Source organism: Maribacter spongiicola (assembly GCF_004364165.1).
Lineage (GTDB): Bacteria > Bacteroidota > Bacteroidia > Flavobacteriales > Flavobacteriaceae > Maribacter > Maribacter spongiicola.
Genome location: NZ_SOAY01000012.1, coordinates 173,015 through 288,357, shown reverse-complemented (window position 1 = coordinate 288,357; position 115,343 = coordinate 173,015). Strand labels below are relative to the sequence as shown.

At 35.4% G+C, this 115,343-nt stretch carries 99 protein-coding genes, 1 tRNA gene and 1 pseudogene (1 of these 101 cut by a window edge); 42 read left to right on the top strand and 59 right to left on the bottom strand.

Features of this window, described 5'->3' with window-relative positions:
• Positions 1-40 precede the first annotated feature (40 nt).
• From CLV90_RS14450 to CLV90_RS14400, 11 genes and pseudogenes are all read right to left on the bottom strand, one after another.
• Positions 41-592, bottom strand: a complete 552-nt coding sequence (locus CLV90_RS14450) for a TetR/AcrR family transcriptional regulator (protein ID WP_133688211.1) — start codon at positions 590-592, stop codon at positions 41-43.
• Positions 593-874: 282 nt separating this feature from the next.
• On the bottom strand, positions 875-1,111 hold the full coding sequence (locus CLV90_RS14445; RefSeq protein WP_133688210.1) for a hypothetical protein: 237 nt from the start codon (positions 1,109-1,111) through the stop codon (positions 875-877).
• 268 nt (positions 1,112-1,379) lie between these two features.
• Entirely contained in the window at positions 1,380-1,859 is a 480-nt protein-coding gene (locus CLV90_RS14440) for a hypothetical protein (RefSeq protein WP_133688209.1), read from the bottom strand.
• Positions 1,860-2,003: 144 nt separating this feature from the next.
• Positions 2,004-2,270, bottom strand: coding sequence for a toxin-antitoxin system YwqK family antitoxin (locus CLV90_RS14435; RefSeq protein WP_166638596.1), 267 nt, complete (start codon positions 2,268-2,270; stop codon positions 2,004-2,006).
• 45 nt (positions 2,271-2,315) lie between these two features.
• Positions 2,316-2,393, bottom strand: a pseudogene (locus CLV90_RS19605) (hypothetical protein); the annotation flags it as partial.
• Between the two features lie 1,049 nt (positions 2,394-3,442).
• Positions 3,443-4,927 carry a cellulose synthase family protein gene (locus CLV90_RS14425; protein WP_133688207.1) on the bottom strand — a complete coding sequence of 495 codons (1,485 nt, stop codon included), beginning with the start codon at positions 4,925-4,927 and terminating at the stop codon, positions 3,443-3,445.
• 1 nt (position 4,928) lies between these two features.
• Positions 4,929-5,618 carry a glycosyltransferase family 2 protein gene (locus CLV90_RS14420; protein ID WP_133688206.1) on the bottom strand — a complete coding sequence of 230 codons (690 nt, stop codon included), beginning with the start codon at positions 5,616-5,618 and terminating at the stop codon, positions 4,929-4,931.
• Positions 5,618-6,109, bottom strand: coding sequence for a toxin-antitoxin system YwqK family antitoxin (locus tag CLV90_RS14415; protein WP_243835454.1), 492 nt, complete (start codon positions 6,107-6,109; stop codon positions 5,618-5,620). Before CLV90_RS14415 ends, CLV90_RS14420 begins: the two co-directional genes overlap by 1 nt.
• A gap of 55 nt (positions 6,110-6,164) precedes the next feature.
• Entirely contained in the window at positions 6,165-8,567 is a 2,403-nt protein-coding gene (locus CLV90_RS14410) for an alpha-L-rhamnosidase-related protein (protein ID WP_166638595.1), read from the bottom strand.
• Positions 8,568-8,718: 151 nt separating this feature from the next.
• Positions 8,719-10,302 (bottom strand): 4Fe-4S binding protein, encoded by a 1,584-nt coding sequence (locus CLV90_RS14405; protein ID WP_133688204.1) that lies wholly within the window; start codon positions 10,300-10,302, stop codon positions 8,719-8,721.
• Between the two features lie 28 nt (positions 10,303-10,330).
• Positions 10,331-11,677 carry an NAD(P)/FAD-dependent oxidoreductase gene (locus CLV90_RS14400; RefSeq protein WP_133688203.1) on the bottom strand — a complete coding sequence of 449 codons (1,347 nt, stop codon included), beginning with the start codon at positions 11,675-11,677 and terminating at the stop codon, positions 10,331-10,333.
• Between the two features lie 276 nt (positions 11,678-11,953).
• Here CLV90_RS14400 and CLV90_RS14395 point away from each other — a divergent pair, with 276 nt between their 5' ends.
• From CLV90_RS14395 to CLV90_RS14380, 4 genes are all read left to right on the top strand, one after another.
• Complete coding sequence (locus CLV90_RS14395; protein ID WP_133688202.1) at positions 11,954-12,670, top strand: DUF547 domain-containing protein; 717 nt, start codon at positions 11,954-11,956, stop codon at positions 12,668-12,670.
• Positions 12,671-12,694: 24 nt separating this feature from the next.
• On the top strand, positions 12,695-13,570 hold the full coding sequence (locus tag CLV90_RS14390) for a hypothetical protein (RefSeq protein ID WP_208295134.1): 876 nt from the start codon (positions 12,695-12,697) through the stop codon (positions 13,568-13,570).
• Positions 13,571-13,742: 172 nt separating this feature from the next.
• Entirely contained in the window at positions 13,743-15,008 is a 1,266-nt protein-coding gene (locus CLV90_RS14385; RefSeq protein WP_133688201.1) for a BamA/TamA family outer membrane protein, read from the top strand.
• Positions 15,009-15,074: 66 nt separating this feature from the next.
• Positions 15,075-16,109, top strand: a complete 1,035-nt coding sequence (locus tag CLV90_RS14380; protein WP_133688200.1) for an N-acetylmuramoyl-L-alanine amidase family protein — start codon at positions 15,075-15,077, stop codon at positions 16,107-16,109.
• An 87-nt stretch (positions 16,110-16,196) separates the two neighbouring features.
• Here CLV90_RS14380 and CLV90_RS14375 read toward each other — a convergent pair whose 3' ends face one another.
• The 6 genes from CLV90_RS14375 to CLV90_RS14350 form a co-directional block, all read right to left on the bottom strand.
• Positions 16,197-17,768, bottom strand: coding sequence for a Kelch repeat-containing protein (locus tag CLV90_RS14375; protein ID WP_133688199.1), 1,572 nt, complete (start codon positions 17,766-17,768; stop codon positions 16,197-16,199).
• Between the two features lie 220 nt (positions 17,769-17,988).
• Positions 17,989-19,491: an Ig-like domain-containing protein gene (locus tag CLV90_RS14370; RefSeq protein ID WP_133688198.1), complete on the bottom strand. Its 1,503-nt coding sequence runs from the start codon at positions 19,489-19,491 to the stop codon at positions 17,989-17,991.
• Positions 19,492-19,537: 46 nt separating this feature from the next.
• Positions 19,538-20,239: a TIGR04283 family arsenosugar biosynthesis glycosyltransferase gene (locus CLV90_RS14365; protein WP_133688197.1), complete on the bottom strand. Its 702-nt coding sequence runs from the start codon at positions 20,237-20,239 to the stop codon at positions 19,538-19,540.
• Between the two features lie 44 nt (positions 20,240-20,283).
• Positions 20,284-21,099, bottom strand: coding sequence for a purine-nucleoside phosphorylase (locus CLV90_RS14360; protein WP_133688196.1), 816 nt, complete (start codon positions 21,097-21,099; stop codon positions 20,284-20,286).
• A complete protein-coding gene (locus tag CLV90_RS14355; protein ID WP_243835463.1) occupies positions 21,096-21,767 on the bottom strand; it encodes a TIGR04282 family arsenosugar biosynthesis glycosyltransferase in 672 nt (223 codons plus the stop codon). Before CLV90_RS14355 ends, CLV90_RS14360 begins: the two co-directional genes overlap by 4 nt.
• Before the next feature lie 70 nt (positions 21,768-21,837).
• Positions 21,838-22,344: a rhodanese-like domain-containing protein gene (locus CLV90_RS14350; protein ID WP_133688195.1), complete on the bottom strand. Its 507-nt coding sequence runs from the start codon at positions 22,342-22,344 to the stop codon at positions 21,838-21,840.
• A gap of 55 nt (positions 22,345-22,399) precedes the next feature.
• On the opposite strand from CLV90_RS14350, the gene CLV90_RS14345 reads away from it, so the two are divergent.
• Positions 22,400-23,983: a glycoside hydrolase family 32 protein gene (locus CLV90_RS14345; RefSeq protein WP_243835452.1), complete on the top strand. Its 1,584-nt coding sequence runs from the start codon at positions 22,400-22,402 to the stop codon at positions 23,981-23,983.
• 342 nt (positions 23,984-24,325) lie between these two features.
• Here the strand turns inward: CLV90_RS14345 and CLV90_RS14340 are convergent.
• Positions 24,326-24,398, bottom strand: a tRNA-Phe gene (locus tag CLV90_RS14340).
• Between the two features lie 100 nt (positions 24,399-24,498).
• Here CLV90_RS14340 and CLV90_RS14335 point away from each other — a divergent pair.
• From CLV90_RS14335 to CLV90_RS14305, 7 genes are all read left to right on the top strand, one after another.
• Complete coding sequence (locus tag CLV90_RS14335; RefSeq protein WP_133688194.1) at positions 24,499-25,227, top strand: type III pantothenate kinase; 729 nt, start codon at positions 24,499-24,501, stop codon at positions 25,225-25,227.
• Positions 25,228-26,514, top strand: a complete 1,287-nt coding sequence (locus CLV90_RS14330) for a hypothetical protein (RefSeq protein ID WP_133688193.1) — start codon at positions 25,228-25,230, stop codon at positions 26,512-26,514.
• 39 nt (positions 26,515-26,553) lie between these two features.
• Complete coding sequence (locus tag CLV90_RS14325; protein WP_166638594.1) at positions 26,554-27,927, top strand: tetratricopeptide repeat protein; 1,374 nt, start codon at positions 26,554-26,556, stop codon at positions 27,925-27,927.
• 5 nt (positions 27,928-27,932) lie between these two features.
• Positions 27,933-28,544 carry an LPS export ABC transporter periplasmic protein LptC gene (gene lptC / locus CLV90_RS14320; RefSeq protein WP_243835451.1) on the top strand — a complete coding sequence of 204 codons (612 nt, stop codon included), beginning with the start codon at positions 27,933-27,935 and terminating at the stop codon, positions 28,542-28,544.
• Positions 28,537-28,743, top strand: coding sequence for a hypothetical protein (locus tag CLV90_RS14315; RefSeq protein ID WP_133688192.1), 207 nt, complete (start codon positions 28,537-28,539; stop codon positions 28,741-28,743). Before lptC ends, CLV90_RS14315 begins: the two co-directional genes overlap by 8 nt.
• Before the next feature lie 59 nt (positions 28,744-28,802).
• Positions 28,803-30,029, top strand: a complete 1,227-nt coding sequence (locus tag CLV90_RS14310) for a hemolysin family protein (RefSeq protein WP_243835449.1) — start codon at positions 28,803-28,805, stop codon at positions 30,027-30,029.
• A 110-nt stretch (positions 30,030-30,139) separates the two neighbouring features.
• Positions 30,140-32,257, top strand: a complete 2,118-nt coding sequence (locus CLV90_RS14305; protein ID WP_133688190.1) for a peptidylprolyl isomerase — start codon at positions 30,140-30,142, stop codon at positions 32,255-32,257.
• A gap of 53 nt (positions 32,258-32,310) precedes the next feature.
• On the opposite strand, the gene CLV90_RS14300 is transcribed toward CLV90_RS14305, so the two are convergent.
• Together CLV90_RS14300 and CLV90_RS14295 are read right to left on the bottom strand one after the other, a co-directional pair.
• Positions 32,311-33,222 (bottom strand): GYDIA family GHMP kinase, encoded by a 912-nt coding sequence (locus CLV90_RS14300; protein WP_133688189.1) that lies wholly within the window; start codon positions 33,220-33,222, stop codon positions 32,311-32,313.
• An 11-nt stretch (positions 33,223-33,233) separates the two neighbouring features.
• Entirely contained in the window at positions 33,234-34,550 is a 1,317-nt protein-coding gene (locus tag CLV90_RS14295) for a hydroxymethylglutaryl-CoA reductase, degradative (RefSeq protein ID WP_133688188.1), read from the bottom strand.
• 211 nt (positions 34,551-34,761) lie between these two features.
• Here CLV90_RS14295 and CLV90_RS14290 point away from each other — a divergent pair, with 211 nt between their 5' ends.
• Positions 34,762-36,927, top strand: coding sequence for a S9 family peptidase (locus CLV90_RS14290; RefSeq protein ID WP_133688187.1), 2,166 nt, complete (start codon positions 34,762-34,764; stop codon positions 36,925-36,927).
• A gap of 16 nt (positions 36,928-36,943) precedes the next feature.
• Positions 36,944-38,476 carry a peptide MFS transporter gene (locus CLV90_RS14285; protein ID WP_133688186.1) on the top strand — a complete coding sequence of 511 codons (1,533 nt, stop codon included), beginning with the start codon at positions 36,944-36,946 and terminating at the stop codon, positions 38,474-38,476.
• Between the two features lie 6 nt (positions 38,477-38,482).
• Here CLV90_RS14285 and CLV90_RS14280 read toward each other — a convergent pair whose 3' ends face one another.
• From CLV90_RS14280 to surE, 5 genes are all read right to left on the bottom strand, one after another.
• The gene (locus CLV90_RS14280) at positions 38,483-40,495 is read right to left on the bottom strand and encodes a ComEC/Rec2 family competence protein (protein WP_133688185.1); all 2,013 of its coding nucleotides are present in this window, start codon (positions 40,493-40,495) and stop codon (positions 38,483-38,485) included.
• Position 40,496: 1 nt separating this feature from the next.
• Positions 40,497-41,063 (bottom strand): C40 family peptidase, encoded by a 567-nt coding sequence (locus tag CLV90_RS14275; RefSeq protein ID WP_133688184.1) that lies wholly within the window; start codon positions 41,061-41,063, stop codon positions 40,497-40,499.
• Positions 41,064-41,131: 68 nt separating this feature from the next.
• The gene (lpxB, locus tag CLV90_RS14270) at positions 41,132-42,253 is read right to left on the bottom strand and encodes a lipid-A-disaccharide synthase (RefSeq protein ID WP_133688183.1); all 1,122 of its coding nucleotides are present in this window, start codon (positions 42,251-42,253) and stop codon (positions 41,132-41,134) included.
• A 1-nt stretch (position 42,254) separates the two neighbouring features.
• Positions 42,255-42,539, bottom strand: a complete 285-nt coding sequence (locus tag CLV90_RS14265; RefSeq protein ID WP_133688182.1) for a hypothetical protein — start codon at positions 42,537-42,539, stop codon at positions 42,255-42,257.
• Positions 42,540-42,584: 45 nt separating this feature from the next.
• Complete coding sequence (surE, locus tag CLV90_RS14260; protein WP_133688181.1) at positions 42,585-43,358, bottom strand: 5'/3'-nucleotidase SurE; 774 nt, start codon at positions 43,356-43,358, stop codon at positions 42,585-42,587.
• 189 nt (positions 43,359-43,547) lie between these two features.
• Here surE and CLV90_RS14255 point away from each other — a divergent pair, with 189 nt between their 5' ends.
• A complete protein-coding gene (locus tag CLV90_RS14255; protein WP_133688180.1) occupies positions 43,548-45,686 on the top strand; it encodes a carboxy terminal-processing peptidase in 2,139 nt (712 codons plus the stop codon).
• A 68-nt stretch (positions 45,687-45,754) separates the two neighbouring features.
• Here CLV90_RS14255 and CLV90_RS14250 read toward each other — a convergent pair whose 3' ends face one another.
• The 3 genes from CLV90_RS14250 to msrB form a co-directional block, all read right to left on the bottom strand.
• Positions 45,755-46,162: a DoxX family protein gene (locus CLV90_RS14250; RefSeq protein ID WP_133688179.1), complete on the bottom strand. Its 408-nt coding sequence runs from the start codon at positions 46,160-46,162 to the stop codon at positions 45,755-45,757.
• Positions 46,163-46,291: 129 nt separating this feature from the next.
• Positions 46,292-46,834 carry a peptide-methionine (S)-S-oxide reductase MsrA gene (gene msrA, locus CLV90_RS14245; RefSeq protein WP_133688178.1) on the bottom strand — a complete coding sequence of 181 codons (543 nt, stop codon included), beginning with the start codon at positions 46,832-46,834 and terminating at the stop codon, positions 46,292-46,294.
• Entirely contained in the window at positions 46,827-47,285 is a 459-nt protein-coding gene (gene msrB, locus CLV90_RS14240; RefSeq protein ID WP_133688284.1) for a peptide-methionine (R)-S-oxide reductase MsrB, read from the bottom strand. The genes msrA and msrB overlap by 8 nt, the downstream gene beginning before the upstream one ends.
• Before the next feature lie 90 nt (positions 47,286-47,375).
• Here msrB and CLV90_RS14235 point away from each other — a divergent pair, with 90 nt between their 5' ends.
• Complete coding sequence (locus CLV90_RS14235) at positions 47,376-48,188, top strand: DNA/RNA non-specific endonuclease (protein ID WP_133688177.1); 813 nt, start codon at positions 47,376-47,378, stop codon at positions 48,186-48,188.
• Here the strand turns inward: CLV90_RS14235 and rodA are convergent.
• The 8 genes from rodA to CLV90_RS14195 all read right to left on the bottom strand — a co-directional run bounded on the left by rodA (position 48,185) and on the right by CLV90_RS14195 (position 57,192).
• Positions 48,185-49,468: a rod shape-determining protein RodA gene (gene rodA / locus CLV90_RS14230; RefSeq protein ID WP_133688176.1), complete on the bottom strand. Its 1,284-nt coding sequence runs from the start codon at positions 49,466-49,468 to the stop codon at positions 48,185-48,187. The two genes, CLV90_RS14235 and rodA, sit on opposite strands and share 4 nt — an antisense overlap.
• Positions 49,458-51,326, bottom strand: a complete 1,869-nt coding sequence (gene mrdA, locus CLV90_RS14225) for a penicillin-binding protein 2 (RefSeq protein ID WP_133688175.1) — start codon at positions 51,324-51,326, stop codon at positions 49,458-49,460. Before mrdA ends, rodA begins: the two co-directional genes overlap by 11 nt.
• Positions 51,323-51,832, bottom strand: coding sequence for a rod shape-determining protein MreD (mreD, locus tag CLV90_RS14220; protein WP_133688174.1), 510 nt, complete (start codon positions 51,830-51,832; stop codon positions 51,323-51,325). Before mreD ends, mrdA begins: the two co-directional genes overlap by 4 nt.
• On the bottom strand, positions 51,822-52,646 hold the full coding sequence (gene mreC / locus CLV90_RS14215) for a rod shape-determining protein MreC (protein WP_133688173.1): 825 nt from the start codon (positions 52,644-52,646) through the stop codon (positions 51,822-51,824). Before mreC ends, mreD begins: the two co-directional genes overlap by 11 nt.
• A 167-nt stretch (positions 52,647-52,813) precedes the next feature.
• The gene (locus CLV90_RS14210; RefSeq protein WP_133688172.1) at positions 52,814-53,842 is read right to left on the bottom strand and encodes a rod shape-determining protein; all 1,029 of its coding nucleotides are present in this window, start codon (positions 53,840-53,842) and stop codon (positions 52,814-52,816) included.
• A gap of 56 nt (positions 53,843-53,898) precedes the next feature.
• The gene (purH, locus tag CLV90_RS14205) at positions 53,899-55,431 is read right to left on the bottom strand and encodes a bifunctional phosphoribosylaminoimidazolecarboxamide formyltransferase/IMP cyclohydrolase (RefSeq protein WP_133688171.1); all 1,533 of its coding nucleotides are present in this window, start codon (positions 55,429-55,431) and stop codon (positions 53,899-53,901) included.
• Between the two features lie 92 nt (positions 55,432-55,523).
• Complete coding sequence (locus CLV90_RS14200) at positions 55,524-55,973, bottom strand: GAF domain-containing protein (RefSeq protein ID WP_133688170.1); 450 nt, start codon at positions 55,971-55,973, stop codon at positions 55,524-55,526.
• 121 nt (positions 55,974-56,094) lie between these two features.
• Positions 56,095-57,192: a hypothetical protein gene (locus tag CLV90_RS14195; RefSeq protein WP_133688169.1), complete on the bottom strand. Its 1,098-nt coding sequence runs from the start codon at positions 57,190-57,192 to the stop codon at positions 56,095-56,097.
• 212 nt (positions 57,193-57,404) lie between these two features.
• Here CLV90_RS14195 and CLV90_RS14190 point away from each other — a divergent pair, with 212 nt between their 5' ends.
• The 4 genes from CLV90_RS14190 to CLV90_RS14175 all read left to right on the top strand — a co-directional run bounded on the left by CLV90_RS14190 (position 57,405) and on the right by CLV90_RS14175 (position 63,197).
• Positions 57,405-57,818, top strand: coding sequence for an HYC_CC_PP family protein (locus CLV90_RS14190; protein WP_243835447.1), 414 nt, complete (start codon positions 57,405-57,407; stop codon positions 57,816-57,818).
• A 211-nt stretch (positions 57,819-58,029) separates the two neighbouring features.
• Entirely contained in the window at positions 58,030-60,522 is a 2,493-nt protein-coding gene (locus CLV90_RS14185) for a heavy metal translocating P-type ATPase (protein WP_133688168.1), read from the top strand.
• 21 nt (positions 60,523-60,543) lie between these two features.
• A complete protein-coding gene (locus CLV90_RS14180) occupies positions 60,544-62,808 on the top strand; it encodes a TonB-dependent receptor (protein WP_133688167.1) in 2,265 nt (754 codons plus the stop codon).
• Positions 62,809-62,828: 20 nt separating this feature from the next.
• Positions 62,829-63,197, top strand: coding sequence for a heavy-metal-associated domain-containing protein (locus CLV90_RS14175; RefSeq protein WP_133688166.1), 369 nt, complete (start codon positions 62,829-62,831; stop codon positions 63,195-63,197).
• A gap of 399 nt (positions 63,198-63,596) precedes the next feature.
• Here the strand turns inward: CLV90_RS14175 and groL are convergent, their stop codons facing one another.
• The 7 genes from groL to miaB all read right to left on the bottom strand — a co-directional run bounded on the left by groL (position 63,597) and on the right by miaB (position 70,574).
• The gene (gene groL, locus CLV90_RS14170) at positions 63,597-65,228 is read right to left on the bottom strand and encodes a chaperonin GroEL (RefSeq protein ID WP_133688165.1); all 1,632 of its coding nucleotides are present in this window, start codon (positions 65,226-65,228) and stop codon (positions 63,597-63,599) included.
• 114 nt (positions 65,229-65,342) lie between these two features.
• Positions 65,343-65,621: a co-chaperone GroES gene (locus tag CLV90_RS14165; protein ID WP_036156781.1), complete on the bottom strand. Its 279-nt coding sequence runs from the start codon at positions 65,619-65,621 to the stop codon at positions 65,343-65,345.
• A gap of 142 nt (positions 65,622-65,763) precedes the next feature.
• Positions 65,764-66,123: a preprotein translocase subunit SecG gene (gene secG / locus CLV90_RS14160; RefSeq protein ID WP_133688164.1), complete on the bottom strand. Its 360-nt coding sequence runs from the start codon at positions 66,121-66,123 to the stop codon at positions 65,764-65,766.
• Between the two features lie 6 nt (positions 66,124-66,129).
• Positions 66,130-67,275, bottom strand: a complete 1,146-nt coding sequence (locus tag CLV90_RS14155) for a hypothetical protein (protein WP_133688163.1) — start codon at positions 67,273-67,275, stop codon at positions 66,130-66,132.
• A gap of 5 nt (positions 67,276-67,280) precedes the next feature.
• Positions 67,281-67,802, bottom strand: a complete 522-nt coding sequence (locus tag CLV90_RS14150; RefSeq protein ID WP_133688162.1) for an LptE family protein — start codon at positions 67,800-67,802, stop codon at positions 67,281-67,283.
• A 20-nt stretch (positions 67,803-67,822) separates the two neighbouring features.
• Entirely contained in the window at positions 67,823-69,109 is a 1,287-nt protein-coding gene (locus tag CLV90_RS14145; protein WP_133688161.1) for a sigma-54 interaction domain-containing protein, read from the bottom strand.
• A gap of 19 nt (positions 69,110-69,128) precedes the next feature.
• On the bottom strand, positions 69,129-70,574 hold the full coding sequence (gene miaB, locus CLV90_RS14140) for a tRNA (N6-isopentenyl adenosine(37)-C2)-methylthiotransferase MiaB (RefSeq protein ID WP_133688282.1): 1,446 nt from the start codon (positions 70,572-70,574) through the stop codon (positions 69,129-69,131).
• A 150-nt stretch (positions 70,575-70,724) separates the two neighbouring features.
• Between miaB and CLV90_RS14135 the strand changes: the two genes are divergently transcribed.
• The 9 genes from CLV90_RS14135 (at position 70,725) to CLV90_RS14095 (ending at position 82,666) form a co-directional block, all read left to right on the top strand.
• Positions 70,725-71,465 (top strand): hypothetical protein, encoded by a 741-nt coding sequence (locus CLV90_RS14135; RefSeq protein WP_133688160.1) that lies wholly within the window; start codon positions 70,725-70,727, stop codon positions 71,463-71,465.
• Positions 71,466-71,526: 61 nt separating this feature from the next.
• On the top strand, positions 71,527-72,792 hold the full coding sequence (locus CLV90_RS14130) for an LVIVD repeat-containing protein (RefSeq protein ID WP_133688159.1): 1,266 nt from the start codon (positions 71,527-71,529) through the stop codon (positions 72,790-72,792).
• A 213-nt stretch (positions 72,793-73,005) separates the two neighbouring features.
• Positions 73,006-75,510, top strand: coding sequence for a type I DNA topoisomerase (topA, locus tag CLV90_RS14125; RefSeq protein ID WP_133688158.1), 2,505 nt, complete (start codon positions 73,006-73,008; stop codon positions 75,508-75,510).
• A 59-nt stretch (positions 75,511-75,569) separates the two neighbouring features.
• Positions 75,570-76,727 carry a formimidoylglutamase gene (locus CLV90_RS14120; protein ID WP_133688157.1) on the top strand — a complete coding sequence of 386 codons (1,158 nt, stop codon included), beginning with the start codon at positions 75,570-75,572 and terminating at the stop codon, positions 76,725-76,727.
• 121 nt (positions 76,728-76,848) lie between these two features.
• Positions 76,849-78,213, top strand: a complete 1,365-nt coding sequence (porK, locus tag CLV90_RS14115; protein ID WP_133688156.1) for a T9SS ring complex lipoprotein PorK/GldK — start codon at positions 76,849-76,851, stop codon at positions 78,211-78,213.
• Positions 78,214-78,297: 84 nt separating this feature from the next.
• Entirely contained in the window at positions 78,298-78,954 is a 657-nt protein-coding gene (porL, locus tag CLV90_RS14110) for a type IX secretion system motor protein PorL/GldL (protein WP_133688155.1), read from the top strand.
• A gap of 57 nt (positions 78,955-79,011) precedes the next feature.
• Complete coding sequence (gene porM / locus CLV90_RS14105) at positions 79,012-80,571, top strand: type IX secretion system motor protein PorM/GldM (RefSeq protein WP_133688154.1); 1,560 nt, start codon at positions 79,012-79,014, stop codon at positions 80,569-80,571.
• 64 nt (positions 80,572-80,635) lie between these two features.
• The gene (porN, locus tag CLV90_RS14100) at positions 80,636-81,523 is read left to right on the top strand and encodes a type IX secretion system ring subunit PorN/GldN (RefSeq protein WP_133688153.1); all 888 of its coding nucleotides are present in this window, start codon (positions 80,636-80,638) and stop codon (positions 81,521-81,523) included.
• Between the two features lie 99 nt (positions 81,524-81,622).
• Positions 81,623-82,666, top strand: a complete 1,044-nt coding sequence (locus tag CLV90_RS14095) for an NAD(P)/FAD-dependent oxidoreductase (protein WP_133688152.1) — start codon at positions 81,623-81,625, stop codon at positions 82,664-82,666.
• Here the strand turns inward: CLV90_RS14095 and CLV90_RS14090 are convergent.
• On the bottom strand, positions 82,656-83,051 hold the full coding sequence (locus CLV90_RS14090; RefSeq protein ID WP_133688151.1) for a DUF983 domain-containing protein: 396 nt from the start codon (positions 83,049-83,051) through the stop codon (positions 82,656-82,658). The genes CLV90_RS14095 and CLV90_RS14090 overlap by 11 nt on opposite strands.
• 140 nt (positions 83,052-83,191) lie before the next feature.
• Between CLV90_RS14090 and CLV90_RS14085 the strand changes: the two genes are divergently transcribed.
• From CLV90_RS14085 to CLV90_RS14050, 8 genes are all read left to right on the top strand, one after another.
• Positions 83,192-85,102 carry an ABC-F family ATP-binding cassette domain-containing protein gene (locus CLV90_RS14085; RefSeq protein WP_133688150.1) on the top strand — a complete coding sequence of 637 codons (1,911 nt, stop codon included), beginning with the start codon at positions 83,192-83,194 and terminating at the stop codon, positions 85,100-85,102.
• 162 nt (positions 85,103-85,264) lie between these two features.
• A complete protein-coding gene (locus CLV90_RS14080; RefSeq protein ID WP_133688149.1) occupies positions 85,265-86,140 on the top strand; it encodes a leucine-rich repeat domain-containing protein in 876 nt (291 codons plus the stop codon).
• Positions 86,141-86,352: 212 nt separating this feature from the next.
• The gene (locus tag CLV90_RS14075) at positions 86,353-87,237 is read left to right on the top strand and encodes a leucine-rich repeat domain-containing protein (RefSeq protein WP_133688148.1); all 885 of its coding nucleotides are present in this window, start codon (positions 86,353-86,355) and stop codon (positions 87,235-87,237) included.
• A 428-nt stretch (positions 87,238-87,665) separates the two neighbouring features.
• The gene (locus CLV90_RS14070) at positions 87,666-88,796 is read left to right on the top strand and encodes an efflux RND transporter periplasmic adaptor subunit (RefSeq protein WP_133688147.1); all 1,131 of its coding nucleotides are present in this window, start codon (positions 87,666-87,668) and stop codon (positions 88,794-88,796) included.
• Entirely contained in the window at positions 88,796-92,083 is a 3,288-nt protein-coding gene (locus CLV90_RS14065) for an efflux RND transporter permease subunit (RefSeq protein ID WP_133688146.1), read from the top strand. The genes CLV90_RS14070 and CLV90_RS14065 overlap by 1 nt, the downstream gene beginning before the upstream one ends.
• The gene (locus CLV90_RS14060) at positions 92,083-93,447 is read left to right on the top strand and encodes a TolC family protein (protein WP_133688145.1); all 1,365 of its coding nucleotides are present in this window, start codon (positions 92,083-92,085) and stop codon (positions 93,445-93,447) included. Before CLV90_RS14065 ends, CLV90_RS14060 begins: the two co-directional genes overlap by 1 nt.
• Before the next feature lie 57 nt (positions 93,448-93,504).
• Positions 93,505-94,173: a hypothetical protein gene (locus CLV90_RS14055; RefSeq protein ID WP_133688144.1), complete on the top strand. Its 669-nt coding sequence runs from the start codon at positions 93,505-93,507 to the stop codon at positions 94,171-94,173.
• 9 nt (positions 94,174-94,182) lie between these two features.
• Complete coding sequence (locus CLV90_RS14050; protein ID WP_133688143.1) at positions 94,183-94,365, top strand: CPXCG motif-containing cysteine-rich protein; 183 nt, start codon at positions 94,183-94,185, stop codon at positions 94,363-94,365.
• Here the strand turns inward: CLV90_RS14050 and CLV90_RS14045 are convergent, their stop codons facing one another.
• The gene (locus CLV90_RS14045) at positions 94,366-95,046 is read right to left on the bottom strand and encodes a head GIN domain-containing protein (RefSeq protein WP_133688142.1); all 681 of its coding nucleotides are present in this window, start codon (positions 95,044-95,046) and stop codon (positions 94,366-94,368) included.
• A gap of 319 nt (positions 95,047-95,365) precedes the next feature.
• Here CLV90_RS14045 and CLV90_RS14040 point away from each other — a divergent pair, with 319 nt between their 5' ends.
• The 4 genes from CLV90_RS14040 (at position 95,366) to CLV90_RS14025 (ending at position 100,216) form a co-directional block, all read left to right on the top strand.
• A complete protein-coding gene (locus tag CLV90_RS14040) occupies positions 95,366-97,681 on the top strand; it encodes a glycoside hydrolase family 113 (protein WP_133688141.1) in 2,316 nt (771 codons plus the stop codon).
• A gap of 239 nt (positions 97,682-97,920) precedes the next feature.
• Positions 97,921-98,304 (top strand): hypothetical protein, encoded by a 384-nt coding sequence (locus CLV90_RS14035; protein ID WP_133688140.1) that lies wholly within the window; start codon positions 97,921-97,923, stop codon positions 98,302-98,304.
• 119 nt (positions 98,305-98,423) lie between these two features.
• Positions 98,424-99,458 carry a sensor histidine kinase gene (locus tag CLV90_RS14030; RefSeq protein ID WP_133688139.1) on the top strand — a complete coding sequence of 345 codons (1,035 nt, stop codon included), beginning with the start codon at positions 98,424-98,426 and terminating at the stop codon, positions 99,456-99,458.
• Positions 99,455-100,216: a LytR/AlgR family response regulator transcription factor gene (locus CLV90_RS14025; RefSeq protein WP_133688138.1), complete on the top strand. Its 762-nt coding sequence runs from the start codon at positions 99,455-99,457 to the stop codon at positions 100,214-100,216. The genes CLV90_RS14030 and CLV90_RS14025 overlap by 4 nt, the downstream gene beginning before the upstream one ends.
• A 7-nt stretch (positions 100,217-100,223) precedes the next feature.
• On the opposite strand, the gene CLV90_RS14020 is transcribed toward CLV90_RS14025, so the two are convergent.
• From CLV90_RS14020 to CLV90_RS14010, 3 genes are all read right to left on the bottom strand, one after another.
• Positions 100,224-102,383, bottom strand: coding sequence for a cation:proton antiporter (locus CLV90_RS14020; RefSeq protein ID WP_133688137.1), 2,160 nt, complete (start codon positions 102,381-102,383; stop codon positions 100,224-100,226).
• A 225-nt stretch (positions 102,384-102,608) separates the two neighbouring features.
• The gene (locus CLV90_RS14015) at positions 102,609-102,914 is read right to left on the bottom strand and encodes an immunity 53 family protein (RefSeq protein ID WP_133688136.1); all 306 of its coding nucleotides are present in this window, start codon (positions 102,912-102,914) and stop codon (positions 102,609-102,611) included.
• Between the two features lie 138 nt (positions 102,915-103,052).
• A complete protein-coding gene (locus tag CLV90_RS14010; protein WP_133688135.1) occupies positions 103,053-104,291 on the bottom strand; it encodes a DUF2130 domain-containing protein in 1,239 nt (412 codons plus the stop codon).
• Positions 104,292-104,466: 175 nt separating this feature from the next.
• Between CLV90_RS14010 and CLV90_RS19550 the strand changes: the two genes are divergently transcribed.
• A complete protein-coding gene (locus CLV90_RS19550; RefSeq protein WP_262493322.1) occupies positions 104,467-104,601 on the top strand; it encodes a hypothetical protein in 135 nt (44 codons plus the stop codon).
• A 14-nt stretch (positions 104,602-104,615) separates the two neighbouring features.
• Here CLV90_RS19550 and CLV90_RS14005 read toward each other — a convergent pair whose 3' ends face one another.
• The 11 genes from CLV90_RS14005 to CLV90_RS13955 form a co-directional block, all read right to left on the bottom strand.
• Positions 104,616-105,149, bottom strand: coding sequence for a DinB family protein (locus CLV90_RS14005; RefSeq protein ID WP_133688134.1), 534 nt, complete (start codon positions 105,147-105,149; stop codon positions 104,616-104,618).
• A 42-nt stretch (positions 105,150-105,191) separates the two neighbouring features.
• Positions 105,192-105,683, bottom strand: a complete 492-nt coding sequence (locus CLV90_RS14000) for a hypothetical protein (protein ID WP_133688133.1) — start codon at positions 105,681-105,683, stop codon at positions 105,192-105,194.
• A gap of 136 nt (positions 105,684-105,819) precedes the next feature.
• Positions 105,820-107,082 (bottom strand): hypothetical protein, encoded by a 1,263-nt coding sequence (locus CLV90_RS13995; protein WP_133688132.1) that lies wholly within the window; start codon positions 107,080-107,082, stop codon positions 105,820-105,822.
• A 1,805-nt stretch (positions 107,083-108,887) separates the two neighbouring features.
• Entirely contained in the window at positions 108,888-109,271 is a 384-nt protein-coding gene (locus CLV90_RS13990) for an endonuclease domain-containing protein (protein WP_133688131.1), read from the bottom strand.
• Between the two features lie 165 nt (positions 109,272-109,436).
• Positions 109,437-109,661: a hypothetical protein gene (locus CLV90_RS13985; RefSeq protein WP_133688130.1), complete on the bottom strand. Its 225-nt coding sequence runs from the start codon at positions 109,659-109,661 to the stop codon at positions 109,437-109,439.
• A gap of 188 nt (positions 109,662-109,849) precedes the next feature.
• A complete protein-coding gene (locus CLV90_RS13980; RefSeq protein WP_133688129.1) occupies positions 109,850-111,124 on the bottom strand; it encodes a metal-dependent hydrolase family protein in 1,275 nt (424 codons plus the stop codon).
• Positions 111,125-111,652: 528 nt separating this feature from the next.
• Positions 111,653-112,165 (bottom strand): hypothetical protein, encoded by a 513-nt coding sequence (locus tag CLV90_RS13975; RefSeq protein WP_208295133.1) that lies wholly within the window; start codon positions 112,163-112,165, stop codon positions 111,653-111,655.
• A 164-nt stretch (positions 112,166-112,329) separates the two neighbouring features.
• Positions 112,330-113,208 (bottom strand): sugar phosphate isomerase/epimerase family protein, encoded by an 879-nt coding sequence (locus tag CLV90_RS13970; RefSeq protein ID WP_133688128.1) that lies wholly within the window; start codon positions 113,206-113,208, stop codon positions 112,330-112,332.
• Positions 113,209-113,232: 24 nt separating this feature from the next.
• Entirely contained in the window at positions 113,233-113,931 is a 699-nt protein-coding gene (locus tag CLV90_RS13965) for an NUDIX hydrolase (RefSeq protein WP_133688127.1), read from the bottom strand.
• 191 nt (positions 113,932-114,122) lie between these two features.
• A complete protein-coding gene (locus CLV90_RS13960; protein WP_133688126.1) occupies positions 114,123-114,974 on the bottom strand; it encodes a GNAT family N-acetyltransferase in 852 nt (283 codons plus the stop codon).
• A gap of 34 nt (positions 114,975-115,008) precedes the next feature.
• Positions 115,009-115,343, bottom strand: partial view of a glutamate-5-semialdehyde dehydrogenase gene (locus CLV90_RS13955; RefSeq protein ID WP_133688125.1) — the end only. It continues 865 nt past the right edge of the window; the window shows 335 of its 1,200 coding nt (coding positions 866-1,200); its start codon lies off the right edge, out of view; the stop codon is at positions 115,009-115,011.

Genomic DNA, 115,343 nt, shown 5'->3' with positions numbered 1-115,343 from the left:
TATTGGAGTGAATGTTCATTCCAATTATTGAGTAAATTTTTTATGCTTTAATTCCGTCCCAAACCAATTGTATTTGATTTTTAAGGGATGTTTTTTTTATTTCTGTCTGATTAAAATACCATCTTAAATACGATAACACGGCACCACCAATAAACATCAATAACTCATCAACTTCAATAGCTTTGATAATACGTTCTTGCTTACCTTTTATTAATAACTCTTTTACCGGTGTAATGGCTTTTGCACCCTCCGTTCGTATTTCTTCCGTAATTATGGGCGAAGCCTGTAACTGCTCCATAAACTTAAAACTCTCTGAATTTTCAATAAAAAAGTCCATTATAGCGGTAAAATAAGTCTCAAATTGAGTTTTTATAGGTTGATCGACATCGAATTCCAGAAAGATTTCTTTCTCTTTATTCTTGATGCTGATGTAAATTTCATTTATAAGAATATCTTTATTTGGGAAGTAATTATAAATAGTTCCCATGCCAGTGCCGGCAGCTTTCGCAATTGCAGACATGGGTGTGTTGTGTACCCCTTTTTCGGTAAGCAATTTAAGAGCAGATGATAATATGGCTTCTTTCTTATTCACGAAGCAAAGATATGTAATTTTGGAATGATTATTCCAAAATTATTAATATTATTTAGGTTTTGATTTTTTCTTACTAATTAAAAATAATAGGGCAACCAACAGATTAAAGATGAAGAAATAAATCCAAATATTGTTGGCAAACGCTGTGCGGCAAGGTGGGCAGGTGTAACCAGACATACAAGGTTCGCATAAAATTAGATATGGGTCGATTAAGAATCTGACTAAAAGGAAGATATTTCCAATAAGCCAGAGTGTAATAATGCGATTCTTATTTTTCATTCACTAATCGATTTCCTTTTGATATTGAATTTTATTTTTTGTCAATATTGATGTATCAATTTCCATCCATATTCGAAATGTTTTATTTGCCGGGTTTATGACTTCAATAATTTGGTATTCTACATCGTTGGCATCAATTGTTTTAGTAAGTTTTAGATTGTTCTTAATTAGGTATTCTTGAATTCTGTCATAATTCTGTAATGGTTTATTTTCCAGTTCGCCATTCATGGATGAATTCATTTTTTTGTTCCATAATCGTTTATTGTTTCCAAGGCATAGCATCTAAATTTTGGTTTCAAATGCAACTTAAAAAGTGTAAACGATGTTTCTATAACTCTGTAAACGGTGTTTATATATCGTACCAGTTTGTGGCTAACGTTTATGTATATGATTAGTGGCGTGTTCAAGCACCTAATTTAGCAAATAAACATCAGATAGAAAATCCGCGAGGATTTTCGTAAGTAAGCTAAAACTAGCCATTAATTATATACTGTGTTGTAACACGTATTTAATCAAATTGAGATATTAAATAGACAATATCTTTTTGCATATACTCACCAGCCTTTTTTTGATACTCTCCCTTTTTATTTATAATTAGTATACCATAACAAGTTTTGTCATTAGAAAAGATTTGATTCAAGAAAAAATTATTAATATCTGCAAAATGATTCTTTGAATCAATAACTTTTTTTGCTCTCAATTTATCAGAGTATACAAAAATGTTCCTAACGTTTTGTAGTTCCATTTTTGAATAAAATTCAGTCCACCATTTCGAAGAATTTTTCAAATTTTGATAATTATCATAGTGACAACTACTTTCCGGTTGTCTGAAATTCACAAATAGGAATTCTTCCGAATCCCATTTATAATTTTCTTTGATAAAATTTAATTGATCTTCAGTGAGTTTTTCAGTAGTTATATTTTTATTAGGTCTATTAAAACTTAAAAGTCCAACTGCTAAAATAAGAAGTAGTATTATTTTTTTCATATGTTTTACAACGTTGTTGTATATGGTTTGTTGCGTGGTTTAAGCACCTAATTTAGCAAATACAAACCGAATAGAAAATCCGCGAGGATTTTCGTAAGTAGGCTATAACTAGCAATAAATTATATACGGTGTTACCAACTGTTTTTATTCAGAACTTATTTTTTTTCCATTTTCCCAAACCTCTTTAGATTTCAGCTTTCCAGATTCATCAAAAGTCTCAAAAATACCATCAAATTCATCATTTTTGAAAGTTCCTTTTGCTTCTATTTGTCCATTCGGATGGTAGGCAATTAATTGTCCAGACCTCATTCCATTTTCAAATTCACATTTTTGTTCAATTTTTCCAGTTTCTTCTGAATAAAAAAGCCATTTTCCGTATCTGCCACTTATTGGTATATTTGTTGTTCCCAATCTTGATTTATCACCATTTTTGTACTTTCCAATAGCTTTAATTTTACTACTGTAGTAATAATATTTCCATTCGCCATTTTGCAAATTATTTTGATATAATCCTGCAGATTGTAAATTACCATTACTGTAAAATTCTTTCCAAACACCATTTTTTTATAATTCAAAAAGTTACCATAGGTTATGGTATCTCCATTTTTCTTTAAATTCAAATATGGCCCAGTTTTATTTCCATTTTCATAAGTGCTTTTCTGTTTCAAGTTGCCATTCTCTGCGTAATATTCAAGATACTTTCCATTTAATTTTCCTTTTATGCAATTAAACGTGAGAATCACTCTACCTGAATTTGTAGTGTCTAAAACTTTTCCTGTAAATGGCTCTTCTTTGAGTTTATATAATCCATCTGCTTTATTTAAACTGTACGAGGACATTATTTTTTCTTTTTCCTGACAAGAAAAGACTATAAGCGCTAGCAAAGTATAAATTAGTTTCGGTTTAATATTCATTTTGAGGTTCATTTTCAAATAGTTGGTAACGTTGGCTATATGGTTAGTGGTCCTTATTCAGGCTAATAGGTTTTGGACCAATAATTATATAGCGTGTTAGCATCGGTTTTATTTTTCACTAACTTTTTATAAAGTTAAAAATAAAAGTGTCCAGTTTTCGATTACGAACATATCAAATACAATATTTTCCCGAGAAAGAACCCAAGGCTATGTTTTTTGTAAATGGCAAGAAACGTCGCCGTAGGGAACTAATAAACACGTTCTTTTTTTTGTTATAAATCACGATAAAATTGACTTTGTCAAAAATTTCACCGAGATTCATCAAGTAGTTTTTAACGTGACAACGTTTTGAGAGTGCACTCTCAACGCTGTAAGCTAAACTACTTGAAGCTAAACCTCTCCAAGGTCGAGCCTTACCTTGTTCTCAAAAAAAGAACGTATTCCTTAGACCTTTATTCATACAACTAGGGAAAATTTGTCCTGGCGGAATCGGAAATTGATGTTAACAATTGTATAAAGTAACAAGTTACTTTATACCTATTTTAAAGCGAATATGATTAATAGTAATCTTATTCCTATTTTATGTGAAAGTTAAACAAATGAGATGAATTAAAACAAAAAAGGGATAGCCAATGGCAATCCCTTTTTAATATCTTATTTAAAGCTGTTTTAAGCTCTTGAGGTCAATGATTTAAAGAATACAAACCCAAAGCCCAAGAATAACATAAAGTGAAACGGAAACAGTCCGAAATCATTTAATGGTATTGCGCTGTACATACCAAACATGAAGTAGACCATTAAGGCAAATTCCAAAATCATGTTAGGCGATAATTTTTTAGCCAGGTACTTATTACCCTTCCAACTTTGCTTTAAGGTGCTAATGTTGAATTTTGGAGTACGTACAAATTCACTTCGTTTGCCCATATGTCCTTCTAAAACGGCAATGGTATTGTGTAAAGAGAAACCTAATGCCACAGAAAAAAAGGTGAAGAAGATACGTATGTAATCTACAAAGTTGTTAAAGCCGCTACCCTGTATACTCTTATACGTAAACCAATAGCAAACAAATAATATAATCGTGCTTACGGTGAACAGACTTAATAGAGAGAAAACCCAGTCTAAATGACCATAGGTATTCTTTATATATAGCGATGGTATACTTAATATGGCTACCAAGAACACGCACAAGAACATAGAGCTGTTCAATAGGTGCATTACCCCGTGAAACTTTGTTTTAAAAGAAATATTTTTTGCAGTTATAACGCTCCATACAGTTTTTCTAAAGTTCTCGGCACCACCTTTGTTCCAACGAAACTGTTGCGAACGTGCGGCACTTATAACTACAGGTAACTCAGCAGGAGTCTCTACGTTTTCTAAATACTTGAATTTCCAGTTTTTTAACTGTGCGCGGTAGCTTAGATCTAAATCTTCGGTAAGCGTATCACCTTCCCAGTTACCGGCATCGATAATACACTCTTTACGCCAAATACCCGCGGTTCCGTTAAAGTTGATAAAATGCCCTTTGCTGTTACGTCCAACTTGCTCTAGGGTAAAGTGCGCATCTAAGGCAAAAGCCTGTATTTTTGTTAGTGTAGAATAATCGCGGTTCAAGTGACCCCAACGGGTTTGTACCACACCAATTTCCTCATCTTTAAAATAGATAACAGTTTTCTTCAACCAATCTGAAGCCGGTAAAAAATCGGCATCAAAAATAGCTATGAACTCACCTTTTGCTACTTTTAGTCCTTCTTTTAAAGCACCGGCTTTAAAACCAGAGCGATCTGTTCTTGTAATATGTTGAATATCTAAACCGGTCTCTTGCAATTTTGCAACAGTGGTAGCTGTAGTACTTACGGTGTCATCTGTTGAGTCATCTAAAACCTGAATCTCTAATTTACTTTTAGGGTATTCTATTTTTGCGATGTTTTCCAATAAACGATCCATTACATACTCCTCGTTAAATACAGGAAGTTGAATGGTTACGAACGGAATTTCTTTAGGGTCTAGTAAATTAAATTTCTGAGCTGTCTGATCTTGTCTTTTATTAGATAAGTAGTTGATTAACAGGTTTAATTGGGCTAAGCTATAAAAGAAAATTAATAGTAATGAAATACTATAAATTACGATGATAAAATAAGCTAAAGCTAGTTCCATATTATTTAATGCTGTATTTGAAGATCCACCCCAAAATTTTTATGCCTGCAAATATACTACCTTTTACGGTTCCTGATACTTTTGAGATGCCAATTCTTCGTTTGTAACGCACTGGTACTTCGGTATATGTCATTTTTTTCTTAAGAACTTTTAGTTGCATTTCAACCGTCCATCCATAAGTTTTGTCTTCCATGTTCAATTCTTTGAGCTTTTCGTATTTAATAGCTCTGAATGGACCTAAATCTGTAAATTTTGCGCCAAAAAACAATCGCATTAAAAAAGTCGCCAGCCAGTTGCCAAAAATCTGTTGCGGCGTCATCGAACCTTCTTCTCGCAAGCTTTTTGTTCTGGCACCGACCACAAAATCAATGTCATTTTCTAAAATAGGGGCAACTATCTTATCCAGTTCCTCTGGGTAATCAGAATAGTCTCCGTCAATAAATACGATTATGTCGGGTTTTTTAGATGTCGATGCCACATAATCTAAACCTTTAAGGCAGGCATAACCATATCCTTTTCTAGTCTCGGTAAGTACTGTAGCCCCTGCAGCTTCTGCATTTTTTACGGTATCGTCTGTAGAATTATTGTTCACAACGATTACCTCAGATACCGATTTTGGTATTTCGTTGATGACATGTGCAATGGAATCTGCTTCGTTAAAAGCTGGTATAATTACTTTAATGTCTGTCATTATTTTAAATCTGATAAACTATTTTCACTGGTGAAAGCGCGAAAAGATGTCCATTCTTTTACTTTTTCGCCCTTGCTATATTTCTCTGCAGATATCAATTTTGTGTCCTTGTATTTTAGGCAATATCCGTCTTTAATTCCTTTTGTTAACTGGCATTTGTGGTTTACGCGACCCTTTTTGTCATAAAACAACCACCAACCTATTTCTTTATTTTCTACGAATTTTCCCTCTTTGGTTCTAATACGGTCTTCGCTAAAAAAGAACCAATATTTCTCTTTCTTGCCATATGCGTAAAAACCTTGCTCAGATTTGTAACCGTTTGGGTGGTAGAAAGTCCAATAATCCGTTTTTGTACTATAGCGAATCCAGCCTTCACTTTCTAAGGTTCCGTCATCGTAATAGGTACGTTCATAGCGTTTGTCTTCAGGATTTATAAAAGCTAACAATCCTAAGCAAATAAGTGCGGCGTAAAAGAGTTTAAATAGCTTCATTTTTTTAATATTTCAAGTTTATTGCTGTATCGAAACAGACACCGAAAATGCTATGTTATTTAGCGCTTTTTAGGGTATATGTATTCTTTCCAGGTTTTAGTTCAACCACAGATCCTTGCCAAATTACCTTTCCTTTTATGGTTGTAGGAAGGGTTATTTCAGCGGATAATTTATGCTTGTTTCTTTTCAGTTTAAATTCAATATTCCCTTTTGATGTAGGAAGCAAACCTGCTATTTCATTTAGTTTGCCGAATGCCGGAGCAATTTCTACCTCTTCAAAATCATTCTTTACAGATTGGATGCCTGCCAAATAATTAAAATAAAAATATGCAGGCGATGCACTCCACGGGTGTACCTCTGATCTTGTTGGTTTCTCTACACTTTCAAAACGCTCTAAAGTGGTGGTCATGTTCTCATTGATCATTTGCTCCCAAGGTTTTTGGGCAACATCGAATAATTCAGGAGCGCCTACTTTTTTTATCGCTTCAAAAAGATAAAAACGGTAATAGTAAGTGGCTTGTAATAAATCTTCTTCGTTAAGAATTTTATCTAAAAGTGCGCGCTGCTCATTTTCTGGTATAGCATCGGTCAATATCGCCATGATATTGGTATGTTGATCGTAAATGGTTTTGTCTGGTCTTTCGGCAAAAAGACTTCTATCGGCATCATAACACAATTCGTATACCGATGTAATAATTTCGTTAGCACGGTTTTTATAAACGCTAGCGGTTTGCTTATCTCCAATTTCACTGAAAAGGCGAGAAGCGTTTTGTAGCGCATGCAAATAATGTAAACTAACCACGGCAGAGTTGAGTCCGTCATTTTTAGTAGCCGTTCCGCTTCCGTTATTCGGTCCGGTATACCAATCTATAAAATAACGGTATGGTGTTTTGTTGACCAAATTAAGGTCGTTCATGTTTTTTTCAAATCCGGCAAGGGTATTAATAATACCATCTTTATAGGTGTGTATAAATTCTTTATCGCCAGAGGTGTTGTACTGATCGGCAATCATATCTACCCACACTAAAGAATAGGTCGGGTATATAAAAGTAGATCTCAGTGGGTAAGCACCTAAAATATTACCGTCAGAATCTCTAGAATGATCAAATTGGCGAATCGCATTTTTGGTATGTTCGGCATTACCGCTTAAAGCTTCCCAAATTAAGCCTTGTATTTTAGTGTCGCCTACATATTGCATGGTTTCGTAATAGGCATCACTTAAAAAGTAATCTTGTGTACAAATATCAATAGTACGCTTACAAATTTCGAAAATGTCATTGTACATATCGTCATCTGAAGAGAATTTTGCAATTGAAGGAATAGTTGTTCTTGATCTATGGTTTACGAAATTTTCCAGCACAAGTTCTTGGTCTTTAGTTTCAATTTTAAACTCAATAAACCGAAACGTACGCATCCAATTCGGAATGAATTTCTGTACATTTTTTCCGTTAGAAATAATTTCGTCGTAGTAGCCTAATAGCTTTTTATTCTCTAAGTTGTTTCGATCTCCTTTTTCATTGTTGGCACCGAAAAGGTTCTCAGCATACTTAATAGTAATTATTGATGATTTTCCTTTGCTGAAGACTAATTCTGGGAATCCGTTAGTAACGTATTGTTGATCTAATAGAAAAGTAGTTGTTGTGTTCGGGGCTAGTGTCAAAGTACCCAACACCGGGAATTCTGTGGTAAGTGGCGTAGAAGAACGAACAATACTTGCAATTCTTTCCTCATCCCATGAAAGCAAAGGTAAATTACGAGGTTCTAATAAATAAGCAATAGATCCGCCCATACTACTGGCATTCTCGAAGAACTCAACTTTTTTCCAATCTTGATCATCAAAATCTAAAGTTTCCCAATGAGTAGGGTAGTGGTTCATGTCAACAATATCGGTAGGGTTGTTGGCATAAAAGCCGCCAACGATTGCCTTTTCTCCATCACCTCTCCAAACAACTTCATTCGCTTTGTAAGATTGATCAATGGTGCTTAGCCATTTATCATCAAAACCGCTAGTATTAATAATTTTAGCATTATCTGTAACACCGTTGACCATTAAACTGGTAAATATAGATTGCATGCCCAAAAACCTTCTTTTCCCAAAATTGATGACCTTAACGGCGATAACGTTCTTGCCCGGATTCAGGTAATCTTTTAAGTTTAAGGTTTCATATTTATAATGCTGGATATCGCTCAATTGCGGTCCGTGGGTAATAAACTCATCGTTTACATAAAGAAAGTAGTGGTTGTCTGCAGAAATATTGATGATAAAATCTGCCTTTCCATCGGCAACATTAAATGTATTACGAAACAAAACCGCTGTGTCTTCACCACCTTTTATATCTGGGTGGCTAACCCAACTGGCACTGATGTTTTCTTTGCCATAAACAACCTCAGGATAATTAAGTTCCGTTTGCGAATAAACGGAAAGAGATAGAAGAAGTAAGAATAAAAACCGATTCATTAAATATTCGAGTTGGTGTTCATAGGTTGTAAAGATCATGAAAGATTAGTGAAAACTAGTCTTTCAAGACCTTTTTAAGATTGTAAAGTATTGGTAAGCAAGATTAAAACTTGCACCGCGCTTTAAGGCATGGCATTATTATAAGATAAATCTATTTATTATTCACTAAATCCATTAAATCAACATCGTTGCCTAATAAAACATCTTGAGAATTGATACGTCCTTTTTCTGGTCCGTTTTCTAATTTTAAAACTCCCCTTGGGCAAACCGCAGAACAAATACCACAGCCTACACAACTAGAACGTACAATGTTTTCACCTTTTTGAGCATAAGCACGTACATCGATACCCATTTCACAATAGGTAGAGCAGTTACCACAAGAAATACATTGACCACCATTGGTCGTAATTCTAAATTTAGAGAACATGCGTTGTTGAAAACCTAACATCGCTGCCATTGGGCACCCGAATCTACACCAAACACGATTACCTAAAATAGGGTAGAATCCTGTTCCTATAACTCCAGAGAAAATACTACCAATTAAAAAGCTGTACGTTGTACGTAATGTTTCTGCTTTGAAGATGAATATGTTTGCTGAATCACTAAAAAAGTGCATACCTATTAATACAGCGATAATGGTAAAATAGCCAATAGCGCCATATTTGGCATCTTTCGCCAGTTCTTCTCTTTTGTAGATCATTACCCAGGCGAATATTGCAGTCAAAATAACAGCAACTCCTGAGATGAACATTGTTTTTGTTAACCAGTATTTGCTTGTGTCATTTCCTAAATACGAGTAAATTACTGCTGTAGTCATTAAGGTTACGAATACTACAACACTGTGTACTACCCAACGCTCAACTTTCCAAGCAAATTTAGATTTATCACTAAGCTGACGAAAAGAATCGCCGGCAGTTTCAGCCAAGCCACCACAACCACAAACCCAAGAGCAATACCAGCGTTTACCGTATTTATAGGTTAAAAAAGGAGAGATGACAAAGATAGAAATGATACCAAAAAACAACATCGTCATACCTACACTACCAGAATCTATAAAGCCATTAATACGGTAACGTTCAAAGTTGTAATAATTTAATGGCCACATGTTTTTAAGGTCATAGTAGGGTAAGTCGCCATTTAAGCGCGCCATAATTTCAGGAATGAAAAAAGCGAATGCGGTTTGGAAGAACATGACACTGACCGTTCTTAATTGCTCGTATTTATTATGGCGATATTTCCAAATGAATTTTGCGCCAAAAGCCAAAATAGCAACAGTATACATAGTACCGTAAACAAACCACTGGCTGGCAGGGTTTCCGCTTAGCCCTTTGCTTAATGGGTCGAATAAGGCAATTAAGCCCGTATTATCGCCATCTTTTACCAGACCTAAATACTCTGGATAAAAATAGAGTACAATGTAAAAACCGGTTAAGGCAATACCTGCCATCCATGCAAGTACACCACGGCTAGAAATAGATTTAAACCAAATACCATCATTTTTAATTCCCTTGTGCTTGTGTGCATAAGCAGCTTGAGAAAACCAGATGATTCCCGCAAAAATGGCAACAATAGAAACCGTTAACCATAGTGCGGTATTACCCAATTTTAAATTGAACAATTGTAAAATAAGAATGCCCATACCGATCATTCCTGTTAGCACTGCCAGTTTTTGACCTGTGTTTAAAGCTTTAGGCGGTTCTCCCGCAAGTGACATACTTCTGTCAAAATTACCCATAGTAGGTGTTGTTTGTGTTGTTATTTAGTTAGGCTATACTGAAAATACGTTTCCAGCTTTTTTTCTTCAGGCTGATGTTCTTATTGAAATCAGCATTGTATTTAGCGACAATTTCATCTTCATAGAGCTTGTAGAACTCAGGATCAAAATTGGCATCTTTTAAATAGGTCATGACATGATCCATATCTTTATTTTCGGTCAGCCATTGATCAAAAATCTCATGTCGCATTCGAATCCCAAAGGTGTTGATGCCTAAAAATTTGTGGCTATCTTTATCAAAGGCTACTGTAATACATACCTTCTCTTCTGGGTGGCGCCAATGAAAATGTTGTTCGGTATCTTTTTTATTTCGTTCGCTAAAAACCCATCCGTAGGTTTGGTATTCCACATCTAAAAATTTAGCGGAGTTGAACCAATGTCCCGGGTTGTATTCCCTTTCATTACCGCAAATGGTTTGTGCCAATGCTTCGCCCATCATTCTGCCCGTGTACCAAACTGCCTCTATAGGTCTTCTACTACCAATACCTTCATGCTGCTCTGCGCAATCGCCAATGGCATATACATCTTTTACATTGGTCTCTAATAGTCGGTTTACCTTAACACCTCTACCAAGTTCGATACCTGAGTCTTTTAGAAAATCAATGTTAGGCGTAACACCTGCGGTCAAACCAACGACATTACATGCAATAGTTTCACCTTTGTCAGTAACTACTGCTTTTGCACGCCCATTTTCATCGGCAAGAATTTTATCTAGGTTGGTATCTAGTCGTAGGTCTATATGGTGTTCTAAAATATGTTCGTTTACCATAGCAGATTCTCCGGCGGGTAGTACTCCGTTCCAAAAACTTTTTTCACGAACCAAGAATGTTACCGGTATATCACGAGAGCGTAACATTTCTGCCATCTCAATACCAATGAGTCCGCCGCCTACGATAACCGCACGGTTGCATACCTTATTATTAGGGGCATTTACCTCAAGCATTTCAAGATCTTGCTTAGAGTACAACCCTTGTACACCGTCTAAATCTTGCCCGGGCCAACCAAATTTATTGGGTTTTGAACCCGTTGCTATAATTAGCTTATCATATGAAATAGAAGAACCACCTTTTAAGATTAGCTTTTTTGCATCTGTTTCCACTTTTTCTACAAATCCGTTTACGAGGTCGATCCTATTTTTCTTCCAAAACCAATTTTCGTAAGGCTGTGTATGTTCAAATTTCATGTGACCCATATAAATATACATTAATGCGGTACGGGAGAAGAAATAATCACTTTCTGCAGAAATAATGGTGATTTTTTTGTCTGATAGCTTTCGTATATGTCTAGCTAAGGTGACTCCGGATATGCCATTACCAATAATTACAATATGATCCATAAAATGCTTTTGTTGATGGTTGTGTCGGTATTAAAGGTAAGAACTTAACAGCCTACTTTTTATTTAGAAAGATTATAAACTTGTTATACTTCTGTGATACTTTTAAACGTAGTTTGCGTTTTAATCTTCTTAAAACGGATTTGTAACATGCAGTAAATCAGTGATTAATTGGCTTAAAAATTTTAAATAAAATAAATTATTTTTTTAGGAAGTGTATGTTTTTGAAAAAAGCCACGACCTAAACAAACTCAAAAGCGAATTTAAATTTCGAATATCATGAAAAGAACTTTACTACAGACACTATTTTTTCTTTTAATAGTAACTAACATATCTGCACAAGATGTAGCCACCTTTTTTAGTAAGAGCGATAGCTTTTTTAAAACCAATGTAGTTGACGGTAAAGTGAAATATGCAGCGATAAAAAAGAATCCTGAAGCGTTGAATGCGGTATTGGCATCAGCGAAAAGTATTGCAGTATCTAAATCTGACGCTGCTACCTACCAAGCTTTTTGGGTCAATGCTTATAATCTACTTGTTATAGATGGCATTGTTAAGAATTATCCATTAAAATCGCCTTTAGATGTATCTGGATTTTTCGATAAAACAAAACATGAGATTGGTGGAAAATCAACAACCTTAAACGGAATAGAGAATGATTTGCTAAGAGCACAGTTTCCGACAGAGGCAAGATTCCATTTTGTATTGGTATGTGCAGGTTTGGGCTGTCCACCAATTATAAATACGGCATATAAGCCAGCTACTCTAGAAAGTCAGTTACAGAAGCAGACAGTTTTAGCATTGAACAATCCTAATTTTATTAGAGTGAATAAGAATAAAGCTCAGATTTCACAATTGTTCGAGTGGTACAAAGGAGATTTTGAACAAAAAGGAAGTACAGTGGATTTTATCAATACCTATAGAAAAGAGCAATTACCAGAAAATGCAAAGGTTTCTTATTACCCTTACGACTGGTCTTTGAACGAAGCTAAATAATTAACAAAACCTAAAAAACTTATTATGAGTATTATAACTAGAAATTTATTTCTTACAGTGGCTATTTGTGCCTTTTTTAAAGGGTACAGTCAAGATAGTTTGCAACAGAAAAGTAATATACAGCAGTACACACCTTCGAAATTAGTAGGCAAAGGGCAGTACGATATCAAATGGTTCAATAATCTATATACGCAAACTGAAAGTACATTTACGGAAGGTAAAGAGCCAAGACAAACATTTTTTACGTCTACCATTGAAGGGTATACCGGTGTTGGTACTAACAAAAGATGGAATGTAGGTGCCATTCTGGAATTCAGGTCAAACGTAGTTGGAGATAGAAGTGCCTTAGACGTATTTAAATTCGATGGGGAAAACAACACCGCCAGATCAGGTCTAACATCGATAGCGCCATCGGTAAAGTTTGTGCCTATTGCTTCTGTTAGTAATTTTTCTATTCAGAGTTCATTCTTTATTCCGTTGGTGGATAATGAAACGGAGAACGGAGTATTTTTGGATCAAAAGGGATACATCTGGCAAAATAGATTCTTTTATGACTATACTTTTCCAGGTGATAAATGGCAGCTTTTTAGTGAGATCAACTCAGAGCTAAGTTTTGGTGATAAAGAGGAAAGCTTCGCTAATAATAGCTTAAATCTTAGTCCGGGTTTATTTCTTAGCTATTTTCCATCCAGCAAATTCACCATTTTGGCATTGGCACAGCATTCTCAGCGTTTAGATTTGGGGAACAACTTTACACAAGATTTTACGGCCTTAGGCGGTGGTGCAAAATACCAACTAACAAATGCATTGAATTTAGAAGTGCTGTATACCAATTTTGTTCGAGGTAATAATACAGGGCTAGGGCAAACCTTCAATTTAGGATTGCGCGGTATATTTTAATATTAGTTTGAGTGTTCCTTTAAAGAGCCTTTAGTTGATAAAACAACTAGGCTCTTTTTTGGTATTTATAGGTATGCTTTTGAACTATAATTGATTACGCGATTATTTTGTTCTATATTGAAAATCTTGATGAAAGATTCATTTGGGTTATAGTAGGAGTCTTTGAAAAAATATGAAAATAAAAACACTTCTTTTTTATATACTATTGTTTGCCTTTTACTTCATGATAGGGCAAGATGTTAAGGTGGTAGAATTGAAGTTTGAGGGTGCAAAGCGTACCAAAGTATCTTTCATTAAAAATCTTGTAGATATAAAAAAAGGTTTGGTCTTAGATTCTGTTCTAATGGATCGAGACATACTCCGTCTAAAAAGATTACCCTCTATTTCTCATGCCTATTACAAGGTTGAAAATTTAGCAAATCAAACTTGCGAGGTTGCGTATGTAATTGAAGAAAACTTTACGTTAATTCCGTTTGCTAATCTATTTAGCTCCTCAAATGATGATTTTGCATTTAGAATTGGGTTGCAAGAGTTTAATTCTTTTGGTCGAAACATAACTTTGGGTGCTTTTTATCAATATGATAATTATAGTTCGTTTGGGTTAAGTGTACGAGCACCATATCTATTCTCTAATAAGCTTGGGCTTGCTGTGAATTATAATGATTTTACCACACTAGAACCTGTTTTTTTTCAAGATGATACGGCAGATTATAAGTACAGCAATACCGGCTTTGAACTCTTGGGGTTGTATGAATTCAATTTCAAAAATAGGATGGAACTGGGCTTTAGTTTTTTTACTGAAGATTATGAATATGTTGAAGGCGCTACAAGTGCAGGCGTGCCATTGAACCTAAATGTAGATAAGTATTTGTTCAAGTTTATTTATGATTATAACGGTTTAGATTATTTCTATCACTATTTAGAAGGATTCAGAAGTCAGTTGAATCTGCAATATGTGGGTAGTACCAATACCAATTTACCTGAATTCTTAATCGGGTTCAATGATTTTACGTATTTCAAAAGAATAGGCGATCGAGGTAACTGGGCAAACAGACTGCGTTTGGGTTTGGCAAGTAATGTTGATAGTCCGTTCGCACCATTTACCGTAGATAATAACTTAAATATTAGAGGGGTCGGTAATACCATTGATAGAGGTACAGGTATGGTTGTTTTAAATACAGAATACCGACAGACTTTAATAGATAAAAATAAGTTTGTACTTCAAGGAAATGTCTTTATAGATGGAGGCACATGGAGAAATCCCGCAGGCGGATTTGATGATTTATTAAAGAATGAGAATCTTAGAATTTACCCGGGTGTCGGACTCCGATTTATGCATAAACGAATCTTCAATGCGATTTTTAGGATAGATTACGGCTACGGAATCACAAAAAACGGTGACAACGGAATTGTCTTTGGTATTGGTCAATATTTTTAGCAATCTTTGTGCTTCAATAGATAGTCATAAATAAAGTATGGCATAGACCTTGCGTTTAATAATAGCATGAAACACAACAGTTTTACAGTTATATTTTTATTGGTTTTTAGCGTTTTTTGCGTTGCGCAAGATTCGTTGAAAACGGTTGTGGCAGAACCCGGCGACGGAATTTTATCTCTGTTAAGAAAGCAAGGTGTTAATCCGTATGAAGCTTATGATGAGTTTGTAGCCCTAAATCATCATGATTTACGCGATAGTGTGCATCTCGTTGCCGGTAGAATTTATGTGCTTCCAAGAATAAAATTAGATACTGTGGCAATTGTAGATTCTTTACAACTGCAGTCAAAAGAAATTAAAGAGCTAGAAAGTGATTCTTATGACATTTTTGGAGAGAAGCATAAAACGGTTATTGCTAAAAGCGAACGGTTAGAAGGCAATGTTTATTATTTAGTTTCAGGTCATGGTGGTCCTGATCCGGGAGCGATGGGCGTTTATGCAGGTAAGGCGATAGCAGAAGATGAATATGCCTATGATATTACTTTACGGCTAGCTAAAGAGCTATTGGCTCATGGTGCAGAAGTTTATATCATTATACAAGATGAAAATGACGGAATTAGAGATGATTTCGTTCTTGAAATCGACCATGATGAAGTGGCTTATTTGAATAAAACAATACCGCTAAACCAATTGGCAAGATTAAAACAACGTGTAGATATCGTCAATGGTCTCTATAAAGAAAATAGAGGAAAATACCAGCGATTAATTGTTACGCATGTAGATAGTAGAAGCGAAAATCAAAACATAGATGTCTTCTTTTATCATCACGAGAAAAGTAAAAACGGGGAAAAACTAGCGGAAAGCATTCATAAGACTTTCGGGGCTAAGTATAAAAAATACCAGCCTAATAGAACCTATTCAGGTACTTTTGAAGATAGAACATCGCTGTATTTAGTAAAGAAAACGCACCCTGCAATGGCATACATTGAGATTGGAAATATTAGAAATAAAAAAGATCAGATTAGAATTTTAGATCCAGACAATCGCCAGGCACTCGCCAAATGGATCAGTGAAGGTGTGTTGTTAGATTTTGAAGGGGAATAATTTTGATTTTAAATTTCGGAATAAAGAAAACCATTACCGTTATAATTAACGATAATGGTTTAAATTTTCAATTGCAATACAGGGTGATTAATTTAAATCTGCTACTAAAACATCCCAATTTTGAAATTCTCCTTCAGCCACTTCTTCTTGTTGTCCGTAAAGAATATATATTTTTCCATTGATCACGGCCATAGAATGAATAGCTTCATTTTCAGGGCTGGTTAAATTGGTAGTCAATTCAGTGAACTCGTTATTTAACGTGTTATAAACGCCTATATAGGGTTCATTATCATATTGCGTTAAAAAACCATCAGGATTACCATCGCCATCGGCATCATCGGTAAATGATTTTATTTGACCGCTTACGATAATTAGGTTTTCATATTTTCCGGTATAAGTAAAGTGTAATGCTGAAGGCATGGTTTCAGTGGTAATTTCCCCTGATTCAAAATCATAGATATAAATGGAGTTTTTGGCAATTTGACCAAAGGCCTCTTCTGTACCACCAAAAACATATAGTTTGTTTTGTACGGTTTCTGCACGGGCTCCACTTCTAGCTTCTGGCATTATGGTTTCAGTTGTAAGTGATGAATTTAAATCATCCCATTTATAAATTTCATCACCAATATTTTGTGTATCGCCAAGGGATCCACCAACAATAAAAATTTCATCGTCAATTACGGCAGAACCATGTCTAGATAATATAATTTGTCCATCATATGAAGCACTGGTAGGGTCTGTCTGTAAATCTAGGTCATAGGTGTTTATATATTGACCACCGACTACCTTTAGTTTATTGTCTATGATATGAAGTTGTTTTGATACAAAATCTGACTGAAAAAATAATTTATCCGTTAGTTCGCCAGTTTCGTTATCAAATCTGGTAATTCGCTCTGGATTAACAAATTCCGTACCTATCATTTGACCTTCTCTAGTCACGATAAAAATACTGTTACTACTGTTAGAGCCTATCATCCCCGGGGAGAAGCCACTAACGGCATTAGAAGGGTATGAAAAAGCAGGGGAAAATGAAAGTGCTTCTGTCGGTACTTGCGCATAATCATTAGCTGTTTTAGGGGTAAGTGTAATTGCGATGGTTGATGTTCCTTCGCCTAAAACAGTTCCCGTTATATTACTTTCATCTATGTAGGTAAATGTAAAACCTGGGCTTTCTAAATCTGAACTGCTTTCGCCAACAAAGTCAAAAGCAGATTTAAAAGGAGATTCATAATAATCTACCATGGTCTCTTCTAGTGTTGTAGCTTCTGTTTCTATAAAGTTTCCCGGTCTCCATTCTAATGTACCGTTAAAGTCTGTTTTTGAACTGACAAAAACTTCGTTGGTGAACACAAGTTCATCATCGGTAACGTTAAAATTATTCGAAATATCAAATGTGCCGGAATTATTGGTCAAAACTGCTTCACTGATTTTCCATACTTTTTGCTCATTATTTGTTAATGAATTTAAAACAGACTCGCGTTCTTGCGCAAGTACAACAGAAAGGTCTTCCGTTGCCTCCTCTTCGGGCTCTTCTATTTCTTCTTGTTCTTGTTGTTCTTGTTGTTCAGTTTCGGTTTCTTTAGTTTCGTCCTTGTTGCAACTGATAATAAAAAATGTAAATGATAGTAATAAAAAGAGGTGTAATACTTTAGTTTTCATTTTGGTATGGTTTTAAAATTAACAGTGCTAAATGTAAATTGGCGAATGTCGTACCACAATACCCGTTAATGGGTAATTTTAAAACTCCATTCGTCTAATCAGTGAAAATTAAAGTTTACATAAAAAAGATATCTGCCAAGGTATTGGCAGAATAAATCAATGAAGTCGTGTTATTAGATTTTGAAGGGGAATAACCTATTCCCCATCAAAATGATATTGTTTACTGAGTACAAGTACCTTCTTCTAATTCTTGTTGCGTTGGGTTGTATTCATTATCAGAAGAAGTAAATGTGCCAGTTAGCCCAGCCGCATTATTAATAAGTGGTAGTAATCCGCAGAATTCTGACAGCGAAGCATTTTCACGAATATCGATATAACCGTCTACGTAGATTAGATTTTGCAATTGGTTTAAATTTGTTTCATTAGTTCTTCTTATAGTTAAATTGCCATTAACCCTTCTTAAATTTTCTAATTTAAGTGTTTCAAATAAAAGATTCTCTCTGCCATCAATATATAGCCCACCATCAACTTGCTCAAAGCCCATTTCATTGAACAAATCCATAGCTGATTGTGAAGTAATAGATAAATACCCATGGTATACACCTAATGGTATATCTTTTTGACATTCACTATTAAGTATTTGACTAGGATAAGGATTGTATTTGTTGAATTTGGTATCGTAAAAATAACCGCCTACACCATCATTTATCAATAAAGCTTTAATACCGCAGTAATTATCTAATCTATAATTATAATCGATAGAAACATTACCATTAACGGTTCTCAAACTAGCTAGCCCATTTAAATTATTTATAAAAGGGTTTTGACTTACATTTAAATCAGTTTCGATAGATGATAAACTCATTAAACCATCAATATTTTCTAAAGCATCATTACCATTTATAAAAACCACCGCAGCTGTTGTGATATTAGATAGACCATCTATATTTTTTAAAAGCTTGTTGTAACCAATTTGCAAAGTAGATGAAAGGGTTGTGATAGTAGAAAGTGCATCAATATTTAGTAAGCCATCATTTTGTAAGATAGAAAGAACACCAGTTACATTGACATTTTCTAAACCATCTAAGTTTAATAATAAAGGATTTCTTCTAATACGCAGATTCGCTACTTTGGTCAATGTGACTAATGGAGTTAAATCTACAATGTCTGTTTCGCTAGAACCACTTTCAGAGCCTATGATTATGCCTTCTGTAACTTCGGTATAACCAATATTTCCAAAATCGTTCACCTCTTGTTGGGTAGTTAATATAGCCCCTTCAAAAACCTCATTTACTCCGGCACCAGAGCAGTTTATAGTATTTTTTCCGCTTGCGGCATTACTTTCAAATACAATTTGACCTTCATAACTTGAAACTTCAGTTGGTTCGAAGTAAACTGTTATGTCTTTTGAAGAATTAGGCGTAATAGTTGCGCTGTTCAAATCTAAGCTATATCCAATTGGCGCTGTAATTGATGAAATGACAAGGTCGGCGTCGCCAGTATTTGAAACAGTAAAACTTTTTGAATCACTACTGTTTGTTACTTTTTTGTCAAATTTCAGTGAATTTTCTCCAAGTTCGGAGCTAATGGCGATTATGGCATTAGCGGTAATTTCATTCTCTTCTTTAGTTATGATTACATCGTCATCATTGTCAGATGAACTACAGCTAATTATTAAAAAAGAACTTAATAGTAGAATTGATAATTTAAAGTAATTGGTCATATGGTCTTAGTAGGTTTGGATCTATAAAACGATATGGATTTATTTATTATTGTAAATTTTTTTGATAGTATTTGTAAAGCTCTGAAGGACTGTAACCTAGATAATATTTTAAATGAATCATGCCAAAATGATACTGTAATTTAACCATACCTCGTTCTTCATATCGCCTGGCAGATGTAGTCACGGCAGAAGAAATAATCTTAAAAGTTTTTATTTTGTAAACTCGTTGAATGAATTCATTGTCTTCGTAAATCACAAATTTTTCATTGAAGCCATTAAGTTGGTGAAAAAGTTTGTTGGTGATAAACAATGACTGATCTCCGCCACGACAAATTTGATGATTTATGCGCGTACACCATGCGAAAAATTTCAAAAAGCGGCTGTTGCTATTAAAACGCATTTGAAAACAACCCACCTCAAAACCTTGGTCAATTTCATTTAGAATAGCAATGTCAAAATCTTTTGGAGGTAAAGAATCTACATGTAAAAAATAAAGGATATCTCCAGTAGCTTTTGTTGCCCCATGGTTCATTTGTGCGGCACGCCCTTTTTTACTGTTAACAACAGATGCGCCATATTTTATGGCATTTTCCGCAGTATGGTCTGTGCTACCGCCATCAACCACTAGTATTTCTTTAATGCGGTCAGAGCCTGCATTGTTTGAAATAGCGAAAAGTACATCTTTAATGTACTTTTCTTCATTCAAAACCGGTATAATAATACTAATGGTTGGCTGGTGGGCACTCATACAATACTGTTTGCTTACTTATGGTAGCCAAATACTGTTAAACCTTACAATTGCTTGATTAATTCTTGAAATAATTGCACCATTTTCGGCTCTGTTTTTTCAGCAATAGCGATGATTTCGCTAATGTCTACAGGCTTTAAATTGTCTGGGTCACATTCATCTGTTAATACAGAAACAGCAACAATAGGTAATGACAAATGATTGGCAACGATAACTTCTGGTACGGTACTCATACCAACAGCATCTGCACCAATTAATTTAATCATTCTGTATTCTGCCTTTGTCTCTAGTTGAGGTCCGACTACAGAAGCATACACTCCGCTTTTCAATGATATGTTAAGTTCTTTTGCAATAGCGGTCAGTTTGTTACGCATATCTAAATCGTAAGGCTCAGACATGTCTGCAAAACGCTCGCCAAAATCACTAACACCTTTAAATGCTAATGGAGAACCACCTTGTAGGTTAATATGATCTTCGATCAGCATCATATCTCCCTTTTTATAATCAAGGTTTACTGCACCGGCAGCATTAGAAATAAATAATTTAGAAATACCCAGCATGTGCATAACGCGAATAGGGTAGGTGATATCTAAAAAGTCGTAGCCTTCATATAAGTGAAAACGACCTTGCATTACAACTACTTTCTTACCAGAAATGGTACCGTATACCAACTTGCCACTATGAAATTCTACAGTTGCCAATGGAAAAAATGGAATGTGATTGTAATGAGCTTCAATAGGGTCTTCAACACTATCAACTAATTTGCCTAATCCTGTACCTAGTACAATACCTATTTCAGGTTTATCAAAACCTTTATTTTTAAGGTATGCTACAGATTCTAAAAGTTCATCTTTCATCATAATTTTATATGTTTTAAAAAGGGTGAAAAGGCATCGATATCCTTTATATCCTCGTAATAATCTACATCGTTTCTTGTTTCTAAAAGGGCAGTAGTTTCATTTTTAAGATCAGCTAAAGTGTCCTTTAAAACGGTTTCTGTTCCCCATGTTTTGTTTTTAAAAAGTGCTGGTAAAAATTTCTTTATCCCAAGTAAATAGTATCCACCATCTTTTGCGGGACCAACCACAAAATCGTTTTTCTCTAAAGATTTAAATGCTTCTTCTAAATCTTCTTGAGAAAGATCAAGCATGTCACTACCAATGATAATGATTTTTTGATATTCATTTTGAAACCCTTGTTGAAAGGCATTTGCCATACGAACACCTAAATCTTCGCCGATTTGTAATTTTTTACCAAATTTTTGATTGTCCCAAATATCGTTTTCCCAAATTTCTTCAGAATAATACACCTCTTTTTCTGCATATAAATTCTTGGTAATCGCTACGGTATGGGCTAATAAAAATTTATAAATATCAAATGCAGCTTGGTCGCCAACAGTAGCGGCTAAGCGTCTTTTTCCTTTACCTATTTCAGGGTTTCTAGTGAAAATAAGTAAAAGATTGTTTGAGTTTGCGAGGGTAAAATCTATGACTTTTTCGTCTCGTACTGCTTTGTTGTTTTGTAGTATTGCCAATGTAATATTTTAATTTTCCTAACTCCTAACTCCTAACTCCTAACTCCTAACTCCTAACTCCTAACTAGTATACTTTAATACCTTCTTGTAAAAGCTTGCCCCAATGTTTGCTAAAAGCATGAACGCTATCGGTTGCAATTTCTTTGTCGTTAAAAACGGTACCACCTTTATTTTTCCATTCAAAAATACCACCATGTAAGTTTAGAATTTTGGTATACCCCAATTCTTTTAGCTTCTCACCAATATCTTCTGATCTTACACCGATAGAACAGTAAACGATTATGGGCTGCGATTTGTCAGTAATCGTTTTCAGTACCTTTTTCTCATCGAACTTTTTATAGCCGACCCAAATAGCATTTTTAAGGTGACTTACTTCAAATTCTTCTTTTTCTCTAGTATCTAAATATGCGATAGAATCTGTTTCGGGTAAATTATCAAAATACGCATAAGGTATCGTTCCTTGGTTCCAAGAGTTTAGTGCCTTTGAAATTTTGTCTTGTCCCGAGCTATAATTTGAAAAAGAAAGGAAGGCAAGAACACAGAGTAATAACTTATAATTTAGTATTTTCATTACTACAAAGGTACTATAATTAGCATTTAAGAAGTGCCGGTATAAAAGTGAATTTATGGTTAAAACTTTGCAAAATAAAGGTTTAGCAGTATTTGTATTACTGTGTGTTATTTTTAATTTCAGTTGTAAACAAGAGGTAAAGCAAGAGTTGATCGAAGAAGAAGAGATTCCAACGGGGTATTATATAGAAAAATATAGACCACAATATCATTTTACACCAGAAGAAAAATGGATGAATGACCCTAACGGATTGGTTTATAAAGATAGCGTGTATCACCTTTTTTACCAATATTATCCAGATAGTACGGTTTGGGGACCTATGCATTGGGGACATGCGGTTAGTAAAGATATGATGGTTTGGAAGCATAAACCAGTTGCTTTATTTCCTGATGAAAACGGATTCATATTTTCAGGTAGCGCTGTGGTGGATCATAATAATACTTCGGGCTATGGTACAAAAGATAATCCCGCAATGGTGGCAATTTTCACCTATCATGATATGGCAGGTGAACAAGCTGGAAAAAATGATTTTCAAACACAAGGTATTGCCTATAGTTTAGATAATGGTGATAGTTGGACGAAGTTTGAGAACAACCCTGTAATTGAAAATACGGGAATTAAAGATTTTAGAGATCCCAAAGTTTTTTGGAATGATAAAGCTGAGCTTTGGACAATGCTTCTGGTAGCGGGAGACCATTTGCAAATATGGAATTCACCCAATTTAAAAGAGTGGAAAAAAGTAAGTGAGTTCGGTAAAGAAACCGGTGCGCATGGTGGTGTATGGGAATGTCCAGACTTGTTTCCTTTAAAAATAGAAGGTACCGATGAGGTAAAATGGGTGTTGTTAATTAGCATAAACCCTGGTGCACCAAATGGAGGTAGTGGTACACAATATTTTATAGGAGATTTTGATGGCACAACATTTACCACAGAACAAGTAGAGCATAAATGGATAGATTTGGGTAGAGATAATTATGCAGGTGTAACCTATAACGATACACCGAATAATGAACGCATATTTATTGGTTGGATGAGTAATTGGGATTATGCCCGTGAAACGCCTACTGAAAAATGGCGTAGTGCTATGACAGTACCAAGAGCGTTGACGTTGCGAAAGGTTGGTGATGAAGTATCATTATTTAATTATCCGGTAATAGGTTTTGAAAAGCATGTTGCTTTGGCATACCCAGAAAGTATAATAAAGATTCTACCTACTAGAAAAAGAATTATTCCGCTGAAGTATGGTAACCAAAGCAAGATAAAATTTACCTTGTCTATTCCAAATGCTCAGATTTATTTTAGGAATAAAAACGGAGATAGCCTAAGTATTGATATTGATAGGACTAAAAAGTTGGTTACCCTAGATCGAAGAAAATCGGGCAATGTTGATTTTAGTGATAAATTTTCACCGGGAGTTCAGCAAATGAAAATTCCGAGTTTACCAGATGGTCCAATTGAAATAGTATTTCTACTAGATCATTCTTCATTAGAAATTTTCATAAATGACGGTCAGTATGTAATGACCAATCAAATTTTCCCTAATGAATTTTTTAGGGCGATAACGATTGTGAATAATTCAGAAGAAGAGTTAGTTATAGAAGACTTTACAGAGCATAAAGTAGAACGTGTTTGGGATTAGTCTCTGCAGTGTTGTCGCGTAAGTCAAGACTTCTTCATTTGTGCTTCTGCTTGCTATATTTGATTTTTATATAATTTGCTAGGTATATTTTGGTGTCTCTAAGCTAAAGTCGGGCTAATTGTGTTTACTGAAATGTTGGTGTAATGACGTGTTCGCTATTACAATAATTCTAAAACCTTATTTTATTTCAAGGAGTTTTTAAAATATCTGATTTTTTTTGTCAAAGAATGGGCGAAAAGCACAAAGCAATTCTATGATTTGTAAGCTAACCTATATATTTTTGTATTAGAATAAGAGGGTGTTAAAACAAAAAAATCCTTACCGTTAAGTAAGGATTTATTGTGGTGCCTCCAGGAATCGAACCAGGGACACATGGATTTTCAGTCCATTGCTCTACCAACTGAGCTAAGGCACCATGTCGCTGTAAGCGGCTGCAAATATAATTTCAATTTTATGATTTACAAACAAAATCATGAAAAAAGAAAAATGTTTTTTTAATTTTTAATCTTTGTACCATGAATTTAATAATTGATGCAGGTAATACAAACGTTAAGTTAGCAATCTTTAAAAAGACGGAAATTATTCATTTAGAGACTGTTGTTGCTGATTTGTTTGTTGAGGTCGTTAAGAAAATCTTCAAAGAATACCCGAATATACAATCTGCAATAGTTTCTAGTGTAGGGTCTCTTTCTAAGGAGCAAGTGAAGGTTGTAGCCGTTTTTTGTGATTTACATGAGTTAAATAACGCCTCAAAAGTGCCATTTAAGAACTCATATGCATCTCCTCAAACTTTAGGGGTTGATCGTATTGCACTTGCAACAGCGGCGTATTATTTTAATCCGCATAAAAATAATTTGATAATAGATGCAGGTACATGTGTTACGTATGATATGTTGAATGATTTTGATGAATATTTGGGCGGAGCCATATCTCCAGGTGTGCAAATGCGCTATAATGCCATGCATCAACAGACTGCAAAATTGCCTTTGCTCGAGAAAAAAGAACTATTAGACTATATTGGTAATACAACGGAAAACTGTCTACATAGCGGTGTAATAAATGGTGTAACTCTTGAAATAGACGGTGTCATTGATCTCTACAAAGCAAGATTTAAAAATTTAACAGTTATTTTAACTGGTGGAGACACACTATTTTTGTCTAAACGATTAAAAAATACCATATTTGCGGATTCCAAATTTCTCCTGAAAGGGCTTAATTATTTGCTGGAATACAACAAGCACTAAATGATCAGAAAAATTGTAATTGCAATTGTATACATTACCACTGTTGGTATGTACGCTCAAGATGGTACCGTTTCTCCTTACTCTTTCTTCGGAATTGGTGATATAAAAAGCACAAGTACTGTAGAAAATCAAATGATGGGTGGTATTGGCGTTTATGCCGATAGTATACATATTAACTTAAAAAACCCTGCCGCTTACGGCAAGCTCGGGTTAGAGGTGATGGATAAAGAAGGTCTTGTAACCTATACGGCCGGTGTTTCTAACAAGCAGTTTACCCTAAAAAGTTTTACCGAAGAACAACAAAGCTCTGTAACGACTTTAGATTATTTGGCACTTGGTTTTAGCGTTGGTAATGGGTTAGGTATGGGGTTTGGTATAATGCCATATTCGTCCGTTGGTTATAACTTCGTTGAAGAAAGAACCAATACAAGTGGGTCATTAACCAATGTTTATAATGGTACTGGCGGTTTAAATAGAGCTTTCTATTCTATAGGGTATGAAATTATTCAAGATTTAAGCATTGGTGCAACGGTAAATTTCAACTTCGGTACTTTAGAGAGTGAAAGGTTGCAACAAGTTGAAGATATTCAATTTGGTACTTTTGATAGAAGAAGTTCTAGGGTTAATGGTTTTGATTTCAATTATGCGTTGAACTACAGTCCGCTAATTAAAGGTAATAAAAGACTTCATTCATCTATCCGTGTAAATACGCAAGGTAATCTCGTTTCTGAAAATGATAGACAGATAGGTTCTTTCTCAGTAGCCAGCGGGGTAACAATAGAGGCGGTAGAAGTGAATTTAGCTGCTCAGAATTTAAGCAACACAGAATTGAAAATACCTACCACGACGACATTAGGTTTGGGGTATGGTGAAGATTATAAATGGTTTATAGGTGCTGAATATAGTTTTCAGCAAATGAGTTCTTTCGAGAATTCATTCTTAGGTGCAGAAAGTGTTACCTATGAAGATGCAAGTTCTTTTGCTTTTGGTGCATTTATTACGCCAGATTACGATTCTTTCTCAAGTTACTTAAAACGAGTCACTTATCGTGCAGGGTTGCGTCTAGATAAGACTGGTATGTTGGTGAATGACGTTGATATAAATAACTTTGGCATAACTTTTGGATTAGGCTTACCACTGGGTAGAAGTTTCTCAAATCTTAACTTAGGTTTTGAATTTGGTAAAAAAGGAACTACTCGTGCTAATTTGATCGAAGAGAGCTATTTTAAAATTAATGTAGGGCTATCATTAAACGATCGTTGGTTCCAGAAAAGAAAAATCAATTAATAAAAATTTAGTACATTAACCATTTTAAAAATAGAAAAAATGAAATCGAAACTTTACTTCACGGCAATTATGTTCCTTGGGATGATGGGAGTGAGCAATGCACAGGCGCAAAACCCTGAATGTATGACAAACTTGTCCATATTTTCTGAACATGCAAAAGTTAAAAATTATGACGCAGCTTATGAACCATGGAAAATGGTTTATGAAACTTGTCCGCAACTAAATAATGCTATCTATGTATATGGTGAGCGTATACTTAAGGATAAAGTGGAAAAAGCGACTGGTGCTGATAAAGAGAAATTTGCTAATGATCTTATGGGTCTTTACGATAATAAATTAAAGCATTTTGCATCTAAAACTACCCCTGGTGAGACTATGGTTGATAAAGCTATGGTGATGTACGAAAATAAAATGGCAGATGATGCTAAAATGTACAGCATGTTAAGTGAGGCATTTACTAAAGATCAAGAAAACTTTACAAGCCCGAAAGCATTGTACATCTACTTCTCTAGTTTGGTTGATGAGCATAAGGCTGGTAGAAAAGATTTGCAAGAGGTTTTTGATGTATACGATGCGGTAACAGAGAAAATTGAGGTTGAAAACGAACAACTTACTGGTAAAATTGCTAAGCTTTTACCTAAAGAAGAAGCTGGTACATTAACTTCTAAAGAAAAATCTCGTTTAAAATCTTACAATTCATATTCTGAGGTTTATGGTAAAATTGCAGGAAGTATAGATTCTAAATTAGGTCCTTTAGCTGATTGTAGCAACTTAATTCCTCTTTACGAAAAGAGTTTTGAAGAGAAACAGAATGATGTTGTTTGGGTAAAAAGAGCTGTTGGTCTTATGTTCAACAAAGAATGTACAGATGATCCAATGTTCCAGAAATTATTTGAAGCTCAGTTAAGATTAGATCCATCTGCTGATGCTTATGTTTACGGTGGTACGTTGAAAATGAAAAATGGCGATAGCAAAGGTGCTCTTGCAGATTTCGATAAAGCATTATCTTTAGAAACTGATAACGATAAAAAATCTAAGATTGCTTATAAAGTAGCGGTTATTAATAAAAGAAAAGGTAGCAAGTCATCTGCACGTAGCTACGCACAAAAAGCGATTGATGCTAACCCATCTAATGGTCGTGCATATTTATTGATTGCTAACTTATATGCAACTAGTGCAAATGATTGTGGTACATCGGCTTTCGAGAAAAGAGCAATGTATTGGAAAGCTGCTGATATGGCCAGAAAAGCCGGTAGAGTTGATCCATCTTTAGGCGGTTCTTCAAGTCAGGCGGCAAACAGCTATAGTGCAAAAGCACCAACCAAAGAAATGATCTTTAGTTCGGGTATGGCTGGTAAAACTATTACATTTCCTTGCTGGGTTGGTGGTAGCGTTACAGTACCCTCTTTATAGAAAAAATGAAACAGATTCTTAATTTTAAAGGCATTGCCGTGGTATGTACCATGGCAATGCTTTTTTTATCTTGTCAAGACGATTACAAGAGAGTAGGTGATGAGGCTGCAAAAAAAGTATACCCTAGAGGTGTAGTTGAAGATTTTGTACTTACCTATACCGAATCTCCAGAAAAATTGGGATCTGAGGATGTTGGTTCTTCTAAGGTGCTGGCAGTTTTGTCCGGTCCTATTAGAAACGATTTTGAACAACTTACATTTCCGTATCAAACCTTCCCAGAAGGCTTGTTAGTGGAAATTTTCAATGAGAAGAATGAGAAAACTACCATAGAGGCAGATTACGGAGTATTGTACTCTAAGACTTCTATCGTAGATTTGCGAGGTAATGTACTTATTAAAGGTGATGATGGTAAGAAATTGGCAACATCTCAATTGTATTATGATCGTGGTAATGAATGGGCATTTACGCAAGAAAAATTTACGTTCACCAACCCTGATGATGGAACGGTAATGGACGGTGAGGGAATGGATATTCAGAAAGACCTTAAGTTTTTAAATGCGCATAAGACGTACGGACTGATGTTAATTAAAGAAGATAAAGAACAAGAAAATGATTAGTATTTTAAGGTATACGGAGTATTTATATGTTATAGTAGCCGGTTTTTCAATTTATAGAATTTTTTCAGATTGGAACACCGATAGAACTATGGCGTATTTTTTCATTTTTTTTGCTTTAGTTTCTATTGGTATGTTCTTGTTTAGAAGAAATTACAGGAAAAAATTCGAACAACGTAAACAGGATAATCAAAACAAATAGTGGGTACAGCCGGTATTATCATTATACTTTCCTTGATTTTTTCAGCATTTTTCTCAGGAATGGAAATTGCCTTTATTTCTGCGAACAAGATTCATATAGAAATTGAAAAAAAACAAGAAGGATTTTTAGCAACTGTACTTACCAGATTAACCAAAAAACCATCTAAGTTTATTGCTACCATGCTTATAGGTAACAATATTGCTCTGGTTATTTACGGTTTTTTTATGGGCGATGTGCTTATGAATTGGTTTACCGGTATCGTTCCAGATAACGCCATTTTAAAGTTATTTATAACCGATTTCAGTTTGTTGACCCAGACGTTGATTTCTACTTTTATAATATTGATAACGGCAGAGTTTTTGCCAAAAGTTCTCTTTCAAATTTATGCGAATAACCTTTTGAAGTTATTGGCTATACCAGCCTTTTTATTTTATATTTTATTCTCTTTCATATCAGATTTCATTATTTGGATTTCTGACTTAATACTAAAACATGTATTCGGTACCTCTGGTGATGAAGTCCAATTGGCATTTAGTAAATTAGAACTGGGCGATTATATTACCGAACAGATGGAAACCATTAAGGAAGAAGATGATGTAGATACAGAAATACAGATTTTTCAAAATGCACTAGAATTTGCAGCGGTAAAAGCAAGAGAAGTTATGGTGCCAAGAACAGAGGTAGTTGCTGTTGAAATGCACGAAACACCAAAGAATCTAGCTAAATTATTTACCGAAACAGGGTATTCAAAAATTTTGGTTTATAATGATACTGTAGATAATGTAATAGGTTATATACATTCTTACGAGTTGTTTAAGAAGCCAAAAACATTAAAAAGTATTTTATTGCCAGTTGAGTTCGTGCCCGAAACAATGCTTATTCAAGATATTTTGAACACCTTAATGAAGAAACGAAAAAGTATTGCCGTGGTTTTAGATGAATACGGTGGTACATCTGGTCTTGTAACGGTAGAAGATATTGTAGAAGAGTTGTTCGGTGAAATTGAAGATGAACACGATACAACAGATTTGCGCGAAGAGCGAGTTGATGATCGTCATTTTCTTTTTTCAGCTCGTTTAGAGGTAGATTATATCAACGAAAATTATAAGTTAGACCTTCCGGTATCAGATGAATTTGAAACCTTAGGAGGGCTTTTGGTGCATACCTTAGGTGAAATTCCAGATAAAGAAGTAGAGCTTACTATAGAAGATTATAAGTTTACGGTGTTAGAAGTGTCCAACACAAAAATTGATCTAGTTTCTATAGAACTATTAAAAGAAGAATAACAGTGCATCAATCAATAAATTAGGAGGCTTTTTAGTTTTTATTATTTCAATTAAAAATGGTAGTTTTGCCTCCCAATAACCACAAACGATTATTTTAAACGTTAATTAGAATGGCAGTATTAGAAAATATTAGGAAACGTACAACAGTGTTGATCTTGATTATAGGTTTGGCGCTTTTTGCATTTGTTATTTCTGGGGTTTTTACCAGTAGTAATTTAGGAGGAGAAAAAGTAGGTTCGTCTGTGGCCGAAATTAATGGAGAAGAAATTTCTATTGATGAATTTAGACAAGAAGTAGAAGTTGCTTCCAACAGAGTTGGTCCAACGGCATCATCTATGCAAGTTGTAAACCAGGTTTGGGAGAACAAAGTAAGAAAGACAATCTTAGGTGAGCAATTCGAAGATTTAGGTATCGGTATCGAGCAAGATCAAATTGTTGATTTTTTAAGAACTACCGGTTACGCACAGAATCCTCAATTTCAAGATCAGAATGGTCAGTTCGATGCAAATTTGTTTAAGCAAACTGTTGCTGATTGGAAAGTAAACAACCCTGCACAATATGATGCTTGGTTGCAGACAGAAGACGAAATAGTTCAATTGGCAAAAGAGCAGACTTACTTTAATATGGTAAAGGCCGGTGTTGGTGCTACTTTGAAAGAAGGGGAGTTAGACTATAAATTGGCTAATGAAAAAATGGATATAAAGTACGTAAGAGTACCTTATACTTCCATTGCAGACAGTACTATTACAGTTACTAAAAGCGAAATTTCTGATTACGTTAATAAGCACAAAGAAGAATATAAGCAAGATCCTGCAAGAGATTTACAATATGTATATTTTCAAGAAAAACCATCTGATGCTGATCAAGCAGCCATTCAAGCTGAAGTTTCTAAGTTGTTAGATGATACTATCGAGTACAATTCTCAAACTGATCGTAACGATACTATTAAAGGATTTAGAAATACAAAAGATGTTGCTGCATTTTTAGATAGGTATTCAGATACTAAGTTCGATACTATTTTCAAAGCAAAGAAAAACTTACCTTCTAGCGTTGCAGATACATTAATGAATTTAAGTGTGGGTCAAATCTACGGTCCTTATAAGGATGGAGATTCATTCAAGATTTCTAAGATGATTGCTAGAAAACCTAATGGTTCTGTGAAAGCAAGTCATATTCTATTGGCTTACACAGGTGCTACAAGAGCAAATCCTGAAGTAACAAGAACAAAGGAAGAAGCTGAAGCTAAAGCGAAAGAATTATTAAAAGAAGCTAAGAAATCTGGAGTGGTATTTTCAGAATTGGCAAGAGATAATTCTGACGGACCATCTGCACCAAATGGTGGAGATTTAGGATACTTCCAAAGAGGAGTTATGGTACCTAAATTCAATGATTTCGCATTCAATAATAACGAAGGAAGCATTGGGTTGGTAGAAACTGATTTTGGATTCCACGTTATTAAAATTGACGATAAAGAAGATGTAGTACAGGTTGCAACTGTTTCTAGGGAGATTGTAGCGTCGGAAGAAACAATAAACACATTGTTTACAAATGCTACTAAATTTGAAATGGAAACTACAGATGATGAAAGTGCATTTTCAACATTGGCCAAGAAAGCTGAATACGTAGTTCGTCCTGTTAATAAAATCAAAGCTTTAGATGAAAACCTACCTGGGTTAACAAATCAAAGAAATATTGTACAGTGGGCTTTTAATGGTGATACTGAAGTAGGTGATGTAAAGAGATTCAACATCAACAACGGTTATGCTGTAGTTCAGTTAACTGGTACTTATGCAGAAGGTGTTATGAGTGCTGAAGATGCTTCTGTACTTGTTTTACCGATTATTAGAAAAGAACGTAAAGCAGAGCAAATTATAGCAGCGAACAAGGGTAAAGAAATGAGTGCTATTGCATCTGATAACGCTGTAAGTGTTTCAAATGCATCTGCACTTACGGTGAAGTCACCAACTATACCAGGTGCAGGTAGTGAGCCAGTTGTAGTGGGTACTGCTTACGGTATGGCTGCTGGTCAAACTTCAGGTTTAATTCAAGGGAATACTGGTGTTTTTAAAATTGAAATCGTGAAGAAAACAGAAGCTCCAAAATTAGACAACTATAGCGTTTATTCAAATGCTATAAAAACTGCTGCTGCTAGCCGTGTGAACACAGCTGTTTACAATGCATTGAAAGACGGTTCTGTAATTGAAGATAAAAGAGCTACTTTTTACTAGTAGATACTTTAAGATTTATAAAAAAAAGAGCATCCAAATTGGATGCTCTTTTTTTATAGTATCATTTTTGAGTAGGGGAGAATAGTATGGTATCCTTTTTCCTTGAAGTAAGACATATCTTTTTCCGTCCCGGTTACTAAAACAAAATCTCCTCCCCAAGCACCTAAGCTTTTAATAGTACCGTTATAATCAGGGAAAAGTATATTTTTTATAGTGTCAATTTGAAGTGTCTTAGATAAAACGCTCTCGTGTTCGTTTAATAGAAGTTCAAAATCCTTAAGGTGAGTAGAAGCTAAAATGCGCTCTGTTATGCTATTGATTTTTAAAATCAGCTTCTCTTTATTAAAATCTAAATTCCTGTAGCTTTCAATGGCTTCTCTGCTGTTTTTTTTCTGATTGAGATACACAAAAAATAACTGATCTGTAAAGTCAGGGTTAAACGTTACCTCGGTTACATGGGGTTCAAAACCATTTCTTTGGTAAGTGATTGCTGTATTATGGGTAGCGCATGCAATATCATAACCACTACCGCCAAAAGTAGCTTCTAGCAATTGATACGGATTTACCTCTGCCCAGGCTGCAATATTTGCAATTAACGTAGATGAAGTGCCCAGGCCCCAATCTATTGGGAAAGTAACTTTTGCTTCTGCCGAATTGATGTCGGTTGTAGTAGGTGAAAAATCGGGATTTAACTTTTTAGCTTCCAAAAGAATGTGAGATAGGCGATGAGCCACATCCCGATCAGAAGTATAAACCGTCTTAGAATCTTTCTTAGAAAATTCGGCGCTAAACCAAATATTTTCATCCACATCTAAACTATTCCAGACAAAATTTTCAGAATCTGAACCAAGTAGGCTTAAAGATTGTCCGAATTTTGTGGGTAATGCTAAACCTTTGGCACCGTCGAGAATAGCATATTCTCCGGTAATCAATAATTTTCCGTTACTGTAAAATTCCTTGGTCATACGTAAACGGTTTACTTTCTTATAGTATTCAATTGAAGTTCCACTCCATGATGAGTAACTGGGTTAGTTTTAAAATGTTCTACCAATGTAGCTTTTTCATTCTCGTTCGCCCCTAGTTGATTTAATATATTAAGCAGGTGCATTTTCATATGTCCTTTTTGAATACCGGTAGTAACCAAAGAGCTAACAGCGGCAAAGTTCTGTGCTAGACCTGCAACAGCGACAATTTGCATAAGCTCTTCTGCCGATGGTCGCTGAAGTATCTCTAAATTCAGTTTCACCAACGGGTGTAAGTTCGTGAGTCCGCCAACGGTGCCTAGCGCCAAAGGCAGTTCGATCCAGAATTTAAAAATTCCGTTTTCAATTTCGGCATGTGTTAAGCTGCTGTATTGACCATTTTTACAAGCATATGCATGTACGCCAGCTTCTACTGCTCTAAAATCGTTACCAGTAGCTAAAACGATGGCATCTATACCGTTCATTATCCCCTTATTGTGCGTAACCGCACGGTACGGTTCTACTTTTGCGATTTTAATAGCCTGAATTATTTTTTCTGCTGTATGTTGCGGTGTTAATTCTGCCGATAAATTTAAATCTTCAACAGAGCAGCTTACTTCGGCACGAACGGTACAATTGGGTACATAGTTAGAAAGTATGCTCATTACTACTTCTACATCTTTCTCTAAGGCTGAGAATTCTTTATAATTTGCAGCTTCTTTTTTCAATGTAGTTGCAAATTGCTCTAAGCAGCTATTGATGAAATTAGCGCCCATAGCATCTTTCGTTTGAAAAGTAGCGTGTAACTGAAAGTAATGATCTAATTCACTGGTTTTATCTTTTAGAACAATATCAGAAATACCACCACCTCTTTTTTCCATACTAGTGGTCAAAGAAGCACTTTCGGCAAGTAAAATGGGCTTTAAATAGGTAAAAAAGGAGTTCAGTTTTGTTGCTTCACCTTTAAACATGAAATGTACTTGACCAACTTTTTCTGTACCTATGATTTTAGCTTTGAATCCGCCTTTATTCAACCAGAATTTTGCAGCCTTACTAGCAGCTGCAATAACAGAGCTTTCTTCAATAGCCATAGGTATGGCGTAAAGTGTCTCGTTAATTAAAAAGTTAGGGGCAATGCCTAAAGGCATATAAAGATTCGTGAGTGTATTTTCAATAAACTCATCATGTAATTGCTGAATACTAGAATTTTCATTCCAGTACGTTTGCAATATCTTCTTTGATTGCGTGGCATTTTGGGTATAGTTTGTGGTGACCCATTCTATTTTTTCTTCTTTCGTAAGTTTGGAGAAACCACTTATTGGCTTGGTCATTTAGGTATAACTTTCTACTAATATTCGATGTTGTGTAAAAGTCGCGATTTGGAAAAATAGCACATAATTTTACGGTAGTAAAGATAAGCATATTGGCAATAATCTAGTTTCCATAGGCAAACAGTTAAAAGCGCTTTCTTTTTCACTGCAAAGCGTGTTTTTTTGAGGAAATTGTGGTAAACTTGAGAGATTTAACAAAATTCAATTATTTATGCGAAAAATACACTTATTTGCGTTGGTTTTAGTTTCACTCTCCGCAATTACTTGGGCACAGGAAAAACAGATTGAAGTTGCCGAAATTTATCAAGGTGCTTTTAGAACAGAAGGGATGGATGCCCTTAGATCTATGAAAAATGGCACCCAATATACAGTTCTTAATACCAATAGAATCAGTCGAATTACTACGGTTGATAAATACGATTATAAAACGTTAGAAAAAGTTGGTACTGTAGTTTCTTCTGCAGATTTAGCTGATATTAAATCTTTCTCATCGTATGATTTTAGTTCAGACGAAAAAAAGATGCTGCTTTCAACAGAAATAGAACCCATATTCAGACGTTCAAAACTAGGCATTTATTATGTATATGATATAGCTTCTAAAAAAGTAGTTCAAATAAGTGCAGATAAAATTCAAGAACCGTTATTGTCACCAGATGGCAGCAAAGTGGCATATGTGAAGAATAATAACATTTACATTTTTAACATAGCTTCAGGTGAAACCAAGCAGGTTACTACTGATGGTGTATCAAATAAAATTATCAACGGCGTTACCGACTGGGTATATGAAGAAGAATTTGCTTTTGTTCGTGCTTTCGAATGGAATGCCGATGGTTCTAAAATAGCTTTTTTACGTTTCGATGAAACCAATGTTCCAGAGTTTTCTATGGATGTTTACGGTACAGGGTTATATCAACAACCACATGTATTTAAATACCCAAAAGCAGGTGAGAACAACTCTATAGTTACGTTGCATCTTTTAGACGTTGCAAGTGGAGAGATTTCTACCGTAAATACAAATAACGCGTATTACATACCACGTATTAAATGGATGAACAATAAAAATATGTTGAGTGTCCAAACTCTGAACAGACATCAAGATCATTTGACCATGTATGCGGTAAATGCAAAAAAAGGAGAAGTATCGGTTTTGTTGGAAGAGAAGGATGATGCCTATGTTGATATTACTGATAACTTAACATTTTTAGAGGACGATAGCTTTATCTGGACTAGCGAAAAAGATGGCTGGAACCATATTTACCTTTATGGGGAAGATGGTGATTTAATGAACCAGATTACAAAAGGCGATTGGGAAGTGACCAAGTACTATGGTTACGACCAAAATGAAGATAAAATATACTACCAGTCTACGGAGAACGGTTCTATAAACCGTGGGGTTTATAATATTAGCAGCGGTGGTGATGATAAAAAGGGCTTAGCAGTTACTGAAGGAACGAACAATGCTTCTTTTAGTACTGATTTTACATATTTCATCAATACATTCTCAAGTGCAGAAATGCCTCAGGTATATACTTTGCATCAAGCTATAAATGGTAAGAAGGTAAAAGATATAAAAGACAATAGTCAATTATTGAAGAGATTAGAAGGGTATGCTGTGAGTCCGAAAGAGTTCTCTACAATTGCTATTAACGGTAATGACCTTAATATGTATATGATCAAGCCAAAAGATTTTGACCCTGCAAAAAAGTATCCTTTATTCATGTATCAATATAGTGGTCCTGGTTCGCAAAATGTGAGTAATAGTTGGATGGGCGCTAATGATTACTGGCACCAAATGTTAGTCGATGAAGGGTATATTGTAGCTTGTGTAGATGGTCGTGGAACCGGATTCAAAGGAAGGGATTTCAAAAAAGTTACTCAAAAAGAATTAGGAAAATACGAGGTAGAGGACCAAATTGCTGCAGCTAAAAAATTAAGTGAGTTGCCGTATATAGATGAAAATAGAACCGGTATATGGGGTTGGAGCTATGGTGGCTTTATGTCAACCAATTGTATTTTAAAGGGTAATGATACTTTTGAAATGGCAATTGCTGTGGCACCAGTAACATCGTGGGCATTTTATGATACTATTTATACAGAACGTTACATGCAAACACCACAAGAAAACCCAAGTGGTTATGATGACAACTCACCATTCAATTATCCACAATTGTTAGAAGGTGATTATTTATTGATTCATGGTACAGGTGATGATAATGTACATGTGCAAAACTCAATGCGAATGATCGAAGCATTAATACAGGCAGATAAGCAATTCGATTGGGGAATCTATCCAGACAAAAATCATGGAATTTATGGTGGAAACACTAGAATTCACCTCTACAATAAAATGACCAACTTCATAAAAGAGAAACTTTAATCAAACTAACATCAATATGACTGAAAGTACTGAATTTTCAGACCAAAAGCAGGTTTTTGGACACCCGCAGGGTTTATTTTACTTATTCTTTGCAGAGTTATGGGAGCGTTTTAGCTTCTACGGTATGCGAGCGTTACTGACGCTATATATGATCGATGTAATCTTCAAAGCCTTGGCAGAAAGAGATTATGCAACAGCAGCTGTTTACTCCTCGTACGGATCATTAGTATATGCCTCTACAGTTATTGGAGGAAAATTATCGGATAAGATTTTAGGAATGAGAAATTCCATTTTTTTAGGCGGAATTTTAATGTCTATTGGTCACTTTGTTTTGGCAATTGAAGACAACATGGCGTTCTTTTTGGCACTTTCGTTAATCATAGTAGGTAACGGATTTTTTAAACCAAATATCTCAACGTTTGTAGGTACGTTGTATGAAAAAGGTGATCCTAAAAAAGATTCTGGTTTTACCATTTTCTATATGGGTATTAATATTGGTGGTTGGGTAGCTCCACTTTTATGTGGTTGGCTAGCGGCTACCTATGGCTGGCACTATGGTTTTGGTCTTGCGGGTATAGGTATGTTGACCGGTCTGATCGTTTTTTGGAGAGGTATTCAAAACAACGTATTTGGCGATAGGGGATTACCACCAAATGAGCATGTGCTAGAGAAAAAAGTACTTGGTATAAAGCAAGGTATTCTTGTACCTGTACTAGCTGTATTGGCAGCGCCATTAATAGCATTGTTATTATCATCCTATAAGGCGATTGCTACAGATGGTATGTTTGCAGATCAAAATATCGTGAATGTCATTTTTACCGGTATCGGTATCGCCGTTCTAGCATATTTGGCTTACGAGATGTTCAAAGCAAATGTAAAAGAAAGAAAAGAACTGTTTGTAGCGGTGTTACTTACTTTTTTCATGACTATTTTCTGGGGTTTCCATGAATTGTCTGGTAGTGTAATTACTTTGTTTGCAGCTAGAAATATTGATTTGGATGGTATTATGTCTGCAGCACAAACCAATTCATTGAATTCTATGTTCATCATAATATTGGCTATTCCGATTTCAATGATGTGGACGTGGTTGAGCAAGAAAAACTGGAATCCTAGAACTCCCTATAAATTCGGATTAGGATTGCTTTTTGCAGGTATTAGTTTTTATGTTTTAGCATTAAGTGGTGGTAGCGCCAATGAAAGCGGATTTGTTCCTTTTACATATCTGTTGTTAATGTATTTCTTATTGTCGGTCGGTGAGTTATTTATGTCACCAGTAGGTCTATCTAAAATGACCGATTTAGCACCAATGAGATTGATTGCCTTTATTATGGGAGTTTGGTTTTTATCATCTGCATTTGCATTTCAAATCGTAGGTTTTATTGGTAAACAACTAGCTATCGAAAGTACGGATGGCGATGTAAGCGGATTTGCAACTTTAACTGTATATACAGATGGCTTTATGCTTATTGCAAAATATGCTTTAGGTGCAGGTGTTATAGTTCTTTTAGCATCTCCGTTAATTAAAAAATTAATGGGTAAAGTACATTAATTTATACTACTCAAAATAATAAGCTCCCTTTTCGCCAGTATAGTGAAAAGGGATTTTATTTTTTATACATGTAGCTTTCCAACGGTCTATATAGCTTTTGTAGTTGCTGCCATCTGCGATAATCACTTTTGGGTTGATGCTATTAAGCAATCTGTCTAGATTAATTTTCGGAGATTGTGTGAGTAGAATTTTATGGGATGCAAACTTCGGATATATTCCAGTGCTATCAATAATTAAAAGCAATTCATCTTCAAAAGCATAACTGTTTTTTAAAGAATCATATCGAACAGAATCTATACGTTCAGCAGTTTTGTATTCTGAAATTAAATAATTCGGAGTGTTATTTGAATTTGTTAAGATGGATAAATTATCTCCGCTTCTGTTAAAAATGAGACTCTTTCTCGTTTGATGAAGCACTAATACTTCTGACTTGTTTTGAGCTTCATACTCTTGGTAAATTGTATAACCTTGAAAACATAGAATACTTAATAAAAAGAAAACTATTCGTTTGTAGTTGAATTTTGTGCAAAATTCTATGCCCATTATCAGAACTAAAATACTTAACAATAGCTGAATAAAATCAAAAGAAATCGCACTGAAAATAAAATTTTCTTGTTTTGCCACCCAAGCTATTAAGCTATTCATTAAACCAATAATTTCATTGTAAAACCATACTAACGGAGACGGGAGCCAATTTAATAGTGATAATGCAATCACTAAAATTCCCATACCAAGAATCAATCCTAAAGCAGGTACGATCACTAAATTCGAAATAAAGAACAATCCCGGAAACTGATGAAAATAGTATAGACTAATAGGTAGAACGCCTAATTGTGCGGCTATACTAACACATAGCAATTGCCAAAAGTAGCGTACCACTTTATTCTTCGGAAACCATAATTGTTTGAGCAAGGGGAAAATCCAAAGTATAGCAAAAACAGCCGCATAGCTCATTTGAAATCCGACTTGAAATAGCAAATTTGGATTAATGAATAGTAGAATAAATAAAATGGAAAGCGCAAGTATATTAAACGTATTACTAGGTCGGTTCAAAGACAAGGCATATGCCACAAAAGTGAACATTGTCGTAGCGCGAATAATACTAGCTGACAACCCTGCAATAAAGGCAAATGTCCATAAAGAGAGAACCGATAGAATTAAAATAAGAGTTCGACCATTAGGGATATTTTTCAGCGGACTCAATAAAAACTGAATAACTAATAATAGAATACCAATGTGTAGCCCAGAGACTGCTAAAATATGCACAGCACCAGCTTTCTGGTAATTGGTATACGTTTCTTCAGAAATATCTGATCGCTGCCCTAATAATAAAGCCTGGATTACACTTAATTCGTCTGCTCCAAAATTTTCTTGATCAAGCTTTTTAATTATATGATTTCGAGCGCTGGCAGCGATACCGAGAAGGGTAGTTTGCGAACTTTTAATTTTAACAAGTCCATCATGCTTAATTCGCATACTATGATATACACCTAAATTCTCCAGATATTTTTTATAATTAAATTGATGCGGATTTAAGGGCGGGGAAATAGCTTTTGCTTCGGTATAAGTTACAAATTCATTATCGATAGCTAAGTTTAGTTTTACTGAATCAATAGGTATAGTAAGAAGAATGGTGCCCGTTACCTGCCTATTACCAATACTTTTTACTGAGGCAAAATAGCGTGTCGAAAACTGATTGGGCTTTAGAACTTCTTTTATTTTTAGCGTCCATAGTTCGTTATTGTTATTTTGGCGATTACTGTAGTGACTACTATAATTAATAGGTTGTGCGGCAGTGTAACTATAGACTCCTAATGATACGAATGTTAGCGCGGCAATGGTTCCAAATAAAATCGATTTTGTATTCTTTTCAAATAAGAAAATTCCAGCAAGTAGCAGAAAAAGAAAAGTGGTGAATAGAAGTATATGTAATAGGTTAAAGGAAAAAAAGTAACCTATTAAGATTCCAAGTATGAGTAAAAGCGTTAGTTTGATCGGAATAAACGCTAAGAGCTTCATGCTATAATATTCTTGTAGCCTTTACGAATGCCTGGTTCCAGAATCCGTCACGTAAAGATGACACGGTAACACCACGCGATGTTGATGCGTGTATAAAAGTAATTTCGTCATTAGCGGTACCCACGACCATACCAACATGGTTGATGCGTTTAGAACCTCGACTCGTTTTAAAAAATAACAAATCTCCCTTTTCAACATTTTTAACGGTAACACGATGCCCTTCTTCCGCCATATGAAAAGACGTTCTAGGCAATTGTACATCATGTTCACCAAATGAAACATATAAAAGTCCGGAGCAATCCATTCCCTTTTTTGTAGTGCCACCAAACTTGTAGCGTGTGCCAGAAAATGACAGCGCTGTATTGATAATTTCGTCGGCTTTGGTGTTATTTGTAGAAGAAGTTATACTTCTACGTTCTTCGGTTTTAGTAGGCCCAAGATCATTACCAGTTCTAGCATTACTAGCTGCCGCAACAGATATTTTGCGTTCCTTGTCAGAACTGCTTGTCTTGCTTACGCCACAACTGGCTAAAAAGCAAATGATAATAAAACATGGTAGTATGCGCATAAAACAGAGTGTACCCTTTAGTACGTGTAACTATAAAATTATAGAATTATTATTTAAAATTGCTAATACTAAGTAGTTTTGGCATTTTCTATAATCAATGAAGCAGCCAGATCACTCGCTCCCGAACCACCTAATTTGGTAATAAGTTCATTATAAGCGGCTAATTGTTTTGTTCTTGCTTCACCATCTAAAATTAAGGTCAGTTCCTTTTTTAGATTCTGTTTGGTAAAATCGTCTTGTATTAATTCTTTCACTACCTCTTTTTGCATAATAAGATTGACTAAAGAGATATATTCTAAGGTGATAATGCGTTTCGCAATTTGGTAAGAAATCCAATTTGCCTTGTAGCATACTACTTGAGGTACTTTGAATAATGCAGTTTCTAAGGTAGCAGTGCCGCTAGTAACTAGTGCGGCAGTAGCTATAGAAAGCAAGTCGTATGTTTTATTTTGAATGAACTTTACGTTTGCATTGGTAAGAAAAGGTATGTAAAATTCCTTGTCAAGACTAGGTGCCCCGGCAATAACAAATTCATGATCAGCGAAATCATCTGCTAGTGAAAGCATTAACGTTAGCATCTTTTGAACTTCTTGCTTACGGCTACCTGGTAGTAGTGCAATAATGGGCTTATTGGGGTCAATGCCATTAGTGCTCCTAAATGATTGTTCGTTTAAATCTGGTTTATTCGCAATTGCATCGAGCAAAGGGTGCCCCACGAAGTTGACTGGGTAATTGTGTTTTTTTTCGTAAAATTCTTTCTCAAAAGGAAGGATTACATACATATGATCCACTGTTGCCTTTATCTTCTCAATTCTACCTTCTCTCGAAGCCCATATCTGCGGAGAAATATAATAATTGTTTAAGAAATTATGTTCTTTTGCCCATTTTGCAATGCGCAAATTGAAGCCCGAATAATCAATAAAAATAATGGCATCGGGGTTGAAGGCTGCAATGTCTTGCTTACAGAATTTTATGTTCTTAAAAATAGCATTTAGGTTGAGAAGGACTTCGATGAATCCCATAAAAGCCAATTCTTTATAGTGCTTGGCGAGCGTGCCCCCTGCTTGCTGCATTAAGTCGCCGCCCCAACATCTAATATCAGCATTAGAATCTTGCCTCTTCAGTGCCTTAATTAAATTAGAACCATGAAGATCACCAGAAGCTTCGCCTGCAATAATGTAGTACTTCATGTTAAAAAACTTTGTAGTAAAGAATCACGAATGCAGTTAAAATGGTGGCGATCAAAACACCTTTGGCTCTCGTATCCCTCTTAATTTTTAAAAATCCGAAGAAAGCAACAAGATTAAGAATCGCCCCTAATGCTAAAAGACTGCCAACATGTTCTTGTCGAACAGCAGCTTTATACGTTTCGGTAATACTTAAATCTGAAAATATAAGAATATATAATAATGTGCCAATAGCGTTTGCTATAATGCCGACTATAAAACCTATTAGAATTTCTTTTTTGGTATTCATTTAAAATAATTGTGCAATATCATTAAATCTCTGAACCGTTGTTTATTAGAATTCCCAGCTGTTTAATTCTTGAATTACATGATGAGCAGTTAAATCGAACTGTGTAGGTACAACAGAAATATAACCATTGGCCAATGCCCATTCGTCGGTATCTTCGCCTTTATCAAGTAATTCAAATTCACCGGTAAGCCAGTAATAATCTTTACCCATTGGGTTGGTGCGCTTATCGAATTTCTCTTTCCAATTTGCTTTAGCCTGTCTGCAAATTTTAATGCCTTTAATCTCTTCTTTGGTCAGCTTAGGTATATTCACGTTCAATACGGTGCCTTTCGGTATACCGTTTTCTAAAGCTTGAGTGACGATAGTTTGAATAAAATCTTTTGCTTGATCAAAATCTGCATTCCAACTATAATCACATAATGAAAAACCTATGGCAGGTATTCCTTCTATACCAGCTTCGATTGCAGCACTCATCGTACCAGAATAAATAACGTTGATAGATGAATTGGAACCGTGGTTAATTCCGCTAACACAAATGTCAGGTTTTTTAGGTAATATTTCCTGAAGCGCTAATTTTACGCAATCTGCGGGTGTACCACTGCAGCTATATTCATCAATATTATCTTGGTCAAGATCAATTTTCATTTTTTTAGAAAATAGTGCAGTATCTAGAGTAATAGCATGCCCCATACCAGATTGCGGGCTATCTGGTGCAACCACAACTACATCGCCTATTTTCTTCATTATTGAGACCAACATGCGTAAACCGGGTGCGGTAATGCCGTCATCATTTGTAACTAAGATCAATGGTTTTTCCATAGCGTATACTTTCTGTAGTAAAAATACGTTTTTAAATATGATAAGCCCGAAATGCCGTTTAACAAAAAATTAGTTCTTAGCACATTTATTGGCATGGTTTTTTCTTTACCTTAGGGGTTTAAGTGACTTAAGTGTTGCTTACAACCCTCAAATTCGGATATATTGAAAAGGAAAGTAAAAGATAATTTTATGAAAAGAAATTTAGCCTACGTACTATTGTTAATGCTCGCAACTGTGGCATCGTGCAGTTTTACAAATAAGACTTTTGAAAATGACGACAAAGACAAGTTGTTATTAGATTTGATTACCTATGTTTTAGAAAAGGGACATTATGAGCCAAAAGCGCTCAATGATGACTTTTCGGTACACGTATTTGAAGATTTTATTGATGTTATTGATCCTACCAAAAGGTATTTTATGGCATCTGATATCGCTGAATTTGAAAAGTATAAGTATCAGATAGATGATGAAATTAAAAATACAGACATTACGTTTTTCAATGTAGTATATGAAAGATTGATGCAACGTATGGGAGATGCCAAGGGTATTTATAAAGAAGTTTTGGAAACTCCTTTTGATTATTCCGAGAACGAAAGCATCAGTATTAAATATGATGAAGAGCCATTTGCTGCAGATAGAAAAGAGCTGAAAGAACGTTGGAGAAAGCAATTGAAATATGCAACTCTGGGTACTTATGATTCTAAAATCTCCCATATGGAGAATAAAGAAATTGAGAGTACAGATGAGCATGATCATACTGCACACTCACCAAAAGAAGCTGAAGAAGAATCAAGAAAATCTACAGAAACTACTTTAGATGAGTTTTTTGATTTTGTTAATGATTTAGAACGTAAAGATTGGTTCGTACAATATATCAATACTATTGTAGATGAATTTGATCCACATACATTTTATTTCGCTCCAGAAGAAAAAGAGAAATTTGATACCAGTATGTCAGGTAAGTTCGAAGGTATTGGAGCAAGGCTTCAGAAAAAAGCTGAAGGTGCAAAAATCGTAGAAATTATTTCTGGCGGACCAGTATGGAGGGATGCACGATTAGAAGTTGGCGATGAAATCATCAAAGTTGGTCAGAATGGAGAAGAGCCTATTAATATTGTAGGTATGCGTTTAGACGATGCCATTAAATTGATAAAAGGTGCACAAGGTACTATTGTAGATTTAACTGTTAAAAAAGTTGATGGTTCTTTAGATGTCGTTTCCTTAACAAGAGACGTTGTTGAATTAGAAGAATCGTATGCAAAATCTGCCAATATTATTAAAGGAGAAGAGAAATTCGGAATTATTAATCTTCCAAAATTCTATGTTGATTTTAATGATTACAGTGAAAGAAATGCAGCCACCGATGTTGCGAAAGAAGTGGAGCGATTAAAAGATGAAGGCATGGAAGGTTTAGTGCTAGATTTACGTGATAATGGTGGTGGATCTTTAAAGACAGTTGTTGAAATGGCAGGTCTATTTATTAAAGATGGTCCAATTGTTCAAGTACAATCAAAAGATAAAACCAAAGATGTTTATGATGATAAAGATGAAAGAATACAATGGGATGGTCCTTTGGTAATTCTTGTAAACGAATTATCTGCATCTGCATCTGAAATTTTAGCTGCTGCAATGCAAGATTATAAAAGAGCTGTTGTTATTGGTAGTAAGCAAACTTTTGGTAAAGGAACCGTACAGAATGTGATACCATTGAATAATATGTTGCGTAGTAACGATCATGGCGATTTAGGTGCTATAAAAATTACTACTCAGAAGTTCTATAGAATTAACGGTGGTTCTACTCAGTTAGAAGGCGTAAAGAGTGATATTGTTGTTCCGGACAGGTATAGTTACATTGATTTAGGTGAAAGAGATCAATCCAACCCGTTAGGATGGGATAAAATTACACCTGCAGATTATAAGGCTTGGGATGGTTATATCGATTACGAGAAAACAATTGCCGATAGTAAAAATAGAATGGCGTCTAGTGAGCAAATTAAGTTGATAGAAGAAAATGCAAAGTGGTTAAAAGCTGAGCAAGATGAAACTGAAATTTCTTTAAATTTTGATACGTACAAAGAAGAAAAAGAAAAGGATAAAGAACAGTCAGATTACTTTAAAAGTTTGACAGAATATGATTCTAAACTTACTTTCAAGTCTTTAGGTTATGAAGAAGCTTTGTTTACTAAAGATTCTGTGCTACGTGAAAAGCGAAACAGATGGCATAAAAATTTAGCTAAAGATGTTTATGTAGAAGAAGCAGTGAATGTTTTAGAAGATTTAAAAGTAAACAACATTAAGCAAGGTAAACTTGCTAGTGTAAAGAACTAGAATACCAGTTCTATAAAAAGTAAAACCGCTACATAATTTATGTAGCGGTTTTTTTATGGGTTAAATTATTAGACAAATTTTGCATGATTAGGCTTTCCAAAATCAGCCAATTCATTGTTGGTGTTGCGTATTTTTTTACTTTGAATATAGGTGATAAATAGTAAGACGATACAAATAACCGCAGATGCTCCGTTACCATCTTTGACAGCTAAATGAGCTATTGCGCCCAATGTGTAGTTCATAAAGAACCCGGCGTAAACCCATTCTAATGACCAGTGAGATTTATTGAATATAATCATTAACAGACCTATAGACTGAAATACCCCAAGAAGATATATTAGGTAAGTAGGATAACCAAGTTTTGTAAAGGTAGTAGCAACTGTATCAAAATTGATAATAGAGTTAATGATAGACCCTGCAACGGCGATGGCGAAAAGCCCTAATGCAATATAATAAAAAGATTTCTGAGAATTCATAATAAGTAGGTTTTAATGTTATTATGTCTCAAAAGTAAGTTCACCTATGAAAAGTTTTATATTTTCATAGGTGAGTAGTAAATTGCTGTAGTTGAATTGAATATCTCCTATGATAAACCGAAATACAAACTAAGTAGAAAGCTTGTCGGCATGTAACTTTCTAAGTTTTGCCAACTTCGGATTAATCACTACTTGGCAATACCCTTGCTCAGAGTTATTCTTGTAATAATCTTGGTGGTACTCTTCGGCATCGTAAAAAATACCAAGTGGACTCAATTCAGTAACAATAGGCTTTTCATATAATGACTGCATTTCGTTCAACACTACTTTTGCTTTTTTCTCTTGTTCGCCATTATGATAATAAATAACAGAACGATATTGCGTACCAGCATCAGCACCCTGTCTGTTTAAAGAAGTTGGGTCGTGTGTTGTCATGAAAATTATTAATATATCTTCAAAAGAAATAATGGCAGGATCAAAAGTGACTTGAACCACTTCTGCATGACCCGTTAATCCAGAACAGATTTCTCTATACGTTGGTCTTCCCGGTGCTTTTCCGCCCGTGTATCCAGAAACTACTTTGTGTATGCCTTTTACTTCTTGAAATACCGCTTCGGTACACCAAAAGCATCCACCGCCAATAGTGGCGACTTCTAAATTTATATTAGCCATTAGACGCCTCCTTTTCTAATTGCATTGATTCAGAATTAATACAGTAGCGTAATCCACTAGGTTCTGGGCCATCGGGGAATATATGTCCCAAATGAGCATCACATGTATTACACATTACCTCTACCCGTATCATACCGAATGACGAGTCCTTATGATATTTTATAGCATTCTCTTTAATAGGTTGGGTAAAACTAGGCCACCCAGTACCAGATTCAAATTTAATAGTAGAATCAAATAATGGTGTGCCACAACATACACATTCATATTTGCCAGCCTCGTGAGCAGTACAAAGCGCACCAGAATGCGGAGCTTCGGTACCTTTTTTTCGAGTAACTCTAAACTGTTCGGGTGTCAAAATCTCTTTCCACTCCTGTTCAGTTTTCTCAACTCTTCTGTCAGGTTCAGGGTTGCCATTTACTGAAAAACGAATTACATCTTTCCAAGTTAACATCATAATTTTCCTTTCGTTTAGACTTTAATTACTAGGTATATTGGTCGGTAAATGACCTTGTATCTTACAAAATTACGGTAATTTTGGCGTATGGCATACCGTAAAAGAACTGGAACTGTTTATAGTATTTTAATTCTCGTTTGTGTAGTAGGTTTTTGGTTGTTCGAGAACTTTTACACTCCCGCAACATATTCAAAAAGTAAGGAGGGAAATACTTCTAATGAGTTTCCGAAAGAATTACTCCCATCTTCAACAACAGGCGAAATTGTAAACCATGAATATTTCACTTTGTCTTACAATGAGCCATATGAGCAAGCAGAGTGGGTGGCATATATACTCGATAAAAGTCATTTAACGAATGACGATAGAAAGCGACCCTATTTTATTGAAGATCCGTTTGTTTCTTCTAAATCTGCAGATTGGCGAAATTATAAAGGGTCGGGTTACGACCGTGGACATTTAGTACCTGCTGGTGACCGTAGGTTTTCTTTGCAAGCATATAACGAAACTTTTTATACGAGTAATATAAGTCCTCAAGACAGAGACTTCAATGCGGGTATTTGGAACGATTTAGAGCAGCAAACAAGACGCTGGGCGAAACAATATGGTACATTGTATGTGTTTACTGGTGGTGTACTAGAAAGTGGGTTAGAAGAGATTGGACAAGAAGATGTTGATGTACCCGATGCATTCTATAAAATTATAGCCCGTAAAAAGGGAGATAAAATATATACCCTTTCTTTTTTAATACCGAATAAACCTCAATTTACTTCTTTGCGCGATTTCGTAGTCTCTATTGATGAGATAGAAAAAGAAACTGGTATCAACTTTTTTGACAAACTAACAGTAAAGCAACAAAATGCTTTTGAAACAAGTAAGAATACCTCTGGGTGGAAATTTTAGAAACTCTCCTTTAATCTGTTGGTATCTAATCTTAAGAAAATAAAGAGTAGAATAGTAAAGAATAGAAGTCCCGAGCCACCATAACTAAAGAAGGGTAGTGGAATACCAATAGTAGGGAGAATACCGATTACCATACCTATGTTAATAAAGTAGTGTATTAATAAGATAGATATTACGCCATAGCCATACATTCTGGCGAAGGCATTTTTCTGTCGTTCTGCCAAAGAGATTAGCCTAAGAAACAAGATGGTAAATAGAATAATTACGGTACCAGTACCTATGAAACCCCATTCTTCGCCCACAGTGCTAAAAATGTAGTCGGTATCTTGCTCAGGTACGAAATCACCCTTTGTTCGGGTACCTTCCAGAAATCCTTTTCCAAAAAAACCACCAGATTCAATTGCCTTTTCTGATTGGTACGTGTTATAACCAATTGTTTTACGAATTTGTTCTAATTTATTTGGATCTTTTTCAAGTCGCAGCCATAAGCTAAAGCGATCTCTATGACGTTGTTCAAAAACGTTATTGAATACGAAATTTACAGATAAAGAAAATAGAATTATGGCAACGCTTACTAGGGCTAAGGGTATAACCGGTATTTTAAGGGTTTTCCTTTTTAAACCGAATAACAAAATAATGAACAATACCAAACCTATGATAAGCCAAATAGGTCCAAATTTTAATGTGATAACGAATATGAGAATAAGGCTAAAAATAATTGCTAAGTAGAATAAAGGAAGACCTTCTCTGAAAATCACAAAAATTAGCGCAAAAAATACCAGGGCACTACCAGGATCCGGTTGCGGAATAATAAGTATAGCAGGTATTAATATAATAAGCAAGGCATACATTTGGTCCTTCCTCCGTTTAATATCTGTTTGAATATCACTTAGGTATTTTGCCAACGCCAATGCGGTAGCAACTTTAGCTAATTCTGAAGGCTGTAGATTGAAAAAACCAAGGTCATACCAAGATGTGGCCCCGGCAATAGTTTTACCGAATACAAATAGACCTAATAATGAGGCCATTGAAATCAAGTAGAATAAACTCGAAAAACGTTCGTAAAAATTAACCTCTAGTGCCAATACAATAACTATGGCAACTAAGCTTACCCCAATAAAAAATAATTGCTTGCCATAACGGGTGCCAATATCGAAGATTGAACTTTGCTCATCAATGAATGTACTAGAATATATATTGATCCAGCCAATAAGAACAAGTGCAAAATAGATAAAAACACTTAACCAGTCTATTCTTTTTAAAATGCTTCTACCAGACACGTTCGTTTATTTTAAACTCCTCCCCGCTGTAGGGTTTCGCGTATTCTGCTTCTAACGTTTTCTCTAACATCCTTTTTTCAAGATCTGTTCTTGAAATTTCACCTTTTAGATATTTTTCTATCATCAGTGAAGCAATATGACCAGCATATCTAGATCCGAAATATCCATTTTCAATATAGACGGCAATGGCTATTTTTGGGTTGTCTACCGGTGCAAATGCAACAAAAACAGAGTGGTCGGTTAATTGCGTACGTACCCCATCTATTTTTGTAAAGTTTTCAGCTGTACCTGTTTTACCTGCGATTTCGATGCCTGGCACTTGCAGTCTGGCTGCCGTACCTTTCTTGTATACATCTGCCATACCTCTTACTACTGGCTCAAAATATTTTGGGTCAATTGTAGTATGTTTAGCTTCAGTAAATTTTGGTTCTGTAATATCTTTACCTTCAATTTTCTTTAAAACATGAGGCGTAAAATAATGACCTCTATTGGCTATTGCTGCAGTCATATTTGCTAATTGAACAGGAGTAGCTAAAATTTCGCCTTGACCAATAGAATTGGATATAATATATGATGAGCTCCATCTATTGTCACCATACCATTTATCATAATATTCTTTACTTGGTATACGCCCTTTTTGTCCGAATGGAAGATCGTAACCTAAATAATCACCTAGACCAAAGCTTTTCATGTGTTTTTCCCAAACATCCATGGCTTCATCTGTAGTCTCGAATTTCTCGAATATTTTTCTGAATGTACCGGCAAAATATGCATTACAAGAAAGGTAAATACCTTTGTTCATATCTCGTTGACCACCACCACAGTGACATCCTCTTTTCTTCTTGCCCACATAAAATCCGTGGTAACATTGTATGGTCGTAGATTCATCTAGAGCGCCTTCTTGTAGTGCAATTAATGCATTTAGTGTTTTAAAAGGCGATCCAGGAGGTTGTTGTGCGTGTATAGAACGATCCCAGGTAGGGTTCGCAATGGTATCATTATAGAGTTTTGTGTAATTTTTAGAACGTTCTCTGCCTACTAAAAGAGCAGGGTCATATGTAGGCCCGGAAATCATAGATAGTATTTCGCCTGTAGCAGGCTCTATCGCTACAATACCACCTCTTTTACCATTCATCAATAACTCTCCATATTCTTGTAGCGTCTTGTCGATGGTAATACTAATTTGTTTTCCTTGTTCAGGTAGGGTATCGATTGTTCCGTTTTTATAAGGGCCGATATCTCTATTGAATCTATCTTTCTGAATATATTGTACGCCCTTTCTACCTCTTAATAAGTCTTCGTAGAAACGTTCTACTCCGGTTCTACCTTTCAGTTCCCCTTGAACGTAATATTTGTTGACCGCCAAGTCACCCTCGTTAACTTCGCTAATATATCCTAAAACATTTGCGGCACTGGGTGTGTCGTAATAGCGTAAAGATCTCTTTTGAATATAGAAGCCTTTATACTTACGCATTTTCTCTTGCAACTTCGCATAATCTTGTTTAGAAAGTTGTGGCACTAATACAGAAGGTAATCTTGGTGAATACACCCTAGCTCTTCTAAGTTTTTCAACGAATTTTTCTTTGTCGATACCTAATAGTCCGCAAAACTCTAAAGTGTCTAAAGGTTGCACTTCTCTAGGGATAACCATGACATCATAAGCTGGGTCGTTACCTACTAAAAGATGACCGTTACGATCATAAATATAGCCTCGTTCAGGATAATCATATATTGCTTTAATTGCTGGGTCCTCTAAAACTTGTGTTGTGGAAAAACTAAAAATTTGCAAATAGGATAGCCTTCCCAAAAATGTAATGGCGATGACAACTATAATTAATGATAAAAGAATTTTTCTCATTCTTTTTTACTGCTGAATAATGTGCTGAATAACATACCTAAAATCAATGTGGAAATACTAACAACAAACGTTTTCTGTAAAATTAACAGGCTATTAGAAAAGCTGAAAATTTCTAACGTGAAGTAAACCAAGTGATGTATTATAATCAATAACGCTAAAAACGTGAATTGTTGTGCCTTTGTACTGTTGTTTAACTTAAAACTTTGGAATTCATAATTGACACCAAATACAAAACGCATAATGGTTGGTCTTAGATAAGCTATGGTAACTGTAGCTGCTGCATTTATGGCAAGTGTGTCAGAAAAAATGTCTACAAAAAGTCCTAAGAAAAAGCATAGAATAATAAAGGTAGTTCTATTTTGTTTGATAGGGTACCAATATAAGAATAGAATATATATTAGCGGATTTATATAACCAAAGAAATTCAGCTTATTAAATACTAGCACCTGTAGTAGTACCAATAATATAAACCGGAGTACAATTAAAAAGGAGGTACTATTGATCATTGGCTTCTGTTTCTGCTTCTAATTCTAAAACTTCTTTACGATTTAAATTTTTAATGATGTAAATATTTCCAATATTGGTCATGTCATTGAAGAGTTCCACATCAATAAAATAAAAACTCTTCGAATTGTCTAAATCGAATCTTTTAATGGTGCCGATAGGTATATCTTCCGGAAAAATGCTACTCATTGCCCCAGTTACAATAGTGTCGCCAATAGTTAGCGGTACCAACCTAGGAATATCAATTAGCTGTACAACATTATAATCGGTCGTATTTTCCCAAACTAAAGAGCCGAAGTGGTTAGAGTTTTTAATTTTAGCGTTAATGTTAGATTTATCGCTTAAAATACTTTGCACCGTTGAAAAATTATCTGAAGTATTTTCTACAATACCTAAAATACCTTTGTCAGTTATTACGCCCATATCTTGATAGATACTATCATTTTCACCTTTATTAATGGTAATGTAGTTTCGTTGATCTGCGTAGCTATTATTGATAACACGACCTCTTAAAATCTCATAATCAACTGTTGTTGAATCTATATTTGATGGTTCTAGAAGAATATTGTTAAACAGCCTGTCTCTTAGTCTTTTATTTTCTTCTACGAGCCTATTGTTTTCTTCTCTTAAACCAAAATAAGAAGTAATGTTATCTGAGAAAGTATAAATACTGCCAGAGATATAGTTTGAAGAATTTAAAAATTTGGATTGATGGTACGAGTGCGACTGAAAAGTAAAAATGAAGGAAATTAATAACAGAAAAAGGTAAAGTAAGAATATCTTATACCTAATTAGAAAATTTATAATCTGCTGCATTCACCCCTGAATTTTTATTCGATAATTTAGATTTAAACCTGACTGTCGTCAGTTAATTTGTTTCGAGTTTTATTTCGAACGTCTATCTATTATCATTAATTAATGGCTCTTGAACTTTCTTCAAGCTTGTATATCAATATGTAAGAAATTGTTTTAAAAACAACTTCTTACTTAATTAATATACTCTTGTAGCGTTCTAAATTCTTTAGCGCAATACCTGTACCACGTACAACCGCACGTAATGGATCTTCAGCGATGTATACAGGTAAGTCTGTTTTTTGAGACAGTCTTCTGTCTAAACCACGTAACATCGAACCACCACCTGCAAGATAAATACCAGTATTATAAATATCTGCAGCTAATTCTGGGGGAGTTTGAGATAATGTTTCCATTACAGCATCTTCAACACGCAGAATAGATTTATCTAAAGCTTTAGCTATTTCTCTATATGAAATTTGAACTTGTTTAGGTTTCCCTGTCAACAAATCGCGCCCTTGAACAGATTTTTCGTCTGGTGGAGATTGCAAATCTTCGGTAGCTGACCCTATTTCAATTTTAATAGCTTCTGCAGTACTTTCGCCAACATATAAGTTGTGCTGTGTACGCATGTAATAAATGATGTCATTTGTAAATACATCACCCGCAATTTTTACCGATTTATCGCAAACAATACCACCTAATGCTATAACCGCAATTTCAGTAGTACCACCACCTATATCTACGATCATGTTACCTTTTGGCTGCATAATATCTAAACCGATACCTATAGCTGCTGCCATTGGTTCGTGAATTAGATATACTTCTTTACCGTTTACACGTTCTGCAGATTCTTTTACCGCGCGCATTTCAACCTCGGTAATACCAGAAGGTATACAGATAACTAAACGCAACGCAGGCGGAAACCACTTTTTCTTTAAAGCAGGAATATTTTTAATGAACATCATCAGCATCTTTTCAGATGCATCAAAATCTGCAATTACACCATCTTTCAATGGTCTAATTGTTTTAATGTTCTCATGGGTTTTACCTTGCATCATGCTGGCTTCTTTGCCAACTGCAATGATTTTTCCGCTAATTCTATCTCTGGCAACGATGGATGGGCTATCGACAACTACCTTGTCATTATGTATAATAAGGGTGTTCGCTGTACCTAAATCTATAGCTATTTCCTCGGTCAAGAAATCAAAAAATCCCATATGTGGTGTTTAAATTTTAGATAAAAGGGTGTATTTCATCGACAAAAGTAATGAAATTAATGTTTGAAATGACGTGTACCTGTCATGACCATTGAAATTTTGTGTTCATTACAATAATCTACACTTAATTGATCTTTAATTGATCCACCTGGTTGAATAACACTGGTGATACCGGCATTGTCTGCAATCTCTACACAATCAGGGAAAGGGAAGAAAGCATCGCTCGCCATAACGGATCCTTTTAAATCGAAATTAAAAGTTTGTGCTTTATGTATTGCTTGGTTTAAAGCATCAACTCTACTAGTCTGCCCTGTACCACTTGCACAAAGCTGTTTATTTTTCGCAATTACAATGGTATTAGACTTTGTATGCTTACAAAGTTTAGATGCAAAAATTAAATCTTCTAATTCTTGTGCGGTAGGCTTTGTATTTGTTGCGTATGTAAGTTCGGCAACCGTGTCTGTTTTGTGATCTTTTTCTTGAAGAAGCATACCGTTCAAGCAAGTTCTTACTAGCATTTCTGGCATTTCAACTTCATTTTGGATAAGGATGATTCTATTTTTCTTCCCTTTCAAAATTTCAAGAGCTTCGGCATTATAACTTGGTGCTATAACTACTTCGCAGAATAAATTATGAATTTCCTCGGCCGTAGCTTTATCAATTTCTTTATTACTGATAAGAACACCGCCAAAAGCAGAAACAGGATCGCCGGCTAAAGCATCGACATAAGCTTGGTGCAAGGTTTCTCTTTGTGCAAGTCCGCATGCATTATTATGTTTAAGAATTGCAAAAGTAGGTGCGTCATCTTTAAACTCTAACATTAAGTTTACGGCAGCATCAACATCTAAAAGGTTGTTGTATGATAATTCTTTACCGTGTAATTTCGAAAACATAGCATCGAAATCTCCAAAGAAGAATCCTTTTTGGTGTGGGTTTTCTCCGTAGCGTAAAACTTGGCCATTGGTTTCACTAACTTTTAAAGCAGCGATATCATGGTTTTTGTTGAAATAGTTAAAAATCGCGGTATCGTAATGAGAAGAAACGTTAAAAGACTTGGCTGCAAAACGCTTTCTGTCTTCTAAACTTATGTTTCCGTTATCAGCAGAAACAACTTCAAGAAAATCAGCATAATCTTCCATAGAAGAAACACAGGTTACATCTTTAAAGTTTTTAGCTGCGGCACGAATAAGAGAAATTCCGCCGATATCGATTTTTTCAATAATATCTTGCTCAGATGCGCCACTTGCAACCGTTTTTTCAAACGGATAAAGATCAACAATGACGATATCTATTTGTGGAATTTCGAATTCTGCTAATTGAGCAACATCACTTTCATTATCCTGTCTATTCAAAATACCACCAAAAACTTTTGGGTGTAAGGTCTTAACTCTGCCGCCAAGAATTGAAGGGTAGCTGGTTACATCTTCTACAGGAACGACATCAATACCTAAATCGGTAATGAATTTTTCGGTTCCTCCGGTAGAGTAAATAGTGATTCCTAATTCTTGAAATTTCTTTACAATCGGCTCTAACCCATCTTTATGGAAAACTGAAATTAAGGCTGAAGACGCTTTTTTTACACTGCTCATTGTATGATGCTTAAATGTTTTTAATAAGCAAGCAAAAGTAATTTTTTTGCAGCTATGAAACGAGCAAGTTTATCAACAAAAAGCCTAAAGTTTTAAAGAATTTTGGCTACCTCAAAATTTACGAATTCTAAAAAGGTCTCATCTGCCTTTGTAAATGGGTCTGGAGTATTAGAATCGATATCTATTTGACCAATGTTTTCACCATTAACGAATAACGGTACTACTATTTCCGCTTTAACGGTAATGCTGCAAGCGATATAATTGTCTTGTGCCTGTACATCTGGTACAACAAAATTTTGATTGCTTTCGGCTACTTGTCCGCAAATACCTTTTCCGTAGGGGATAATAGTATGATCAGTATGGGCGCCAGCATAGGAGCCTAGTTTTAATTCGCGCTTATCACCATTCTTAAAATAAAATCCTACCCAATCATAATGCGGTACGTTAGCTTTTAAAAGCTCGCAGATGTCTTGCATTTTAGCATCTGGAGTTTTATTTGAGTCTATAATAGAACTTACTAATGGGCGTAGCGCTTCAAACATATCTTTTTTTTTACAAAAGTAAGAATTGTTCATATGGTGTAATGTAATGATAACATAAAAAATAAAAAAGAGGATGTTTCAAAAAACATCCTCCTTTAAAACTAAAATTTATTTGTAAAACTTATGGTTGAATTTTAACATCGAACTCAATAAAATCGTTATTGTTAAAACCTGCTTCAATGGCGGTAATTTTAATTAAGCCTTTTTTACCGTAGTTGTCTACAAACTCAATTACATCGCCTACACCTAGGTTGGTGATTTTTTGAGAACTTGAGCTAGCAATAAAATTTAATTCACCGTTCAAGGTAATAGCATCAAATGCCGCAACGTCTATAGTGGTAGAAGTTGAAAAAAACATTTGGTTCAAGGTTTCTGTTGCAGCATTCTCTTCGTCTGCACCAGGCTCCAATCCTTCAACGGCAAACCCAAAAGAAGCATCATATTGTTCTGTAGAAGCAAAAGAAGCATTGTCATTGGCTGAATCTCCAGAAGCACCGTAGTAATATCCAAAATCCCAGAATGCTCTAAATTCAGGTCCTACATTAATTCTATAAACGGTTTCGTTCAAAAGAGAAAAGAAAGATTCTGTTGTTCCATCTTGTGCCGGAGCAAATAATTTTACATTGGTAAATTCTCTTACCGCTGCTGCTGGGTTGGCACCTGTACCAACGGTTACTGTAATCTGACCTGCTCCAAGAGCTAATCTTTTTGTGACATCTCTAAAATCTCCTTTACCTGTTGTAGTCCAGAAAGTATAAACAATTTCTCCGTTATCGATATCTGGAACAGGAAGTGGAAAAGAAAAGTCTATTTCCTTTTTTGTAGCTCCGTCTAAATCAATAGATCCATCTGCTTTTAAAGCCTTGTCTAAATCATCACTTACCAAATCAAAAGAACTAAAAGGCATTTCTCCTTGTCCTAAATAATTTTGAGTAATGTACATTCTACGTTGTGTAGTTGCGTCTGAGGTGAAAATTACCCTACCGGTTACACTTGTACCTGCTTCACCGCTTGCAGAAGCTGTAGTAATATTTGAAGAAGGAACAGCTTCGTCAAAAACTATGGTTGCCACTTCTGGCTCTTCCGTTTCATCGCCATCGTCACCACCTGTATTGTCGGGGATGGGAGTGTCAAAAACTGAACCGTCGTCAGAACTACAACTGCCTATAAAAAGTGCAATTGTACAGATTAAAAATGTATATTTTAAATGTTTTGTCATGATTTTTAATTTAAATAGTTAGTGTTAAAGTTGTTAATGATTGTTTTTATATTAAGGTATTCAACTCTATAAACTATAAAATAGAGGTAATCGTATACTTTTAATCAGGTTTATTTGCCGAATTTGATTGATTAAATACTTACTTCGTCAAAATTTCGTTAAAGAATTGTACTATAAAATTTTAAGAATTCTTTATTCAGTAACTTTGCTTAATGAAAAATTTGCTTCATAAACTGTTTTCTGTTTCAATGGCTATGCTATTGTTACTGTCCACTATTTCTTGGACGGTAGAGAAGCATTTGTGCATGGGGCGAGTTATGGATGTTGCACTGTTCGAACATGCAAATGATTGTGGTATGGAGGCAGGGTTAGCTTTGCTAGATGATACTGCTATGATAAAAAAGCATTGTTGCGATGATGAAGCCTTTACCATGCAAGGTCAAGACGACTTGACGCATGATTTTTCTAATTTTAATTTTTTACAACAGGTATTCTTAATATCCTTTACAAGTTCTTATTTAGGCTTGTTTGAAGAAACTACAGATGAGAATATCGATTTTGATTCATATCCGCCGCCTATACTGGCAGAAGATTTGAATATTCTACACCAAGTTTTCTTGATTTGATTTAAACTGATAATTAGCGTTAGTTCGCAAATACAGTGTAATCAAGTACTATTTTTAACTAATTACCTTTTTTTTACCATGCTGTAAAGCAAGTATACCTTATGTTCAGGTGTTTTTTGTTTTATGTATAGATTATAAAAAGTTAAGTGCATACGATTAGTTTAAATAGTAGGAGCAGTTTGTAATAACTGGAATAAATCATAATCTTATTATGAAACATACATATCAAATTCATGGTATGACCTGCAATGGCTGTCGAGGTTATGTCGAGCAAACCTTATCTAAAATAAGCGGAGTATCGAATGCTGTGGTTAATCTAGAAAAGGCAGAAGCCTTGCTAGAGATGGATAATCATATTCCATTAAAAACTTTGCAGGCAGCTATGGAAGCGGATGGAGGGCATTACTCTATTCATGAACTCAATGCTCAGGTACATGAGGCTACAAAGCCTAAAGCGGTCGAGAACGGAAATGGTGTTTTTTACTGCCCAATGCATTGCGAAGGAGAAAAGACATATATAGAACCTGGTGATTGTCCGGTTTGTGGTATGGATTTGGTTGAAGAGGCGAGTGCTACGATAAACAAAGGTCAAGAGTATACGTGCCCAATGCATCCTGAGGTAATTAGCGATGAACCTGGGGATTGCCCAATTTGTGGTATGGACCTGGTTCCGAAACAAGCAGATATTTCCGCCGAAGAAAAGAGTTATAATAAACTACTTAATAAGTTTAAAATAGCAGTAGGGTTTACGTTGCCAATCTTTCTTATTGCAATGTCAGAAATGATACCTAATAATCCGCTTCAGAATATCTTGAGCCTAAAATACTGGAATTGGGTGCAATTTGCATTATCGATATCTGTGGTGTTTTATGCAACATGGATGTTTTTTGAACGTGCCTATCGTTCGGTAAAAACATGGAATTTAAACATGTTTACCTTAATTGGTATTGGTGCAGGGGTGGCATGGTTGTTTAGTGTATTTGCTATTTTAGTACCCGATTTTTTTCCGCCGCAATTTAGAACAGATCAAGGTACGGTTCATGTTTATTTCGAAGCTGCTACAGTGATTTTGACTTTAGTTTTATTTGGACAGTTATTAGAAGCTCGTGCACATAGTAAAACGAATTCTGCGGTAAAAGAACTACTGAAATTAGCGCCTAATAAAGCTATTAAAATTGTAGACGGTAAAGAAGTGAGTATCGCTATTGATCAGATCTCAAAAGGAGATTTACTTCGCGTAAAACCAGGCGATAAAATACCTGTAGATGGTAGTATTCATGAAGGGGAGAGTACGGTCGATGAAGCTATGATTACGGGTGAACCTGTTCCGGTACAGAAAGTAGTCGGCGATACAATAAGTTCAGGTACTATAAATGGTAAGGGTTCTTTTGTAATGACCGCTGAGAAAGTAGGGGCAGATACCTTATTATCTCAAATCATCGATATGGTGAACAAGGCTAGTCGTAGCCAGGCGCCAATTCAAAAATTAGCAGATAAAATATCTAGTTATTTTGTACCTGCTGTTGTCTTTATTTCTATTGTAACCTTTATAGTCTGGGTCATATTTGGTCCTGATTCTGCTTATGTATTTGCGTTGGTGAATGCCATTGCGGTATTGATTATTGCTTGCCCTTGTGCATTAGGTTTGGCGACACCGATGTCAGTAATGGTAGGTGTGGGTAAAGGTGCGCAATCTGGTGTGTTGATTAAAAATGCCGAAGCACTTGAGCGTATGGATAAAATTGATACGCTGATTATAGATAAAACAGGAACTATAACCGAAGGGAAGCCATCGGTAGAAAAAGTTGGAAACATTGCAGAAATTGACAATGAAAAAGTGTTGCAGTATATCGTTTCATTAAATCAGCTAAGTGAGCACCCATTGGCAGATGCCATTGTTAATTATGGGAAATCTAAAAATGTAGATATCTTAAAAGTTGATGATTTCAATTCTATCACAGGTATGGGGGTTTCTAGTAAAATTAATGGAGAATCTGTTGTTTTAGGAAATGATAAAATGATGGGTAAAGCTAAAGTGCTTATTCCTGAAAATTTACAAGTAGTTGTTGCTGCGCATCAAAAGCAAGGTAAAACGGTTTCTTATGTAGCAATCGAAGGTAATGCTGTCGGCTTTGTGGCTATTGGTGATCAAATTAAAGAGACTAGTAAAAAGGCAATTGAAGCGCTTCAAAAATCTGGTATCTCGGTAATCATGTTAACAGGTGATAATTATGATACGGCAAAGGCTGTAGCCGAACAATTGAATTTAGCAGATTTTAAAGCGGGGATGCTTCCTCAAGATAAGTTGGCTGTTGTTGAACATTTGCAGTCCGAAGGTAAAAAAGTGGCTGTTGCCGGCGATGGTATTAATGACGCGCCTGCATTGGCAAAAAGTGATGTAGGTATTGCTATGGGTACAGGTACAGATGTAGCTATTGAAAGTGCTACTATTACATTGGTTAAAGGTGATTTACATGGTATTGTAAAAGCGCATAATCTCAGTAAAGCAGTGATGAAGAATATCAAGCAGAATTTATTTTTTGCACTTATTTATAATACTGTCGGTATTCCTATAGCTGCGGGAGTTTTGTATCCATTTTTCGGGTTGTTACTTTCGCCTATGATCGCCGCTTTGGCTATGAGTTTTAGTTCTGTTTCAGTTATAGCAAATGCATTGCGATTAAGAGCAGCAAGAATTGATTAATCATATTGAATAAAAATTTTAATGAATAAATATATAATACTAACAATAATAGCCATGTTGCCGTGGTTTGCTTTCTCTCAAGAAAAGGTGGAGGGTGTGGTATTAGATTCTGAAGGGTCTAATGCATTGACACTTTCGGGTGCAAATGTCTATTGGCAAGATTCCCAAACGGGAGTGGTGACAGATTTTGATGGTAAATTTTCAATTCCGTATAAAAAGGAATTTAATAAATTGATAATTAGTTATGTCGGTTTTGAAACGGATACATTAACTGTAAATGAACCGAAGTCAATTCGTGTTAGTTTAAAACCATCGAATGAATTAGATGAGGTTGTAGTGCAGCAAGAGCGAGATGCTATTCAAAAAACGTATTTCAGTCCGCAGAATGTCATCACAGTAAATAGTGCAGAATTATTGAAGGCAGCATGCTGTAATTTGGCAGAGAGCTTTGAAACTAATCCGGCTATTGACGTGAATCTTTCTGACGGATTAACCGGTACCAAGCAAATACAGATGTTGGGCTTAACGAGTCCGTATTTATTAATCACCCAAGAGAATATTCCTATGGTTCGTGGAGCATCACAAGCATACGGATTAACGTTTACACCTGGTACTTGGATTGAGAGTATTCAAATTACAAAAGGTGCGGGTAGTGTGGTTAACGGTTATGAAAGTATATCCGGACAAATAAACACAGAACTAGTAAAACCATTAACTGATAATGCTGTTTTTATAAATGGATATGCAAACCAAAACGGGCGTTATGAGCTGAATACACATTTTAATAGAAAGTTGACCGATAAGTGGAGTACAGGGTTATATATTCATGGAAACAAGAGGACGCAAAAAGAAGATAATAATGAAGACGGATTTTTAGATGCGCCTTTGGCGAATCAAATAAATGTAATGAACCGTTGGCAGTATCAAGATGCAGAAAAGGGTTGGGTCAGTTTTTTTAATGTTCGTTTTCTAAATGATGAAAAACAAGTAGGGCAAGTAGATTTTAATCCGGATACAGATAGAGTAGATGGTAGTAATAGGTCACTGAGCGGAGCCGAAGTGTGGGGAAGTGAAATAAACACACGTAGGTTCGATACTTCATTAAAATTGGGTTATGTTTTTCCAGAATTGCCCTTTCAGAGTTTAGGTTTTCAAACATCGTACAGTTTACATAAGCAAGATTCATATTTCGGATTTAGAACTTATGATATCAATCATGAAAGTTTGTATAGTAATTTACTTTTCAATTCTATAATCGGCGATACCAGAAATAAGTTTAAAACCGGAATTACCTTTGCTTATGATGGTTATGATGAAATGGTTACGGCAACAGATTACTCTAGAGACGATACATCTGTAGGGGCATTTTTTGAATATAGTTATGAGAATTTAGAAAGGGTGAGTCTTACAGCTGGTTTGCGAGTAGATAATCATAATAGATTGGGGACTTTTGTGACGCCTCGTTTTCATATTAGATATACCCCATGGGAAAAAGGGAGTCTAAGAGGTTCGTTTGGTAGAGGTAAAAGAGCTGCAAATATTTTTGCCGAAAATCAACAATTGTTTGCATCTGCAAGGCAAATTAACATTGATGATGCAGGTGGTAAAGTATATGGTTTAGATCCAGAAGATGCTTGGAATTACGGAGTAAGCTTTTTACAAGGATTCAATTTTTTAAATAAAAAAGGGGATATTTCGTTGGATTATTACATCACCGATTTTGAAAATCAAATTGTAGTAGATTGGGAAAATCCACAAGAGGTTTCATTTTATAATTTAGATGGAAGTAGTAGTGCCAAAAGTTTTCAAGTTGAGGTTAACTACGAACTTTTAACACGATTAAATTTTAGAACATCTTATAAGTTTTATGATGTATCTACAGATTATAAAAGCGGCGATTTACAAAAACCGCTACTGGCTCAAGATCGATTTTTTGTTAACTTAGGGTATGAAACCGAAGCTAAAGAAAACGGATCACAATGGAAGTTTGATTATACCTTGCATGCTCTAGGTAAAATGAGATTGCCCGATACCAGTATTAATGATCCGGCGTATCAATTAGGCGAATATTCATCACCCTATAATTTGATGAACGCTCAAATAACCAAGGTGTTTTCTGATACTATAGAGCTATATATAGGTGGAGAGAATTTAACGGGAGAACAACAAAATAATCCGGTATTAGGGGCAAACGACCCTTTTGGTCCCAATTTTGATACAACCATAGTATATGCGCCAATTATGGGAAGAATGTTCTATGGCGGATTCAGATTTAAAATTCAGTAACTAACGATTAATATAAAACTATGAAAGCAACGATTTTATCAATAGCAATGATGCTAATTGCGGTAGTAACTTATGCGCAAGACAAGAACAAGAAAATGACTTTTGACGTTAATGGTAGGTGTGCCATGTGTAAAGAGCGTATAGAAGAAGCGGCACTAAATGTAAAAGGTGTTAAGTATGCCAATTGGGATATACCAACACATCAATTAGCAGTAATTATGGATGAGCGTAAAACCGATGCCATGAAAATTAAAACAGCAATAGTTGCGGTAGGTCATGATACTAAAGAATTAAAAGCAACAGATGAAGCGTATAATAGCGTTCACCCATGTTGTTTGTATAGAGAAGATAATTCTGATGATGGAAAACATCATGAAAATAAGCAGTAATAATTGCTTTTATTTGGGTGTAATTTTGAGTTGAAAATCGGATAAAAAGTTTTAGTTAATTTTTTGCCAACGTGATTATCACGAATCAAAATCTGAAATACATTAGCTGTAGATTTATCTTAAATTCGATAACAATGGCACAAGCAAAATCAGCAGGGAAACCAGCTGCAAAACCTTCTCCGGCAAAAGCTGGAAAAAAGGCTGCTCCAAAAGCTGCTCCTAAGAAGAAGTAGTCAAGTTATTGCCTTTAGAAGGCGATACCGTTTGGACGATAAAACCACCTTCTGTAAATAAAGAAGGTGGTTTTTTTGTTACTCATATTTGCCACAAAAAAAACCGCTCTTGAAATTTCAAGAGCGGTTTTAATTTTAAAGTCCCCTTTGGGGATGTAGGGGGCTTTTACATCATGCCTGGCATTCCGCCACCACCCATAGGAGGCATAGCAGGAGCATCTTCTTTAATATCAGTTAAAGCACATTCGGTAGTAAGGATCATACCAGCAACAGAAGCTGCATTTTCCAATGCCACTCTAGTAACTTTCTTAGGGTCGATAATACCAGCTTTCATCATTTCAACATACTTTTCAGATTTAGCATCGTATCCAAAATCACCTTTACCTTCAAGTATTTTAGCGATAACAACAGAACCTTCACCACCAGCGTTAGAAACGATAGTTCTTAAAGGAGCTTCGATAGCACGGGCAACAATTTGTAAACCTGTAGCTTCATCTTCATTTTCAGTAGAAACCTTGCTAAGAACAGATTTAGCTCTCACCAATGCAACACCACCACCAGCAACAATACCTTCTTCAACGGCAGCTCTTGTAGCGTGTAATGCATCGTCAACACGGTCTTTTTTCTCTTTCATTTCAACTTCAGAAGCTGCACCTACATAAAGTACGGCAACACCACCCGCTAATTTAGCTAAACGTTCTTGAAGTTTTTCTTTATCGTAATCAGATGTAGTTGTCTCGATTTGAGATTTTATCTGGTTAACTCTAGTTTTGATATCTTTTGCAACACCACCACCGTTAACTATAGTTGTATTGTCTTTGTCTATCTGTACTTTTTCACAAGTACCTAACATATCTAAAGTAGTATTATCTAAAGAAAAACCTCTTTCTTCAGAAATAACGGTACCACCAGTTAAGATTGCGATATCTTCTAACATTGCTTTTCTACGGTCACCAAAACCTGGAGCTTTAACGGCAGCAATTTTTAAAGAACCTCTTAATTTGTTTACAACCAATGTAGCTAATGCTTCACCATCAACATCTTCAGCGATAATCAATAAAGGCTTACCTGATTGAGCAACTGGCTCTAATACAGGAAGTAGATCTTTCATTGAAGAAATTTTCTTGTCGAACAACAAGATATAAGGACTCTCTAATTCAGAAACCATCTTTTCAGAATCGGTTACGAAATAAGGAGAAAGGTAACCTCTGTCGAACTGCATACCTTCAACAACATCAACATACGTATCTGTTCCTTTAGCTTCTTCAACAGTAATAACACCTTCTTTACCAACTTTACCGAATGCTTGTGCGATTAAATCACCAATAGTTTCGTCATTGTTAGCTGAGATAGAAGCAACTTGCTTAATTTTTTCAGAAGAATCACCAACTTTTTTAGCTTGTTTGGCTAAATCGGCAACGATAGCTTCAACAGCTTTATCGATACCTCTTTTTAAATCCATTGGGTTTGCGCCTGCAGCTACGTTTTTCAAACCTTCTTTTACAATAGCTTGTGCTAAAACTGTAGCGGTAGTAGTACCGTCACCAGCTAGGTCATTGGTTTTAGAAGCAACTTCCTTAACCATTTGTGCGCCCATGTTTTCTAATGGGTCGGCCAATTCAATTTCTTTTGCTACGGTAACACCATCTTTAGTTACTTGTGGTGCACCAAATGATTTACTGATAATAACATTTCTACCCTTTGGGCCTAATGTTACTTTTACAGCATTTGCCAATGCATCAACACCTCTTTTAAGACCGTCTCTTGCATCTATATCAAACTTAATATCTTTTGCCATTTCTAATTTTATTTTAATTTTTGACTTTTACACAGGGCATAAAGTCAAGGATATTATTAATTTTTAAATGAAAATTTAAAGGCTAACGGCTAAAAACCATAAGCCATTTGCTATTTAGATAATAGCAAGAATATCACTCTCTCTCATCATCAAGTAATCTGTGCCTTCTAACTTCAATTCGGTTCCGGCGTATTTTCCGTAAAGAACGGTATCACCAACTTTAACGGTAACACTGTCATCTTTTGTTCCAGGACCCACGGCTACAACCTTACCTTTCTGTGGTTTCTCTTTTGCAGTATCAGGAATATAAAGTCCAGACGCAGTCTTAGTTTCAGCTGCCATTGGCTCGATAAGAACTCGGTCTGCCAATGGTTTGATATTAACTTTAGCCATAATTATTAATTTTTAAATTGATTTTTAGTTTCGTGATACTATAAAGGCAGAAATTATGCCATTGCCTATTTCCTGACAAATTGTAAACAAAAAATGCCAGCTTATGACAAGCTGGCATTTTTAATATAATGTAGTAATAATTTTATAAGCTGTCTGAAGGTGCAGCATCATTAGTTACTGGTGGTGTTACAGCCTCTGGTAAGGTTTCTGGAACCACAGTTTCTATGTCATCACCTTGTAATAATTTAGAATCTGCATCACCATAGTTACCTTTAAGGGCAATGTTAGATGCTAAGATTAAAACTATTAACAAACCTGCTAGTGTCCATGTGCTTTTATCTAAAAAGTCACCTGTTTTTTTAACTCCACCAACAACTTGGTTACCTCCTCCACCAAAAGAAGAAGAAAGTCCGCCACCTTTTGGATTTTGTACCATGATCACCAATACTAATAATAAGCAAACGACAATGATAAGTATCAGGAAAATTGAAAATGTACTCATTCTAAATTATTTATTATCTTTTCGTAATTTCTCTACCGCCTTAATTCGGTCTGCAAAGAAACTACTTTTTTCTGGATATTTCAAACTTAAAATTTTGTAAGCTTGAATTGCATTTTTATATTTTTTTTGCTCTAGATAAACCCTTGCTAAAGTTTCTGTCATCAGCTCGTTATGGTCAATTCTAGATGACTTTGAAATATCTATAACTGCACTCTGTTCTGTTGGTACAATTTTAGGGTTAGAAGCTATAAACTTGTCTATACGGTCGTATTTCTTTTTGATTGCCTCGCTTTTAACCTTAGGTTTTCCGATAGGTTTTGGTGTAATTTTAAGCTCTTTTACCTTTTGTACCGTCTTTTTAATGTTGCTTTCTCTTGCCTCTGGTTCTTGCTGAATAATTGTATCTTCTTCTTGAATCTCAGCAATTTCTTCTTCAGGCTCTTCTAGTGGTTTTTTAGAAGCTAAACTTAACCATTCAGAAAAAGAGTATTTCTCTTTGGCATCGAAACTTAAAGGTTTGCCAATATCAAGAGCATTTTCTTCTTCTGTATTGGTAGGGTTTTTAGATTGAAATAATTCTGGATCAAGTATTTGATCGGCATCATGTTCATCTTGTGGTAATGGTCTATCGTCAGATGGAGTTATTAAAGGCATAATTGCAACTTCCTCTTTGGTTGCAATAGTATTCTCTTCTTCCTCTGAAGTTTCAATTTCAGCGGTGTTGACTTCGACTTCCGTTAAGATTTCTTCTTTTGGTACTTCTATAGCTTCAGAAGCCTCAATCTCAGGTAAAGTATTTTCAATTTCAACAGGTGTCGTTTCTTTTATTTCCTCAGGTTGAATTGGCACGACAGCTTCGATTTTTTCTATTTCCGCAACCTTTTTCGTTGAAATATCTACATCATACTGTAAAAAATCTTTTGAGGTTATAAAATCAAAAAGTACGTCTCTATCGGTTGTAAATGCAGCCGTTGTTTTAAGGGCTTTGTTGTATTTGTAGCTATTTAGGTTTTTAAGACCTTTTAAATGCAGTGCTCGTGCAGCTTGAAAATAAGGGTATTCGGCAATAATATCTTCTAAGTGTTTTGTATGAATGGGTTCTACCACTTTGGTAGGATGTTCTAGAAAATATGTAAAGTCCTTAACGTTCATGTATGCTACCAATCTGCCAATGAGGCGTTGAAAATATCTTGTGTTAACCTTTCGAAAATTATTTCATGGGCTTCACTCTTAATGCTCGCCAATTGTGTATCTGCCGGATAATCATAAAAGAAAGAAAAACTTTGATCAAAAGCGGCGTCTTCTTTTAGTTGATTATAGAAACGCACTTTCACTCGAATTGAAAGTCTGTTTTGAGCAGCTGTTTGAGCAGCAGTAGCAGACATAGGTGAAATTTTATATTCTGTTATTTCGCCCTCGTATAATAAATCTGGGTTACCGTTAGATATCAGATCCAGGCTAGTCTGATTTAAAATTCGGTCTTGTAGCGCCAGAGTAAAATCTCTATCTACACCAGGTTCAAATGTAGAACCCGGACTCTGAGTAGCATAATTTTGAAAATAGGTGACTTGAAATGTTTTGGCTTCGCCAACATTACCACCGGTAAAATTGTAAACACCGCAACTTAAAAGTAAGATGATGGGTAATGTAAATAAAAAAGATTTTTTCAGGTATCTCATTGAAATAGGATTCATTTAAATTAAAGGTCGTACTGTTTTATTTTGCGATAAAGTGTGCGCTCAGAAATACCTAATTCTGTAGCTGCAGCCTTTCTTTTTCCTCTATTTCGTTCAAGAGATTTTTTGATCAATTCTACTTCCTTCTCTTGTAAAGATAGGGTTTCTTCTTCTTGAATTTCTTCGGCAAAATGATATTTATCTTCGTATGAATCTTGAATTATAGAGGTTTCCTCTTTTTTAGGTTCGGGTAAATGTAAAAGACTCCTTGGTTTCTCTTCTTGAGGATCATGGTCGATATCGGCATCTTCTTCATCTTCATTACCGTAGATTTTACGAATCAAGTTTTCATTATCTTTTTGAACCTTCTCAGAGTCATTATTTTTCAATAACTCCATCGTTAGTTTTTTAAGGTCGTTCAGGTCACCTTTCATATCGAACAAAACCTTGTAGAGTATTTCTCTTTCGTTGCTAAAATCGCTGTCAGATTTTGAATTAGAGACTACAGCAGGTAAGTTACTCGAAGTATTATTCGGTAAATATCCATGTAAAGTCGAAGCCGAAATCGCTCTGTTTTCTTCCAGAACAGAAATTTGTTCAGCAATATTTCTTAATTGGCGAATATTACCTGGCCATCTGTATTTTATTAATAGCGATACTGCATGATCATCTAATCTAATAGTGGGCATTTTGTATTTCTGACTGAAATCTGACGCAAATTTTCTGAACAATAAATGAATATCATCTTGACGTTCACGCAATGGCGGAATGTTAATTTCTACCGTACTTAATCGATAGTAAAGGTCTTCGCGAAAACGCTCTTTTTTGATTGCCTCGAACATATTAACGTTCGTTGCAGCAACAATACGAACATCTGTTTTCTGTACTTGTGAAGATCCAACTTTTAAAAACTCGCCATTTTCTAGTACACGTAAAAGTCGTACTTGGGTAGTTAACGGTAATTCACCAACCTCATCTAAAAATATGGTACCACCATCGGCAACTTCAAAATAACCACTTCTTGTTTGCGTAGCACCTGTAAAAGCACCTTTTTCATGACCGAAAAGTTCACTGTCAATAGTACCTTCGGGTATAGCACCACAGTTTACGGCGATATATTTGGCATGTTTTCTATGAGAAAGCGAATGAATGATTTTGGGAATAGATTCTTTACCAACACCACTTTCACCAGTAACTAAAACTGAAATATCTGTAGCCGCAACTTGCATTGCTTTTTCAATAGCTCGGTTAAGTTTTGGATCTTGCCCAATAATTTCAAAACGTTGTTTTATACTTTGTATACTTTCCATGTAAAATGGCTGCTAAAAATTAATTATTGTCAGAATAGCCAACCGCTACACCTTTTAAAGTGGCAGAAGTACAATCGTTCATTTGTACATTAACAAAATCACCTACTTTGTAATGTTCTTTAGGGAAGACTACTACGGTACTTTGTGAGTTTCTGCCCATCCATTCGTTCTCAGATTTCTTAGAGGTACCTTCAATTAAAACCTCTTGAATTTTGCCTACATGTTTTTCAGTTCTATAAAGGCAGTGGCTTCTCTGTAAAGCTATGATTTCAGAAAGGCGTCTTTTCTTTGTAGCTTCTGGCACATCATCTTCCATTTTTCTACCGGCCATGGTGCCAGGTCTTTCAGAATAGCTGTACATATAACCAAAATCATACTTTACATGTTCTAAAGCTCGTAATGTAGCGGCATGATCTTCTTCTGTTTCCGTAGGAAAACCTGTTATAATATCTTGAGAAATAGAGCAGCCAGGTAGAATTTTTCTAATTTCATCTGTTAGTTCAAAATACTCTTCGATAGTATGTAAGCGATTCATTTCCTTTAAAATACGATTGCTACCGCTTTGTACAGGTAAATGAACGTGATTACAAATATTTTTATGTTTGGCCATGGTTCTAATCACGTCCAAAGTCATGTCTTGTGGGTTAGATGTTGAAAAACGAATACGCAATTTTGGGTTTGCTAAGGCAACCATCTCTAATAATTTAGAAAAGTTGGTAGCTGTAGCTTTTTGCATATCAGAAGCATTCACAAAATTTTTCTTGAGTCCGCCGCCATACCATAAATAACTATCTACATTCTGTCCTAGCAGGGTAATTTCTTTGAATCCGTTTTCAGAAAGCTCTTTTACTTCTGCTAAAATAGATTGTGGGTCTCTGCTACGTTCACGACCTCTGGTAAATGGTACAACACAAAATGTACACATATTATCACATCCTCTGGTAATAGAAACAAAAGCGGTAACTCCGTTTGTGTTTAATCTAACAGGTGCAATATCGCCATAAGTTTCATCCTTAGAAAGAATAACATTAACTGCGTCTCTACCAGAATCTACTTCTTTTATTAAGTTGGGTAGATCTTTATAGGCATCTGGCCCTACGACCATATCCACTATTTTTTCCTCATCTAAAAGCTTATCTTTCAGGCGTTCAGCCATACAGCCAAGAACACCGACTTTTAAATGCGGTCTCGTTTTTTTTACCTTATTATATTCGGTCAATCTTTTGCGTATGGTCTGTTCGGCTTTATCTCGAATAGAACACGTGTTTACAAGTACTAAATCGGCATCTTCTAACGTTTGGGTGGTGTTAAAACCTTCGGTCGCTAATATAGATGCTACAATTTCACTGTCGGCAAAGTTCATGGCGCAACCGTAACTCTCAATGTAAAGATTACGCTTGTTCACTTCTTTTCCTTCAACTACCAAAGTTGTGCCCTGCACATTTTCGTCTATGGTTTTCTCCATTTTTGTAATACGTTGCAATAAAATATTTTGGAAGGCAAAGATACTATTATAATCAAAAATATGACAAGATGACATGATTATTTAGGGTTTGTTTAAGCTTTCTAAACGAAAATTATTTAGTTTTATCACCAATTATAACCACCAATACTTATGAATTTAGAAAACTTGACGCAACACATTAAATCGAAACCAGATTTAGAATTTGGCACCATTTTCAGTAGGTCTATAGACCTTTTTAAGAAGGTTTGGTTGCAGGGCTTTATTATTTTGCTCTTAACATTCGTTGTAATACTCCCATTTTATATTATTTTGTACATACCTATGATCGCTTTAGGTTTAACTGATCCAGAGGCGCTACAGCATAACGAATTACCACCGATGGCCGCTATAGCAATGGCCATACTTTTTCCTGTTTTTGCGATTGGGATCGCCACTTTCGCTTTGGCATTAAATGCAGCATTTTTAAAGATGTGTAGAGAAAAAGATTTAGGAAAAGAATCTAGCGATGATTACTTCTACTTCTTTAAAGAAGGGCGTTTAGGTAAGGTCTTCATTCTTGCTTTATATACATTCGGACTCTCAATTCTAGGGGCACTTGCCTGTGGTATTGGTATGTTCTATGTAATGGTTCCAGTTTCATTGATTCCGGCATTTTTGGCATTTTCGAGTCATCTTTCTCCATTAGACATGGTGAAGGCTAGTTTTACCTTGGGTAATAAAAACTGGTTGGTCATATTTGGGCTAGTAATCGTATCGGCATTTGTAGCGCAACTAGGGCTTGTATTATGTTGCGTGGGGGTGCTGTTTACGGCAATGCTTGGTAAAGTACCTACCTATTATATGTATAAAGATGGTGTAGGTTTTAACGAGATGGAAGAGATTTCAAACTAATGATAACGCAACTATTATGTGTTTCTTCATCTTATAATTACAACCAGTAAAATTATATACCATGAAGAATTTTGTTTTTCTTTTTTGTGCTATTGCCTTATTTGCATTTGTTTCGTGCAATGATGATGGTCCGTATGAAGATTACTTAGTGGCTAGACCAATCGTACAAGATGCAATATCGTTTAAGGCAGAAGCTGTCGATGTAGTTGATCCTATCCCAATTGTTTCGTCAGGTAAAATTTATGCTTACCAAGACTATATTTTTGTAAATGATGTTAACTTAGGTTTTCATGTCATAGATAATAAAAATCCGTCAGCGCCAGAAAGTATTGCATTTATTAAGCTAGAAGGTAATAATGATATTTCTATTAAAGATGATAAGATATATGCCGATAGTTATGGTGATTTAGTGATTTTTGACATATCAGATATAACAAATATTACCATTAAAAGTAGGATCGTAAATGCCATATATAACAATGATGTGTGGCTTTCGAATTTAGAATACCCTCAAGCAGATTTTTATGAATATGGCGATATCGATTATAGTAGAGATATAGTTGTAGGCTGGGAGGTAAACATCGAAAGGAGGTCGGTAGAGGAGTATGAGTCCAGGTATAACTGTGATGGTTGTGTTGTAGATTCTCTTGAAAGTTTCAATGATAGTCCGCAGCCAAGTACCGGTCAAGGCGGATCTTTGGCGCGTTTTAAAATAATAGACGATTATTTGTATGTTGTAGATTATAGTAACATCAATATTTTTGACATTACAGATATAGAAGAAATAAAGGTATTAGATGATGTGCAAGTTGCGTGGGATATTGAAACCATTTACAGTCAGGGAAATATTTTGTTTATAGGTGGTGCCCAAGGCATGTATATTTATGGAATAGAAAATCCTGAAAAACCAGAATTTATATCTGAATTTAGACATGGTACCGCTTGTGACCCTGTGGTTGTCGATGGCGATTATGCATATGTAACTTTAAAAGGCGGAGGTTTCTGTGGAAATACCGAAAGCGGATTGTATGTTATCGATATCTCCAATCTTGAAAACCCTGAATTAAAAGTGATTTACCCGATGGATGGCCCAAACGGATTAGGAATTAAAAATAATACCTTATTTATATGTGATGGAGATTCGGGCTTAAAGGTATATGATAAAACAGCTGTGCCAAATATTACATTGGTCAATACTTTCGAAGATATTATCGCTTATGATGTAATACCGTTGGCATCATCATTATTAATGATTGGTGATCGCACACTGTATCAATACGAATATGTTGATGATAATATTAGGTTGCTAAGTACCTTTCAATTGTAAGAATAATAAAAGGTTAAAAAAAGGGAAGCTAGTTCAGCTTCCCTTTTTTTATTTCAGTGCCCTAATTGGTTTGTGGCTTGTTAGATACAGGATATAATAATCATGAATTACTTGAATTTATTGGTTGAACTCTATTGAAATATGGGAAAAAATAAATTCCTGAAATTTCAAAGTTTAATTTTTAGTATACATTTGTAAGTATAAACAAGGTTGATGGCGAAAAATTTAGTAATTGTTGAGTCTCCTGCAAAGGCAAAAACTATAGAGAAGTTTTTGGGAAAAGATTTTAAGGTTGAATCGAGCTTTGGTCACATTGCCGATTTACCTTCAAGTGAGCTGGGAGTAGATGTCGAGAACGATTTCACACCGAAATATATCGTGGATAAAGACAAGCAAGCTTTAGTGAAAAAGCTTAAAAGTCTAGCGGATAAAGCAGAAACTATATGGCTTGCGAGTGATGAGGATCGAGAGGGTGAGGCTATTTCTTGGCACTTGGCCGAAGAGCTAGGTTTAGACAAGAAGAAGACAAAACGTATCGTTTTCAACTCGGTTACAAAAGCAGCTATTCAAAAAGCAATTGAAAACCCGAGGGAAATCAATTACAACCTTGTAAATGCACAACAAGCAAGAAGGGTGTTAGACCGTTTGGTTGGGTATCAATTATCGCCCGTACTTTGGAAAAAAATTAAACCGGGACTCTCTGCCGGTCGTGTTCAATCTGTAGCCGTAAGGTTAATTGTTGAGCGAGAAAGAGATATAGAAGGCTTTGAGCCACAAGCGTCATTTAAAATTGCAGCGGAATTTCAAACAGAAGAAGGAAGCATTTTTTCGGCTAAGTTGAATAAAACCTTCTCAACAGAAGAAGAAGCAAATGCATTTTTAGAGAAGAATAAAGCTGCAGATTTTTCGGTAAGTAAATTAGATAAGAAACCAGCTAAGAAGTCGCCATCTGCGCCATTTACAACTTCTACATTACAGCAAGAGGCATCAAGAAAATTATATTTTTCTGTGGGTAGAACCATGCAAGTAGCCCAACGTTTATATGAAGCGGGTTTAATTACTTACATGAGAACAGATAGTGTTAACCTTTCTAACGAAGCGTTGACATCTGCAAAAGAAGCTATTGAAAAGAATTACGGTAAAGAATATAGCGAAACAAGAAATTTTAAAGGAAAGTCTAAAGGAGCTCAAGAAGCACACGAAGCTATTAGACCTACAGATATGGGTAATCAATCTCCGTCATTGGAGCGTGATCAATCTAAATTATACGACCTAATTTGGAAACGTACAGTTGCATCTCAAATGAGCGATGCACAATTAGAACGTACCAATGTTAAAATTAAGGCAAGCAAGCATTCAGAAGAATTTACTGCAAACGGTGAGGTTATAAAGTTCGATGGTTTCTTAAAAGTATACATGGAAGGTGTAGATGATGAAGATGTTGCCGAAGAACAAGAAGGTATACTACCGGCAATGAAAAAAGGGGAGCGTTTGTTGAACAACTTTATTTCAGCAACAGAACGTTTTACAAGAGCACCATATAGATTTACAGAAGCATCTTTGGTTAAGAAATTAGAAGAATTGGGTATCGGTAGACCATCTACTTATGCACCAACAATATCTACAATTCTTAATAGAGGTTATGTTGAAAAAGGTACAATTGAAGGTAAAGAACGTAAGTATCAACAATTGATATTGGTATCAGATAAAATAGAAGTAAAGAATCTTACTGAAAATGTTGGTTCAGATAAAGGTAAAATGGTACCTACGGATATTGGTATGATCGTTACCGATTTCTTGGTGAGTAATTTCGCCAATATATTAGATTACAATTTTACTGCGCAAGTAGAAGAAGATTTTGATGAGATAGCTTCTGGTGATGAAGACTGGAAGAAAATGATGAAGGATTTCTATAAAGATTTTCATCCAAACGTAGTAGATGTAGAAGAAAATGCAGATCGTGCAAGCGGTGAAAGAATATTAGGTAAGGATCCTAAAAGCGGAAAACAAGTTTCCGTACGTTTAGGTAGATTTGGGCCAATGGTACAAATAGGAACTGTTGATGATGAAGAGAAGCCAACATTCGCAAGTTTATTGCCAGAACAATCACTTAATACCATTTCTTACGAAGAGGCAATGGATCTTTTTAAACTTCCTAGAAAATTAGGAGTTTATGAAGGTGAAGAAGTATTGGCTAACGTAGGTCGATTTGGACCGTATGTAAAATTCGGAGAGAAGTTTATTTCTATGGATAAAGGCGAAAGTGCTTTTGAGATTGAAATGGATAGAGCAATTGAACTTATTGTGGCGAAACAGAAAGCCGATGCACCAATTGCCATGTATGAAGATATGGAGGTTACTAAAGGTACCGGTAGATTTGGGCCGTTCATTAAGTGGAACGGTATGTTTATAAATGTGAATAAAAAGTATGATTTTGATAATTTATCAAATGACGACATTATAGAACTTATCGAAGTCAAAAAGCAAAAAGAGATAGATAAGGTTATTCATAATTGGGAAGAAGAAGGTATTCGTGTAGAGAAAGCGAGATGGGGTCGTCATAATGTCTTAAAAGGTAAAATAAAGGTAGAATTGGCAAAAACTGTCGATGTTACTAAAATGACTTTAGAAGAAGCTCAGAAGTTGATAGAGGCAAAGACTCCGAAGAAAAAAACTGTAAAGAAAAAGGCAAAAGCTAAACCTAAGTCAAAAAAGTAATTTAATTTTAGGTCAAAGATTAGTACAGTATTCTTATGATTTCTAAAAACCTTTAATAAATGGCTTTTGATTTTTTAGTTCCGGTATCGGATAAAGTTCTAGCTCATAATGAGTTATTGCCAAGTCAATCTATAGGTAAAAACACCTATATACATACTGAGAAAGATGGTTTGCCTGTATTGGCAAATGCTACAGTTGCCATAGTAGGTGTTAGAGAATCTCGGAATGCCTACGAAAAGAAGCATGAGAAGTTAGATGTCTCTGCTATAAGATTACAATTCTATAAGCTTTTAATTGGAAACTGGAATGCCACCATTGTAGATTTAGGTGATATTGAAGAAGGCGCTACGGTAAATGACACCTATTTTGTGGTCAAAGAAGTAGTAGCCGGTCTATTAGAAGAAGATATTATTCCGATTATTTTAGGTGCAACACAAGATATTACCTATCCTGCATACAGAGCTTTTGATGGTATTAGAGATATGATCAACCTAGTTGCAATAGATAGCAGGTTCGATTTCGGGATCGAAGATGAGCTTATTTCTTCGCATTCTTATATGAGTAAAATCATAACCGATAAGCCCAACAACCTTTTTAATTTTTCGAATATTGGCTATCAAAGCTATTTCAATGCCCAAGAAGAGATAGATTTAATGGAGCGTTTATTTTTTGATGCTTACCGACTTGGTGAAGTTGCAAATGATATTTCGTTAGCAGAACCAGTGTTAAGAAATGCACATATGGTAAGTTTAGACTTACGATCTGTAAAGGCCAGTGAAATTTCTATGTCTGGCAATTTTTCTCCGAACGGATTTAATGGAAGAGAAATCTGTGCCATTTCTAGATATGCAGGTATCAGCGATAAAGTATCTGTATTCGGTTTGTACGAAATGGAAAATACCGTGCAGTCGCAACAGCTGATAGCTCAAATTATATGGTACTTTATAGAAGGTATCAATTTTAGAATAAAAGAAAGTCCGTATACGAAAACCGATGACTTTGTTAAGTATAATGTACCTAGCGAAGATGAAGAATTGGTATTCTACAAAAGTTTATTAACAGAAAGATGGTGGACAGAAGTCCCATCTATTTTTACTTCACATACTAAAGGCCATACACCAGCGTTATTACCTTGCACCGAGAAGGATTATATTGATGCATGTAATCAACAGATTCCCGAAAGGTGGTACAAGGCCTATAAGAAAGGCTTTAATTAACATTATTTTTTTAAGGCATTAAAAGACTTTAATACAATATTTTATATAAAACCTAGTTTTAGTTGATAGAATAAATTATTGTATTCTCAGTTTAAACCATAATCGAAATTTAACCTAAAGTATGAAGAAGCTATTGTTATCCTCTATAGCGTTTGTTTTTTTACTCACAAGTTGTGGGTCTAAGCAAAAAGGTGAGCTAACTGGAGTCCAGGGAAAAAAGTGGTATCCAGAAAAACCATATGGAATGGAACTTATCCCAAGGGGTTCTTTTATCATGGGTAAGAGTGAAGAAGATCAAGGAAAATTATTGAATGCGCCGACTAAGACAGTTACGGTACGTTCTTTTTACATGGATGATACGGAAATCACGAATAGTGAGTATCGTCAGTTTGTAGAATGGGTAAAGGATTCTATAGTTAGAACCAAATTAGCCATTTTAGCTGATGAGTTAGGTATCGGTCCAGAAGAAGGCGGTATTGGTGACTATGCATTTAAAGATGCAGATACTACAAGAGCATCTGTATACGATAAGTATATGTTAGATAATTACTCGGGTATGGGCGAAACGGGCTACGAAGGTAGGGCGTTAAGCAAAGATGAAGACCTTGTTTGGGACACATCAGACTACCCAGATGAGTATTATACGGAAATTATGGACTCTATTTACTTATCTGAAGAAGAGTCATATAACGGTCAACGTACTATAGATGTTAAAAAATTAAAGTACAAATATAGCTGGATGGATATTGAAGCTGCGGCAAGAGCTTCGGTCAAAGGAAATACTAGCCGTAAAGACTTTATTCGTACGGAGGAAGTTGAAATATATCCAGATACAACAGTATGGATCAGAGATTTCTCTTATTCATATAACGAACCAATGCATAATGATTATTTCTGGCATGATGCCTACAGCGAATATCCTGTAGTTGGTATTAGCTGGCAACAAGCAAAGGCATTCTGTAACTGGAGAACAAAGTTTAAAAACGATGACAACAAAAGTCGTGGTAGACAATTCGTTAATCAATTTAGATTACCAACAGAAGCAGAATGGGAATATGCTGCAAGAGGTGGTATTGAAGGTGGTACATACCCTTGGGGTGGCCCGTATGTAATCAGTGATACTGGTTGTTTTATGGCAAACTTTAAGCCACAACGTGGAGATTATGCTGCAGATGCTGCTTTGTATACGGTAGAAGCGAAGTCTTACGAGCCTAATGACTTTAATATGTACAATATGGCCGGTAACGTATCTGAGTGGACAAATTCAAGTTATGATCCAAGTGCATACGATTATGTATCAACAATGAACCCTAATGGTGGTGATCAATCTAATACTAGAAAAGTTATTAGAGGTGGATCATGGAAAGATGTAGCTTACTTCTTACAAGTAAGTACAAGAGATTTCGAATACGCTGATTCGGCTCGTAGTTACATAGGTTTCAGAACAGTACAAGATTATATGGGTGAGGAAGATTCCACACAATAAATAATAATATTAATAGTTTTATAATAAATTCAAATTCATTTTTTAACCAAATCTTTTTTTATTAAACCTTAAATTAAATTAAACATGGCACAGTCAAAATCCACAAAAAAATTATTTAACATGGCCTACGGGCTAGGAGCATCAGTTGTAATTATCGGTGCATTATTCAAAATTCTTCACTGGGAGTTAGGACCATTAAATGGTGGTATTCTTTTAGCGATAGGTCTTATTACAGAAGCATTAATTTTCGCGATCAGTGCGTTTGAACCAGTAGATGAAGATCTAGACTGGGCATTAGTATACCCAGAATTAGCTGGTGGTGAAAGTAAAGCACCTAAGAAAGCACAAGCTGCAACTGAAATTAAAGAAGCTGAAGCATCTTTATCTAAGAAATTAGATGATTTGTTAAAAGAAGCTGGTGTAGATGCAAGTCTTATGGAAAGCTTAGGTTCAAGCATTAAAAACTTTGAAGGTGCTGCTAAAGGTATCGCTCCAACAGTTGATGCAATGGAATCTACTAAGAAATATTCTAGTGAAATGGTTCAAGCTGCAGCTCAAATGGAGTCTTTGAACAGTCTTTATAAAGTACAATTAGAAAGTGCAAGCAAGCAAGCTTCAGTTAATGAAGAAGTTGTTCAAAATGCAAGTGCACTTAAAGATCAAATGGCATCGTTATCTACAAACCTTTCTTCATTGAATGGTGTTTACGGTGGTATGTTATCTGCAATGAGTAAAAACTAATTTGGATTTTAATAAAACCCAAGTCAATTATTAATTAAAATCTAAAAAAATAAATCCATGGCAGGAGGAAAAAATTCACCACGTCAGAAGATGGTCAACTTAATGTATTTGATCTTCATCGCAATGTTGGCGTTAAACATGAGTAAAGAGGTATTAGCCGCATTCGGTATAATGAATGAAAAGCTAGAGACTTCAAACGCAATGACAACCGCAAGTAACGAAGCGTTCTTAGGTAGTCTGGAAACTAAAGCATCTGAAGATGCAGCTAAATATGATAAGCTGTACAAGAATGCTCAACAGATTAAAGCAATGTCTCAAGAGTATTATGATTACTTAGAAGGACTTAAAAAAGGTATGATGGAAGGGATCGAAGATCCTAAAGATTATGCTCGTATGGATATGGCTGATTATTTAGATCAGAAATTATTCCAAACAGAAGGCTTATCAGAAGACGGTAAAAAATTCATGAGCAACCTAACTAGTTATAGAGATCAAGTTGCGGCAATAGTGCCTAAAGCTTTAAAGCAATCTGTTATCGATCGTTTCCAAACAGGAGATGAGAATGGTAAAGTTGAAAAAAGAGACGGTACCAAACAAGATTGGATCAACTATCATTATGAAGGATATCCTTTAGTAGCATCTTTAGCAAAATTAACTCAGTTGCAAGCTGACGTTAAAATGACTGAAGAAGCAGCTTTAAAATCTATGTTAGCAGGTGAGTTGACAGCGCAAGTATCTTTAGCTAATTTTGCTACTTCATTACAAGCATCTAAATCTGCATACTATGCAGGTGAGAAGTATGATGGTAAGATTATTATCAGCAAAACTGATAAGTCATCTACTCCTGTAAAAGCTGAGTTAACTTTAGATGGCAGAAAATTAACTGAAGGTTCTGATTATAAATTAGAAGCTGGTGGTGTTAAAATGTTGATTGGTTCTGGTTCTGCTGGTGACCATGAAGTAAAAGGTACTATCTACTTTAAGCAAGATGGTGAAGAAATTCCTGTTGAAGTTAATAATTCATTCGCAACTATATCTAAGCCAAATGCTGCTTTAATTGCTGCTGATAAAATGAATGTTGTATATAGAGGTGTTGCTAACCCAATGTCTATCTCTATACCAGGTATACCAAATAATAAAGTAAGAGCATCTGCTCCAGGTCTTAAGGCTGTTAGTGGTAGTAGTTATGTAATGACACCAGGTACTGGTAGAAACGTTACTATTACAGCTTCAGGTACTTTACCTGACGGTCAGTCAGTATCATCTAACTCTGAATTCAGAATTAAAGATATTCCAAGACCAGAAGGTAGTGTAAGTAAGCAAACAGGTAGTATTAAACTTCCAAAAAGGAATGTTGAGATCGCTACGATCGGTGCTGGCTTAGAAGACTTTGATTTTGATTTAAATCTTGCAGTAAGCGGCTTTAAATTCAAAGTACCAGGTCAACCAACTGTTTCTGTAAGAGGAAATAAGATGGATGCTAAAGCAAAACAAGCTTTATCACGTGCTAAAAGAGGAGATATCGTTCAAATATTTGATATCGAAGCTTATATCACAAATAACAAAAGTTACAAGTTGAAGAAAGTATCTCCAGTAGTTGTGGAGATTACAAACTAAATAAATAGAATGATACCGGGTAAGCCCTTTGGTCTTGCCCGGTTAATTTTAAAGTGAAGCAAACATGAATTGGAAAAATGTTTTAGTAATGGGAGCGGTAACGATGTTACCTTTATCAATGATGGCCCAAGCAAATGTATTGAATGCAAAGAAACCCAATGAGGTTGGTATTCGTACAGAAGCTCAGAAAGCTGTGGATAACGATGCTCCGTTAGAATATGGTTATGTAGATGATAGGGATATCCTTTGGTCTAAAACTTTGTGGGAAACCATAGATTTAGATGAGAGAGTTAACTTCCCATTATATTATCCAACAGATACTATGGATATTGGCCCGGATAGAAGGTCTTTATACCACGTTCTAATTAAAAATTTAAAGAGTGGAAAATTAGAAACTTATACAGATTCTTATTTCACTAAAAAAAGGTCTTTTAACGATTTAAAGGACGCTTTGCAAATGGTTGATACTCTAGATTACGGGTATGAGCAAATGAACGCAGGTGAAACTGTTTCTGAAGAGTATATTACTCGTAGAAATATTTCTGCAGCTGATATTGAGGAATATCACGTAAAAGGAATTTGGTATTTTGATAAGAGACAAGGAGAATTAAAATACCGTCTTTTAGGTATTGCTCCAGTTGCACCAGATGTTAACTTTATGGATGATGATAATCCAGACATGGTAGAGCTATTTTGGGTATGGTACCCAGATGCTCGTGAAATGTTACATGAAGCCAAAGTTTTCAACTCGCAAAATTCAGCTCAGCCTATTTCTTTTGACATGTTGTTGAATGCAAGAAGATTCGATGCCGTTATTTATAAAGAAGATAACGTACAAGGCGATAGAAAAGTTGACGATTACATTTCTGATAATGCTTTGTTCCAGTTATTGGAAGCAAAACGAATAAAAGAAACCATTAGAGATAAGGAACAAGACATGTGGGCTTATTAAGCTTACTGAAAATCCAATTCACATAAAAAAGACCTGATCGAAAGATCGGGTCTTTTGTTTTTATATCCTGTTTTCTACAATTGTCATTACCTTTGCACTATGGTAGATTATATGGTAGTAGGGCTGGGGTTGGCGGGTACCGCATTTTGCGAAAACTTGCGTAAAAATAACAAGACATTTGTTGTTTTTAATGACCAATCGCAAACTTCGTCTCGTGTAGCAGGTGGTTTATATAATCCTATTATTTTAAAAAGATTCACACTTTCTTGGCGAGCAGATGAGCAACTACCTATAGCCACCGAATTTTATACCCAATTAGAACAATTTTTGAATGTAAGGTTTGATGAAAAGTTGAATGTTCTACGAAAATTTGCTTCTATAGAAGAGCAAAATTTATGGTTTGAAGCAGCAGATAAAGAAAAACTGAAGCCATATTTAGATACAAAATTGGTAAGTAATGAGAACACCTCGCTCAAGGCACCGCATCAATTTGGTAAAGTACTGGAAACAGGAAAGTTAGATACAAAGTTACTATTTAAAAGCTACATGAAGTGGCTTGAAAAAGAAAACAAGTTGTACACTGCTACATTCGATTATAGTCAACTTATTATTGAAGAAGGATTTGTAAATTATCAAAATATAAAAGCTAAACACATTGTCTTTACCGAAGGTTTTGGAATGATGCAAAATCCATATTTCAACCATTTGCCCATGCAGGGTTCAAAAGGGGAGTATATAGTTATTAAGGCTAAAGAGCTTAAAGAAACTCGAATAATCAAATCTTCCATTTTCTTAATTCCTTTAGGAGATGATTTGTATAAAGTAGGTGCAACTTATAATAGGGGTCAAAAAAATAATACTACTACTGAAAAGGCTAAAAATGAGCTCATAGATAAACTGGGTAGCCTTTTAGACTGTCCGTTTGAAATAGTTGATCACGAGGCAGGTATGCGCCCTACGGTCAAAGATAGAAGACCCTTGGTGGGTAAACATCCAAAGTATGCCAATTTATGCGTGTTAAATGGTTTTGGATCTCATGGTATAACAATAGCACCTTGGGCGGCAAAATCGCTTTACGAACATATAGAACATCAAATTCCTTTGTTAGAAGAAATGAGCATAGGGCGATTTACTACGAATTAAGACTCTTTGAGGTAGCCTTGGCATCGTACTTTATAAACATATTGATCCATATGTTTCGAGACACCCTCATAATTACCGGCATAAATACTACAAGGGTAATAATTATAGCAATAAATGTTTCTATCAAGCCAGCACCTAAAAAAAGATTGGCGATAACAAATGCTGCTACTGCAAAGGCAATTCCGACTCCGTAACTGACATACATAGCACCGTAAAAGAAAGATGGTTCTATTTTATATTTAAGGTCACAATGGCTACATTTTTCATGCATTTTAAAGATTTTACCCATATGGTACGGGTTTTCGTCCAAATACATGCTTTCTTCATGACATCTAGGGCAACTTCCTGTTAAAATGCTGTAGAGTTTGTTTCCTTTTTTTAACATTTGCAAAACTTTATACCAAGGTACGATTTTGAGACATTTTTAAAGTTAGAAATCATCAGCTATAAAGATAAATTTAACTTAAAAGTTACCCAGGTAAAGTATGCCTTGCTTTTAAGGAAACACTAGAATAATTAGAATTTATGTTAAACGTTCACAACCTATCGGTCTCTTTTGGAGGAGAATATTTATTTGAAAAAATATCTTTTCGATTAAATGGAGGAAATAGAGCAGGGCTAGTAGGTAAAAACGGTGCAGGTAAATCGACATTGTTGAAATTGCTCAACAAAGATATGCCATTAGATACCGGTGTTATTGCCATAGAAAAAGATATAAAAATTGGCTTTTTAAGACAAGATATAGATTTCGTTGAAGGTCGATCAGTTTTAGAAGAGGCTTACCAAGCTTTTGAAGAGATAAAAGCTTTAGAGCTGAAATTAGATGAAATCAACCATCAATTGGCAGAACGAACCGATTATGAATCAGATTCGTACAGTCAGCTAATTATAGATCTTAATGATGTTTCTCACCATTATGAAATATTAGGTGGATACAATTACCAAGGTGAGACAGAAAAAATATTACAAGGGTTAGGTTTTAGAAGGGAAGATTTCGATAAAAAGACCGAAACCTTTTCAGGTGGGTGGCGTATGCGTATAGAGCTTGCCAAATTATTATTGCAAACTAACGACGTGTTGTTACTCGATGAGCCTACCAACCACTTAGATATAGAGTCTATTATTTGGTTTGAACAATTCTTGAACAATTATACAGGTGCGGTGGTAATCGTATCCCACGATAAAATGTTTCTGGACAATGTTACTAACAGAACTATTGAAATCTCATTAGGTCGTATTTATGACTATAATAAGCCATATACCGAATATCTTGTTTTAAGAAATGAGATAAAACAACAGCAGGTAAACGCGCAAAAGAATCAAGAGAAAGAGATACAGCAGGCAGAAAGGCTAATTGAGAAGTTTAGGGCAAAATCGACCAAAGCATCAATGGCGCAATCTTTAATCAAGAAATTAGATAAGATAGAGCGTATAGAGGTCGATGAAGATGATAATAGTGTTATGAGTCTTCGTTTTCCAATTTCTGTTGTTCCTGGTAAAGTGGTGGTAGAAATAGAAAATCTATCAAAAGCATATGGTAATAATTTAGTACTAGACGATATTAACCTTCTTATTGAGCGTGATAGTAAAACTGCTTTTGTTGGGCAGAACGGTCAAGGTAAATCTACATTGGCAAAAATAATTGTTGGTGAATTAAAGCATGAAGGGCATTTAAAATTGGGGCATAATGTACAGATAGGATATTTTGCTCAAAACCAGGCGGAGTATCTTGATGGTAATAAAACCATTTTAGATACCATGATCGATGCAGCAAATGAAAAGAATAGAAGTAAAGTAAGAGATATTTTAGGTTCATTTTTATTCAGAGGCGATGAAGTAGATAAGTACGTAAAAGTACTTTCAGGTGGTGAGCGTAACCGTTTGGCTTTGGCGAAAATGTTATTGCAGCCTTTTAATGTATTGGTGATGGATGAACCTACCAACCACTTAGATATTAAATCTAAGAATGTACTTAAGCAAGCCTGTTTAAATTTCGAGGGGACTTTGATTTTGGTATCTCACGATAGAGACTTTTTACAAGGGTTGACCAACAAAGTATACGAGTTCAAAGATCAGAAGATCAGGGAGTATTTAGGCGATGTCGATTTCTATTTAGAGCAACGTAAGGTCGAAAATTTTAGGGCCATAGAGAAGAAGCAAGCGGTAGTGGTTGAAAGGGCAAAACCAAAATCAACGAATTCTTTTCAAGACCAGAAAAAAATGAAAAGCTTAAAAAACCAATTGAGTTCTGTGGAAAGTAAAATAGGTAGTCTTGAAAAAGAAATCAAAGAAATAGACCACAAGTTGTTGGTAGATTATGATGCTACCATTGCAAAGCCAAATTTTTTCGATGGCTATCAAGCTAAAAAGAAAAAGCTGGAAGCATTGATGCAGAACTGGGAAATTCTTACAATAGATATTGAATCGCTGGGGTAATATGTAATTGCTTCACATACGGTTTTTGAAGTTTCACAACATAATTTGCAACTTTCACAACATAGAGCGGTAAGTCAACGATAAAATTTTAGTTTTTACCGTTATTAGTTCAAATTTGTAAGATAATTCTTAGTTTAAAGAATTGCTCAAACCACCATCATTATGAAAAAACTATACTTTTTAAGTTTCAGTCTATTATTCCTTACAACGATTTGTTTTGCCGAAGTCTCTAAAAAGGAGAAGAAAGCCTTAATTGATTTATATGAAACCACCAACGGTAATCATTGGGTGAAGAAATGGGATTTAAATGCTCCGGTTTCTCAATGGCACGGTGTTACGGTTGAAAATGATCAGGTGGTTGAAATTAATTTGTTTCATAATAATTTAATGGGATCAATTTCTTCCCAAATAGGAAATTTACAAAACCTTAAAGTATTGAACCTTGCTTTCAATTCATTAACGGGAGCTTTACCTGTAGAAATAACTACGCTTTCTAATTTAAAAGTATTAAAGCTAGAAATGAACAGACTTAATGGTCAACTTCCTGAAGGTATTGGTAGCTTGTTACAATTAGAAGAGCTTTCGGCTTTTAATAATTTTTTCACTGGTGAAATTCCTGCAACGGTAGGTAACCTAACTGGTTTAAAAGTATTAAACCTTTCTAGTAATGAGTTTTATGGTGATATACCAAGTTCATTAGGTGCCTTATCTCAATTAGAAACTCTAGGTCTATTCGAGAATAGATTAGAAGGTGCTATACCAAGAGATATGGGTAAACTAAGTAAGTTGAAAGAATTGGTTTTGGCGAACAACAGACTTATCGGTGAAATACCAAATGAGTTTGCCGATTTGGCAAGTTTAGAAGTATTTCAAATTCAGAATAACAATTTTAGTTCTTTTAAAGCTTTAGAGTTTTTAGAAACGAAAGAGTATTTAGTTTTTGATTACGATAAAGAAGATAGAAAATTAGAATTTAAAGACCTTAACTTCAGTAAGACCAGAATGGCCGACACGAAGTTCGAAGATATAGAAGAGTAAGAGTAGTTTACACTTTTAGTTAGTTTGGTGAAAGAAAGAGATGTTGAACAGCATCTCTTTCTTGTTTTCAAGCATTTTCAGTAGTAATGTATCATAAATGTATTTTTTGCACGTTATAATAAAAGTACTTTTTACACTAGTTCTGTTAAATAGCAGTCTTTTAGCGTAAACGGTAAGAGAAAAGTTCCCCCAAACAAATAAATTTTTTCAGTATGAAAAATGTTTTAACCTATGCTTGCATGATTCTCATGTTGACCAGTAGTTTTATGGTCAATGCACAATTACCTTCAAAAGAGAAACAATACCTATTAGATTTCAACAAAAGCACCCATGGTGAACAATGGCAAAACAAATGGAATCTTCAAGAAGACCCATCAACATGGTATGGCGTAGAAATTAAAGACGGTCATGTAACCGCTTTAAAATTGTACCGTAATAATCTAAAGGGTTCTATACCTGACGGAATTTCTATCCTATCCGAATTAAAAACTTTAAACCTAGCGTTCAATACAATTGATGGCGAATTACCAGAAGATATATTTCTTTTAGCAACATTGACATCATTAAAGTTAGAAATGAATAAGCTTAAAGGGTCATTGCCCCAAGATTATTCTAAAATGACAAATTTAGAAGAGTTATCTATGTTCAACAATTTGTTGCAAGGCGAAATACCTAATGGAATAGGCGATATTTCAAATTTAAAGACCTTAAACCTATCAAGTAACTATTTAGAAGGTAGCTTGCCAAAGTCTATAGAAAAGCTGCATAAACTAGAGCGATTAGAGTTGTTCGGCAATAAACTGGCAGGGGCAATAGAAGTTGACCTTGGTCGTTTAGTAAATTTAAAAGAATTGATTCTTTCGTATAACCAGTTTCAAGGTGACTTGCCAAGTAGTATGGCAACTTTAAGTAATCTTGAATTTGTACAGTTACAGGGTAATGACTTTAGGTCTTTAAATTCCTTATTAAGATTACAGAGTTCAAAATTAGCGGTTTTCGATAGTGACGATGAATTTTTGAATATGAAGTTTGGTGCCAATGAGGCCAATAGAACGCGTTTAGTAGATACTAAATACGAAGATACAAAACGAAATTAAATAGTAAGCTGTTATACAAAAAAAGGGATGCGAAAGCATCCCTTTTTTTGTGGGATAAATACAGCTAACATGGCATTTTTTATGATTACTTTAACCATTGCTATCTTCAATGCCAGATATGTTTTTTTGTAGTTTCGCCATTGAATACGGATTTCCAAAACTTTCTAGTTAAAGTCTATATAAAATACACAGGTTCATTTAACAATTCATTAAATGTCAGGTGTTGTAATGATGTCTTTTTCCGGTTTTGTAGAAACGTATTAGTTGAATATAGTTCCTTTGAAATAGAGGTCTAATAAACTGAAATAGGTTCAAAGTCGTTTCACTATTGAATTTGGACGTTTCATTTAATTAGAGCAAAGTGTAAAGGGCATAAATAGTATTTTTGATCTTGTGTTTTTTGAAATACGCTTATAAATTATAATAAAATGCGAAAAATTATTTTTACCGTTCTAGGTATTTTACTAATTGTAGTATCCTTTTTTTTAGCAGGGTATATTATTGATAGTAAAAAAACTTTCAAACCCAAATCTGAGAAAGTAGTGAAAACTGTTTTTACAGAGGTAGCAAAAAACGGTACAGTACCTATTATAGTATCTGCAAACGGTAATCTTACTGCTAAACAACGTGTAGAATTATATGCAGAAGTCCAAGGTGTATTTAAAAAAGGCAGTAAATTATTCAAAGAAGGGCAGGCTTTTCGTCAAGGCGAAACTATTATAAGCATCGATGCAAATGAGTATGCTGCAAGCGTGCAATCTGCAAAGAGTGATCTTTTCAATCAGTTAACGGCTGTAATGCCAGATTTAAGATTAGATTATCCGGATATCTACTCTAAGTGGCAAGACTATCTTTCTAACTTCGATATGTCGAAGACTACTCCGCCACTTCCAGAAATGACTACAGAGAAAGAAAAGTTTTTTATATCGGGTAGAGGTATCATAACCAGTTTTTACAATGTTAAAAATTTAGAGCAACGTTTATCTAAATACCGAATTGCGGCGCCATTTACGGGTGTATTAACCGAGACTTTAGTTACCGAGGGTACTTTGGTGCGATCGGGGCAAAAACTAGGAGAATTCATTAATACAGAAGTATACGAACTTGAAGTTGCTATTAGCAAACGCTATACCGATTTGCTTAAAGTTGGCGAGTCTGTAGAACTAACCAATTTAGATGACAATAGTAAGTATAAAGGTAAAGTGACCAGAATTAATGGCAGTATCGATCAGTTAACACAAACTGTAAATGCTTACATAGAGGTCGATGGAGAAAATCTTCGTGAGGGTATGTACCTAGAGGCAGATTTAGATGCTAAAAAAGAGGAGAACGCTATTGAAGTAGATAGGGGATTACTTTTAGAAGGAAATAAAATTTTCGTTGTCAGAGATTCTGTATTGGATGTGATTGATGTTGATCCTATTTATTTCTCAGATAAGCGTGTAGTACTAAGAAATGTACCAGACGGACTTACTATTGTGTCTAAACCATTAAGTGGTGCTTTTACAGGTATGGCAGTAAAAATCTACTCTGAACAACCAGAAAACACAAAAGAATAATGCGTAAACTGATAGAATATTTTATTCGGTATCATGTTGCCGTTAATGTTGTAGTTATCTCTTTTGCCTTGTTTGGTATTGTAGGGGCTAAAGCATTAAAGTCTTCTTACTTTCCGTTGACGGATTCTAAGAACATTGCAATTACGATTACTTACCCTGGTGCTTCGCCACAAGAGGTAGAAGAAGGTATAGTTCTAAAGATAGAAGATAACTTAAAAGGTCTTGAAGGTGTTGATCGTGTTACTTCTACTTCTAGGGAGAATAGTGGTACTATTAACGTAGAGATCGAAAAAGGCGAGAATATAGATTTCATGCTTTTAGAAGTTAAGAATGCGGTAGATAGGGTACCTACTTTTCCAACTGGTATGGAGCCGTTGATTGTTTCTATACTAGAAACTGTTCGTCAAACGATATCATTTGCTATTAGTGGAGAGGATATTCCACTAGCAACTTTAAAAAGTGTAGGTAGAGATATTGAAAATGACTTAAGGGCAATGGAAGGTATTTCTCAAATACAGATTTCTGGTTTCCCAGATGAAGAAATAGAAATTGCAGTAAACGAGAATGACCTATTAACCTACGGTCTATCTTTTTCAGAAGTAGCAAATGCTGTTGGTAAAGCCAATATATTGGTAACTGGAGGTAATATAAAAACCGATGCAGAAGAGTATTTAATACGTGCCAACAATCGTTCATATTATGGTAGTGAGTTAAGTAATCTTGTTGTACGTGCAGATCAGTCGGGTAATGTAATTCGATTAAAAGATGTGGCAGATGTTAGGGATCGTTTTGCCGAATCGCCAAATGCAACATATTTCAATGGTAATTTATCTGTAAGTACAACGATAACCAGTACCAATAATGAAGATTTAATCGCTGCTGCCGATCAAGTAAATGAATACGTGGTTGAATTCAACCAAAAGTATAATAATATTAAGCTAGATGTGGTATCTGATCAGTCTACAACATTAAATCAAAGAACACAGTTATTAACTGAAAATGCCATAATGGGTATGGTGTTGGTGTTGATTTTCTTGTCATTGTTCTTGAATACAAGATTAGCATTTTGGGTTGCTTTTGGTTTACCCGTAGCATTTTTAGGGATGTTCGTTTTTGCAGGTTTCTTCGATGTTACCATTAATGTACTTTCATTGTTCGGTATGATCATCGTTATCGGTATTTTGGTAGATGATGGTATCGTTATCGCCGAAAACATCTATCAGCATTACGAAAAAGGAAAATCTCCTGTTCAAGCAGCCGTAGATGGTACTATGGAGGTTCTACCGCCAATTATTTCAGCAATTATAACAACTATATTGGCGTTCTCAATATTCTTGTTCTTAGATAGTAGAATTGGTGAGTTCTTTGGTGAAGTATCTGTAATTGTTATTTTAACATTGGTAGTGTCGTTAGTTGAGGCTTTGGTAATATTACCTGCTCACCTTGCACATTCAAAAGCATTACAGCCTATTGATAATAAGCCGAAAAGCGGATTCGCAAATGCCTTCGCCAAACTTAGGGTGGTCAATGAATTTGGTGATAGATTAATGGTATGGATGCGTGATAAATTGTATACGCCGGTATTACGTTTTTCAATGAACCATAAAATATTTATGTTCTCTGTATTTGCAGCGGCTTTCATTTTAACTTTAGGTTCAGTTGGTGGTGGTATAATTAGAACCGCTTTCTTTCCAAGAATTGCTAGTGATAGGGTAGGTATCGTATTAGAGATGCCGAATGGTACCAATGAAAAAATTACAGATTCTATTATCTCATTAATAGAACAAAAAGCTATGATTGTCAATAAAGAATTGACAGAGGAATACATGGTGGGGTCAGATAAAGATGTTTTCGAGAATATGATTCGAAGATTAGGTCCCGGTTCATCGTCTGCAGAATTGGTCATTAACCTGTTGCCAGGTGAAGAAAGACCAAACGAAATTTCATCGGAAATGGTGACCGGTAGATTAGAAAAATTGGTTGGTCCGGTGTTGGGTGTAGAAAGTTTGATCTATGGTTCTGGTGGTAACTTTGGTGGATCGCCGGTTTCGGTTTCCTTATTGGGTAATAACATAGAGCAGTTAAAAGCTGCAAAGGCAGAATTAAAGGGAATACTGACTAAAAATCCGAGATTAAAGGATATTGCAGATAATGATCCGGCAGGCATTAAAGAGATTCGATTAACCTTAAAAGAGAATGCCTATTTATTGGGCTTAGATCTTCAAGCAATAATGACTCAGGTTCGTGCAGGTTTCTTCGGTGTGCAGGCACAACGTTTTCAACGCTCTCAAGATGAGATCAGGGTTTGGGTGCGTTATGACAGAGATGAGCGTTCGTCGATATCTAATTTAGATGACATGCGTATCGTTACTCCGTCAGGTGATCGTGTTCCTTTAAGTGAAATTGCAGATTATACTATTGAACGTGGCGATGTAGCGATTAACCGTTTAGAAGGTAGACGAGAAATTCAAATTTCTGCCGACATGAAAGATGTAAAGGATAGTCCAACAGAAATCATGACCGAAATTCAGAACGTTCACATGCCAGAGATACAGTCAAAATATCCAACGGTAAGTGCATCTTATGAAGGGCAAAATAGAGAATTAGAGAAACTAACGGGCTCTTTAAAGTTGGTCGGTTTTACGGTTATACTTTTAATCTACATTACTATTGCATTTACTTTTAGAAGTTTCAGTCAGCCATTGATGTTATTATTGTTAGTGCCATTTAGTTTTACGGCAGTTGCATGGGGACACTGGATCCACGATTTTCCAATAAACGTACTTTCCATATTAGGCATCATCGCATTAATAGGTATTATGGTGAACGATGGTCTGGTGCTCATTGGTAAGTTCAATTCGAATTTGCGAGAAGGTATGACCTTTGATAATGCTATTTTCGAAGCAGGTAAATCGAGATTTAGAGCAATTTTCTTAACATCGATAACCACTATTGCAGGTTTAGCACCTTTAATGTTAGAGACTAGTAGACAAGCACAGTTCTTAAAACCAATGGCAATTTCTATTGCCTATGGTATTGGTATCGCTACGGTATTAACCTTATTGATGTTGCCATTGTTTTTGTCGTTCAGTAACAACTTAAAAGCACAGAATCTTTCATTTGCTTCTGGCCATAAGATTACGAAAGAAGAAGTAGAAAGAGCAATTAAAGAAAGAAGAGAAGCAGCCCATTTAGAAGGTCACTCGCAGCATGCAATTGAAGATAATAGTCATCAACAGCATATTGAAGGTGGTTCATACCCAAATAAGAATATAGATAAGCTATAATGAGTAAAGTTAGATTCATCATATTATTAGTATTTCTACCTGTTTGTGCAATTTTCGCACAAGAGAAAACACTCTCTAAAGAAGAGGCGGTTATTAAAGCCCTAGAGAATAATTACGGAATTGAGATTGCAAAAGGTCAAGTTAATATTGCAGAGAATAATGCAAGTATTTTAAATTCAGGATATTTACCTACATTAACGGGTACGGCAGCGGCTACGTATAATAATAACAATACAACCACTGAATTCCCCGGGCAATTTAATGACGATGGTTCAGCAAGAGATGATATTTCAATTGACGGTGCAGAGAGTCAGCGCTACAGTTCTGCGTTGAATCTAAACTATACGTTGTTTGATGGTATGGGTAGGTTCTATAATTACAAAAGGCTGAAAGAGCAATACCAATTAAGTACTTTGCAAGCTCGTGAGACTATAGAAAATACGATGATTCAAATGTTTACGGTATATTTTGAAATCGCTCGATTGACAGAAAATAAAAATGTACAGAAACAAGCCTTAGAAATTTCAAGAGATAGAATAATCAGGTCAGAATATTCTTTTGAGTATGGTCAGAATACAAAATTAGATATCTTGAATGCTCAGGTAGATATGACCAATGATAGTATCAACTTATTGAATACCGAGCAGCAATTGGCCAATGCAAAACGCGATTTAAACGTAGTGTTGAATCAAGATTTAGCTTCACAATACCAAGTAGATACAACTATTACTTTCATTCCTAAATTTCAAATTGTTGAGTTTATGGATCAGGCCATTAAGAATAATGTGGCAGTTTTACAAACAGAAACCAATTTGAATATCAACGCATATGATATTAAAGTGAATAAATCTGGGTATTTACCCACCGTTGGGCTTACGGGGTCTTATGGATGGAATAGAAACCAAAATGCCCCATCAGCTTTCTTGACAGGTGCAGTATTTCCAGGAACTAATTCTAACGTAAGCAACTATTCTTTGGGAGCAAGCCTTACTTGGAATCTTTTTGATGGCGGTAGTACCACAGTAGGCGTTAAGAATGCGAAGATTACATATGCTAATCAAGAATTATTGCGCAAGCAAGTAGAATTAGAAGTAAATAGAGACATGCAGAATGCTATGGCACTGTATGAGAATCTTTTAAAAATATATCAAATTCAAGAACAAAACGTGTTTACGAACCAAAATAATTTTGAACGTTCTAAAGAGCAATTTCAAATAGGTAGTATAACATCTATAGAATTTAGGCAGGCACAAATAAATCTGTTGAATGCACAGACCAATAAGAATTTAGCGAAGTACGATGCAAAATTGGCTGAACTTCAATTGTTACAGCTTACAGGGCAGTTATTAAATATAGAATTGTAAGAAATAAGTCTTGTAGTTTTTAATCTCGATAGGCGGGTAAATTAATTATAGAATAACATGTATAGCGATAAAACAAATAGCGAGCTTATAGAGGTTCTGGATCAACATTCATTACTCACTTTTGAGGCGCAGTTAAGTTTACAAGACGAACTTGAGAAACGTGCTGTTGTTGTAGATTTAAGTGGTTTAGAAGCGACTATTGCCAATAAATTAGCTCAAATCAACAATCTTGAGTATTTAAAAGATTTCGGATTCCAAGCAAATAAAACGGCTGATGGATTAGTGGTTACTAGAACACAGAAGGCATTGCTTACCGATGTACTTGCTGTTATCGTTGGTTTAATGGTATTTCTATTAGGTATATATGGCTGTATAAACTTAGTTTATACGTTTATAAACGGTGATGAGCTAGATGTATTTACATTGGCATATAAGTTTGCCATGGCAAGTTTAGTTTTTATAGGGATTAGCTTTTTCAGCGGATTACAACGATTGTTTGATTTTTACGGATTCGAATTAAGTAAGCTGAACGGATTGGTAACCTTAAAAAAGCGTTTTGATGTAAAGCTAGAGGAGATCAAGGTAAATCCTTCAGACATTCATTTAGATACTGATGAAGATATACTTTCCTTAAAATTGGGTCACGATACTATTTTTACTTCTAATGGCGGTAATTTAATACAGAGCCTAACCTTAAAAGAGCTTGCAAAAGAATTAAAATCATAAATTACAGTCATGTTCGAGCATTATTTTCAATGTCCGTATTGCTGGGAAGAAGTGTCTATGCTTCTTGATCCTTCCGTTTCACAACAGACCTATGTAGAAGATTGCGAAGTGTGTTGTAACCCTATAGAAGTTACACCACAGTTTCAAGATAATGAACTGATTGGTTTCGATGTTCAGAGTATAGAACAGTAGTTATTCCGGTATTGCAATTTTACCACCAAAAGTATCATCCTTATCTACCGATTTTGGGTTACCGTATACGGTAATAAATCCGCCAGCTTTTACCTTTGCCACGACCGACTCGCTCGCATATACCTCGGCACTTCCACCAGATAATACAATTACGGTACTGTTTTTCGATTTCAGACCTTTATTCAATAATTTGCCACCAGTGTTAATAGTTACATCTTGATCTGTAGTAGAGCCAGAAAGTTTAATTTCACTACCGCTCAAACATTTAGCGGTAATGTCGTTGTACGCAATATTTAGGGTAATGGTACTTGCATCTTGAGCATCAATAGTTAAGGTGTTGCCTTTAACCAAATTTGTGGAGATAATTCTAGAATTTTTATTGGCGTCGATAACGGTCAAAGCTTCGGTATAGTATAGTTTTAGATGTAAGATAGTGTTTAAAACAGATTCTCCAGAGCACATTTTTAGACGTAATCGCCCATCATTTTCAGTGATACTTAAATCTTTTTTATCAACCGCCAAAATTTCAATTTTGTTCTCATCACCTTTTACTAGGGTAACACTGATTCTATCGTACACTCTAAGTTCTGAAAATTTAGCTAAAGGTATAGTAGTGTTGTTTTGAGCAAAACTGCTTAAAGTAGAATAGAAAATTAAAGCAAATAGAAGAATAGATTTCATGTAGTGTTGGCTATTAGGTACTACAAAGTTAAGGTACAAATGGGTTTGTATCACAAAAGTGCAGTTTTGGTTTTTACTTGTGATATATTATTTAACTTTGAAAATAGATAGGTGCAAGCAAAACACAATGTCAGTGCGGAGTGCTTTTTGAAAGAAGTATAGCCGATTTTAAAAGTGCCTGCCGGTGGGTAGGTATCGATAATAGTTTTGGTATACGCTACCACACAAACCCCCTTTTTAAAAGTTAAATAACGCCATAAGTAGATTTAGGGTTTGCAGTTTTGTTATCTTAAACAAGTCTTTGAAGATAATTGGGTTTATGAAAAAGAAATATCTGCTAGTTGCCTTATTTGTTGTAGTAGGTATCGTCGGTTTTGCCGGTGTGCAATACTTACCTACGGCAGAAAATGAGATAATTTCTGAAACTTTAGATTCTGTTGTTACCCGTAGAGAATTACGCAGAAGCTTCTTTGATAAACGAGAAATTCTAGTTGTTTACGGTGTAAAAGATACCGTCTTACAACAGCAGTATAAAGATATTCTTCATGATCTATCGGTATTAGAAGTAAGCAAATCTTGGCGAAGTGTAAAGGTGAACTATCAAAATGTAGATGAGGTCAGCGAAGAATCATTGAAAAACAATATTGTGTATTTAGTGGGCGCTGTTGATGAAAATAGGTTGATTAAAAAGTACATAGCCGATACTCCTTTTCAGGTCTCGAAAACTTCTATTGGCATCGGGACTAAAGAAGTTCAAAATAACAATTCAGTATTAGGGGTGAGTTTTTATCCAAGTCCCGTAAATTCCAAAATACCGCTCAGTTTTTTAACGGGTACTGATGCAGAACAGGTGTTTAACTTTTTTGCAAAAAAAGTTTTAGAAGAGGGGCAGTCTTTTTACCGCCAGAATCTAGAGTACGAAGTTTACGAAGATAAAGAGCGAATGGTTATGGGCGATTTCAATGCCAATTGGGGTATTGAGGGGTCCAAATACTTCAATTTCTCAACAGGCACTAAAGTAGTTTTAGATGCCGATGAGTACCGGTTTATAAATCATCAAAATGCAATTCTAACATCAAAGGTGTCAGAAAAACAGAGTGAGGTAAATGCTTCTAGGGTTAAGGTTTTTGATTTTGTAGGCAAAGATAATGTGCCTAAAATCACATATAATTTTTATACCTGTACAGAAGAAAAAGGTTTAATAACGGGCAATACCGATCATTCAACTTTCGATACGGTTACAAACGCTGTACATACTATCGTCAATAAAATTTATGAAAATAATAATATCGGTAGAGATAATGCTTTATTGCTCCACAATCTTATTGGTGAGAGTGATAAGAATATAATTACATCAGGATTGCCAATTTATTTCACAGATACCTGGCAAATGAAAGGTTATAAATATTGGTCGGCAAGGTTGGTAGAATCTGAGAATACATTTACGGTAGCCGAGCTATTAGACAATACTTTTATGGAGATGGAGTCATCACTTATTAGAGATTGTATGGCAGGTGCATTTACCGATTTTCTAATAAAAACTTGGGGAAAAGATACCTACTTAAAACGCTACAAAAATGCATCACTCTCTGAGCGTGAAATTAAAAGTTTAGAAGTAAAGTGGCAGAATTATTTAAAGGTATTGCCAAAAGAACATCCGAAGAAAAAAACAGAATCTAAAAAATTACCCTATCTCAAAGGTTTCAATTTTGCACATGAAGGCTACAGTATATATAATGGGTATGGTTCTAAAAAGGCAACAGAATCGCTGTTAAAGCAAAAGAATATGGGCAGTAACGCCATGGCAATTGTACCATATACTGGTATTAACGATATAAATACGCCAACACCGCTACATTTTAGCGATAATGCAGGTAGTGAAAATGACGACGCCATAGTACATGCAGTTGCGACGGCAAGCGACATGGGCATGTATACGCTATTGAAACCTCAAATATATGTAGGTGGCAGCTGGCCAGGTGGTATAGATATGCCTACAGATGCGCAATGGCACAAGTTTCATGATTACTATTACCGATGGATACGCCACTATGCTTTCTTGGCTGAAATTCATGAAATGGATGCGTTGTGCATTGGTGTCGAATTTACAAAGGCAACCCTATCGCAGCCCGACGCTTGGCGTGCAATGATAAAAAAAACAAGGGCGCTGTATTCTGGTCAACTGACCTATGCTGCCAATTGGGGAGCAGAATTTGAGGAAATAGAGTTCTGGAACGATTTAGATTTCATTGGCTTAAATTCCTATTATCCGTTAAGTAAAAAGGACAATCCAACGAATGAAGAGATGAGTCTTCAGTTCGATACTATAAAGACCAAGATTAAAAAAGTTTACGACCGTTTTAAAAAACCGATCGTATTTACAGAAATAGGATTTAGAAGTGTAGATACCCCGTGGAAGAATCCGCATGCAGAGGCAGACGATACCATAAATGAAGAAGCACAACGCAGAGCCTACGAAATTATCTTTAAGGGTATACAAGACGAACCTTGGTGCCGGGGTATATTGTGGTGGAAGTTTCCGAGCTTCATCGAATACCGTGGCGAGCACAACAGTGCCTTTACACCTAATAATAAATTGGCGGAAGAAACAGTACGCGAATGGTTTACAAAGTAGTCGGTATTCTAAAAAATATATATGATATTTATCGGTTTAAGGTAGTGCTGTAAATACGTGTAACTTATTGATATTCAATTTTTACTCCATCTTTTTATCTAACAAAAAAAATTCATAACGGGCTAAGGCTGTTTTAGATGTCAAAATAGTCGGTTGGGTCACTAATACCATCTATCAGCAATATTCTGCAATATATTTGGAGTATAGAAAACAATTCTAAAAACTTAAAAACATATACAATGAAGAATATTAGAGTAATAGTTGCAGTAGCAATTTTAGCCGTTACATTTATTTCCTTTAAAGGAGTACAAAAACATAAAGCAACTGAGAAAGCTGAAATTGCCGCTCTTTTTGATGATTGCATTATTGATTTAGAAGCGCAATTACAAACGTCTTTAGAGAACGATAAATTAAACCCAAACGATATTAGGGTAGTAGAAATTGATGAAGAAGTAAACTTAGGTTTTGATGCCTTTGAATACTTACCAATAGTATTTGATGCGTATGCAAGTGCAGAATTGACCGAGAAAGATTTTAAAATATTTGAGAGTGAACAAGAAGTTGATTTAGGTTTTGATACAGCGGCATATTTACCATCAGATTTTGATGCCTATGCACTTTAAGAAGTTTGTGTAGTTTAAATTAAAGTTGGTCTTCGCTTCGGTGAAGACCTGCTTTTACGTGTTTTAGATATAAAAGTTTTATTAGGTACATTTGAGAAGTACCATTCTAAAGTAGTCTTATGGCCATAACAAAGGTGAAACAAGGGGAGGTTATTAAAACCGCCCTATTATTAGGTATACTGGTATCATTGCCAAAAACCATTTATTTATATAATGGTATTATGGAGGGCAATTTAGATTTTTCATTTACTTGGGTTACAGATTTTCTATACCGTTATATCTTCTTCATTTGTTTTTCTTATTCCGTTTTACAATTAAATGCCAATATAGATTTTGATGCCTACAAATGGACCACTTTTGTAAAGTTGAGTGTTATTTTTATAATGAATGTTGTACTACTTTTAATAGGAATCTACTTAATACATGCCCTGTATCCTATTTTTAACGGTAGACCTTTAGATCCCCGAGAGACTGGTTTTGTTAGATTTACGATTATTAATCTTTCAATCGTACTTTATTTTATTGCCAGGTTACTTCGCGTAAGTACAGATAAGCAAGAAAGTAGAATAGAGAACGAGCAATTAAAGCAACAAAATTTAGAGAACGAATTATCGGCTTTAAAAAACCAGATTGATCCCCACTTTTTGTTCAATTCGCTAAATTCGTTATCGTCACTAGTACGTGAAAATGACAAGGCGACCCAGTTCGTAAATAAATTGTCGTATATGTATCGTTATATTTTACAGAGTGGCGAGACAAATCTGGTGCCGATAAAAGACGAGTTGAAATTTTTAGATAGCTATTCTTTTTTAATGCAGACACGATATCGTGATCGTATACAAATAGAGGTGAATATCGACGACAGTTTAATGGATTGTGAGGTACCACCATTGGCATTGCAATCATTAGTAGAAAACTCGGTAAAACATAACGAAATATCATCGACCAACCCATTAACGGTCAAGGTATATTCTAGCGGAGGTTCATTGATCGTAGAAAATCCTATTCGTACACGAAGTACGATGGCAGAAGGTCTGGGTACGGGACTCTATAATCTCAAAAAGCGGTATTTGCTTTTGCTGAAGAAAGAAGTGTTGGTAAGTACCGATAATGATATATTTAAAGTAGAATTACCTTTAAAAACCTTGTCATGAAAGTAATTATTGTTGAAGACGAGCTTGCTGCAAGCGATAACCTTTCGTATTTACTAACGAGAATCAATGCAGATATTGAGGTTATTCAGGTTTTAGATACTGTAAAAGCTACAGTAGATTATTTTACTAATCCGCATGAGGGTGTTTTGGTGTTTATGGATATACATTTGGCAGATGGCATCTCGTTCGAAATTTTTGAACAGGTCGAAATCAACATTCCTATTATATTCACTACAGCTTATGACCAATATGCCTTAAAAGCATTTAAGGTGAACAGCATTGACTATTTATTAAAACCGATTGATAAAGAAGAATTATCAGATGCCTTAAATCGTTTTAATGCATTAAACCTTAAAAAAGGTATCGATGAGGTTCAAATGAACAGCCTTCTACAACTAATACAAAGTAAGGCAGAGAATTTTAAAAAGACTTTTTTAGTAAGTGTAGGCGACCAATTAGTACCGGTTAAAACTGCCGATATCGCTTATTTTTTTATTGATACCGGTGTTGTAAAAGCGGTAACCGTGCAAGAACGTTCGTTTGTATTAGATGTGAAGTTAGAAGATATCGAAGAAGCCTTAGATCCTTCGGTTTTCTTCAGGGCAAACCGACAGTTTATAGTCCGTCGGGAAGCAATAGTTACCATAAAATTACATTTCAATAGCAAGTTGTTGGTAGATGTACACCCCGTTTGTAGCGAGCGTATTGTGGTGAGCAAGGCAAAAGCGACGGAGTTTAAAAGTTGGATGAACTCTTAGGATTTTCTTATTTTTTCGGTTGCTTTTTTCTAAAGATATTCGATATCGTTTGCCCTATTTCATCCATTTTATCAAAAGGCTCTAATAATGTTGGGTTGGTCAAATTAATAGGGGATGTATCTTTAACGCCCGCTTGCTTAGGATAAATTAAAAGGTAGCTCTTCTTTTTGAAGTATGTATTTAGGTAGTTTGGTATGTTACTCATATTGGCATCGTAGGAAGGCATATTTTTACGACTTAGAACTATTACTAGGTTGTCATCTTTTAGAATTTCATTTTTAAGCACTAAAAAATCTGCCCAGTTTTTAAAATGGTGGTATTCGTATACTACCGGATGTTTTAATTGCAGGCTATCGATGGCTGTTTTAGTTTCCTCGGAAGCAAAGAAAACCAGCTTGGCGCTTGAATTTTGTGCAATATTCCAAAGTTTTTTTAGCCATAGTGGGAATCCTATTTCTATTTCGGCATGCTCGGGAACAATAATCACATGTCTTTTTAAAGTGCTAAAAGGTTGTGTAGGTTTGTAGATTAGGGTGGTAGGGTTACATCTCGACAAAATACCTTCGGTCAAGTTTCCCAGAAAAGAATCGGAAAGATTTCTCTTTACATGCAGCCCTAATATAAGGTCGGTAATTTTATGCTCTTTGGTAACATTCGAAATACCGTTGACAATATTAATATCGTAACGCAGTAACTGGTGCAAGGTATTATCGGTAGCTGAAGCGGTAACGGCGGCATGCCCAAGAATTTTACGCGCATGTTTTTCGGCAGAGCTACCCGTTTCATAATCATCAACGATACTAAGGGCAAAGAGACCTTCTTTGTTTTGTTGGGATTTTGCGGTAATGCCCAAATTTAATAGGTCATCGATGGTGTCGCTATTATTTATGGGAATCAATATTTTCTCTAAGTAGTCTTCTTCATCGCTAGCGGTTTCAGAATGCTCTAATAACGCAATGTTCTTAGCTCCTTTTTGTGCTACGAAAGAGGCAATGGTGCAGGTAAAAAGAATCATTAAAATGGTCCCATTTAAAATACTCTCGTTCAGCAATCGAATAGGTTCGCCGGCAGACGTAGTGCCAATTATTAAATTATAACCGATTAAAACCGCCGCAAGGGTAGCAGCGGCCTGGGCGTTGCTTAGACCAAATATCAAACGACGTTCATCTACCGAAAAGTGAAATGTTTTTTGGGTAAGCCATGCTGCCAAAAATTTTGCTGTGGTGGCAATCAAAATCATAATGGTAGCGACTTTGATAGTTTCAAAATCTTTAAAGAACGCCCTGTAATCGACCAGCATACCTACGCCAATTAAAAAAAAAGGAATAAAAATAGCATTGCCCACAAACTCAATTCTATTCATAAGGGGCGATGTATGCGGAATAAGTCTGTTGAGTGCCAAACCCGTTAAAAATGCTCCTACTATAGCTTCAATACCTGCAATTTCAGCTAAGAAGGCACCCAGAAATACCATCATCAGTACAAAAATGTAATGTGAGATATTATCATCGAATTTCTTAAAAAACCATCGGCCAATAATGGGAAAAATCAACATTACGGTTGCGCCGAAAATTAAAACAGACACCGATAATTTCACCCAAAAGGCGAGGTTTACTTCACCCGTATTCATACCTACAATAACGGCAAGTACCAAAAGCGCTAGCGTATCGGTAATTAAGGTGCCACCGACAGTAATATTCACAGCCCTATTTTTGGCAACCCCCAATTTACTAATAAGCGGATATGCGATTAAGGTATGCGAAGCGAACATACTCGCTAAAAGTACAGAAGTGGCCATAGAAAACTCTAGAAGATAAAGCCCTGCGAACATGCCCAATGCCATGGGAACAATGAAGGTATAAAGTCCAAAAACGATACTTTTTTTACTGTTCTTTTTAAAATCTGCTAGGTCAATTTCTAATCCTGCGAGGAACATTATGTAGAGCAGCCCTGCAGTACCAGAAAGTATGATTCCGCTATCGCGCTCCATTAAATTAAATCCGTTCGGACCAATTACTGCACCCGCAATTATTAACCCGAGCAAGGCAGGTATTTTTATTTTATTTAGTAGAATGGGTGTGAATAGAATAATAATCAGTATCAATAGAAATTTCAATACCGGATTGGTAAAAGGCAAGCTGTAATCAATGGTAAGCAATGAAATCATACGGTGTGCATTTTGCAACGCTCTGGTAAAATGCAACCAATTTGCTGTTCACCCTTAGTTGATTGTTATATACGGTTTTGTGCTCTAAAAAGTTGTCAATACCATGCGTTAAACATAGCGAATAAACAACTATAATTCTACCGTTACATACTCTCTAAGCTGAAATAATTTTTCTTAGGTTATATGTTGATATGGGGTCGAGGTAGTATAAATAAAAACTAAGAATTACTCTTGCTGATTTTCTATCTTATCAATCATCTCTTTAAAAAGACCAAGCAAGAATTTTAGCTTACCAGGATCACCGGCTGCGGTAAATTTTTGGTTCGCAATTTTAACCCCGTACCAATCCTGTTTATTAGTTTCATTAAGAATCCAATCTAGGTTCATTGTGGCAATTGAAGTATTGGAAATGTCAATCTCAACCTCCCATCCAGGATTATCTATGGTGGTTATTTGTATAACTTCTCCATGTTCCCAATCGCCATCACAATTCTCCTTAAACCAATCTTGTATCCAATCTAAAATATTCATATGGTATGCGTAAGTGAACCTAGGTTATGTTTTGTAATGTGCTAATATAGGGCTTGGGCAGCGTTAAAATGATTTTAACCAACAAACTAGTTCACTATTTAACTATCCAACTATCCAACTATCCAACTATCTCACTAATTACTCGTCTATCTCAGCATCAGGTAATTCTAAAATGGTACTTGTAGATAACGCATTTCCCGCAATACCTTTAATAGAACCGAAGAGTACGTTGATATTTTCTTGAACGCCCCAAATTTGTTTTTCACGAACCGCAAAATTTTTGAACGCCGCTTTCTTCTCATAGTTCAGCTGCTTGATCATAGAATCGTAGTTTTCTATAATTCTATTTATATTCTGTACAAACTCGTTACTGGTCAAATAAGAATAAAGCAGCTCCATCTTATCGCCCTTGTTCTCATCCGATGATTTTATAGATTGTGTTTTTAGCAAAAGTTCACGTAGCACAAGAGAAACACTTTTTACCTCGTTGAATCCGCATATCCACACACCGTTTTTCTCACCGAAGCGATCCATATCTGGCGGAAAAGTCTCCGTTACGATCACTGCAATATCTGCCTTACAGTTAATCTGATCCTGCTTTAGTTTATTGATCCAATCGTTGCTAAAGTTCTTGGTGCGCTTGCTCTCGTAAACGATAGATCCACAGGTTTGCTGTAGCGAGTTAATAACCGTTTGCACGCAATCTGCACCACGAACACCCTTGCCCACTTCATCTATATCATCAAAAGGGTAGGTGGCACGTAATAGTTCTTCTAAAGCGAGTTCTTGCACCTCGCCCTGCATTTGCATAGAACCTTGTTCGGCTTTACGCTTCATTTCATCAATAAGCTTTCTTTGGTCGTCAAGTTGCTTTTGATATTCTTTCTCTTTCATCGCCATAGACTCGCGCTCTTTTGCCTTGGCTTTCTCTTCAATTTCGGTCTGCTTCTCCAGCAATTCCTTTTGCACGTTCAGCTTTAGGTCTTCAGCTTTTTCTTTAAGCTCGTTCTCGCGTTTCAATAGATCTATTTCTTGCGAACGTAAAGCCCTATTTTCCTCTTTCTTTTTCTCGTTCTCTTCTTGTAGTGCCTTTAATTTTTGCTCAAAAGATTCGTTGGTCTGCTGTTGTATTTTTTCAGATTCTTTGGCAAGGCGTTGTGCAAGCTTCTCTTTAAAAAGCTCGTTTTCTTTCTCTTTTTTCTTCTCGAATTCTTCTACCTCAATCTCAAGCTTTCTACGTTCTTTATTGAATTTTTCTGCCTGCTCCGCTACTTTACGCTCATACTCCGCTTTAAAATGCGCCTGCATTTTACCAGATAGCGCCTCTTCAACATCAAACTCATGCGCACAATTGGGACACTTAATTTTATCTACCATGTTCTAAAAACCATTTTCAACTATAAAAATACAGAACCCTAACCAAGCCTACAATGTTTGGCGGCACTCAAATGAAATGAAAATTTATTTGTTGCGTAGTATTTTGATTTCCTGACAATTGTCATAGAACATCTTGCAACTACATTCTATTTTTGTGTTATTAAAATTACCGACTATGACCTCATTACATCTACCCTTGGTAAACTGGAGCAACGGCGTTATTATGATTGCTGTATTTGCAGCCGTTTGTTTAACCCTTGTTGGCATTGTACTAATGCTAATGAACGGCGATAAGAAAAAAGAAGAATAGTTACTCTTACACTGCTATTGATATAACACGTAGCGTGGCGGCGTAAGTCCGTTTAGGCGCATGTAAACCAACATTTGTGCTCTGTGGTGGGTAATATGGTCTGCTAATAGCAGATAAATTTGACGCTTACTTCTGTTAGATCCAAAATAGTCTAGTTCAATATCTAATTCTGCAGGTTCAACATCTTGTAAAAGCGCAATGGCTTCGGTAAACGTTTGGTCTATACGTGCCATCATTTCTGCCTTAGTTTTATTGGCAGGTTTAAAAATGGTGTCCGTTTGGTATACGCGTGCTTCTCGGTCGCCAATGAGCGATTGGCTGTGCCAATCTAGCGCAAAACCAATATGCATTAAATTTTCGGCAAAGCTCAAAGACTCTTCTGTTGCTTTATACCCATACTTTTCTTCCGGCATCATATCGGCAACCAATAACAAGTATTTGCGGGAGTTTTCTAATCGCTCAATGGAATCGTCAATGAATTTGTCTTGTTGGGCGAAAAGACACGTTGTAAATAGAAGGATGGCAATAAGTGTGATTGTTTTTTGCATGATGATTGATGATGAGATGAATAGCAACTAAATTTAATTATTTTATTGCTGTTTACACCCATTTACCCTTTCATCTTGCGTCAATGTCCAAACATTGATGACTTTTTGCTCCAATTTATTTTCGGCGGTAGGTGTCACCAATTCCACTTCAACAATACTTTCGGTTGCGAACTTGTATTTAGGGGATTCTACTAAATACCCATTTACATAAATGCTATTGTTCGCATCTAAACCGAAAAAAGTATTGAGCTCAGCTTGAGTTTTAGATGCTATTTTTTTCTTTAAAATCACTAATGCAATACCGTTTTCACTTAGATTGTAAAAGTCATCTCGGGTGGGTTTGTCTTTTAGCACACGTACCTCGGTAATATCTTCCTTTGTAGCTATAATATGATTATTAGCAATAATAGTATCATCAATCAATAGCATTGGGCAGTTGATTTTTGCTGCTTGTGGTAGTTTGATGAAGTTATCTTGGGCGTAGCTGTTGAGGTGTAGGAGGATGAAAAGGAGTGTGGTGAGGGTGGTTTTCATTTAGATTTTTAACGTCTCGGCTATGAGTAGTTGCGTGGGTTAGCACTCAACTTTGCAAGTACACACCAATCTGAAAATCTGCGATGATTTTCAGAAGTAGGCGAGTACAAGCAATTACTTATAGCCATTGTTGTGCTTAGTTATTTTCTTTACTTTCAATTATAATTGTTCGAGCAATTTCACTAATCATTTCTATTTCAATTCTTAGTTTGTCAATATTATTAGGAGAAGGATTAAACGGAACTGCTTTCGATTCGTCAAAATCTGGATTAGAATGAACAATTGAGCATCTAGTTGAATAAATACGTTTCGTTAATTCACCAAAGAAATTTCCATCTTTCTCAAAGTCTATCGCTGGTAATTCAAGAGGTTTGACGCAATCAAATGTTAAAGATTTAGAAAAGTGGTCAATTAATTCCAATTCCTCAATTGATTCTTTTAGTTCTTCTCTTTTAATATATTGCTTTAATACTCTTTCAATTTTCACTTTGTCATTAGTATGTCTGTCGTTTTCCTTTTTGAAAAGATTAATAGCAGAAGTAACGTATTTGTCAGTTTTTAAATGGAAATCAGGTTTTAATAATATTTTTTTAACTTCTTTAGATACTAAGTCATAAGCACTTTTATCTGAAAAGTATTCAATAATGTGATAATAACATATAAATTTAAATGGTAAGAAATCAACTTTTTCAGCAATATGAAAGTATTGAATTAATTCAGGAATATACTTTTTGTAGACCAAATCAAATTTTTCATTTGGTAATTCAGCCTTTTTCTTTCTACGTCTAATAAATCTTCTTAAAAGTCCGTCAATATTTACAGTTTCAAGAGCGATGTCATAATTATATTCTATATCGAATAAAACAGAGTTTATGACATTTCGGATATCATTTACAATACCATCAGGACTTTCTTTTTTATAACCTTCTATTTTTAAAATAGTGGGTTTTCTTCTTGAATATCGGAAAGCACCACGCACAAACTGAAGGAATTTAGGCAATAAATTATCCTGTCCAATTTCTAAGAGAATATTTAAGTTGTTTCTATGGTAATTCATACCAACATTGAAAACTACAGTTTTATTAACTTCATCATCAACCTCTATGTTTCTAAATGAAGTTCTGTATGAAATTGAAGTTAGTAATACCTCAATTGTGTTGTTGTAACGAATTGCTAAAAAGTCAGGAAAAACAAAAATATTTTCTTTTAAAATTTCTGAAACTGAATCTATTTCGTGGTCAGGTTTAACAACTATTTGGAATTCCGAATTTCCTTTAAAACCAGAAATATGTATTCTATCCTCTTTTCTAATATCATCTTCGGCATAGAAAAATTCGTGTTCTTTTGACTCGAAATTTAAATCGGGAAATTCTTTTTTTAGAAGCTCTATTTTTGTCATTTACGTTTTTTCTAATTAAGCACAACATTTGTATAAAGAAACTAGTGTTTATATTAAATAATATAGTTACTAGTGATTTTAGCTATTTTATAAAATTTTTCTACCAAAGTGTCTAGGGGGAGTATACTTTGCTTGGTACTGCAATATAAAGAAGTTTACGTTACATTTTCTTACGGGTTTCCGTAAAACTGTCAGAAAAATTAAAGTGGTGTAAATAGAATATAACGAGCTGCGTTTGTAGTTGAAGTTAGTGCACCATAGCACCATCTTCAGCATCCTAGCACCCACCCCTTAATCCCCTCCCAAGAGGGGAGATTTTCGTTTTTTTTTGCGGTTTTATTGGTGGTTGTGAGCTTCTGTTTCTACAACAATTATTTCTTTTTATGTATCTAAAAAGCCTAATCACTGTCACGGTCTGTTCCCCTCCTTGGAGGGGCTAGGGGTGGGTATTTTATGTTAGGTTGGTTAATTAAATCTTCAGCATCGTAGCACCCACCCCTTAATCCCCTCCCAAGAGGGGAGGTTGTCGTTTTTGGTTGTAGGTTTATTGGTTGTTGGGGAGTTGCGTTTTTATGAGAGTTACTTCGTCTACTTTATTTAACAAGTTTGTTTTAAGTCAGAAGCTGTTCCCCTCCCAAGAGGGGAGAATTGCATTTTTGGTTGCGGGTTTGTTGGTGGTTGGGGAGTTGTGTTTTTATAAGAGTTGCTTCGTCTGTTTTATCTAAAAAGTTTGTTTTAAGTCAGAAGCTGTTCCCCTCTTGGGAGGGGCTAGGGGTGGGTATTTTGAGTTAGATTTTTCAATGAAATCTTCGTCACCATAACACCCCCCCCCTTTAATCTCCTCCCAAGAGGGGAGGTTTTCGTTTTTTTTTGCGGGTTTATTGGTGGTTGGGGAGTTGCGTTTTTATAAGAGTTACTTCGTCTGTTATGTCTAAAAATTTGTTTCAAGTCAGAAACTGTTCCCCTCTTGGGAGGGGCTAGGGGTGGGTATTTTGAGTTAGGGTGGTAAATCAAATCTTCAGCATCCTAGCACCACCCCTTAATCCCCTCCCATGAAGGGAGGTTTTCGTTTTTGGTTGCGGTTCTTTGGTTGTTGGGGAGATGCGTTTTTATGAGAGTTACTTCGTCTGTTTTATCTAAAAAGTTTGTTTCAAGTCAGAAGCTGTTCCCCTCCTTGGAGGGGTTAGGGGTGGGTATTTTGAGTTAGAATTTTCAATGAAATCTTCAGCATCGTAGCACCCACCCCTTAATCCCCTCCCAAGAGGGGAGGTTGTCGTTTTTGGTTGTAGGTTTGTTGGTTGTTGGGGAGTTGTGTTTTTATAAGAGTTACTTCGTCTGTTTTATCTAAAAATTTGTTTCAAGTCAGAAACTGTTCCCCTCTTGGGAGGGGCTAGGGGTGGGTATTTTATGTTAGGGTGGTTAATTAAATCTTAAGCATGGTAGCACCCACCCCTCAATCCCCTCCCAAGAGGGGAGAGTTGCATTTTTGGTTGCGGGTTTGTTGGTTGTTGGGGAGATGCTTTTTTATAAGAGTTACTTCGTCTGTTTTATCTAAAAAGTTTGTTTCAAGTCAGAAACTGTTCCCCTCTTGGGAGGGGTTAGGGGTGGGTATTTTGAGTTAGAATTTTCAATGAAATCTTCGTCACCGTAGCACCCACCCCTTAACCCCCTCCCAAGAGGGGAGAATTGCATTTTTGGTTGCGGGTTTGTTGGTGGTTGGGGAGTTGTGTTTTTATAAGAGTTACTTCGTCTGTTTTGTCTAAAAATTTGTTTCAAGTCAGAAACTGTTCCCCTCTTGGGAGGGGCTAGGGGTGGGTTCTTGTTTGTTCTAATTTCTCAATTATTACTTTAATCTCTTCTAAAACAAAACCTAAATTATTCTTCACATCAGTATCTGAAAACCTGAGCATATGTACACCTAAAGATTCTAAGCGTGCTTGCCTTTTGTTATCTTTTTCTTCGTGTCCTTCTTCAAAATGAATACTGCCATCTACTTCTATGGCGAGCTGAAGATCTTTGCAATAAAAATCAACTATATATTGATTGATAGGAATCTGTCTACTAAATTTTTGACCTAGCTTTTTACCTTGGATTTCTCGCCATAGCGCAATTTCACCAAGGGTCATATTGTTTCTTAATTCTCTAGCGAGTTCAACTAAATTTGGGTTGTACGAAATAATCTTTCTCATAGTAGTACCCACCCCTTGGTCCCCTCCCAAGAGGGGAGAAGTACGTTATTGATTGCGAAGTTAGAGTTAGTTGAAACTTCTGTTTTCATAAGAATTATTGTTAGAATATATTCTAATTAAATACGCTAGCTATTCCCCTCTCGGGAGGGGCTAGGGGCGGGTATTTTATTCTTTAATCTCATAATCTATGCTCAACTTACGTAAAGCCCTTAATGCAGAACCAGAATTTTTATCGCTTACTTCAATGTCTACTGCATCACCTTCTAAAAGAATATCTGTAAGTTCATTGGTAAGCGAATCGCTGACATTAGATGATAATTCTGCAATACAATTAGCTATTGCTCTTCTATCTGGTCTTTGGGCATCACAAGTCAGTAAATTGATTTTCATAAGGGTAGTTTATATATGCAAGATACCAGTGTTGGATGAGGTAAAGGGTATAGGTGTGCTATTATTCAATTTTAGTCACTAAATGTTCTTTATTTGGTTAACACACCAAAAAAGATTGATTTGATGAAATGACGTTGCGGCAAATTCATGATGTTCGTTTTTTTAGGATTAAAATTCTAAGACATATGTTACTTTTCGTTTTTATATACTACGCCACCTTTCATTACAAACTTCACATGTTCTAAAGTGGAGATATCATTTATGGGGTTGGCATCTACGGCAATAATATCTGCCAATAAACCTTCTTTTACTTCACCACGATCAGTAAGCCCTAGCATTTCTGCACTATTGGTAGTAGCAGTTTTTATAGCTTCTTTAGTACTCATGCCACATTCCATCAATGCAGCGAATTCAATGGCATTTTTACCATGAGGGATTATAGGGGTATCTGTACCAAAGGCAATTTTTACATCTGCTTTTATAGCTTTGGTAAGATTTTGTTTGGCAATAGGCATCACATAATTGGCTTTACCGGCCATAACAGGATCCATTTTGTCGATCATAGGCTCTATTATAGTCGCGAGCCCTCTCGTCGGTACCAGGTAAACACCATTTTCTTTCATTAACTGAATACCTTCATCATCAATAATAGATCCATGCTCAATTGAATACACACCAGCTTTTATAGCTTCTTTGATACCTTCGGTACCATGTGCGTGGGCAGCAACTTTTATATGGTGTCTTGCAGCTTCATCTACAATGGTCTTCATTTCTTCATTACTTAACTGTTGTGCGCCAATGGCATCTTCCATAGAAAGTACACCCGCCGTAGCATGCATTTTAATGAATTTAGCACCATGTTTAATTTGATATCTCACTGCTTTGATAGCATCATATTTTCCATTAATGATTCCGTCATTAGGACCAACGGTTACTAAACCTTCGGCCAGCCCCAAAGAAATATCTCCGTGTCCGCCACTAATAGAAATCATATGTCCCGATGGAATAATTCTAGGTGCAGCTATCATCCCTTTATCAGAAGCCTCAGAAACCGCAACATCAATAAGCTCGGGTGTAATGTGTAATTGCCCAATACTTCTTATGGTAGTGAAACCCGCCATTAATGTTTTTTCTGCATTCACGACTGCCCTTACAGTACCTTGGCTAGCACTTTCTTTATACACATAATCCCAGCTGCCAGTAAAGTCACCGTCTAAATGCACGTGCATATCCATAAGACCCGGCAACAAAATTTTACCTGTTAAATCTACTGTTTCAATACCTTCGGGAAGTGACTTTGGATTAATAGATTTTATGGTTCCGTTTTCGATGAGCAGATTAGCAGGTGAAATTAATTTTCCGGTTCTGACATCTAAATACGAATCTGCTTTGATCAGTTTAGATTGTGCAATTCCTGATAATGTCGCTGTTAAAATGAGAAGGAGGGATAAAAATTGTTTCATATAATAATGTTTAGATTTATATAGTCTTATTCAAAGATTACAATAGCCATAGTTCTTTGATAAAAATAGCATTATAAAGTGTTAGGGGAGTGGAATTTATTGGTTACAGCAAGATACAGAAGTTTGACTTAAAAAGTTTAACAAAAGTCACTGATTGTTCCCCTCCTCAGAGAGACCATAGGTCTGTATTTTGCTTAAGGGAGTTTAATAAAATCTTTAGCATCGCGGCACCCACCCCTTAATCCCCTCCCAAGAGGGGAGGTTTTCGATTTTGTTTGCGGTTTTCTTGGTTGTTGTGGAGTTTCAGTTTTATAATGCCAACGCTCGCCCCACCCACAAAGGGCACCCAGGTTTAGTTTAGTGATGAAATATGGTCTTAATCTAAAAAGCTAAATAACAGTCATGGTCTGTTCCCTTCTCGAGAGGGGTTAGGGGTGGGTTCTTTTTGGTTACAATGTTTGTTAAAACAAAAATCCGCTTTAAAGAAATGTCTTTAAAACGGATTTGATTTCATATCATTTGTTACAATTACACAAACAGCAAGATTATGGTCAGTACCATACCACCAAGTGAAAAGTACAGTCCTTTTTTAAATACAGTAGTTTTTGGCATAAACATCCAAAAAGAAGACACCACGAAAAATAGTAGTGAGAGTCCAAAAAATATATTTAGAAAATAAACAGGGCTATTGGTAGTCGCTTTATGTAAGTGTTCCATCTTATCTAGAATAAAGGGAAGTTCCATTTTCTTAATGGTAGCCATACCAGTAGCAGTATTATATTCGCCTTGTTTAAAATAAACGATGTCTCCTTCTGTTTTTTCAGGTTTTACGCCGCCTTTGATGCGAAGAGCATCACTAAGTTCACTAGCTTTTAAATTAGGTTTTAATTGTTGTTCGGTAATTTTTTCACTTTTAAGAAAATCGGTATTTCTATAAATCATAATGATTCCGCTTATAGAATACATCGCCATAATACCAGCTAAAAAGAAGCCTAAATAACGGTGAATAATTCTCATGCGTAAACTTGTAGTCATTTTCATATGGTCAATTTTAATAGTTGGTTAGAGTGCAAAAATAAGCACATATTACTATAAGTTATTATGACAGTGATAAAGATGAAAGGTTTAAAGAGAAAGTACTTAAAAAAGAAAACCCCAAAGAGAAAAATCTCTTTGGGGCTATCTCCGTTGTTTGGTAGTTGTAATTATTTAAAACCTATTTCTTCAAGTCCATCATGACTAATTTTAATAGCATCTAAAGCCTTAAGACCGTCGAAAGTCATGTCCTGTTCAACCATGTAATATTTCATGCCCGATAATGCCTTGTTGTCCAGTATATTTTTAAATCCGATAGATCCTTTACCTACAGGCGCAAATCTACCTTGCTCGTCCATATCTTTAACATGCCAGATTTTAAAACGACCTGGGTATTTATTGAAGTAGGCGATAGGGTTGGCACCTGCTTTGGTTACCCAATATAGATCCATCTGAAAATTCAATAATTTAGGATCTACATTTTCTAATAGGTAATCTATAGGTGTAATGCCGTCAGCATTTTTCTTAAATTCAAAATCATGATTATGGTATAGTAATTTCAAGCCTGCTTTTTTAGCCTTTTCGCCAAGTGTAGTTAATATTTTAGCTAAGTCTTCAATTGTACCGGTCATGCCCATTGTTCTGTCTTCTTGATTAAAGGTGAACATACCCATTGGTGGAATCGGAACTACAAAATATTTAAAACCTGCAGCCTTGGCATCTGCCATCATTTGGTCAGCATTATCAATAGTAACGGCACTTTGGTGTGTACTAATTGGCTTTAATTTTAGAGATTTTAATAAGTCTTTAAAATCTGCCGGGGTCATACCATAATACTTGCCGTCTTCATAACCTGCAGCTTCTATATTTTTATAACCTGCATCAGATACTGCTTGCAAAGTTGCTTTTGCATTTGTACCCATATCATCCCTTACGGTATAAAGAGCAAGACCGCCAAATTTCTTTTGGGCGTAGGTTGTAAATGAGCCGAACATAAAAGCAGCGAGAACGGTACATTTAAAAAAGTTGTTGAGTGTTGATTTGTTCATTGTTGTTATTTTAAGTGTCTAATTTTATTTAAAACTATATAAGTATGGTGCTTTATGAGCTTTACCTTCAAAAAGCTTTTCATGCCGTTGCAATATGTCTAGTGACAACATTTTACGCTGAAAACTAGTGCGTCTTAATGTATGTCCTAAGATTGCTTCGAAAACTTGTTGTAAGAGTTTCATGGTAAATCTTGGAGGCAACAGATTCATTCCTATTATCTTCTCACTAATATTATTACGAAGTACTTCAAGAGCTTTGCTTACAATCTCATTATGATCCATCATTAATTTAGGAACATTATCGATGTCGTACCATTCAATACTATCTGATAAGTGATCTGGTTTCGGATTCACATTTTCGTAATTAATAAGCGCATAATGACCAACGGTTACAAAGCGTTCCGTCATCCATTCATTATCGGCTAAATCTTTATTATTTGCTTCTAAAATGCGACGCGTAGCTGAAGGATCTGTTCTATTGGGGTCTGCGAAAACTTGAAATTGATCTAAGAATACATTTTTTAATCCTGTACGTTCTTCTACCCCTTTATTTACTGCCTCTTGTAGACTTTGGTTATGTTTTATATAACCTCCGGGAAGGGCAAATAAACCAGTGTTGTGATATTCTAAAATGAGAATTTTTAGTTTAACACCGTTAAACCCAAAGATTACACAATCATAGGAAAGGTTGGGGATGAATTTCGTATTTTCTGAGCCTTTCATTCGTGAAATTGATAAAATTTAGTAGTGTTTATCAAATAAAGCATAATTTTTGATCTAAACAAAGAATTATTGTCATAATATGAGACAATAAAAAAAGTGTTGATATTGTAAATATAAATCTACCATATCAACACTTTAAAATTTTCACCATATTTAGGTATTTCAATTCTGAAATATACGTCAACTTTACTTCATGGGTTATGTTTAAAATACCAAATATTCATACTTTCAATTGCATCTCTTACCAAACAATTGTTGGTCAATGTACCTGCTAGTTTAAAATCATGTTTACTAAATGTAATATTTAGGCCGTACGATGTTGATCGCACCATAGTGTAAATAGTTTTACATCTTAGTTTCTCCATCTTATTTTTAATGTCTTGCACTAAGAAATAAGAAAGGTTTTGACCTCTATAATCTGGATGCGTTACAAAATCTACAATTTCTACATTAGACTCATTTACATTTAGGGCAAGAATAGCTGACACCAGTAGTTGCCCGTCTTGAAAAAGTCCCAAGAATTGATGATTTAAGTCTTTTAACTTAGAGAAATAGTGTAAATCTTTTATCTGATGCGGATGATATTTGTAAGCCTTTTTATGCAAATCTTCAAGCATATAAAAATCATCACTTGTAAGCTCTTTTATTTTCAGATGATCGGGCATTTGAAAATACGAATCTGTACTAGGTTTGTTGGCAGCCTTGGCAATAGTCTTGACCGTAGCAATAGTTTTAGTTGTTTTTTCATCGTTCTCATGGCGTTTTTCACTGATATAATCGGCTAGAAAATAACCATCAACAGTGTCATTATATAAACCAGGGATTTTTGCTTCGACCGTAAACCCATTAGATTTTAATACGTCTACACTTTTTTTAGATGTCTTACCTAAAATTTTCTCATAACGCATCTTTGTAGCAAGATTTTTCATTTTTGGAAGCAGATTGTCTAAATCAACATTATCGGCTTCAGAAAAATAAATACGTTTATGCATGGTGCCATGGTAAACCAAGGCACCATCTATTTTTTCAATTGTTTCGAACATAAATTTCGATTTTCGAATATGGGGACTCCGTTATTTATTCGCGAATTTGACCATCACCAAATACATAATACTTATTGGTAACCAATTGTTTAAGACCAAGAGGGCCACGATGGTGAAGCTTATCTGTACTAATTGCCAATTCGGCACCAACACCCATTTGACCACCATCGGTAAAACGTGTTGACGCATTTTGGTAAACGGCTGCACAATCTACCTCTTCCATGAACTGCATGGCGGTATTTTTATTCGTTGTCATAATTGTAGCAGAATGTCCACCAGAATTATTGTTTATTTTTTCAACAGCTTCATCAAGGGAATTTACAGATCCCAAGCAACATTTCATAGCTAGAAATTCTTCTTTCCAAATAG

Excerpts from the sequence above, each read along its gene's own strand:
- CLV90_RS14085 (WP_133688150.1), top strand. The coding sequence starts at position 83,192 with ATGTTAAACGTTCACAACCTATCGGTCTCTTTTGGAGGAGAATATTTA.
- CLV90_RS14035 (WP_133688140.1), top strand. The coding sequence starts at position 97,921 with ATGAAGAATATTAGAGTAATAGTTGCAGTAGCAATTTTAGCCGTTACA.
- CLV90_RS14000 (WP_133688133.1), bottom strand. The coding sequence starts at position 105,683 with ATGAAAACCACCCTCACCACACTCCTTTTCATCCTCCTACACCTCAAC.
- msrA (WP_133688178.1), bottom strand. The coding sequence starts at position 46,834 with ATGGCTAATATAAATTTAGAAGTCGCCACTATTGGCGGTGGATGCTTT.
- CLV90_RS14410 (WP_166638595.1), bottom strand. The coding sequence starts at position 8,567 with ATGAATCGGTTTTTATTCTTACTTCTTCTATCTCTTTCCGTTTATTCG.
- CLV90_RS14145 (WP_133688161.1), bottom strand. The coding sequence starts at position 69,109 with ATGGAAAGTATACAAAGTATAAAACAACGTTTTGAAATTATTGGGCAA.
- CLV90_RS14025 (WP_133688138.1), top strand. The coding sequence starts at position 99,455 with ATGAAAGTAATTATTGTTGAAGACGAGCTTGCTGCAAGCGATAACCTT.
- CLV90_RS14380 (WP_133688200.1), top strand. The coding sequence starts at position 15,075 with ATGAAACACAACAGTTTTACAGTTATATTTTTATTGGTTTTTAGCGTT.
- CLV90_RS14210 (WP_133688172.1), bottom strand. The coding sequence starts at position 53,842 with ATGGGATTTTTTGATTTCTTGACCGAGGAAATAGCTATAGATTTAGGT.
- CLV90_RS14425 (WP_133688207.1), bottom strand. The coding sequence starts at position 4,927 with ATGGAACTAGCTTTAGCTTATTTTATCATCGTAATTTATAGTATTTCA.
- CLV90_RS14045 (WP_133688142.1), bottom strand. The coding sequence starts at position 95,046 with ATGAAATCTATTCTTCTATTTGCTTTAATTTTCTATTCTACTTTAAGC.
- CLV90_RS14235 (WP_133688177.1), top strand. The coding sequence starts at position 47,376 with ATGGCATACCGTAAAAGAACTGGAACTGTTTATAGTATTTTAATTCTC.
- CLV90_RS13975 (WP_208295133.1), bottom strand. The coding sequence starts at position 112,165 with ATGAAAATGACTACAAGTTTACGCATGAGAATTATTCACCGTTATTTA.
- mreC (WP_133688173.1), bottom strand. The coding sequence starts at position 52,646 with ATGCAGCAGATTATAAATTTTCTAATTAGGTATAAGATATTCTTACTT.
- CLV90_RS14050 (WP_133688143.1), top strand. The coding sequence starts at position 94,183 with ATGTTCGAGCATTATTTTCAATGTCCGTATTGCTGGGAAGAAGTGTCT.
- CLV90_RS13965 (WP_133688127.1), bottom strand. The coding sequence starts at position 113,931 with ATGAAAGGCTCAGAAAATACGAAATTCATCCCCAACCTTTCCTATGAT.
- CLV90_RS14310 (WP_243835449.1), top strand. The coding sequence starts at position 28,803 with ATGGAAATTGCCTTTATTTCTGCGAACAAGATTCATATAGAAATTGAA.
- CLV90_RS13960 (WP_133688126.1), bottom strand. The coding sequence starts at position 114,974 with ATGTTCGAAACAATTGAAAAAATAGATGGTGCCTTGGTTTACCATGGC.
- CLV90_RS14120 (WP_133688157.1), top strand. The coding sequence starts at position 75,570 with ATGGCTTTTGATTTTTTAGTTCCGGTATCGGATAAAGTTCTAGCTCAT.
- CLV90_RS14330 (WP_133688193.1), top strand. The coding sequence starts at position 25,228 with ATGATCAGAAAAATTGTAATTGCAATTGTATACATTACCACTGTTGGT.
- CLV90_RS14345 (WP_243835452.1), top strand. The coding sequence starts at position 22,400 with ATGGTTAAAACTTTGCAAAATAAAGGTTTAGCAGTATTTGTATTACTG.
- porM (WP_133688154.1), top strand. The coding sequence starts at position 79,012 with ATGGCAGGAGGAAAAAATTCACCACGTCAGAAGATGGTCAACTTAATG.
- CLV90_RS14090 (WP_133688151.1), bottom strand. The coding sequence starts at position 83,051 with ATGTTAAAAAAAGGAAACAAACTCTACAGCATTTTAACAGGAAGTTGC.
- CLV90_RS14185 (WP_133688168.1), top strand. The coding sequence starts at position 58,030 with ATGAAACATACATATCAAATTCATGGTATGACCTGCAATGGCTGTCGA.
- CLV90_RS13970 (WP_133688128.1), bottom strand. The coding sequence starts at position 113,208 with ATGAACAAATCAACACTCAACAACTTTTTTAAATGTACCGTTCTCGCT.
- CLV90_RS14305 (WP_133688190.1), top strand. The coding sequence starts at position 30,140 with ATGGCAGTATTAGAAAATATTAGGAAACGTACAACAGTGTTGATCTTG.
- CLV90_RS14300 (WP_133688189.1), bottom strand. The coding sequence starts at position 33,222 with ATGACCAAGGAATTTTACAGTAACGGAAAATTATTGATTACCGGAGAA.
- CLV90_RS14180 (WP_133688167.1), top strand. The coding sequence starts at position 60,544 with ATGAATAAATATATAATACTAACAATAATAGCCATGTTGCCGTGGTTT.
- mreD (WP_133688174.1), bottom strand. The coding sequence starts at position 51,832 with ATGATCAATAGTACCTCCTTTTTAATTGTACTCCGGTTTATATTATTG.
- porK (WP_133688156.1), top strand. The coding sequence starts at position 76,849 with ATGAAGAAGCTATTGTTATCCTCTATAGCGTTTGTTTTTTTACTCACA.
- CLV90_RS14280 (WP_133688185.1), bottom strand. The coding sequence starts at position 40,495 with ATGAAGCTCTTAGCGTTTATTCCGATCAAACTAACGCTTTTACTCATA.
- CLV90_RS14350 (WP_133688195.1), bottom strand. The coding sequence starts at position 22,344 with ATGAAAATACTAAATTATAAGTTATTACTCTGTGTTCTTGCCTTCCTT.
- CLV90_RS14190 (WP_243835447.1), top strand. The coding sequence starts at position 57,405 with ATGAAAAATTTGCTTCATAAACTGTTTTCTGTTTCAATGGCTATGCTA.
- CLV90_RS14150 (WP_133688162.1), bottom strand. The coding sequence starts at position 67,802 with ATGAGATACCTGAAAAAATCTTTTTTATTTACATTACCCATCATCTTA.
- CLV90_RS14175 (WP_133688166.1), top strand. The coding sequence starts at position 62,829 with ATGAAAGCAACGATTTTATCAATAGCAATGATGCTAATTGCGGTAGTA.
- CLV90_RS13985 (WP_133688130.1), bottom strand. The coding sequence starts at position 109,661 with ATGAAAATCAATTTACTGACTTGTGATGCCCAAAGACCAGATAGAAGA.
- lptC (WP_243835451.1), top strand. The coding sequence starts at position 27,933 with ATGAAACAGATTCTTAATTTTAAAGGCATTGCCGTGGTATGTACCATG.
- CLV90_RS14385 (WP_133688201.1), top strand. The coding sequence starts at position 13,743 with ATGAAAATAAAAACACTTCTTTTTTATATACTATTGTTTGCCTTTTAC.
- CLV90_RS14135 (WP_133688160.1), top strand. The coding sequence starts at position 70,725 with ATGAATTTAGAAAACTTGACGCAACACATTAAATCGAAACCAGATTTA.
- CLV90_RS14295 (WP_133688188.1), bottom strand. The coding sequence starts at position 34,550 with ATGACCAAGCCAATAAGTGGTTTCTCCAAACTTACGAAAGAAGAAAAA.
- mrdA (WP_133688175.1), bottom strand. The coding sequence starts at position 51,326 with ATGAGAAAAATTCTTTTATCATTAATTATAGTTGTCATCGCCATTACA.
- msrB (WP_133688284.1), bottom strand. The coding sequence starts at position 47,285 with ATGTTAACTTGGAAAGATGTAATTCGTTTTTCAGTAAATGGCAACCCT.
- miaB (WP_133688282.1), bottom strand. The coding sequence starts at position 70,574 with ATGGAGAAAACCATAGACGAAAATGTGCAGGGCACAACTTTGGTAGTT.
- groL (WP_133688165.1), bottom strand. The coding sequence starts at position 65,228 with ATGGCAAAAGATATTAAGTTTGATATAGATGCAAGAGACGGTCTTAAA.
- CLV90_RS14020 (WP_133688137.1), bottom strand. The coding sequence starts at position 102,383 with ATGATTTCATTGCTTACCATTGATTACAGCTTGCCTTTTACCAATCCG.
- CLV90_RS14445 (WP_133688210.1), bottom strand. The coding sequence starts at position 1,111 with ATGAATTCATCCATGAATGGCGAACTGGAAAATAAACCATTACAGAAT.
- CLV90_RS14325 (WP_166638594.1), top strand. The coding sequence starts at position 26,554 with ATGAAATCGAAACTTTACTTCACGGCAATTATGTTCCTTGGGATGATG.
- porN (WP_133688153.1), top strand. The coding sequence starts at position 80,636 with ATGAATTGGAAAAATGTTTTAGTAATGGGAGCGGTAACGATGTTACCT.
- CLV90_RS14275 (WP_133688184.1), bottom strand. The coding sequence starts at position 41,063 with ATGCGCATACTACCATGTTTTATTATCATTTGCTTTTTAGCCAGTTGT.
- CLV90_RS14195 (WP_133688169.1), bottom strand. The coding sequence starts at position 57,192 with ATGACAAAACATTTAAAATATACATTTTTAATCTGTACAATTGCACTT.
- CLV90_RS19550 (WP_262493322.1), top strand. The coding sequence starts at position 104,467 with ATGACCTCATTACATCTACCCTTGGTAAACTGGAGCAACGGCGTTATT.
- CLV90_RS14155 (WP_133688163.1), bottom strand. The coding sequence starts at position 67,275 with ATGAACGTTAAGGACTTTACATATTTTCTAGAACATCCTACCAAAGTG.
- CLV90_RS14010 (WP_133688135.1), bottom strand. The coding sequence starts at position 104,291 with ATGGTAGATAAAATTAAGTGTCCCAATTGTGCGCATGAGTTTGATGTT.
- CLV90_RS14080 (WP_133688149.1), top strand. The coding sequence starts at position 85,265 with ATGAAAAAACTATACTTTTTAAGTTTCAGTCTATTATTCCTTACAACG.
- CLV90_RS14405 (WP_133688204.1), bottom strand. The coding sequence starts at position 10,302 with ATGGGTAATTTTGACAGAAGTATGTCACTTGCGGGAGAACCGCCTAAA.
- CLV90_RS14395 (WP_133688202.1), top strand. The coding sequence starts at position 11,954 with ATGAAAAGAACTTTACTACAGACACTATTTTTTCTTTTAATAGTAACT.
- CLV90_RS14005 (WP_133688134.1), bottom strand. The coding sequence starts at position 105,149 with ATGCAAAAAACAATCACACTTATTGCCATCCTTCTATTTACAACGTGT.
- CLV90_RS14250 (WP_133688179.1), bottom strand. The coding sequence starts at position 46,162 with ATGAATTCTCAGAAATCTTTTTATTATATTGCATTAGGGCTTTTCGCC.
- CLV90_RS14200 (WP_133688170.1), bottom strand. The coding sequence starts at position 55,973 with ATGTTTGAAGCGCTACGCCCATTAGTAAGTTCTATTATAGACTCAAAT.
- CLV90_RS14060 (WP_133688145.1), top strand. The coding sequence starts at position 92,083 with ATGAGTAAAGTTAGATTCATCATATTATTAGTATTTCTACCTGTTTGT.
- CLV90_RS14095 (WP_133688152.1), top strand. The coding sequence starts at position 81,623 with ATGGTAGATTATATGGTAGTAGGGCTGGGGTTGGCGGGTACCGCATTT.
- CLV90_RS14070 (WP_133688147.1), top strand. The coding sequence starts at position 87,666 with ATGCGAAAAATTATTTTTACCGTTCTAGGTATTTTACTAATTGTAGTA.
- purH (WP_133688171.1), bottom strand. The coding sequence starts at position 55,431 with ATGAGCAGTGTAAAAAAAGCGTCTTCAGCCTTAATTTCAGTTTTCCAT.
- CLV90_RS14415 (WP_243835454.1), bottom strand. The coding sequence starts at position 6,109 with ATGAAGCTATTTAAACTCTTTTACGCCGCACTTATTTGCTTAGGATTG.
- CLV90_RS14065 (WP_133688146.1), top strand. The coding sequence starts at position 88,796 with ATGCGTAAACTGATAGAATATTTTATTCGGTATCATGTTGCCGTTAAT.
- CLV90_RS14375 (WP_133688199.1), bottom strand. The coding sequence starts at position 17,768 with ATGAAAACTAAAGTATTACACCTCTTTTTATTACTATCATTTACATTT.
- CLV90_RS14335 (WP_133688194.1), top strand. The coding sequence starts at position 24,499 with ATGAATTTAATAATTGATGCAGGTAATACAAACGTTAAGTTAGCAATC.
- CLV90_RS14075 (WP_133688148.1), top strand. The coding sequence starts at position 86,353 with ATGAAAAATGTTTTAACCTATGCTTGCATGATTCTCATGTTGACCAGT.
- CLV90_RS14365 (WP_133688197.1), bottom strand. The coding sequence starts at position 20,239 with ATGAGTGCCCACCAGCCAACCATTAGTATTATTATACCGGTTTTGAAT.
- CLV90_RS14360 (WP_133688196.1), bottom strand. The coding sequence starts at position 21,099 with ATGATGAAAGATGAACTTTTAGAATCTGTAGCATACCTTAAAAATAAA.
- CLV90_RS14165 (WP_036156781.1), bottom strand. The coding sequence starts at position 65,621 with ATGGCTAAAGTTAATATCAAACCATTGGCAGACCGAGTTCTTATCGAG.
- CLV90_RS14390 (WP_208295134.1), top strand. The coding sequence starts at position 12,695 with ATGAGTATTATAACTAGAAATTTATTTCTTACAGTGGCTATTTGTGCC.
- CLV90_RS14285 (WP_133688186.1), top strand. The coding sequence starts at position 36,944 with ATGACTGAAAGTACTGAATTTTCAGACCAAAAGCAGGTTTTTGGACAC.
- CLV90_RS14255 (WP_133688180.1), top strand. The coding sequence starts at position 43,548 with ATGAAAAGAAATTTAGCCTACGTACTATTGTTAATGCTCGCAACTGTG.
- CLV90_RS13980 (WP_133688129.1), bottom strand. The coding sequence starts at position 111,124 with ATGAAACAATTTTTATCCCTCCTTCTCATTTTAACAGCGACATTATCA.
- CLV90_RS14030 (WP_133688139.1), top strand. The coding sequence starts at position 98,424 with ATGGCCATAACAAAGGTGAAACAAGGGGAGGTTATTAAAACCGCCCTA.
- CLV90_RS14420 (WP_133688206.1), bottom strand. The coding sequence starts at position 5,618 with ATGACAGACATTAAAGTAATTATACCAGCTTTTAACGAAGCAGATTCC.
- CLV90_RS13990 (WP_133688131.1), bottom strand. The coding sequence starts at position 109,271 with ATGAGAAAGATTATTTCGTACAACCCAAATTTAGTTGAACTCGCTAGA.
- CLV90_RS14440 (WP_133688209.1), bottom strand. The coding sequence starts at position 1,859 with ATGAAAAAAATAATACTACTTCTTATTTTAGCAGTTGGACTTTTAAGT.
- surE (WP_133688181.1), bottom strand. The coding sequence starts at position 43,358 with ATGGAAAAACCATTGATCTTAGTTACAAATGATGACGGCATTACCGCA.
- CLV90_RS14315 (WP_133688192.1), top strand. The coding sequence starts at position 28,537 with ATGATTAGTATTTTAAGGTATACGGAGTATTTATATGTTATAGTAGCC.
- CLV90_RS14370 (WP_133688198.1), bottom strand. The coding sequence starts at position 19,491 with ATGACCAATTACTTTAAATTATCAATTCTACTATTAAGTTCTTTTTTA.
- CLV90_RS13995 (WP_133688132.1), bottom strand. The coding sequence starts at position 107,082 with ATGACAAAAATAGAGCTTCTAAAAAAAGAATTTCCCGATTTAAATTTC.
- secG (WP_133688164.1), bottom strand. The coding sequence starts at position 66,123 with ATGAGTACATTTTCAATTTTCCTGATACTTATCATTGTCGTTTGCTTA.
- CLV90_RS14055 (WP_133688144.1), top strand. The coding sequence starts at position 93,505 with ATGTATAGCGATAAAACAAATAGCGAGCTTATAGAGGTTCTGGATCAA.
- CLV90_RS14290 (WP_133688187.1), top strand. The coding sequence starts at position 34,762 with ATGCGAAAAATACACTTATTTGCGTTGGTTTTAGTTTCACTCTCCGCA.
- lpxB (WP_133688183.1), bottom strand. The coding sequence starts at position 42,253 with ATGAAGTACTACATTATTGCAGGCGAAGCTTCTGGTGATCTTCATGGT.
- CLV90_RS14015 (WP_133688136.1), bottom strand. The coding sequence starts at position 102,914 with ATGAATATTTTAGATTGGATACAAGATTGGTTTAAGGAGAATTGTGAT.
- CLV90_RS14265 (WP_133688182.1), bottom strand. The coding sequence starts at position 42,539 with ATGAATACCAAAAAAGAAATTCTAATAGGTTTTATAGTCGGCATTATA.
- CLV90_RS14040 (WP_133688141.1), top strand. The coding sequence starts at position 95,366 with ATGAAAAAGAAATATCTGCTAGTTGCCTTATTTGTTGTAGTAGGTATC.
- porL (WP_133688155.1), top strand. The coding sequence starts at position 78,298 with ATGGCACAGTCAAAATCCACAAAAAAATTATTTAACATGGCCTACGGG.
- topA (WP_133688158.1), top strand. The coding sequence starts at position 73,006 with ATGGCGAAAAATTTAGTAATTGTTGAGTCTCCTGCAAAGGCAAAAACT.
- CLV90_RS14400 (WP_133688203.1), bottom strand. The coding sequence starts at position 11,677 with ATGGATCATATTGTAATTATTGGTAATGGCATATCCGGAGTCACCTTA.
- CLV90_RS14130 (WP_133688159.1), top strand. The coding sequence starts at position 71,527 with ATGAAGAATTTTGTTTTTCTTTTTTGTGCTATTGCCTTATTTGCATTT.